Here is an 84,878-nt window from a genome sequence, read left to right on the forward strand (position 1 = left end):
GCCCTTACTATCTCCACAACCTTGATAACGTTGACCCGGAGCATCTGAAAGAAGACTTCGGGAAAAATAAATATAAACTCCACTACATCTACCATGAGTTCACTGTGGATTTCTTTAAGATGGACATTTCCTCTCTTCCGAAAAATGCATCTTCTCTTAAATTTACAAAACACAACTCCCATATTATGTCTCTGTGCCTGACCTTTCACATTAATCTTGGTTTATCACTTCGCAAAACCTCTCAGGCTCTGAAAGATTTATATGACACATCCATATCGCATCAACAGATTGCCAACTACTGTAAAACAGCTGCAATGGTTGTTAAGCCTTTTGTTGACAATATGCCGGGTAAATGGCAGCTGCTCATTTATCTGGGACAACAGACCATACTGCAGATGTAGCAACAGGACTGCTCCTAGATTCAGAGCCGGAGGTTATATAAAGCCACCACGAAGTGGTTTCCCTTGATAACACACAAAAGAACTGCTGTCAAGGGTGGCAGTACGCCATCATAAAACTTAAATATCTGCAATTTTCAAGGTTCGTATAAGCCTTTTTCTTTTGGCTCATTTTTTCATAGGTCACTTGACACTTTCCGTAAAAATTTACTCCTTTATAAAGCAGGATATTTATTGTATTTAAAAGTTCATTTCTGTACTGCTTTAGTATTTTTGCATATAGTCCAAGACGAAAATATTGTCATTTTATTGTCACGAGTCAATACCGTTGTAGTCGTTCTTGCATGTATGACAAACTTGAATTTGTTTGTACAATGTTCAAGATATAACTGTTATTATGTCTTGATTAGAGTACAAACTCATATAAGAAGAACTTCCTCGGTACTCCAATATCAACATATGTGATTTCAACCTTATCCACATGCTTAAATCCAAACGACATATACATTTTCTGTGGAATATCATTTCCCTCTATGCAATCAAGACGAATTGATTTAAGGTTTCTTTCCCTTGCTGTGTCTATTGCGTGTTGAACTAACTGCTTCGAGTATCCACGACCTCCATATTCCGGAAGGACACGCAAGGCATGAAGAACTACTGTCTCGTTATCATTTGCATCAATAAGCCATTTAACTGCGTGATACGCCTCATCACGATCATGATTCATAATATACGCCGCAACAATTCGACCATCTTCAATACCGATAAACTGATTTCTCTCTTTGATTGCATCTTTGATCATTTCATCTGGAGGGAAACCACCTTTATCTCCCTCCGGCAGAAAATCTTTTCCGCTCAAAACTTTACACATACCGTCATAAAACTGTCGCAATTCTATAAAATTTTTCTCTTCTGCATATCTGATAATCATAGAAATCTATCCCTCCAACTTCTAAGTTGTAAGTTTCTTTACTATCATATCTTTAAAACTTGTTTTGCTTTCGCATTAACAAATTGGATAATTGGGCCTGAAATGATAACCGTAATAAGCGTGCATACACCAAACTTTCCGCCAAACAAAACACCTGTAACAACAACCAAAATATCCAATGCCATTCGGACAAATTTAATCTGCCAGTGATTTTTTTCTGCTAGAGCAAAAGTGACTGCCTCATAGGAGCCTCTACCAAGGGATGCCGACGCATATAGTCCTGTTCCGACAGCAAACAAAACCACTCCTAACAACATAATTAAAAAATTGATCCACTTATAGGTACTGTAAATATGGCAGTTAGCAAACAAATCTACACAGGTACTGTATACAATCTGGTACAACACAGTTCCTATATGAATCTGACTTTTATCGTAAATGAGTGCAAACAAAATCATTCCCAATGCTACAACAAAAGATGCTGTGCCAATGCTTATGTGAAATGTTCTTGCAATCCCCTGCCACAGCACCGCAAGCGTAGCTCCGCCAAATCCAGCATACAGTGCAAGTGTAATTCCATAAGCCGCAATTATAGAACCTATTACAAGGATTGCCAATTTCTTTAGTGTTTTTTTATTGTTATTTTTCATTGACTTTTAATTCAAGTACTTCCGGACGGGCATAATGTCCGATTGCATCATGCTCCATTTTGCAGGCGGCAGGCAAATTCATATCAAGTTCTGCGTAAATGATAGTTCCTTTATCCCAGACAGGTTTTGTCAAATAATGCCCATATGGATCAATAATGCAGCTTCCTCCTCTGCACACAAGTCCTGGAAGTTTAGATACGATATTATACTCCTGCAGATCAGAAGGGTATGAACTGCGTCTGATAATCATATCAGCGTTGATAAAGAAACATTTTCCTTCGATTGCAATATGCTGAACTTTCATGCTAATAATTCACTCCTCGTATAATTTTCTTTGGGTTTAAAGCATCTGAAATCTATATCATCAATGTTTTTGACTTTACATACCGTTAGCAACCGCTCTAATTTATTTAATACCAGCAAATTACTCTCCTCCACAAATTCCGATTGAGATTTCACCTGTTTAAAGAAATTTAATAACAGTTATATTTTGTTATTAAATTCTCCGCAAACCATCGAAAACACTGGATTTGTCGCAGGTGAGCTTTCCCTTATTGTTTCCCTTGTGTTATATCGTCCCACCAGTGTTTACTGACTCTGGTAAGGGAAAAAGCAAGGGAAACAAAATCATATAACACAGTATAACACAAAATGAAACTGACATGGTGAACTGATTGAAATGCTTCTGATTTTTGTAGCAAATAATTGATTGAACGACAAGGAGATAAGATAAGATACGATGAGAACAATATTTGCAGAATATAATCCCGGACGAAACAGCATTGATGTTTATACCAGTGCAGACTATATGCTTCGCATTGACTGCTGGGAAGCAGAAAAGAATTTGAGAACCACACACGGATCAGATTGTGCATTAAACACACTTGCCATTGATGAACCACAAGAATATGCGAGACTGTATCTTGATGGGAATTTACAGATGTGGGTAGATGCAGAAGATTCATTGACATTATAGTAATGTTCAAAAAAAGCTCTCTGTGCAATGCACAGGAGCTTTTTATATGTAGACCTCTATTTATTTGTGCTGTCTGCATCAATTACAGACTTAATCTGCTTCATAAGGGCATCATAGTTGTCCTTGTTATCAATTCCGCCGAGCATTGGTTCGCCTACAATATTGCCATTTCTGTCAACAAGTATAGTTGTTGGAAAGGCCATGATTTCTGAGGCATATTTACCGGCAGCACTAGAGGAGTCAATTGACAGATTACGATATTTGACACCCTGGCTTTCAAGAACAGAGGCAGCCTCTTTGATAGCTGTTTTATTGCCATCGAAGGTCTCAGTGTTGATGCCAACAACTTCTCCGCCCATTGATTTGATAGCATCATTTAATTCGTTAAGCTTGGATAATTCAGCGACACATGGTTTGCAGCCGGTAAACCAGAAATTGACGACTGTTACTGCATTACCGGAAAACAGGCTGTCATCAACCTTATTGCCATCAAAATCCTCACCGGAAAAATCACTGAATACAGATGAGGCTTTAGAGCTGTCCTTCTTGTTATCGTCTGATGATGTATTTTTGTTTTCAAGCTTTGCTATCTGTTCCTCGATTTTTCGTATGGTTTCAATATCCTCATTAAGTGTTTTAAGCTCATCGTCTGTGAATGAATTCTTGTTTGATTCTACGGTACCGGCAAGATAATCAGCATAATTTCCGTTTGGATCGGCGTCACTTTTGTTCATCATACCAAATGCCTTGTTCCACACATCAGCGTGATCTGCAAAAAGCTGATTTTCCTGCTGATATAAATCATCAAGCCTGGAATCTGATTTGCCGGATGCTTCTGAGCCGGCTTCAGTCTGAGTGTTCTTAGAATCTGTTGTGGAATCTTGCTTTACGCCACATGCTGTAAGTAATAATGCTATGCAGAGTGTAAAAATAGAAATAAATAATAATTTATTTTTCATGAGTAATTTCTCCTTTAAAATAATAGTAAAATGTTTAATAGCTATCTGTTGTCATTTTTTTGACATGATTTTCCCATAAACCGGTAGCAGATGGCGTCCTTCGGACAGGTCTTTATGCAGGCACCGCAGCGTATGCACTCGGGGTGATCCGGTGTCTTACACACATCCACATCCATCTTACATGCCTTTGAGCATTGACCGCATCCGACACATTTGCTGCTATCAACGGTGATTTTGAGCAGGCTGACCTTATTAAATAATGAGTAGATTGCTCCAAGCGGACAAATCCATTTACAGAAGGGCCTGTAAAATAAGATACTTAGTACAATCACTGCAATTAAAATCATACACTTGAAAGAAAAAAGCTTTCCCAGCGCAGAACGGATAGCAGCATTTCCAATAGATAACGGTATAGCACCCTCTAAAACACCCTGAGGACAGATATATTTGCAGAAGAACGGGTCTCCCATTCCTATAGAGTTCGTTACAAGCATCGGAAGAAGTATAACGAAAACAATAAGAATGACATATTTTAGGTACCTAAGAGGCTTTAGTTTGGCTGTGGATAATTTCTTTCCGGGGATTTTATGAAGTAAATCCTGAAACCATCCAAATGGGCACAAAAAACCACATATAAATCTGCCGAGAGTTACACCGAGTAAAATAAAAAATCCGGTTATGTAGTATGAAAACTTAAATTTTGATGATCCGACAACTGCCTGAAATGCCCCTATTGGACAGGCTCCTGTCGCGGCAGGGCAGGAGTAACAGTTTAATCCGGGTACGCATACTGTTTTTGCATTGCCCTGATATATTTTACCCTTAAATAAATTTGGAATATGAATATTGGTCAGCAGCGTTGCTGCGGCCTGTATCCAGCCACGCATTTTTGCCAATTTTCTTGATAGTAATTTCTTTTCCTTATCCAATTCCGACACACTCCAGACATAGTTTTATTGCTTTACCAAGCACTGTAGCCGCCTCACCTCTGACTGCACCATAGCTTATCATGGATACACCAAGGATAAGCAGAATGATTTGACATGTTTTTTGGTATTTCAACATAATGTTGCTCCTTTTTGTTGTATTGTTGACCAGCTGACTTTGGTATTATACAATATAGGTTGTAAAATTATTGTTAAGAAGCAGGAGAACATTTTGAGATTATTAATTGTTGAGGACGAGAAACAAATATGTGATATGGTTGCAAAGAGTCTGTATGCTGCCGGTTATGAGGTGGATACCTGTTATGATGGGAAAGAGGCTCTTGAATGTATACTGTCGGAGAATTATGATCTGATAGTTTTGGATTTGAATCTGCCGGGGATGGATGGCATGGAGCTTCTTAAGGAGCTTAGAAAATACAATGATGAAACTAAGGTTTTGATATTATCTGCAAGAGGTCAGATTGCTGATAAGGTAGAGGGACTGGATGCAGGAGCAAATGATTACATGGAAAAACCATTCCATCTGCAGGAGCTTGAGGCACGTATCAGAAGCCTGACAAGAAGGAAATTTGTACAGAATGACATATGTCTTAAATGCGGAGAAATAAAGTTTGATACGATTAAACGCGAGGCATATGCAAAGGAAGAGCCGGTTCCACTGACAAGAAAAGAGAATGGTATTTTGGAATATTTACTTATCAATATAGGCAGACCGGTGAGTCAGGAGGAGCTGATAGAGCATGTGTGGGATGCCACGGCAGACAGCTTTAGCGGAGCAATCAGGGTACATATGTCTTCACTTAGAAAAAAGCTTAAGGCGAAGCTGGGATATGATCCCATTCAGAACAAGGTAGGTGAAGGCTATAAAATACGGGAGGTGTCTGACAGATGAAAAGAATGTCGCTACAGTGGAGACTTACGTGCATTACTACATTGTGTATTGCTATTATATGTGGCTGCCTGACTATGTTTGTCTATAAAAATGGTGTGCATTACATCGATTCTCTGCAGGATGCGGTAGAGTCACAGGGGGATGAAAAAGGAAACAAATCAGATGAAATATATATCAGCATACCGGACGATAAGTGGAATGAGTTTGCGGATGAATTTTCGGTTCAGGTGTACAATAATAAGGCCGACTATAAAAGAAACAGTCTGATAATCACGGTTTTGCTGGCGCTTTTGGGAGGTGCCGTCACTTATTTTATAAGCGGGCATGCACTCAGACCAATCAGGGAGTTTTCAGATAAAATTGAAGAGGTACAGGCTCAGAATCTGTCTGATTCAAGAATAGAGGAAAACAATGTTAAGGAACTGAACCAGCTTGGTATTTCTTATAATAAGATGCTTGAGCGTCTGTCGGAAGCATTTGAGATACAGAGACAGTTTACTGCAAATGCAGCACATGAGCTGCGTACTCCATTAGCGTTAATGCAGATACAGCTTGATTTATATAATTCTGCCTCTCACCCGGGAAATGATGCAGACACTTTGCAGACCATAAAAATGGTTACGGAACAAAATGATAAATTAAACAGGATGGTAAAGACTCTTCTTGACATGAGTGAGCTTCAGACGGTAGGAAGGGATGATAAAATTATATTGGATGCTATTGTTGAAGAGGTTTTGGCAGACCTTGAGCCTCTTGCCGTGGAAAAGAATATAAAGCTGATTGGAAAATGTGAGAATGCCACTATGATAGGCAGTGATATCCTTATTTACAGGCTTGTATACAATCTGGTTGAGAATGCCATCAAATATAATCATCCGCTCGGACAGGTTACAGTAACCGCATATCAGAGAAACAAGCATGTTTATCTGTCTGTAGAAGATACGGGAAGCGGAATACCAAAGGAACTTAGGGAGAGAGTGTTCGAGCCATTCTTCCGTGTGGATAAATCCAGAAGCCGGGAGCTGGGTGGCGTAGGGCTAGGTCTTGCTTTTGTCCGTGAAATCGTTAGAGTACATGATGGCAGTATTTGTATCAAATCAGGCAAGACTGGAGGAACGATTTTCGAGGTGACTTTTGCACAGCATTCAATGTAGCGTTCCATTTTACACATTTGTCAACGCTATTAAAACAGATTTGCTAAATGAGAAAAATAGAATAATTTGTTATTTGAGTGTGTGAGATAAAGTCTGTAAATAGACATTCTATGATAAGTGATGGAGCTGTAAGTTCATGAAATGAGCTTGCAGCTCTTGTTTATAAGGCAATGCGTAACACTGATTTACCATTAATAATACATACCGACCGTGGAAGCCAGTATGTGTCTCAGGCATGGCGTGAAGCCACCCAAAACATGCAACGCAGTTATTCACATAAAGGTTATCCTTATGACAATGCCTGCATTGAATCCTTCCATTCACTCATAAAAAGGGAATGTCTTAACCGTTTTAACATTAAGAACCATATCTATAACCTTTTATTTCTTTAAGTTTGCCATCCTCATCAAACTGATAATATTTCTTCTCTTTCTCATCATAAGCCAAACACAATACTCTTCTAAATTTCGCAGCTGAACCATCAATATAGTAATGGCTTTCACCATCAAAAAAGATTCCACTAAAGCTTAAGTCTCTAGCCAAATGAGATGCTGCCACATGGCCAGCAATGATATCCTTATAAAAATGTCCTACCGAAGGAGGAAACTTCCCAGTCATTACATAATCAGGAGTTCCAATAGTACACCACTCCGCTTCCTCTTCAGGAATGTCCTCATCAACTCCAGCGTGTACAAAAATCTGTGTATCTGTCTCATAAAATAGTCTCAACTTTTTCATCCAAACTAAGAGTTCTTTATGATCTTCCTTGATACATTTTTTTACATATTCAATGCGCACTTCTCTATTTGGAAGTACATCTAATTCTTTAAACTGTTCTTTTGTAAGAAATGTTCCCGAAGTTAAGAAATCTTTATCTTCTTCAAGCCAAACATCTTCATTTAAAAACAGGAACTCTTCAAACCATACCTCATGATTTCCTTTAAGAACGACAACTTTATTCCTGCCAAATTCCTGTTCAAGTTCAAAGGCTAGTTTTAGACAATCAAAGCTTCTATTTCCTCTATCAATAAAATCTCCAAGAAGAATTAACTTACTGTCGTTGTCTTCCAGTAATGGTCTTAGTTGCTCAATTCTTTTTTCAAACAGCTCATACTGACCATGAATATCGGACATTGCATAAATCATCTAAATTCCTCCCATACAAAAATACGATTATTCACTATTTAATTGAACCCTCAAATATGCCCTCGGTCACCCGAAGACCTTGAAAATACCTTTGTAGCTACAAATGTCAGCGCAGTGTATCTTGTCGAGGTATCCCTCTCGTCTCATCCGTCGATGAAACTCATATACTACGGGCCCTACACATAGATTTCTCTACTGTAGGCAGAAACCCTTACTGATGTAGACCAGTCTAGCTTTCACTATCCTCACGTCTCCGTTTGGATGAACTCCAACAGGTTCTCGTCTTGAAAAAACCTCTGCATTTGTTCATACACTTCTCTTCCTTTTGCATCTTTGCATAGTATGTTGCAATAGGAAATGGATATTTCTTCTTTACTAGCTCTTTATCGAATGTTTCTTCCATGATAAATGCTCCTTTGTTATTTCTTCTTTTCTATTGTTTTAATTCTTTCAACTAATGTTAAAAATTCAGTATGAAAAGAATTCTTTAATTCAGTATCTCTTACTGAACCTCCGTTTTTTACTGCTAAAATTGGTTGCAACTTCTTAAACAACATAACAAAATATGTAGTTGCTGCCCTCTCAGTAACCTTAGCATCATAAATACCTGTATTTACGCCTAATGCAAAATGTTCTATCCTTGCTAGATAGCCCGAAATCTTGCGATACTCATCTACCACAGAATCATACTCGTGATGCGATTCCCAGAAATCTTCTACAGTTCCCTCATTGTTCTCAACAAATTTATTCTTAGCCTCGATAGATGCAGACCACTGCTCTGCAATATTCTTGATTTCTCCAAATGTGTATTCATTTAAATTATCAAACACCTGCTCTTGAAGAATATTTAGCGCATCGAGTGTTGCTTCTTTTTTTTCTCTTTGCTCTCCCATATAGGTTACAAGTACAGAAAAAAGAAATGTGGCAAAAGATACAATAAAAGCTAAAATTGAAATTGTAAGTTCCATATTATTGTAAATCCCTCTCTAATAAATCTATTATTTCCTTAATGTTTATATCCAAATAACATGATTCTGCTTTTATTTTTTTAATAACATCTAAATAGTTTTTATACTGATTGTCTGTATTAAAAATAACATCGACTAGCTCTGCATAGAAGTTAGGATTAATTTCATTAATTTTAAGCATTGTAAGCATAAATTTACTACGACGAACTATCTTTTCGCATGTCTTCTCTAGAAAGATTTCTAGTTCTTTATGATTACTATATTTCGATAACACTACTGGTTTATATGATTCAGTATAATCCCATAGAAAGAAATAATTTATATATCTAACAAATAACTTTTTATCCCATACAACCTCATTATTATTACTAAGCCATTTTTCGTTTTTGCTATCCAATAAACATAATGATTGATCCCAGAAATCATCTACGGCAGACGCTCTATATGGATTAAAATATGCTGGAACCAAAACAAAATTGCCTAAGCTATGATACAAGTCTAGATACGATGATAATCCATTAACTTCATTAAGCCATACTTCCAAAGTTTTTTTGCTAATCTCGTTTGCAAACAACTCCAACATAAAATTAGCTGAAATTCGTCCTTTTTTTAGAGAAACAATATTTTTCTCGTTACAGCTTTCAAATGATTCCTTAATAATCATATTTACTATAGTTTGAGCAGAATTCATTGTTTCAGGGCCTACCAGACCAAAAGAATCAATTGCACTAATTCCATACCGACTAAGTTTTCCATTGCTTACATCATTCCACCCCCACAATGCTCTGTAAACCTCACGAGTAAGCATACATGTATCATTTTCGTTGTTCTCAAGCGTCCCATCGCAATCCGCGATATTACCAAATTTTTGGTTTACGACTTCTGCAAACTTCTTTCCATTTTCATAGCCACTATTTCTTGCCTTATCATTATTAGCTTTATATGTAAAATACCTTGAATATGTATCTAATCCGCTTTCTGCCAATAACTTATTTTCGAACTCAAAATTGTATTCTATTGGATTATTTAACTTAATAAAATCAGATAATTTCATATCAACTTATACCTCATCTACTTTCCTAACTTTCTCTCTAAATCAGCAATCCTCTGTTCTCCATATGATGCTTGCTGTGCATGCCAATTTGCAGTATCCAAATCCTTTCCTGCGTTTTTTCTCTTCTCTTTGCTGCTGTCTCTGGTAAGCTCGTTCTTTTCTATCATAAATCTTGTTCTTTCTTACTCGAATGTTATATTCATGTTCATCAAGATAATCCATATCTTCACTAGTAAATAACTTCTTTTGACCAAGTTTTATAATAATGTCAAAAATGCGGAAATGAATGTTTACTTTCTTATATGTACAGAAGAATAACTTAAATAACTGAACCACAAATAAAATTAAGAAGTAGCATAAAATTCCTCCAAGGAAGGAAGCAATCACTCCTGTTATAAACATCATTGCTTTTTGAATAACATTTTTACCCCAAAACAAATCTCTATTTGTGGTAAGCATCCATACTTCCATCAATTGCTAGTTGCTCCTGCATTCCTGAAAACTGTTGCAAAGTTATCCCTTGCTCTAAAATTCTTATATTTTCCTCAATATTGACATTTCCCATTTTATACTTTCCTATATATTCTAATTCTGCTTCATCCAAGGGATTTCACTACTCTTAATTTCTCTTCCAGACTCAGACTCATAAATATGAAACTTGCCTTTTTCAAACCATTCTAAGCTACATATTTCTCTTGTAATAATTCCATTATCGCTAGCGATATAATCGTGCATCATTCCATGTACCTTCCAAAGTTTAAATCCAAGCGTTCTATTAAAGTAAGGAACATACGCACATGTCTCTTCAATAACAAGTTCTTTGTTGGCACGTTTTTTCTCTCCTCTTTCACTTAGGTTTCCAGTATTAACCTTCTTTTCATTATGACTTGAACTCCAGCTGCCACCACCGGAAGATGAATCTGATGAGGATGGTGATGAACCACCTTCCCCACCACTACTTGCAACAATCTTAATACCAAAGAAAATAAGGGCTCCAATTACGACTAGCGCAACCGCTCCAGATACCAATGGAATTATATTTTGAAGAATTAAAAAGAATAACGGCATTACAATATTTGCAAAAACCAATGACAGCGCTGTATAACCAACCATCCATCTACATTCTGCTGTAATTAGCGTAAATACTATGAAGCAAATTACAGATACCAATGTCACTGCTACGTATGCAATCAAAATTGCTCTAAGATTTATTGTTACACCCTCAAATTTGCCAAGTGCCTGATATAACTGCTCTTCTGAAAAAACAAGTTTGCCAACAGCGATCCAAAAAACTACAGTTGATAACGCAATAACAACTCCCATTACAACAAGATCAACTATCATTGCTATTCGCATTCCCTTACCCCTGTTTTTAAAGTAATTGATTAGCATCACTATCAGTTCAGCTACAACTAAAGCTAATAATATTTTGCCTACAATTCCAGGAACCATCATTCCTGTTGTTCCACTAGTAAATCCTTCAGAAATGCCATCTAAACCGTTTTCTTTAATTGAACCAACCTGCGAAGAATAACCACCGTTTACGATGAACATAATATAGGTTACAATTCCAGTAACAATTGATGTCAAACAAATTGCCATTGGAATAAGAAATCCCAGATTATTAATAGGATCTGAACTAAATCCTTTTATTGACTCACCCGTTCTGCTAATTAATCCTTTAACTTTTTGAACCATTTTTTCATATGCTCCTTTGCATTTTCTCTTTGATGATTTGATATTACATCTATATAGCAATTTCTTCTTGACAAAAAAGATGCGAACTTTATCTATATCTTTCAGCTAAAGACTTACATTTTCCCAGAATTCTCTGGCGTAATGACTCTGGTTGCAATACCTCAACAAAATCTGAACACTGCATAGCCCACGATATCATTGCATCAGGAACACACTCCACTTCAATGCAATCCCATGTGTCATCTATATGTTCTACAAACTGATATCTGTCTCCAAAGTAATCATGTAATAATGTATATCTATCTTTATCTATCTTTAATGAAATACTTTCAGGCTTACCATAATACATATACAAGTGTTCAGTCTGAAACTTGCTAGCCTCCTTTGAATTCCACTCCATCGGTAGGCCTTTTATTTCAGATTTTGGTCTACGTTTCTCACTAATCATTTTTCCATCTTTTGCAAGCGATGCCTTGATTTCTGTTGTGATTTCACTCATCAAATCAATTCTATAAATTGCGACATCATCATGTGGTTCGGTAGCACAAATGAGATAAGGCTTGCCATTATACATAATTATGTAATACGGATTTACAACATATCTTAGCTTAGCCCCATTAGCATCCACTCTTGCCTTAAGCTTTTTGTTTTCGTCATATCCATTAAAATAAAAAGATATTTTTAAGCCAGCCCCTTTATTTGCCTCAATTGCCGTTCTAATAACTTGCAAATTATTTTTTAAAGCAATCTCATCTACTCTCGAATCTTCAAAAACACCTGCTATCTTTTTACTAATTGTTCTTGTATTCTCACTAATATAAGGTGAATACTTAGGAAAATTCTTACTAGATAAAGTAATTAGTTTTCTAATTATCTTTTCTTTACTTTCATCATCTATGGATTTCAAGAAAAGAACTCCTTCGATTACCTGATTTAATTCAGCAAAAGAAAGTATCTGATTATATCTAAGACTACGAAGTTGCAACTTTTTAGAGCCTTCTGTTGTAAGCCCAAAATCTCTGGCCTTAAGTTTCTCCTCTAATCCTTTTGCAATTATCACATAATCTTCAATAGATGCATTCTCATAAACATATCCGTCAACATCTTCAGGATTAAGCTCCTTCATGATTGTCTTCAAATAATCTGTCAATGTACGTTCTGAGCATGCGCAGTCTCTGTCTCTAAGCAACTCCAAAATCTCTGGCTGAGTAATTGTGTTAAACTCATCAGTTTCTTCCTGTAGGATTTTCATAATATTTATTAGTCTTCCTACAAACCCAAAGTCATGAACTGTTTTCTTTTCTGTTGCCATAAATGACTCCTTTCTAGATATTTTCTATTATACCACATTTTTTTGGCAACATCTCTCCATTTTTCTTTGTCTCTCATGACACACATAATAGCGCCCTCCTATATTAAATTATTTATAATCGAGTAGGAGGGAAATTTAACTAAATTTCCCGACCTCTCACACCACCGTGCGTACCGTTCGGTACACGGCGGTTCAATCAACTTAACAAGTAACACACCTTTCGGTGTAGTAATCTAACATTGAGACTAATCCAAATGAGGTTAGTCTCTTTGTACTTATAGCCTTTTGTATCCATCCATTGTGGGCAAGTCTTGCATATCTGTCTCCGCAATACGCTATTTTAAATGCTGCCCATCTTGGTACATCAAGCTTCATAAGGTTCTTTGCTCTGTTTTGTGGAGTTTTCCAATGTTTCCAAATGCACATACGAAGTCTATATCTGGTGTTACCATCTAATTTTCGACAAAGTGTTTTCATACTACCTATTTTGAAGTAGTTTATCCAACCTCTTATGAGCTGATTAAGTTTCTCCACTCTATAGCTGTTGCTAACACCCCAGCTACGACAGGTGAGTTCTTTCATTCTCTTCTTAAACTTCGCTACTGATTTTGCATGTGGTTTTGCCTTAAACTGATGTGCTCTTGTGTCAAAGTAGAACCCAAACCCAAGGTATTTAAGTCCGCTTTGTCTGTCTACTTTACTCTTTGTCATGTTGACCTTGAGACCTAGTTTCTCCTCAATAAATCGAGATATATTTCTCATTACCCGATTTGCAGACATTTCACTTCCAACCATGATAATACAGTCATCTGCATACCGCACAAAGTTAAGCCCTCGCTTTTCCATTTCCTTATCAAGTTCATTGAGCATGATGTTTGCCAATAACGGCGAAAGATTTCCTCCTTGCGGTGTTCCCACAATAGAATCCTCATATTCATCGTCAATCATGATTCCGCTGACAAGATATTTCCTTATGATAGAGATAACATCTCCATCTTTTATAGTTCTGCCTATGATAGTCATAAGCTTGTCATGGTTTACCGTGTCAAAGAACTTTTCCAAGTCAATGTCTACAATCCAATCGTTACCATCATTCATCATGTCAAGTGCTGTTAGGATTGCTTGCTGTGCACATCTATTCGGTCTGAATCCGTAACTATGTTCATGGAATTGTTCCTCGTAGATTGGTGTTAATACCTGTGCAATGGCTTGCTGTATGAATCTGTCTGTTACTGTTGGTACTCCTAGGTTTCTGACACCGCCATCAGGCTTTGGTATCTCCACTCTTCGTACTGGTTGAGGTTTATACTTTCTTGTCCTCAACTGTTCCTTGATGATTTCGCCGTTCTTTTCAAGATGTTCTTTGAGTTCCGGGTACTTCATTCCGTCCACTCCCTCTGCACTTTTATTTCGTACGACTTGCAGATATGCGCTGTTGAGATTACCGCTAGATAAAATCTGCTCCATTAGACTACTTGTGTCCATGCGTTCTTTCCTTTCCGTCTCGCTTGATTTGACCATCTTTTACCCGATTGGTTACGGCAGATGTTGCCATTTCTGCAATACGAGACATACTCAAACTTATTGATTGTTCGCCCCTTCGCTCCATTTCCATTACAGAAACTTCTTCACTACTATGGGCTCGGCTGACTTCTCACAGTTCGTTGTTACTAGGCTAATGGAACCTCTGTGAGACCTCCACGCTTAAGGTGCACGCTCTTTCTCTCCATATATCCGCCACATTTACTCTGCTACTACAAAAGTGATAGTTATTAGACTTCGTTGCTTTTAGCCAACTTATCTCTCATAGCCTAGCCTTATATGTGATTTCTGTCCGTCGGACCAGAGATTTGCTTACAGCTTCCTTCAGATTCCATCTCACGATGGACACCCTTGCTGTTCAGCTATACACTTCCCACTATCTGGGCGTGTTCGAGACTTTCACCCGTTAGAGCGCGCCCATGGCGCGCAAACTAAAAATAAGCGCAACTACATAGTTACGCTTATTTAATATCATATTGTCAAAACTGTGGACAAAAAATTATATAAAATCAAAATAACAATAATATTATATCTTAATATTATTATTTGACGCCAATTTGTCGCCATCTTTTTCGCAAATCCTTTATCTATGGGCTTTCCGGATGGATGATGTTATTCAAACTCGATTTCGGCAACTATATATCGTGTCTAGTCAAGTGTTATATTGCTATATTTTGTATAATTATTTTTGATATTCTATGTATTCTTCATCGTTTTGGAACTTTTTGCAAGCATTTTGCAAGCATATTCATTATATAAAAGCTATTCCCACAAATCTAATTCCTCTATCGTATAGTTTTCTTCTCCATTTTGTATACCATTTTTTGCCTTATTATAATCTCTTTGATTTGTCGGAAATTGCGATCCCATCTCATTCGCCTGACTTATTTCGCTCTGAATTTCCTCTGCCCTTTTCATAATATCTTGTTCCGACAACATTTTATCCTTTATAAAATTTAACATAAGACTAATCTTTTTACTAATTCTCAAATACATATCTGCAACTTTTGCATTTCCCTGGGCTTGCTTTTCATAATCTCCAATTTTTTGTATACTCGCCAATATAGTTGCTATTATAGTCAATATTAGGGCAATTATTTCAGCTATTTTACTTCCTTTACCAAACACTACTGTAAGCAAAGTAGTCCCCGTAATTGCATTTAAAAATATTTGTATAAAAGATAATGTTCTATAATATCTACGTTTTCTTTCAGCAGCATTGTAATGCTTTTTCTTTTCGTAAATTGCGTCTGCTTTAAACTGCTTTAACTGTTTAACTATACTATCCATCAGTTCCCCTTTCTATCATATATTCTTTTTAATTCTATCAAAATTTCTTTACACTCAGTCTTAAGACCTGCATTCATTACCTTCATTAATATATCCCCATGACAATTTCTTAACCTTTTTCCACTTCCACAAGGGCATAACAAGTGACCTCTATATGAAGAATTCGCTATAAAATGCATAATATCAAAGACTTGTCCCCATTCTTTAACATTAAACAATTCCTTTATATATTCCAAATCGCCCATAATACCATGCGATCTCTCTCCAAACGGATATATACCATATTCTTCATAATAACGATATGTATATAAGTAAGGTACTATATACATATCAACAAAGCTACTTATACCTGTATTTTGTGAAAAATACATCTTTAGCTCAAAATCAGAAGCCAAACACAACTGCCCATCATCGTACCGATGAGGATAATTTTTATCAATCCTATTTGATACCTCTTTTACTACTGGTATTTGCGAAGAACTATCACCTAAAACTGTAATTTCCAAATTAAATTTTCCAGTCAGCCGAACATCATTATAAATATGATCCAGGTCAAATTCTCCTGTAAAAATATATTCTTTTTCATGTTCAATAATTTTAAGCGTAGGATACTTTTCTCTCATGGTTACAATATCACGATTATCAATTTTCATAGACTACTTTCCCCATGGTTTAGGTGTATTAATAATGACATTTGGCACCACACTATCATAGTCTTCCAATTTTACATTCTTCTTCACATAGTCTCTTCCAAAATTATTTTCTAGCAATGCTACAAAATCATTGTCTTCAAGATTCATAGAATCTAGACAATCTTTTTTCATTGCTTTTACCCATTTAAAGAATATTTGTACCTTTTCCGGGTTATCATTCCATGAATCAGCCAAATTATCCTTTGGATTGACAGGATTTATAATATACCATATACCTTTACGTTTACGAATAATATTTTTATCTATATATTGCCTAGAGAACTCTTCTTCTTGCAATGTTTGATTATAAGAATAAATCTCAAAATCATTGGCAATTGCTTGCAGTAATTCAAACACATTCATTGATGGATTCATACCATATGCAATTTCTGCACAAATTGTAGTAATTATAGCAGAAGTTGGTTTTAAATTTTCTTTTTTAATTCTACAATAATATACATCTCTATGATGCTTCAAAATCTGTATAACGCGTTGCAATGATGAACGTTCTAAACCTTCTGGTATTTCTTCAATACTATTATAAATTGTTCTATTCTTTTCCAAAAGGATCTTTTTCCTATTTTCCCGATTAAAATCCAAAAAAGGCTTATTTATTGTTTCAAACCAATTTTTATATGCTCTCGGATTACTTGTGAACCAATAATAGTTCTCTCCTCTTTTATCTGTAATCGCAACCGCAAGTTCAGCGTTTTCTCGAGCTACCCCAAGATTTATCATTGATTGAACAACATCATTTGATTCAGAAACACCCGGTACAATGTCAATATTAAATCCTATACCATTAACTTCAGCATATTCCAAAGTCCAACATTTATCCCACTCTCTATTCTGTAATTTTTCTTTATATACTTCCGATTTACAAATAGTTTCTTTTATGATATTTTTCACATATTTAGCAGTTGTTTTTTCCTTTAACTTTCCAAGACAACAAATAAAATCCAAATCATAATCTGCTTCTTTAGATTCCCTATATGGGCGAACTACTGTACCTAAGCTAAAAGAACCTTGTGGGAAAATATCACATTCTACCCCTTGCTCCTGTAAATATGTACCAACAGCCTTGTATTTATCCGTTGCATTTTTATACATAGTCGGTGATATATCCAACCCTTCAATCAATTTTAGTATATCCTGTTGTCTTAATTCCGTCTTTCTCATATAAATCCTCCTCTATTTGCATATTAATCTCCTCAATCCACCCACTGTCATCACTCTCAAACAGCTTTATAAATTTTCCAAAATTACTGCTACCAGTAACAGTATCATCTGAATCCAGCTTATTCACCCTCTTACTCATATCTTTGTAATTCTCTACAGTAACATACTTCATAACCTCATTGATCTGGTCTGCTCTTCCTTTGTAATTCTCCACCCCTGTATATTCCTTTATCAAAGGAGCATTCACTGGTTTTGCTGGAGATTTCAGATTTTCATCGGTCCAATGTTTAGATATAATCTGCATCGTACATGGATTACCAAATATAATCACTTCATTCGCAGCACTATCCACACCATGAAACTCATTAATTTTGCGTTTAATGTCCTCATACTGCTCGTGAGGTTTCTTTTCCGTATCACAAAACACAAGCACAAGTTCGTCTGCTCCATTTTGATATCGGTCTTGATACCTCGCCGGGATATTTCCATTTCCACCGGCATTAACTAATGAAATATCATATTGCTCGTTCCACACTTTCAAATCTTTCAAACGCTTAAGATACTCATATTCCTCATTGCCTTCGCAGATAATGCAGATTTTGTGATTATCCAAAAACTTAGGGAGCTTATTTGGCATCGGCATCATCCCCCTTTACACCACCTTTAATACTAAGCAAGGAGTTAATCAATTCGGGATCAGGTAAAGCCCCAAGTGCCCCTTTCCTATATTTTTCCATAACATCCGTCGTATCTCTCACTCCCTGCTGTGCAGTAAAATCAGCAAGTGAATATACATATACACCTTCTTCATCCTTATGAACGAACCAAATCTGTTCCTTTCGGAACATTCTCTTGCAATCCATAAGATTTATATCATGAACTGTAAATATCATCTGTGCACTTGTATTCAACTCATTATTAAACATCGCAACTATTGCCCTGGTAAGCTTAAAATGAATACTGCTATCCAACTCATCCACGACTAAAATCCTGCCTTGTTTAAGTGCTTCAATTACATAGCTGGCAATAGCTGCAATCTTCTTGGTTCCTGTGGAGTCAAACATCATACTTGGTACATGGACACCCTTATATGTGGATACCAATCGGATTTGATCCATAATATTCTCCGGAATATCAAGCACTTTCTCATCTGGTTTTTCATCACCTTCACCAGTTTTCAGCTGTATCTTATCCATATCCACATATTCAAAATTATCCATATATAAATCAGCATTTTTTATGAACTCAACAACCTTCTGCTGCAACTGATTCTTATTCTTCATGAGTTCAATCGTGTGCTGCATAGGTATGTTATTCATATTGATGATATCAATTTTCTCAGCAAATCCAACAAGAATCTGTTTCATCTCATTGATATGTTCAAATTTACTTGTATCTACCACATAGCATAACAAATTATTCTTCGATACAACAGAAATCATAGTCTGAACAGCTTCGTCAATGCATTCATATATTTCACTAATGGTATCCTTTTTCAACCAGCAAACTTCCTTTTCATTGTTATACTGATCTTTGAATATTTCAGAAAATGATTCATATATATATTCTTCTTTTTCTGCATCATACTTAAAATCATACGAAAACTTTCTTCCAGATGCCATAAATGTAACGCCTAACTCACAAACATCACTCTCAGTAAATATATTAGGCATCAGACCATTCTTCTTATTTAAAAGTACGTTTCTTATTGCCCTAATGCACTTGATTAGACATGTTTTACCGGCATTGTTTGGTCCGTATATTCCTACCGTTTTAAGCACATTAAAATTGTTTTCTTTATGAACGTTTGCTCCAAATTTTTTATTTCGCATATCTGCTTTCATCGAAAATGTAATGTCATCCTCAAATGCATAACAGTTTTTTGCTCTTATCTCTATAATCATGGCTCATTCCTCCAAGTCACTTTTCTTCTTTACTTATCATTATTATATCATTAATTATTTTTTATGCAACTTTTTTTCACAAAAAATATAGTTCAGATATTAATTAAACTTAATATAGCAAAAAGGACAGCCTCCCAGGGAGCAGTGCGACTGCTCCGTTTTGTTATATGTCAAGTCTCTCTGGTACCAATTTTTTCCAATACATAGAATGATGACGAAGATACAAGTAATAAGTTGTATTGTCGGCACATCCCTCTTTCACAATTTCATAAATACTATTATCGAGTTTTCCTAAGAAAATAACTATCTCTGGGTTAATTATTTCAACTTCTTTTACAATAAAATCTCTATACGTTTCAGCATACGTTTTAAGCCTATTCATGTCACACGTACTATCTCCACCCCGTTTGTTTATATTTATATATGCACATTCATCAATAGTTGATTTCAATTTCAAATCTTCCAAACATTTAATTGGAAGGTTATAGTACTCCGTACTTTTATTTTTCACAGCACATTCCTTTACCCAAAAGAATTTACCATTCTTCTCATCTTTACTTTTTTCCGTATCATAAATATGTGGCTCCCTGCAAACAAATAAAACCTTAGCCTTATCCTCATTGCCAAGAAAACCATCTTTAGAAAAGATATATTTTCTACTAACATCATAATTAAAATATGTTTTTTTAAAAGACTCATCACATTCGTCAATTTGGGCTTTTTTCCAAACTTTAAATAGTTGGTCCAAAATATTACATCTATCAATTTCTTCTTTATACATTTTTCCTCCCAAATGAAAAACTAATCCCTATACTTTTTCCAAATATAGAAAAATATTTTCTCTGATTTTACAAATAACTCATAGGTTCTATTCTCGTCTCTTTGAAGTCTCTGTGCAATTTTTTGAAATTGTCTTTCTCTTTCTCTATTATTATTTATATATACAAAATCCAGATAACACTGATGGCACCAGTAATTTCTTATTTCTCTAATATCATCAATGAAATCATAATCATCGTCAGACAATTCTGGACGATCATCACTATAATCTAAATTTTCTAATTCTCTAGCTATTTTTCCAAGATTGCTTTTCTCTAATCTATTAAAATTATCATCAAAATTCCCCTCATGCATTGCGGCATAGGTTCTTCTTAGATTAAACTCAATACATTGTACTTGCTGTATCAATTCACTATGTATTAGTTTAAATGTATCTCTATCCATGCAATTATTCTCCAATTATTACTGTTTTCCTGTAAATAGAATCACATTAATATAAAAACATCCCACAGTGCCTATAAATAAAGGCATTGTGGGATCATAGTGTCTACTCAAACTCCTACTCACAAAAATTTACTCCTTTATAAAGTAGGATATTTATTGTATTTAAAAGTTCGTTTCTGTACTGTTTTAGTATTTTTTGCATATAGTCTAAGACGAAAATATTGTCATTTTATTGTCACGAGTCAATATCGTTGTAGTCGTTCTTGCATGTATGACAAACTGGAAGTTATATATGCCTTTGCAAATATACCATATCTATTAACTGTACACCGCCCTCATAAATTGGGTGGTTATAATTGTCTGTAAAGAAATTTGGAATACTGTGAGAACGAACAAATCCACATTTTTCATAAAATGGTATTGTCAGTGGACTATCACCAGTTCCAACTTGCAAAATAGAATATTCTTTTTCATATTTATTGGCAAGAAAATCAATCATTACTTTGCCATATCCCATTCTATGATATTTCGGATCAACCGCTATATTCTTGATTTCAAGTATTCCATTACCTTCATCGGTGACAACACATTCAGCTTTTACATCATTATCTTCAATCACATACATAGTTCCTTTTTCAAGATAGCAATCAACCATGCTCTCCTGTTCATCAGCTAATAACAATAATGATATAAACTGCTTTTTATTTTCGTTAACTTCTCGAATTTTCATACAACTTGTTACTCCATCAATTTCCATCCATTTTAATTCATCAAACTGGAAGTTATCTTTTTCTTAATGGCAATGCTATTAAATTTCCCAATAATGCAATAACAGCATATCCAACTACATAAACCCATGCACTTGAGTTATAAAATATAAATATGGATGGCGCAAACATTATTGCTACAATCAAAATATACCAGAAGTTAAAACCATTCCTAATCCCATAAAAAACAGAGGTTATTAAACATATTAGAGGAATAATTACTAACATAACAATCATTGCACTTCCTGTGTCTTTTATAAACCAAGGAACGATATAAAAATCTATCAGCAACAGTAGGTAGAAAACCATGTTCTTTTTTAATTTATCCATCATATCATCATCCTTTTAAATTCCGATTTGTATATCAAATCTATTTCTACACATTATATCATCTTCATCTTCTAAATTCCATTTTTTTCTCACCTCGTCCATCTCTACTTTTTTCTCTCGCTGATACCTTTTCTTGTACATTTCCCATATACTCCCTAACGTTCTCATCCAACATTTCTTTAGCATTCTCCGCCCTGTCAACGGAATCTTTATACGCATCCATTTCCATTCTCTTTCGATTAAATTTTCTTATAACTTCGTCAACATTTGTACCATTTAATTTTTTCAACAACCTTTTTTCTAAGTCCTTGGCTGTTTTCTCCTGCTTTTCCAACTGCACAATTTCATCTTTTAACTTTTTCTTTCCTCCAAACATCCTGTATTCTTTTCGGTCCATTTGGTCTTTTGCCTCTCTTATTGCCATATGCACTCCGTTTAATGCTCTATGATTTTCCAATAATTCATCAACCATTTTTGCATACTGCTTATACTCCTTAACCGGTTGCGGTGGCTTTGGTGCAATTGTTCCTCTAAATATCCTAATTAATCCCTTTAAACAATCACATGCCATTTCAACGGCTTTTTCAAAAACTCCGGCAAATATTCCTACGCCTGCACTTTCCCTTGATGACTTGTTTTTCCTTAATCCACCAACTGTCTTTGTTTCCGTCTTTCCAAATTTATTTACATTCTTAAGTATCTTTTCCTCTTTAATGGTTCTGATGTATTTTCTTGGAACCTGATAAAACAGTCCTTCATCAACTGTACTGTTCCATTTAATTCTCACCTGATTGTTTTTTCTTATCTGCTCTGCTTTTGGATTATTTTTTCCAATCTTTTTTGTTGGCAGATAAACATCTTTATTGTTAAACACCTTTAGTTTGTCCTTATCATTTAAGAAGGAATTGATGTGCTCAGTGTACAGTGTTTTCATCCCCTTTAGAAATGACCTTGCCTTAAACTCCGCTTTCTTTTTTGAAAATCTGTTGTACTCATAAACCTGACCTTTTCTGATGATATTACATCCTTTTCTTACATTCCCATTGTCATCCAGCATCTCCTTTTTGGTCCTTACATGCTTTCCTGTTTCATCATAAAACATGTTTCGTGTGGCAATTTTCTTTATGCCGTTTTTCAATTCCTCTCTTTCCGAAAATATCAAATGAATGTGTAAGTTTGTTTTTGTCTTGTTGTGATGCATTGCTGCAATGCAGTTTACTCCGTAAGTTTTTCTAAACAGCTCAGTAAAATCTTCCAATACCTTCTGTTTGTCCATGTTACAGAATGGTTCGGGTAATGCAATAATAAGTTCTCTTGATTCGATACACTTTCCGGCACTTCCGCTTTTCTTAAATTCCAGTCTGTTACACCTTGCAAGATCATGCCAAAATGTATCGTCTGTTGTATTGTAAACTGCATACAGATTTTCCTGCCTTTTGGGATTTGTAATGTAATCTATGCGCCCTTTTAAATTACCTAACTTGCTTATCTGAATAAATGAATTTCTAGCCATATATTTGTTCCTCCTATTCTTTAATTTTTTATATTTAAGTAAAATAAAAGCCCCCTGCAAGGGCGAAATGCAAACCCTTAAGAGCATAAAATCGTAAGATTTTGTGCGATGGGTGTATTTCGCTCTCAATCGCCGAGGGCTAATCTGCTTTCCTTTTACCTTTAGTTTTTCCGTTGCTACCGCATATATTATTGCCGACTTGTCTGCTCTACCACCTGCAAGTGCCACTTGCAGGTCATTAACATTAAGCAGAAATTTACCAACGGAAATCCTCCGGGATTTCCTTTCTGTCAAGATAATCTTTTCTTGCATTTTCTCTCTCCTCTACCGATTCGGCAATCTTGCTTTCTGTATAAATGTTTCTCAAAATCATCTTATCCATCTTATCTTTAAGACCTGCTTTAATCAGTTCCGTTTCGTCCTCACGACCATATATAAAATACTGATATATCATTCTAAATAAGTCTTCATCTATTTTTATCTGTTTAACCTTTTCATACATGCAAATCTCCTTCCGTAAATTGAAAATGTCAATCGACTTTAAAAAACTTTATTTTTTTAGTTTTATTTAGCCAATTTACAATCTACGATTTACAAATTTCAAAACATCCCATAAATAAAGGGATTGAAGCCATTCTGATGTAAATTGGCTCTTTTTTTTACGTCATTTCCAATTTACAAATCCATTATTCTGATTTACAAACCAGCCAATTTACATAACAAATTTACATTCTTAAAAGTAACTGACATCATGTCACTTACTTTTTCTCTGCCATTTCATCAGATTCAGTTTTAAGATTTTCCAACGTTTCCTGCTTAAAAGGAATGTCCTCATTCTTCTCTATTTTCTCAAAACCCTTTGACTTTTTTCTCTTCCATGCAAGCTGGGTTCCGTACCCTTCCTTAATGAATCTGTGACTTTTTACCTCTTCCCACTGTTCTGCAAATTTAAGCCTCATGATACTCGTAATCTCTCTTGATTCATACTGTTTCGGCTTGCAGTTTTCGTGGTGCAGTGCTCTCTCGTAAATCATCTGAACGCATACAAACTCCTCATCCGTCATTTCAAGAAACATCTCAATGATTCCCACAAGAGTATCCTGAGGCATGCATTCCTTCTGAAATTCAATGAGTTCTTTTTCCAACTTCTTATTAAATACAAGTTTAGTGTTAATGCCCTTTTTATACATATTCATTATTTCAGCCCAGCACTGTTCTATGTATGCCCTTGTTTCTTCGTCATCCTCCAACGGATGATGCAATGCCTTTTCCTTATTTACCATTACCGGTACAAATCTTCTGTTACCTGTTCGGTCAAATGGCAGGAAGTCGGCATTATTGGAAGAACCCACAAATATGCACTGTCTTGGTCTGTCCTCAGGATGGGTTTCATATGGTACCTTGTAAGTTTCACTTTGACGGCTTAAAAATGACTTAATGTCCTCAACACTTCTTGCATTACAGGTTGCAAGCATTTCCGCCATTTCAATAATCCAGTGTCCCTGAATCTTACGAAACACGTTGTCATCATCAAGTTTTCTTAAGTCATCCGAAAACCACTCATTTTCCATTGCAAGAAGTCTTAGAAAACTTGACTTTCCTGCACCCTGCCCACCTACAAGACAAACCATATATTCAAATTTACATCCGGGATGGTAAACCCTGTACACCGCTCCCATCATCATTATTCTTGTTGCTTCAAATATGTAATCACTTTCATCTGTTCCAAGATATCTTGGCAACAGATATCTAAGCCTTGATTTTCCGTCCCACTCCAGACTTTCCAGTTTGTCTATAATGGGATGATAATGGTTGTTATTTCCTACAATGTCAATTGCACGCTTAATATTTTTATCTCTTGTAATGCCGTAAAACTTTTCCATTCTAAGCATTATGTTATTAAAATCCGTATCGGTAAAAGTTTTTGAGCGTCTTCTCCAGTCCATTTTCTTAACAATGTCCGTCTTACATGAAAGTTCATTACGTCTTATTGCATCCTTTAACATTGGGTCCTTATTTAAAACCTCAATGACATTTTCAATGGTTTGTCTCGGACTTCCATCAGGACGTTTTTTAAGGCTATCCCTTATAGCCTCGATTTCTTTATTATCTGTGTCCTCCACATTGGAGGATTTATTCATTACTGTGTTATTCATTTTTCCTCCGTAATTTTAAAATTTTGTTGTTATTGGAGGTAACCCCTGCTATAATTTAATTGGTGATAAAAGTAGCGGGGATAACCTCCTTGTTACCTTGTAAGTCTTAAGCTTATTGCTTAGGGCTTTTTTCTTTCTTCAAATCCATCTAATATATCCAACATTGTTCTAATTGGGACAAATACCTCTTCATCAATTTCTCCACCAGCCTCAATCCTCTTTAACTGTGCTATTATTTCTTGGAGATATTTTCTGAAACTAAGCATCATTAGCGGATTTCCCACAGCTCTTATTTTGGTATAAAGTAATGATTGAACAATAAATTCCTGCTTTGTCTGAAATCCACTTAGTTTTGCCCTCATATTTATTTCTTCATTTTCTTCTGGTGACACCCTAAAGGCAACTGTTACATTTCTCCATCTACCTTTTGCATCATTGTTCTTCGCACTCATCTAATAAAGCCTCTCTTTCTGCATCCATAGTTTTTGCCATATCTGTTTGTACAGTTGGAAATAGATGTGCATATTTATAAGTGATGTCTACAGCCTCGTGGCCTAGTCTGTCAGCTATGGCAAGTGCTGTATAGCCTTTGTTAATCAAATATGAAACGTGTGAATGTCTTAAATCATGTATTCTTATTCTTTTAACTCCTGCAGCTTTTGAACCTCTTATCATTTCATGACGAAAATAGCTTTTTGAATTTTGAAATATTCTGTCATTTTCTTTGATGCCATATATACTTGCCAAATATTCCTTAATTTCTTCTGCTAAAAATTCAGGAATTACTATATCCCTTATGCTTTTAGGTGTCTTTGGATCCGTTACAATGTCTTTACCTTTAACCTTTTTATATGACTTTGTTATTTTCAAAACATTATTTTCGAAATCAAAATCTTTCGGTGTTAAGGCAAGAAGTTCGCCAATTCTAAGCCCACACCAATAAAGTATTTCAAATCCATAAAATGATTGTGGTTTATCTGCCACCTGTTCAATAAATTTCTGGTATTCCTTCTGCGTCCAGAAATCAACATTTCTATCTCTTGCACTGCCCATATTCCCAGCCTTGCTTGCGACATTCCATTTAAGCCCATAATATCTGACTGCATGGTTAAACATTGCACTTAGCTGATTATGAATTGTTCCAAGATATGATTTTGAAAAGCTCTTACCATTTTGAGTTGTTAAGCTCTGAATTTCTCTTTGCCACTCAAAAATGTCCGTTACCTTTAATTCATTTATTTTTCTCTTGCCAAGATAAGGAAGAATTTTTGTTAAAATTATGTATTCCTTTTCTTCCCAAGTGTTTGGTCTTACCTTATGACTTACATCTCTTTTATATAATTCAAAGAAATCTTCAATGGTCATATCCAGGTCCTGGTGGTCTTGCAGTTTAAAATGTCTTTCCCAATCAAGAGCTTCAGATTTTGTTCTGAAGCCTCTTTTGGTTTTCTGTTTTCGCTCACCTTTATAATTTTTGTAATAACATCTAACTTCCCATTTATCTGTTTTTGGATTCTTAAAAACCATTTATTTCACCTCCTATTTAGTCTTAATTCCATAGATTCGTTCTTCAAAATACTGTCTGCTAAGTCTCCCCTGAACAGTTACAAACCCCTGCTCCTTAAGTTCATTATTAAGTTTTCTAATAATCTTATAAGCCATAGCTTCTGAAACTCCCATTTCCTTTGCTACATCGCTTGCTCTAACAAAAAGTGTATCTGCCATAATATCACCTCCTACCCATTTAAATTTCATTACTTTGCACAGTACATTTATGAACTGTGTTGTACTCATTTTATCAGTTCACTTTTGTACTGTCAAGTGAAATATTTCACTTCTGAACTGTTTTGTATTCTTTATATTTCACAAATGAACTGTTTATGATATAATAAAATCAGTTATAAAATGATATGGAAGGATATGTTTTATGGGAAAAAATAAAAGAGAATTTTCTTTAAATGCTAAAAATCTTGCCTCAGCAAATTTAGGACAAAAGATTAGATTTTACAGACAAATTGCCGGCATGACACAAAAAGAATTGGGAGCTGCCTGTGGTGTAAATGAATCAACTATAAGAAATTATGAACTTGGAAATCGTTATCCAGATTCAGACACTATATTTGAGATTTCGAATGCTTTGGAGATTTCTCCATACGTGCTTGCAACTCCTGATCCTATTTCAGCTGCAAGTTCTCTACAATACTTATTCAGTATGGAAAAAACTTTGGATTTGACTCCAACAACTATAGATGGAAAAGTTTATTTAGAGGTATCTTCCGAAATAGACGTAAACGATGCCACTGTTGCTCCTCTTTCAAATCTTAAAAGAATGTTTAGCCATTGGGCAACAATGTATGAGAAATTTATCAATGAAGAAATTGACGAGGAAACCTACCTATTATGGCAGGCAAAGTATTTAAGCTTTGGGACCGATTCAGCTGACTTCTTATTGGATGCGGAAAATGAAAAAGCTATCGAAGTAGACAAGAATATCTCTGATGCAAAGAAGAGATTTAGGAAAGCTAATTTGAAGGATTAAATTTATATGTTTATTTAAGAGAGATGATAAAATGGGAAAAAATATCAACGAATATATCAATAAATTTATTGATAGTTACCATAACGATAAAAACGGAAGATATAGATCATATGATCACTGTAGAGAAAGTTTCTTAAAATATAAAAATGATGAAACCATGTACAATTATATAACATTAAATTTATATGCCTACCTAGCTAGTTGGGGTATGCTACGAAATTCTTTTTTAATGCAAAAAGATTATTTATTTAGTAAGCCTGTTGTCGAAATACTTTGTAAGGATAAATATTCAAATTTAATAAGTTTTAATCCTTTTAAAGAGAATATTATCACAGATCTTGAAACTATAATGAGTTTAAGAGATGAAATAAAAGAGTACTATATGGGTCAAACTTATATAGAAGATGGTACTAACAAAACAAAAACAATTTCCAATGTAACAGATACATTAATTACTAAAATCATATTAGGAACTCTTGGATGCGTTCCAGCATATGACCAATATTTTGTAAAAGCGCTACGTCGGAACAAAATAAATGGGGTTTTCAATTTAAATAGTATGAAGCAAATAATTCAATACGCCAAAGACAACAAAGAAGAAATCGAAAAAGCTTGTAATAAACTTGGTGATTTGTACACCCCTATGAAAATTATAGATATGTATTTCTGGGAAGTTGGAATTGAAAAATAGAATATTGGTATTTCAGTCATAACCACCCCTGCGGTGTCACTGCAGGGTCTTTTTATTTTATAAAGGAAAAATATGTAATTTTATCAGTTCATAAATGTACGCTTTTGAACGTTTTTTATAAAAAATAGCAAAAAATATTGTCATTTTATTGTCACTCTAAAAAAGAAAAAACCTACAAACCCTTTATTTATGGGGTTTGTAGGCATATAGAATTTATTTTTGCATTATTCAAACTCTATCGTTCCAGGTGGCTTACTGGTCAAATCGTACATTACTCGATTGACCCCCTTCACCTCATTTATTATTCTGTTCATTACCTTATTAAGCACCTCATACGGTATTTCAGCTGACTCTGCCGTCATGAAATCAATTGTTTTTACGGCTCTGAGGGCTATTGCGTAGTCATATGTTCTCTCGTCCCCCATTACACCTACTGAACGCATATTTGTCAGTGCTGCAAAATACTGATTGATTTCTTTATCAAGCCCTGCTTTCGCAATTTCTTCTCTGTAAATTGCATCTGCATCCTGAACTATTTTCACCTTTTCAGCTGTTACTTCGCCTATTATTCTGATACCAAGTCCAGGTCCAGGGAATGGCTGACGGAATACCAGATATTCCGGAATACCCAGCTCCAGACCTGCCTTACGGACTTCATCTTTGAACAGGTCACGAAGCGGCTCAATTATTTCCTTAAAATCAACATAGTCAGGTAATCCACCTACATTATGATGTGACTTAATTACCGCTGACTCGCCACCCAGACCACTTTCAACTACATCAGGATAAATCGTTCCCTGAACCAGATAATCCACGGCTCCGATTTTTTTGGCTTCCTCTTCAAACACACGGATAAATTCTTCACCTATTATTTTACGTTTTGCCTCAGGTTCTTCCACACCTGCCAACTTTTTATAATATCTCTCCTGGGCATTTACACGGATAAAATTCAAATCATATGGACCATCAGGTCCAAATACTGCCTCAACCTCATCACCCTCATTTTTTCTCAAAAGGCCATGGTCAACAAATACACATGTCAGCTGTTTTCCAATTGCCTTCGCCAAAAGCACTGCTGCCACTGATGAATCAACACCACCTGATAAGGCACAAAGAACCTTACCGTCGCCTACCTTTTCACGAATGGCCTTAATGGAATTTTCCACGAAAGAATCCATCTTCCAGTCCCCTGCGCAACCACATACGTTAATTACATAGTTACTGAGAATTTCCTTACCACGCACTGTGTGAAGCACTTCCGGGTGGAACTGTATTGCGTAAAGCTTCTTTTCCGGACATTCAGCTACAGCCACAGGACAATCCTTTGTATAACCTGTAATTTTAAATCCAGGTGCAACCTTTGAAATATAGTCGAAATGACTCATCCAGCAAACTGTATCTTCCTCAATTTCCTCAAACAATTTAGATGTTGTATCTACATGAACTTCCGTCTTGCCATATTCACGAACAGGAGCTTTTTCAACCTTACCACCTAAAATATGTTGCATAAGCTGCGCTCCATAGCAAAGTCCAAGAACCGGAATACCTAATTCAAACAGGTCTTTTGTATATGTTGGTGCACCTTCTTCATAACAGCTGTTTGGTCCACCTGTCAAGATAATTCCCTTAGGATTCATAGACTTAATCTTTTCAATATCTGTTTTATATGAATAGATTTCGCAATATACGTTGCATTCACGGACACGACGTGCAACCAGCTGATTGTACTGTCCGCCAAAATCTATTACAATAACTAACTCTCTTTTCATTTTGCCTCCTCTATCATAAGAATATTGCCCAAGTAAAGCACTTCTTGTTATTTTACTTCATTTTCCCTAAATGTACAAGAAAGTTCTGCTATATTAAAGACATTTCCCTATGTAAAATATCTCATTCTACAGCAAAACTTTCTTACAAACTTTATTTTTTTATTTTCATGGTCTTTTTAATTCCTGTTTTCTTTCCCAAAAGCTTTTTCCGTTCTTCTCCGTTGTTTCCTCCTTCGTAAATAATTAATTATTTGTTTTTCTCTAACATCATTTTGACGTACTTTCCGGTATAACTCGTCTTATGTTCAGCTACCTTTTCCGGTGTTCCTGCCACAACAACAGTACCTCCCCGGTCTCCTCCGTCCGGTCCCATATCTATAATATAATCTGCCGCCTTAATAACGTCAAGGTTGTGTTCAATAACTATTACAGTATTCCCCTCATCAGTAAGACGTTGGAGAATTTCCACTAATTTATGAACATCTGCAAAATGAAGTCCCGTAGTTGGTTCGTCCAAAACATATATGGTTTTTCCTGTGCTTCTTCTGCTAAGCTCCGTAGCTAACTTAATACGCTGCGCCTCTCCACCGGAAAGCTGGGTTGAAGGCTGTCCTAACTTAATATAGCCCAAACCAACATCATAAAGAGTTTTTACCTTATTATATACTCTTGGAACATTTTTGAAGAAATCCATTGCCTCTTCCACTGTCATTTCCAACACATCATATATATTTTTGCCCTTATACTTAACTTCCAAAGTTTCTCTATTATATCGCTTTCCGCCACATACCTCACATGGGACGTACACATCCGGAAGGAAATGCATCTCAACCTTCAGGATTCCATCACCGGAACAGGCTTCACATCGTCCACCTTTTACATTAAAACTAAAACGTCCCTTCTTATATCCCCGCTCTTTTGCATCCACCGTTGCTGCAAATAAATCCCTTATCATATCAAACATTCCTGTGTAAGTAGCCGGATTTGAACGGGGTGTTCTGCCAATAGGTGACTGGTCTATATTAATAACCTTATCCAACTGTTCAATTCCTTCAATACCCTTGCATTTTCCCGGAATAATCCTTGCCCTGTTGAGTTTTCGTGCCAGGCTCTTATACAAAATCTCATTAACCAAAGAACTTTTTCCTGAGCCGGAAACTCCTGTTACACAGGTAAAAACTCCCAAAGGAAACTTAACATCAATATTTTTAAGGTTATTTTCTTTTGCACCTACTACTTTAATAAAACCTGTAGGCTTTCTTCTTGTTTCAGGCACCGGTACCTGCAATTTTCTACTAAGATATTTGCCTGTAATGGAATCTTTATTTTTCATTATTTCTTTAGCTGTACCTGCTGCCACAACTTCGCCACCGTGTTCACCGGCTCCCGGTCCGATATCAACCACATAGTCTGCCGCTAACATTGTATCTTCATCATGTTCAACCACTATTAAAGTATTTCCCAAATCTCTCAAATGCTTAAGGGTTGCCAACAACTTTTCATTGTCATTCTGGTGCAAACCAATACTAGGTTCATCCATAATATAAGCCACACCAACCAGACCGGAGCCAATCTGGGTTGCCAGTCTTATTCGCTGTGCCTCTCCACCGGAAAGGGTTCCGGTAGCCCTTGACAAACTTAAATAATCCAGACCTACATCTATTAAAAACTGAAGTCTGCCCTTTATTTCCTTTAATATTTCCTTACCTATTGCCAGTTGCGCTGAAGTAAGCTGTACCTCATCCAGAAAAGCCCTTAAATCCCTGACAGGCATTTCCGTCATTTCGTAAATATTCTTATCTCCAATGGTTACAGCCAGCGACTCAGGTTTAAGCCTCTGTCCATGACAGGTTCCACAAGGAGTAATTCTCATATATGTTTCATATTCTGCCTTACTGGATTCCGCTCCTGTTTCACGATATCTTCTCTCTACATTTCTAATTAAACCCTCAAAGGCAATATCATATGTTCCTATTCCCCTTTGACCCTTATAATGAACCGGCACCTTCTCTCCGTTGGTTCCATTAATAAGAATATCCTGAATATTTTTAGGATATTCTTCAAAAGGAGTATCAAGGTCAAAGTCATACCTCTTACACAAAGCCTGCAAAATAGCATTGGTAAAACTCTTTGGATCATTGGCACTTTGCCATCCCAAAACAACTATTGCCCCCTGATTTATACTTAAACTTTTATCAGGAATCATTAAATCCACGTCAAATTCCATTTTGTAACCTAATCCAAAACAATCAGGACAAGCTCCGAAAGGATTATTAAAGGAAAAACTTCTTGGCTGAATTTCGTCAATGCTAATTCCACAATCAGGGCAGGCAAAATTCTGGCTAAATGTAACGGTTTCGCCACCTATTACATCAACCTCCATTAATCCATTTCCCAGCTTCAGGGCATTTTCAATGGAATCCGTAAGTCTTTTTTCTATTCCCTCTCTGATACTTAATCTGTCAATTACGATTTCTATGCTATGCTTAATGTTTTTATCCAGTTTTATTTCCTCTGACAACTCATACATATTACCATCTACACGGACTCTTACATAGCCGCTTTTTTTTGCACTTTCAAATACCTTTTCGTGTCTGCCTTTTTTTCCTCTTACTATAGGTGCTAATATCTGAAATTTAGTTCTTTCAGGCAATTCTAAAACCTTATCCACCATTTCATCTATTGTCTGCTTCTTGATTTCCTTGCCACACTTTGGACAATGAGGTAAGCCTGCTCTGGCATACAAAAGTCGCATATAGTCGTATATTTCTGTTACTGTACCCACTGTTGAACGGGGATTTCTGTTAGTGGATTTCTGGTCAATGGAAATGGCCGGTGGCAATCCCTCAATGCTCTCCACCTGGGGTTTTTCCATTTGTCCTAAAAACTGTCTGGCATAGGAAGACAATGACTCCATATACCTTCTCTGTCCCTCTGCATAAATAGTATCAAATGCCAAAGATGATTTACCGGAACCGCTTAATCCTGTAATAACCGTAAATTCATCCCTTGGTATGTCAATATCTATATTCTTCAAGTTATGCTCGCAAGCACCTTTAATTCGTATATATTTTTTCTTCTCTGCCATGTCAATCCTTTCCTTACTGTCTTACTTACCAATTATCATTTATTATACATAAGCTTCAACTCTGCCAATTTTTCACGCATTTCTATTGCAGTTTCAAAATCTAATTCCGCTGCTGCCTTCTGCATCTTCTTTTCTACTTTATCCATAAGCTTCTTAAGTTCCTTCTTATCCATAGATTCAGGATCTTTTTCAATGTCATTAATTCTCTTATCAACTTCCTTAGAAATACTTATAAGGTCTCTAACTGCTTTCTTAATGGTAGTTGGCGTAATGCCATTCTCCTTATTGTATTTTTCCTGTATTTCACGACGTCTGTTTGTTTCAGAAATAGCCTTGTCCATAGACTCTGTAATGGAATCTGCATACATAATTACATGACCTTCCGAGTTTCTCGCCGCTCTTCCTATAGTCTGTATCAGCGATGTTTCTGAACGCAAAAAACCTTCCTTGTCAGCATCTAATATGGCAACAAGGGATATTTCCGGTATATCCAGACCTTCTCTTAAAAGGTTAATTCCAACCAAAACATCAAACACGTCTAATCGCATGTCACGTATTATCTCAGTTCTTTCAAGAGTATCTATGTCAGAATGGAGATACTTAACCCTGATGCCCACATCCTTCATGTAATCCGTAAGGTCTTCCGCCATTCTCTTAGTTAATGTAGTAACTAAAATTTTATTTTTCTTTTCCACTTCTTTATTTATTTCAGATACAAGGTCATCAATCTGCCCCTTAACAGGCCGCACATCAATTTTCGGATCTAACAGTCCTGTCGGTCTGATAATCTGTTCTGCCCTAAGCAGCTCATGCTCCTCCTCGTACACATTAGGAGTAGCTGACACAAAAAGCATCTGGTCTATCATTCCCTCAAATTCCTCAAATTTAAGAGGACGGTTATCTTTGGCTGAAGGCAGTCTGAACCCGTAATTAACTAAGGTTGTCTTTCTTGACTGGTCGCCATTATACATACCACGAACCTGTGGAAGAGTAATATGGCTTTCGTCAACTATCGTTAAAAAATCGTCTCCAAAATATTCCATTAAGGTATGAGGTGTAGCTCCCGGCTCTAATCCTGCCATATGTCTTGAATAATTCTCAATTCCTGAGCAGATTCCCGTTTCCCTGAGCATTTCCATGTCAAAATTGGTACGCTCCGCAATTCGCTGCGCCTCTATCAGCTTGTCCTCTGACTTAAAATATGCCACCTGCTCAGCCAGCTCTGCCTCAATTGCCTTTATAGCCCCTTCCATTCTCTCCGGTGGAATAACATAATGTGAATTAGGGAATATGGCAACGTGCTCTAGCTCCCTTTTCACCTCACCTGTTAATGTATCAATTTCTGTAATTCTTTCTATTTCATCATCAAAAAATTCCACTCTCACTGCACTGTCCGTGTAAGATGCCGGAAAAATCTCCAGATTCTCCCCCCGGACTCTAAATGTACCTCTTTTAAAATCCATATCATTTCTATCATATTGGATTTCAATAAGCTTGTGGATAATGTCATCCCTGTCCCTTATGGTTCCCGGACGCAATGAAATGACCATGTTCTTGTAATCTATGGGATCACCTAATCCGTAAATACAGGAAACAGAAGAAACTATAATAACATCTCTTCTTTCAATAAGTGCCATAGTAGCCGAATGTCTAAGCTTATCAATCTCATCATTTATGGCACTATCCTTTTCTATATAAGTATCTGTACTAGGCACATACGCTTCCGGCTGATAATAATCATAGTAGGAAACAAAATATTCCACTGCATTGTTTGGGAAAAATTCTTTAAATTCCCCATACAGCTGTGCCGCCAATGTTTTGTTATGTGCTAAAATTAATGTAGGCTTATTAAGTTGGGCGATAACATTCGCCATGGTAAAGGTCTTTCCTGAGCCTGTAACTCCCAACAGTGTTTCAAACTGATTGCCCTTCTTAAATCCCTCAACCAACTCCTTAATTGCCTGGGGCTGGTCTCCTGTAGGTTTATATTGTGACACTAATTCAAAATGATCCATAAATGCTCCTAATCCGCTCTAATCCGGCGATTATATTTTAGAAATAGTAATTGTATTCTTAGTATGTTACTTGTCAAGTATATCATTCAAATAAAAAAAAGTACAGAACAAATCGAATGTTTGTTCTGTACCTTCTTTTAAAATATACCTTATTCTTCCTCAGCCTTAAACTGATCCTTTATAATCTCGCTTGTTTTTTCAAACTGACCTGACCAAACAGAAATAATATCCTGCATTTCAGAGAGTTTAGCCTTAAGCATGTCATCTAATTTTAAGTTTAATGAATCAAGCATTTTCATATTGTGATCCAGATTACTTGAAGCCAAAGCCAGTTTTTCTTCTAAATCCGCAATAATAACTTTTTTTCTGTTGTTTTCTTCCGTTAATTTGGCATTTGATTCTTTGTAGCTCTCAATTGCACTTTCCTGAAGCTTTCTTTCTGTTTCCTCTCTATTTTGAAGCTTGCTTGTAAGATTTTGAATTTCTCTATCCTTCTGTTCAATAGTTTCAGCTATGTATCTTTCTTTTTCTGCAATGGTATCATTAACATATTTGTCTTTCTCAGCCATTGCTTTTTCGTATGCCTGCTCTTTTTCCGCAAGTGCTTCCTGCAAACTAATGTTCAAATCAGCTTCCATTCTCCTTATCTGCTGATTCTTCTCTTCAATAATAGAATGGATACGGCTTTCCTTCTCAATATTCTCATTTTCCAGCTTCTTAGTAGCTTCTTCTATTGCACTTTGAAGCTTAGCCTCATATTCTTCCCTAGCCTTATCAACTTCCTTTTTCTTCTGTATTTTTACAAGTTTAATTTCCTGCTGCCAGCTTAAATAGCTGTTTTTCATATCATCTCTCTCGCATTCAGCGTCGTGAACAGCATCTTTTAACTTTTCTATTTCAAGCTCTGTCTCTCTTTTTAATGTCCTTATATATTCGTTTACACTTTTTTTATCATAACCTCTATAAGAAGTTTTAAACTGACTCTCCATTTCAGCATCGGCTCTTAATGATTCTATGGAAACCGAATTGTCTTTACCCAACATTGTTTATTTTACCTCCAACATATCATCTTTTTTTATGTTAAACCTTTTTGCCGTTCCTTCCGGAAACTCTATAAGGTATTTTGCCTTCTTTACCCTTTTGCAACACTTAGCTTTTGGTACTGCTTCATCCACCTGAACAACTTTGCTTTCTTTATTTATGTAAACCACATCAATGGGTGCCTTCATAAAGAAAGTGTGTATCTGGGAACATGGTTTTATCATTAATCCCCCCATACTGCGAATCTGCCCTTCTGATTTTCCCATAAGTCCCATAAATCTTGTCCAAAAATTGTTTGCCAGGGAAATTTTACAGATATTTACGTTATTTATGTATAAGTCTAATCTCTGCATTTTGTCTTCCTTCTTATATTTAGCCTAAAATATCCATTATATTCAAAGCTGCCGGTCCCAGCAGAACGATAAATATAACAGGGAATACAAACAATACCATAGGAATGAGCATCTTAACCGGTGCCTCCTTTGCCTTTCTTGCAGCTGTTCTCTTTCTTTCATTTCTAAGAACTTCCGCCTGAGACCTAAGAACTGTCTGTATAGATGTACCTAACTGATCTGCCTGAATCATTGCAGTAAGAAATGTTGTAAGTTCCTTTACTTTACAACGCTGTGCCAAATCAAGGTAAGCTTCTCTCTTACTTACACCACGTTGTATATCTCTGGTTGCCTGTATAAGTTGTTCCATAACAACGGTTTTATTTCTCTCATACAATCTCATTAATGCAGCATCAAATCCAAGACCTGCTTCTACACTTACAACCAGCAAGTCCATTACATCCGGCAAATCTAAACGTATACTTTCCTGATACTTTTTAGATTTTCCTTTAAGCATTTCTCCCGGAATTAACATTCCAACTAATCCGCAAAAAATCATTGCCAGCACAAATTTATTGACACCCACATGTAATCTCATGCATATAATCATTGATAATATAACACCAACAAGTGCACATACAAGTTTAATAACTAAAAACTGCTCCGATGTTATATCCCACTGAACTATTGCTAACATATCATCAACTGTGCTATGCTTGTTCTCTTTTTCCTTCTGTCTGTTTCTTTTTGCAACTTTTTTTCTATTTTCTTCTTTCTTACGCTTTATTGCCTCTGAAACTTTAACTTTTTCTTTTTTAACATCATCAGCAATACTCTTTTCTTTTTCATTTCTAATATCTCTTATTCGCTCATTCTGTCTGTCAACGCCTGCTCCAACTCCCGAAAACAATCCTAAAAACAGTCCGAAAATAGCTACAGCAACAAGAAATGATATTAATAATGCTAATATATCCATAAACATACCTCATTAATACTTAATGTCTACAACCTTATTTATCATTATAAATCCAATAACCTCTAAAATTACACTTATAAGAAGTAAAATATTTCCTATAACTGTATTAAACAGCGGTCTTGCATATACCGGATTTATCATACTGATTAAAACCAATAAAATAACCGGAAGTGCACCAATTATATATCCTGAAATTTTTCCACTTGACGTTAATGTCTTTATTTCTTCCTTAAGATCTAATCTGTTACGAATAGTTTCTGATATTTTATCAAGAACTTCAGTTAAATTACCACCAACTTTTCTTTGGATAAGTATGGTCTGGCAAAGCATTTCCAAGTCATCACTTCCGATTCTCTCACATAAAGAGTTAAAACTTGCCTCTAATGTCATACCTCTTTGAGTTTCCCTTGTTACTCTCCCAAATTCCTCTGCCATAGGTCCTTCCATGTCAACTGCTATATTTCCCATTGCTGTCTGAAAAGAATGTCCCGCCTTTAAGGCATTTGTAATAACAGTTATACCTTCTATTAACTGTGACTCCAAAGTTTCCTTTCTCTTCTTTTTCTTTTTTTGAATAAAAAGTAATGGGCCAAATGCTGCTATAAGTGCGACAATGATACAAATAGCAATGTACACTCCAAGCATCATCATTATGGTTGGTAAACCAATTGTTATTGCCACCCATAATGTCACAAAGGTCTGAACCGGCATCTTCATGCCAAGATTATAAAGTTCTTCCTCTAAAAGCTGTAATTTCTTATGAGTAGTAGCAAATACACTGACCTTCTTCTTTTCCTTTTTTATTTTTAAATTTAATTTTCCCTTTTTCTTATCGCTTTTATTCCTTTCTTCTTCGCTAACCAAACCCATAACTCTGTCTTGAGTTTTTCTTTTACTTTCCGTAAAATTCTGTATTAAAATCACATACAGGCAAAAAAGAAATACCATTGCACATAAGCAAATCATTAATATTCTTATCATAGACACTCCTATCTGTTCTGCAAATTGCTAGAAGAACCAGTGGTCATCTACCTGAACTCCACTTGCTGTTATCTTCTCACAACATTTCGGTCTGATACCGGTACTGTAAAAATCACCAACAGACATATTATTTTCATCATAGCCTTCCTGACGATACTTAAATATTTCCTGCATGGTAATGGTATTCCCTTCCATACCGGTTACTTCACATATACTTGTAATTTTTCTTGATCCATCTCTAAGTCTTGCCTGCTGAACAATAAGATCAATGGCACCTGCAACCTGCTGTCTGATAGCTGATACCGGTAAGTCCATTCCTGCCATCATAACCATTGTTTCGATACGTGCCAAACAGTCTCTTGCTGAGTTAGCATGAGCAGTAGTTATAGAACCTTCATGACCTGTATTCATAGCCTGAAGCATATCTAATGTCTCGCCTCCACGAACTTCTCCGACGATAATTCTATCCGGTCTCATTCTCAATGCATTACGAACCAAATCTCTTATGGTTATGGCTCCATTTCCCTCTAAGTTAGCCGGTCTGCTTTCCAATGTAACAACATGTTCCTGCATCAGTCTAAGTTCAGCTGCATCTTCTATTGTTACAATTCTTTCATTGGACGGTATAAAGGCAGAAAGCACATTAAGTAATGTTGTCTTACCTGAACCGGTACCACCGGATACAAGAATATTTAACTTGCCCCTAACTGCCGCTTCAAGAAACTCTGCCATATCATCTGAAAGTGAACCGAATTGCTTTAAATTTTCTACTGAAAGTGGTTTCTTAGAAAACTTTCTTATTGTAATTGTTGTTCCGCCTAATGCTAATGGTGGCATTATGGCGTTAACACGGGAACCATCTTCAAGTCTGGCATCAACCATAGGATTTGAATCATCTATTCTTCGTCCTAAAGGTGTTACTATTCTGTCAATAGTTCTCCTAACATGTTCTTCATTTTTGAAAGTTACATTTGTTTTCAGTAACTTTCCCTTACGTTCTACATATATCTGCTTAGCACCATTAACCATGATTTCAGATACGCTGTCATCATTAATCAGGTTTTCAAGAGGTCCTAATCCAACAATCTCATCTATTACATTTTTTGTAATAGTCATTTTTTCAGTATTATTTATCTCCGGATGACTTTCTGTTAAATACTCGTCAATAAGAGATTTTATTGTATCTATTGTAACTTCATCCTGCTTGGCTAACACCTTTGTAACTTCTCTGTGAGTTTCATCCTGCACTGCTACAAACTGTTCGTCATCTGCTCCCGGAATTATATATGTATCATTTGCGCCTACCGTACCGGCAGTCTGCTTTAATGAATAATTTTTTTGTTCTTCCTTTTCTGCCGCAGCTATTGCCTCTTTTTTCTGCTGAGCTTCCTTTTCATTGTTAGCTGTAGTAATTCTCTCTAATAATCCCATCTAAAATCTCCTTATATGTCCTGACTGTTTACATAATTCAATATGGCTTTTGATGCTTTAGAGCGAGGTGCAACATCTACAAGAGGAATACCTCTGTTAATAGCCGAGATTGCACTTTTAGAGTCACGTGGTATTACTAAATCCATGTCCTTATTCAAAGTGGACTCCATATCTTTTCTCTTTATGTATGATTCTCCATCCTTATTCAGTACCATCTTAACTTTATCAAAATGTCCTAATGTCTTCAAAACATCCAAGCACACTTTTGTATTCTTTAATGTTGATATTTCCGGATTTGTAACAAAATAGATACTGTCTGAAATATCTAATGCATGCAAAACAAACTCGTCAATTGTAGGACTCATATCGAAAATAATATAGTCAAATTCCTTTTTTAGTACATCTGCAATCATGCTTATATGCTCAGGTTTAACTATTTCTGCAAGCTCCGGAGATGCTGGTGCACATAAAATACTTACCCCTGTATTATGCTTATAGAGATAACGTTTAATTGATGAACGGCTAAAAGAACCTTCCTTTACTAAATCTGATATGGTTTCAAATCTTGGTACATTCATAAAAATTCCAACGTCACCAAACTGTAAATCTAAATCAATAAGCACTACATCTTTTCCTTTTTCCTGCAATGCAGTAGCTAAATTAACTGATACAGTGCTTTTTCCCGTTCCACCTTTCGTACCAAAAACGGAGATAGTTTTTCCATTCTTAGTTCCAACAAATCCATCTTCTGATTCTTCGCTGTCATCTACTGTTGCAATATTTTCCTTTTCAATTTCACCTACAATGCTTCTGTATATGGAATCTTCATTATCGTCCTTAGAAATAACCTTTGTTATTCCACATTCCATAGCTTTAGTTAATACATTAACATCATAGTTTCCTGTAATCAAAATCAAAGCCTTATCTTTTACAGTTCTATTTATTTTTTCTACAAAATTACTCTCTGCATCTGCAAACTGCTCTGAATATATGATAATGGCGTCACAATCACTGACTGTAATTTTATCTAAATTTCTAGGCTCAAGTTCTAACAATCCTGCAAATTCAAATCCACTACCATTTATAATCTTTTTTAAATATGCATTACCGCTTTCAGTGGTAAGCCCTAATACTTCGTACTTTCCTGCCATTACATTATATTCCTTTCTTTAAATTTATTCTTTTATCATATCTGATGAAGAGTAAGGTCCACCATGAATTACACGGTTATTATTCTTGTATCTAAGAGAGATTGATACCTTGCCCATTTCTTTTGCAGTAGCAAGTTTTGCACACTGTTTAGGTGAAAGTTCAAGAGTCAAACTTGTATAAACATCTAAAGGTGTTGTTGTATATCCCTCGTCACCGACGCGAAGTACCTTTACTGCTTCAGCTATAACTGATGTAACCTTTCCTTTTACTTCCATATTCTGTCTGTCTTCTGTTCCAACCTTCTGTACAGGTGAACCATCCACTACTGCTATTACATCTACTAAGTCACCGGCTTCTATATAACCTGCAACCCCTGTATCATGGTCAACTTCCACTGACATTGCTCTTTTTCCTTCCGCAATCTGATAAGATAAAGATGCACCGCCGTTTTTACTTGATACAAACTTAGATGTTATAAGCTGTTCATCAGCCACAATATCGTCTTTTGCAACAGAGCCAACTACATCTGCTCTCTGTCTTGCAGCCTTTGGATGAATACCGTCTACAGGCATATCAACTTCTTTTACCATCTTGTCTGTAACCGTTGTATTAGCCGGAATATCAGTTAATGCCACTACAACTTTCTCTGTTTTATAATTTACGCTGCCGTCTCCGTTCTTCTTGTCATAGGAACTTAAGAATCCATATATTAATACTGAACTTAATAAAGCTGCAACTACTGCTATTATGTATATTTTTTTCATTATTTTTTACTCCGTTCTACCGCATAACCAATGCGATGCTTTTTATATTTTAATTGTCTTTTACCTTGCTCCTACATTTTTAGACTTAGCCTCATAATATTCGCCAAAAGCTGTCTGTCCTACGAATGTAAGCATTTTAACTTTACATTCCACACTGACCGTAACCTTTTCATTATCTATGTCTACGTCAATTTTAGGAGATTCTGCACCCTTGCTAAGGTTATCCCTAACTCTTTTTTTTGTATCATCAATTAATTTGTTCTTTTCAGAATCTTCAATGTCTGCACCATTTATAACAGCATATCTGACTCCTGAAAAAGCGGCACTCTCTATTGAATATTTATTTGAATATGCCCATCCCATATCTATTATTCCACACAATATGGTCAAAAGTAAGGGTACAACAAGTGCAAATTCCACCATAGACTGACCCTTTTCGCTTTTAAGAATTTTTTTAATCACATTATTACCTCCCACCATCTTATATGTAAATCAATCTCGCAAGTATAAATATTTTAAAAGGTCTAAACTGCACCTTTTACACTTATTTTATTACATTTTTGTTGATTTCTGCATATTTGCTATCTAATTTAGTGCCAACGGTTGTAAGTGCTGCAACAACTACCAATGCAATAAGACCTATTATCAATACATACTCTACCATTCCCTGACCTTCCTCATTTCTAAGAAAACTTCTAAGCATTGTTTTTTCTCCTAATTCATTATAAATTTCCAAAAATCAATCATTACACTTTCTTTTATAAGCATTACAACCATCATTGCTACCGCCATAAATGGTCCCATTGGTATCATTTCATACATTGCATTTTTTAATGATGTTCGTCCTTTAATAAACTCATAAATTAAAACTCCGATTCCCATGAGAACTATCGCATATAACAGCCCGTTTATTCCTAAACAAAATCCCATAACAGCTGCAAGTTTTATGTCTCCGGCACCAACAGATTTTCCTATAAACGCCGGAATCATAAACACTACAAATCCTGCCACAAAACCGATTAAAGAACTAATTATATTAAACTCCGGAACCCATGTAACACCAAACAAAGCCGGAATACCTATAATTAATTTTGCCACAAGCATCAATAAAAGTATTTCATTAGGTATTATTCTGTGATGTAAATCTGTAACAAATATAAGAATGCACGCTAGTAGCATTAACAATATATATATAATTTCCCATATTCTATTAACATTAACAACTGTAAAACAACCTACAACTATTGATAATATTGTGATAATGCTCTCTTCCTTTTTGCTTGTTTTAAACACCCGGCTTCTTTTTTCTAAAAGAACCTTTTCAAAAAAAATACTAATAAGACTGCATCCAATACCGGATATCATTCCAATTAACATTTTTATTGCCACTATCTCCATAATTTAACACCTCATGTAAACCAGATTAGTTGCTCACCAGATAACGTCATATTCACATCATGTATAAATTTTATATTAAATAAGGCGAGTCCATAAGACCCGCCTTATCATCAATTATGATATATAGGCAATCATACAAATTCCTATATACCCAACCTTAGTATGTAACCCATCCTAGGTCATCATGATTATCAATAACCAAATCATCTGGTTGTTTTCTCTTATTTAAGATTGTTTGTAACCTGGCCGAATTTTCCTTCAATTCCTTGAGATAAAACTGTGATAGCTCCGATAACTGCAACAGCGATTAATGCAATGATTAATGCATATTCTACCATTCCCTGACCGCTTTCATCCTTTAAAAATCTCTTTAACATAATGTTCTCCCTTCTTAACTTATAATTTTTTATAATACTTTCAACAACTCAATGTTGAAAAAATTACTTAAATCGGTAATTTTCAACTCATAACCAGCATCTATACTTATTTATGCACCGTCATTTTAAACAAATATATTTTTAATATATTCAGTTTTTGTTCAAAATAGAACAATTTATTTTTTTTGATTTAACGTTAAACTTTAAAAATCTGCACATTATTTTGTCTGCTTGTTATGTTTTTTAGTATAATGTTCACAATTTGTTTTGTCAACACCTTTTTTGCACTTGTAACGATTTCATTTAGTGAATTTTTTAAATTTATAAATATTGCACTAAATTCAGCCCTGTCAACCGGTGCTATATTGTATATTATTTGGTCTTGACTGCCTTAATTCCACTCCATTTGCCATATTTTGTGACACCGGATTTTTTAACAAAGGCTCTTATTCTAAAATAATATTTCTTCTTTTTCTTAAGTTTTTTAATTGTGCACCCCAAACTCTTTCCGCTGTTTATCTTCTTAACAGTTTTATATCCACCTTTTTTCTTTTTTGATATCTGTATCTGATAACCGGTAGCTCCTGAGACTTTTTTCCACTTCAATGATATTTTCTTTTTTCCACCTTTGCATTTTGCCCATTTTGCCTTACCAGGTGCTTTCACTGAAACAGACGGCTTCGACACAACTATTTTAACTGTTTTTGATGCCTGCAAAATTCTGTTTTTATTAGCACGTATTTCTAATACAACAGTACCTGCATTTATACCTGTTACGGAAAGTGTCTTCTGATCCTGACTTAACTCCCATTTTGCAGTCACATAGTTACCCTCAACCAAATCAACAATAATATCGTTGTAATCACCTGTATGTGGCAATATTTCTATTCCCAATTTTACAGTCTGACCCACCTTAATATTAGTATTTCCTGTAATTTTAACTCCGGTTACCTTAGGTTTTTCTATAGTTATAGTTGTTGACTCTGATTTTATTATTTCCCCATCATCATTGTAAACATTACATGTGATGGTGACGGTTCTCTCATTTTCAGAATACTTTTTAACTGTTACATTACCATAATTATCCACAACAGCTTTATCCGGGTTGCCCGAAACAAACTCAATTTTATTATTTGTAATTTTCTTATAATTTTCCTCTGTAGCTTCAGTTATTCTGTCTCTAAAATTATTAGTCATGTAAGAGAATACTGATTCCGTTGCCCCTTCCTGAATACTTTTACTTGAAAGGCGAATATCCGTGATATTACCATTTACGTGCATCGTAAAAGTTACGCCGTTTTCTTCGTTACCAACAGCCGGATAAATGGTAATTTGCGACTTTCCAACCTTAAGTGGTCTAAAACTAATCTTATTGGCAAAAGTATTTACATTAGTTTTTACAACATCTTCATTACTGCTTTTAACTATAATATCATTACTTAATAATTCCTCATTAAATCCATAAATGTAAGATATTTCATCTGTGATATAAACTTTACCATTATTCTCTATTTTTAACTCGTTTCCTTCTCCATCATACAATTTGATTCTCAAATTTTTTGAAGATACGCATACCTTTAGACTTGCCTGACCTCTTCCTGCCATAGCTTTCGCATTTATTGTAGCTTCTCCCGCTCCAACAGCCTGTAAGGTACATACAAACTTTCCGTCTACCTCCGTAGTTTTTGTAACTTTTACAATTTTTTCATTACTACTTGTAAACTTAATGGTATCTCTATATTCAGCATTTTCATCATCACCTAGAAGTATTTCTGAAGCTTCAATGTCAGTTGTAGTTCCATACATCATATCTATAGAGCCTCTAGGACTAATTGTAATAAGATTTGCAGGCGAAACCACATTAATATATATAACCTTGGTTACCTGACCGGCTTTCACCCTGATACTTGCAGTACCACAGCTTCCGCCTTTAGGTGATATCGTAACTGATAATCCATCATCCGCTACCGTCATTGATATATAATCCGCACCGGTTAATACATCCCATTCAACAGTATCTGTAATATGATCACCGGTTTTTGATACAAATTTAGGTGATATTTTCACACCGGCTTTCTCATCAACACTAATATACTGTTTATCATCCATTACTATATCAACACAAGGCACCCTTGTTACATCTGCCACATAGCTTACAGTTGGTGAATATACCAAAACAACTCCATCCGCTGTTCTCAACTGAAGGTATTCCTGTATGTTCACACCTATTTTTTCTCCTTCACTTAATCCCTTAAGTGCTACGGCATAGGCTGAATTCTGGTATGCAGCAGTGTAGTCATTTTTATCTGCTTTGTTTACAGCTATCTTTTGTGTTGGTACCATCTTTGTTCTTTCCGGATTTTTTTCACCATCAAGGTTGCCTATCTTTGCATCATATAAATACGAATTATCTGCTATTTTAACCTGTGAGTAATAACCATTTGAATCCGAAGCGATAGTATAAAGAGGTATAATTGTTTCCTCATTAAGTCTGACTGTTATCTGGTCATTTAATGGTGTAATAGCCAGGTTAAAAGTATATGTTGTTAAATAGAATTTTCCATTGCTGGAATATCCAATTCCTGACCATTCGGTTATCGGGAATTTTTCATTATCAATTCCACCCTTTATGGAATCCGTTTTAAATGTGCACTTATCATAAACATTTACCGATTTTAATCTTATGCATGCTCCAAGAGCCTGATTATCGACACATGCTACAGCTTTACTTAATACCACTGTATCCAAATACTGACATCCATAAAAAGTACTTCTATTAATTATTGTAAGCGGTGCATTTTTGTCCATAACAAAGCTTCTTAATCCACTATTACTAAATGCTCCTAATCCAATATATTGTAATTTTCCTGCATATGATGCATCCAAATTCAATTCCTTTTTGTCTGTCATATATTTTTCCGCAATCCTTGAAGAATCTGCAAATGCATTATCGCCTATTGTTTCCAGATTCCTAGGTAACACAACACTCTTTAGAGACTCGCATCCCTGATATGCACCATTCTCTATTACCTTTAAAGCCTGCGGCAACTCATCATCTATAACAAGATTGAAATCGTTATAAAATGCAAATCGTCCAATTTTTTCGATATTGTCACCCATCTCAACAGTTTCAAGTCCTGTATACCACTCATCATCTATGGCTTTTACGCCTAAACTTGAAACAGCTAAGCCATTTCCCATTAAAATATTTGTTGAGCATTCTGCAAAAGCATACTCCGGAATAACCTTTAATTCTTTAGGTAATGATACCTTTTTTAAATTCAAACACCTATAAAACGCATATTTTCCTAATGTTAATTTTGAACATTTAGATAAGTCAGCGTTAGGTAACCCTACCACATATTGATAATGGAGTTCACTCGCAAAAGCATAACTCGGATCACTCCGAGATATTTGAATATATACTACAATGGAACCTTCTCCTACCTCTTTAGCAGATTTTTTTAATTTGTCCGGATTAACATATGCTTCCTTAGGCTGATAATAATTTGCATTTTCATTTGAAAATAATATAACCTTGTTGTCTCCATCTTCTTTAGAAGTATGTATATCATCAGGCATGATATAATATCTTACTGCCTTGTTTATTCCTATAAACTCATCATTATCTTTAGCCCAGTCAGTTACACTATATCCGCACTCATTAAAGGCATAGTCTCCTATTTTTGTGAGATTTGCCGGAAAATTAATACTTTCCATACGACTACAACCGCTAAAAGCATAATCACCGATTTCCAATGTTACCCTCTGGTTGTATTCGTTATCCGTAGGTAATTTTATTGTTTTAAGATGTATTGAATCTGAAAATGCATAATGTCCTATCTTCTTTACAACATCTCCCTTTACCTCCGGGAAATCGTCAACAACCAGTTCTTCCATTGAACCATTTCCAGAAAATGCATATGTACCAATGGATTCTACGGTTCCTGGTATTTCCACAGACCCAAAACCACAATGAGAAAATGCACTTCTTCCTATTGTCTTAAGTTTTGTAAGTTTTGTTACAAAAGAAAAATCATACAAAGAGCTACAACTATTAAATGCCCCTTCCTCTATTCTTTCTATACTGTCAGGAAGCTTTACACTATATAATTCTTCACACATTTCAAATACCGAGGTTTCAATAGCTGTAATTCCGGTATTTGCAGACAAATCTATTTTCAAAAGTCCGCTTCCGGAGAATGCACTATCCATGATTTTTACAATTTTCTCCGGTATTTCTATACTCTTAAGGCTAGTAGTGTTGGATAAAAATCCTGCCGGAATTGCTGTCATTCCTGCACCTAATTTAACCGAATCTAATCTTATACATCCATCAAAAACGCCACCACCAATTCCTACAACCGAATCATCTCCGGCATTTTCTATGGCTGCATTTATACCATCAGGTATAACTATAGACTTTAAATTCTCACATATAGCAAATGCATTATTTCCAATTTTAGCTATTTTTTCCGGAAGCACTATCCCATCTAAAGCCTTACAATTTCTAAATGCCTCACTTTGAATTGTAACCAGTGTCTGTGGTAAATCAACAGTTTCCAAATTGGCACAGTTAAAAAATGCTTCTTTGCCTATTTCCACAATATTTGATGGCATTCCAAACTGCTTAAATCCACAATTTTGAAACTCATTTGCCTCAATCCTTTTAACTTTTGACAGTCTTGAAGCATCAATCGCCGAAGCCTTTCTTGCATATCCCAAGCCTTCCAAGCTTTCTATTTTGTCATAATCCGGGTATGTTGACAAATCGATTTTACCTGTATATGTCCTTAAATCCTTTACTGTAATATTTGCGTACTTATCTCCACCAATTATATACCTAACTGCATAACACAATTGCACATCAGGTATTATATTGGTTGTAATCTGTATATTATCATCAACCATTGATTCCGCTGCACTTACGTTTTTTATAAGCCCTGAAAAATCTGTTCCGGGAATAATTGAAAACGTCATAGCCACAGCCAGTGTAATGCTAAAAAACTTCTTTGAAAATTTTCTCATAATTAATACTTCTCCTACCCTCGTATCCGTAAATACTCTATTACTCAACTAACTTTGCACTTTTCTTTGCTTTACCGGACTGTGTTCTTCCTCCAAAAGGCCAATTTGGATCATTTTTTGGAAGTTCTACAGTTAACGTTCCATTGTTTGTACCAACCTGATTAGCTGTTATTGAACCCTTTACAGTTACTTCTTTTCCACTCATAATACACTCACCATTAGGTGAATAAAATAATGCCTTAACATCCATTTTGTCACTGTTCAGGTTAATATGAGTGTTTCCTCTTCCCCAAACAGCTGAATATTTTCCATCTACTGAATTATCAAGTACCTGCTTGCCATTAGCAAAGTTGATTTCCTGACCGTCAGCAACAATTGTTGCTCCACTAAGCACAACATCATTGGCAAATACAATATCTGCCTTACACATCATAACACCACTAATATCAGCTTTGCCCTGTATTCCTAAATATCCTTCCGAAAACAGACTTCCTTCAACCACCAACTCGGAACTTATCTCCATTCCATTTACTTTTAAAATTCCTTTTATAACTAACTTTTTAATTCCATTGTATTCACCAATATTCAAATGGCTGTTTGCATATATTTTTTCTCCACTTTCAATTGTAAGAACCCCATCATGTGTATGACTTTTTGCGAACTGAGTATCCGGGAAATTTCCATCAATAACCTGATATTCCGAATCTTCTACATAAGGAATTCTTTCATTTATAATGTCTTCATAGTTAGGCATTTCTATATAGTTGTCCTCATCTTCATATGTTTCATAATTACCTGATGAACCCTTGTTATTAAACTTCGGCACCTCTATAACTCCATTGTCAATATTAAGGGTACCTGATATGTCAGCTGCACCATTGGCATGAATATCACCATCAGGAATATTAACACTTCCATGCAATCCAAAATATGCCTTGGTTCCTGAGAAAATAGCATAATCCTTGGCTCCTTTTTCGCCTGCTGCTGCAACTGCCTTACATGCAACAGGCAATTCGCTATATCCAACTACACCGGCAAAATAGGTTTTTACATCTTTCTTGATTTTAACCTCAACTTTTTCACCATTATCCAGTATGTTTACTGTTACATTTTTTGCATCATAACCGTTAAGCTCTGCGTACTCCTTTGCAACGCTTTCCGTTTTTGCCCTTTCAGGCAATGAATCTGCCGCTGCCAGTGCTGATAAATCGCAGGCATCCTGCATACTTACCTTGGTTGTGTAAGCATTTCCAAAATCCACTGCAAATGCCGTAAATCCGAAAATCACCACAAGACTCAACACTACCATAACCATGGAAGCACCGCTTTCTTCCTTACTAAATTTCCTAATTTTCTCTAAAATTTTCACCATATAGCCCTCCAATTTTTCTCTATATTTTACGTTAATATTATGGTTCCGCACCACGCATGTTCCTTAATTATCATATTTTATTTTATGGTTGTCAACTATTTTGCACTAGTGCAGATAGCCTTCTGGTGAATTTTCGGCACTTTTAACAAGAAAAACGTTTTTGAAATCATTGATTTTTGAACGAACTGATTAAACTATTTTTATGTAATAAAAAAACACAGAGCTTTGTCATCCGACTTTTCGCTCTGCGTCCTTTTTCTCATCATTTTTTTATCAAATAATCTGTTTCATTACCTTACAGACAAATATTTTCTACTTAATATATCTCTTAAACACCTTTTCCAGCATAAAGCTGTCTAACAGCATTCCTCCCACCGGCAAAACTACAATAAGTACAGGTATGTCCCAAACAAGCATTGCCGATAAAGCAAATATTACAGCCATACCCAGTGTTACCGGAAGATGTGCAAAAAACATTAAAAGTCCGTTTTTTAGTGTATTTTTCCAATTATTTTCAAATCTTGCCGTTAACGCAAATGTCCATATTGCCCATGTCATGGCAAGAATCCAAAGTATAAAAAATGTAATCTGATATCCGGAAATTACGGAGCCACCACCAAGTGCTAAGGATATATCCCACATACTAACCACTGTAAGTATGGCAAATATTATTGATGCCTGCACCGTGTTTTTGAAATTATCCTTAAAGCATTTTAAAAATCCCTTATAGCAGTATCCACGGTTTTGCCGTATATTCCTAAACACCGTATCATATAGTGCAGTAGTTGATGCCCCTGCTGTTATTACCGGAATACAACACACAAACCACAAAAGGCTTACCGCAATCACATCAAACACTTTATTGCCTATTCTGAATATAAAACTATCACTGTTAATCTTTGGCATAGTATTTTTTCCTTTATTACTTTTCTTTTTCAATAACCTCTATTGCTTTTTGCAATTGATTATCCTTTTTACCATCTTTAGATATCTCCACCTTAACATCAGGAGTAATACCCTTGCCATGAATGTTAACGCCCTTAGGTGTATAGTATTTTTCTACAGTAAGTTTAACTGCAGAACCGTCACTTAAAGGAATAATACTTTGTACAATTCCTTTTCCAAAGGACTGGGTTCCCACTATCTTTCCTGCTCCAAAATCCTGAATGGCTCCTGAAAAAATTTCTGAAGCACTGGCACTGTTCTCATTCTGTAAAACTACCATAGGCATATCTAAGAAATTAGCATCTGATTTCTTTTCCTGCTTGTTTCCATCCTTATCCTTGGTATAAACCAATGTTCCTTCCGGCAACAAATCATCTAACATTTCACATACCGTGTCATAAAGTCCACCGGGATTGTTTCTTAAGTCAAATATAACTGATTTCATTCCCCGCTTCTTCAAATCATCTAATGCTTCCTTAAACTGGTCATACGTCACTTCCTCAAACTGGGTAATTTGAATGTATCCTATGCCCTTTGACTTATCAAGCATCTTGTGTTCTACTGTCGGAACATCAACCTTGTCTCTGGTTACTTCTAAATCAATGTATTCTTTTTCAGAGGTTCTGTACACGTTAATTTTAACTTTCGTGTCTTTTTCTCCCTTCATTTTTGCCACAACATTGTTTAAATCTTCCCCGGTTACTTCCTTATCTTCTACCTTAAATATAATATCTCCATTTTTCATTCCTGCTTTTTCTGCAGGTGAACCTTTAAAAACATTAATGGCAGTAATTACACCTGTGTCCGCATTTTGCGAAACTAATGCGCCAATTCCGCAATAACTTCCTGAAGTTTCTTCCTTTAATGCATCATATTCATCCTTTGTATAATAAACTGAATACGGATCATTTAATCCCTGAAGTAATCCTTTATATATATTCTCTTCAAGAGTCTTTTCATCTGTTTTTTCAAGATACTTTAAATCTATTACATCTTTCAGAAAATCCAGTTTTCCGGAGACTTCACTGCTTATGGTTGTCTTGCTTCCTGTTTCTGTTTTTACTGCGTTTATTCCAAAACCAACGCATATTGCCACTATAAGCATTACAAAGGCTCCCGTTAAAAAACCGGGTAAAAATTTTGTCTTATTTTTCTTCATATCTCTGTGTCGTCACTTTCTGTAATATTTTAATTCAAATAGTCATATGGATTTTGATAAGCTCCGTTCACTCTTACTGTAAAATGCAAATGGTTACCTGTAGACGAACCTGTAGTTCCTACAAGCCCTATAGTCTGACCTGCACTTACCTGTGTTCCCGGACTTACAAGCAACGCTGACATATGCATGTATATAGTATATACACCATTTCCGTGATTAATTCCAATCCAGTTTCCTGCTGTCGGGTTTAAATTTGCCCACTCAACAGTTCCTGATGATGCAGCTACAACAGGCGTTCCTGCCGGTGCCGGTATATCAATTCCGTTGTGGAATGAACTTGAACCTGAGAAAGGATCACTTCTGTAACCATATCCTGATGACACACTGGTATATCCCGGGCAAGGCCATCCAAAACTGCCGTTTCCTGAATGGGAACCACCATTATTCTGATTATTATTATTGTTGTTATTGTTATTATTAGCTGCATTTTGTGCTTCCTGAGCAGCCTTTCTTGCTGCTTCCTGTTTTGCAGCATCAATGCTTTGCTGTTCAGCTGCTGCCACCTTCTGCTCCTGAGCACTGATTTCCGCGTCTAACGCAGCTGAGTTTGCCTCATTATCCTCTAACAGGGCAACATATGTAGACAATTCCTTCTTCTTTGAATCCGATAACTGCTCTAACTGTGCCTTGTCGTTTTTCTGCTTCTTCTGCATAGTTACAAGATTTTCTTTTTCTGTAACTAATGTTTCCTTAGCATCAGCAATAGCCTGCTTTGTTTCCTTTAACTTATGAAGCATCTTTCGGTCATACTGTGACAACTCAGTAATGTACTCTGCCTTATTTAAAAACTCAGTTATACTTTCTGAATTTAAAATCAAATCAAGCATTTGCGTGTCGCCATTTTCATACATATACTGAATTCTAAGCTTCATATCGCTATACTGAACCGTAATGCTTTCCTGAGCACTTTTTAATTTTTTATTAGTTTTGTCAATCTTGTCCTTAGTTTTGTCTAATTTCTGATTTGTCTCGTAAATATCTGTGGCAAGTTTAGTCAGCTGCTTGTCCACCTGACTAATATACGCCTCTGCATCAGACTTTGATGCTTCAAGCTCATTTTTCTGCCGAGCAGCTTTATTTTTCTGGGCATTTAAGTCTGACAGTTTATCTTTTTCATTGTTTACGTCGGCAAATGATGGTGCAGCCATGCTTATGCTTAACACTATTGCCAATCCGGCTCCTAATACTTTTGATAATTTTCTCATTGTGCTTCCTCTTATACTTTCAAATGTTTTCTAAGTGATAACACCGAACCAATAAGTCCGATACCTGCTCCTATTCCTAATCCCATTGGCACCAATACCGAAAAAATCTCATGTACTGATGCAAAAGAGATTGAACTTGCCATAACGCCAAACTTTGACATTACCAAAGCTACCAATCTGTTATATATAACTCTTATCAGGACAAGCGGTATAGCTGAACCAACTAATCCGATAATCATTCCTTCTATTATAAATGGCGCTCTTACAAAAGCGTTGGTTGAACCAATAAGTTTCATTATTTTTATTTCGTGCTGTCTTACGGAAATTCCAATCATAACCGTATTGCTTATTAAAAATATACCAACACCTAACAGAATAATAATCAGTGCCACCGAAATATATCCTAAAACCTTTCCTACGGTAGAAAGTGTTTCTTTCGCCTGTTCCGAATGTTTAACCTTTCTTACTCCATCAAGACCTTCCATTTTCTTAACGAAAGAATCCTGCTGATTAATGTCCTTTAAGAAGACTGTATATGACGCTGAGTTAGCTAAAGGATTGTCCTTGTCAAATCCTGAAGCTAAATCCGGGTCATCTTCAAAATAACTTTTCTTAAATCCTTCCCATGCTTCGTCAGCAGATGTGTATTCATACTTGTCTACACGGCTGTCATTTTTAATTTCATTACCTATAGCATCAATCTGTTCCTGTTTAATTCCCTTATCAAAGAAAACTGTTACTCCAAGATTTTGCTCAACCTGCTTTTCCATAAAGTTTACATTAATAATAATAGTAAAAATAACACCTATAAGGAAAATACACGCTGCAATAGTTCCTATTGACGCTAAAGAAAATAATTTGTTTCTTTTTATGTTAACCAATCCCTGGTTTACACAATATCCGGCTGTTCTTGCATTCATTTATTCCACCACCTTGCTGTCGCTTACTTTGACACCTTTTTTCATTGTAATTACACGTTTATTCATTTTCTCCACAATCTCCATATTGTGGGTAACTACAATAACGGTGGTTCCCTGTCTGTTTACTTTATCTAATAATTTCATGATTTCCCATGAATTCTCCGGGTCAAGATTTCCTGTAGGTTCATCTGCCAAAAGAATCTGCGGCTTATTTACAATAGCTCTGGCAAGAGCAACTCTCTGCTGTTCTCCACCTGATAACTCGTTAGGATTTGAACGATACTTTTCCGACAATCCTACCAAAGCAAGAACCTTGGATACATTTTTCTTGATTTCCCTAGGTGCCACGCCTATTACACGCTGTGCAAAGGCAATGTTTGAATATACATCTCTATCCTGCAATAATCTGAAATCCTGAAATACTACACCTATTTTTCTTCTGTATTTTGCAACGCTTCTTGAGCGAAGCTTTGATAATTTAACATCGTCAACTGTTATGGTTCCTTCTGTAGGATTTAACTCCTTAAGCAATAATTTTATAAATGTTGATTTTCCTGAGCCACTGGCTCCCACAACAAATACAAACTCTCCATCATCTATATCAAGATTCAAATTATTCAGTGCCGGTGCCCCGTTTCCATAAGTCTTACTTACACCTTCAATTTTAATCATTTACTTTCTCCTTATTTAATCTCATTAATCACGTAAATATGTTCATAACGTATTAAAAGTGAAAAGCAATATACTCTGCTTTTCACTTTTAAGCATCCTCTAAGTAGTTGTCCCACCAACACCGGTGTTCATCCATACCACTTATTTAAAAATCTGTGTTACCCATATACTTCATATACTTAACTACCATTAATGCAATCTTAAAGGTTATTGCATCCTCAAATACACGGAGGTCTAATCCCGTGCTCTTTTGTAGTTTATCAAGTCTGTATACCAATGTATTTCTGTGTATATAAAGCTGTCTTGATGTTTCAGAAACATTCAAGCTGTTTTCAAAGAACTTATTAATGGTAGAAAGTGTTTCCTCATCAAACTCATCCGGTGATTTACCCTCAAAGATTTCTTTAATAAACATTTTGCACAACGGAATCGGTAACTGGTATATAAGTCTTCCTATTCCTAAGTTGTTGTAAGCAACAACACTCTTTGTACTAAAGAATATTTTTCCTACATCCAACGCCATTCTTGCTTCCTTATATGAACGGGAAACCTCTTTAATTTCTTTTACAATGGTTCCATATGCCACATTCGCCTTTACCATAGCTTCCGTATTAAGCATATCTACAATAGTGTTAGCTATACGTTCTACTTCCTCATATCCCTGCTTGTCATCTAAATGTTTAACAAGAATAATGCTCTTTTCATCAACAGCTGTAATAAAATCCTTCTTCTGACCGGAGAACAAAGTTCTCACTGTCTCTAATGCCACGCTGTCCTTTTCATTCTTAGTTTCAATAATGCATACACATCTACGTGCATCCACATCAATGTGTAATTTCTTTGCTCTATTATAAATGTCAACAAGGAGAAGATTATCTAAAAGAAGATTCTTAACAAAGTTGTCTTTGTCAAATCTTTCTTTGTATGCTACTAACAGATTCTGAATCTGAAATGCTGCCATCTTTCCAACCATAAATACATCATCGCTGGTTCCCTGAGCTATAAGAATAAGTTCTAACTGGTTTTCGTCATAAACCTTAAAGAACTGATATTCCTGAACTGACTGGCTGTCTGCCGGAGATGCTACAAATGACATTATAGCATGTCCAAACTGTTCTCCTACCTGGGAAGTACTGGCAACTATCTTTCCGTCTGTATCTGCCACATACAAATCAACCCTTGATATGCTTTTTATTCCCTCAATTGTATTTTGTAAAATCTGATTTGAAATCATATATATTCTCCTTGTAGTTATACCTTGCCTAAACAATCATTCAACTTATATTCTAACCCAGTTTTTAGCAAAACACAAGAGAAAGCCTTCCATTATATTTTAAATTTTAATGAATTTTTTGTGTACGCTTCTCCCTCTGCCCTTCATATCTGTCATCAAACTTATATATATAAGTGATTACCCCATGCTTGACAAAGAGCCTGATTAATTAGTCGCATAATTAATTATAGCCAAAAACAGCTATGAGCGCGAACTCATAGCTGTTTTACTTTTAGGAGACTTTTTTTACAGCCCCTTTTACTATCCTTTTTGTATTTATTTTGCAAGAATATTCGACCATTCAAAATCTACTTTCTTATAAGATGGATTTACCACTTTCAATATATTGTTATACAAATACTCATGAGATAAAAGGTTACTCATTTTCTTATTTCTGTACAGATAATCACTGATATTATAAACCGAAAATGTACATACATTGCTATACACATATTCTCCATTCTGTAGCTGAGCATAAGCTCTAACCTTGTACTTCGTAGTAAATTCTTTTTCTGTAGTGGATGCGAACAACATTGTTCTCACAAAGTACATTGCTGTGGATGATTCTCCTAAAACAGCATTACTGTTTCCCTGATCGCTTGTTTCAAACACTCTGACATATTCGTTATCAGAATCTATGCGTATATCACGATCATCCACATTAAAATTCTGTCCTTCGGAACTATCTAATGCATATATAAAACCCCATTTTAGGACTCTGGCATTATTTATTTGTGGTTCTACCGAACCAATTACTCGGCTTCCACCTTTCACGGCACTTATCTGATATCCCTCGATTTTAACTTTGTCACTTGTAATTATCTCTGGTTTTGTATCAATACTTTTTCCATAAACAGCAATATCCCATATAGAATACCCATATTCTGTGTTTCTAGACGTGCCATTAATTCTTATATAGCGGGCATTCACCATTTTATCTAGAATCATCGTGTCATTTTTATAATTATACGAAATTCCATCTCGCTCTTCTGCAATTCGCGTGAATGTTTGGCCATCTGACGACACTTCTATATCATATTCTCTCGCACTCGCTGTTTCCCATATAATATTAATCTGCTTCAAATTAATAATCTGTCCCAAATCAATCGTTAATCCCGATGGGTCCACCTTTTGCGCAGATGCCCATCTGGTTCCAATATCGCTGTCAATTGCTTTATCTGCCCCAGTGTCACTCCCTTCATCAGATGTGGAAACAACGCTGACTCCTGACTTTCTTACAAAATTCTCATAAATTTCATCCTTGATTGTTACTGCATCATCTAACAAAGTGTTTCTTGTCCCGCTAAATAATGTGTATTCTTGTCCCTTAAGTGGTAACTGCACATATCCTTCCGGATTTCCATACTCGACATACAGCCTTCCTAATTCTGTTAAGTCTCCTGTCTCATAATTATATAATGATGCGATTCCATTCGTCTCATTCGTAGAATTAAACGAAAACCATGCATATCTTTCCACATAAGGTCTGGCATTCAATCCGTCAATTGCAGTTTTCATAAATTCTTTCACGGATTCGATATGTTCCACGTCATTATGCGGCCATCCATAAACAGCAAATTCAGTAATCCATATCGGTTTATGATACATCTCATATGTTTTATCAACCACTTCTCTCAAAAAAGTCTCAGCTGCTTCTTTTCCTGTATATTGCCAGTAATAGCAGTGAAGTGCAATAAAATCCACCGTATCATGATTGATTCCATTCATAAATGTACGAAACCACACGCCATTATCCCATGAGGGGCTTAATGATGGTGCCGGCGTTCCCAAAACATAATCATGTCCCAGAAAATTATTCCAATGACCAATCGCCGTATTTACATCTATGTTGCTCCCTCCAATATCTCCACCTGCATCCGGTTCATTATATGCCAACAGATGCTTATATCCATTTTCTGCTACATAAGATATACTTCCTTCATTTCCCGTTCCCCAAATCATTGGAACATACTCCATTGTTTTGTAGGATTCATATGTATGTGGATATGCGGCCCAATTATAATACCAGCCCATATTCATTTCCACTGGCTCTAAATATCTTGCCATCTCCTCATTTGCACACAACCCCTTTTTGGTGACTCCAAAAGTTATTGTTTCTGTGCTCTTGCTTGTTCCATTATTATATTCTGCCGTTACATATGCCGTATACATTTTTACATTAGTTGTATAATACTCATATGAGGTATCACTGGTTGTTGCAATCAACTGCCCATCGATATACAATTTATAGTTTTTTACAGATGATCCTACAGCTGGTGACCATTTTATATCAAAACAGCCTGCACCAATTAATCCATTATTCGCTGGAGCAGTAATTTCAAATGCTTGCGCGGCTTGCGTTTCTTTTTTCATACCAAAAAACGGAACAAGCATAATTACCATTACAATCATGAATACCAGTCTTAACAGATTTTCTTTTTTCCTTATCTGATTAATCACCGCAACTCCTTTCTTTCGTCAATGAACACTGTCTATGCTACTTCATGCTTAGTTTCTTTATCCTAGGCCATGAACCATAACACTTCTATTTTCTTCAAAGATATTTTTGCGCTCTTTGAATTTTTATCCTTCGCTGCCTTCTTCACTTTGGTTTTTGCGACTTTTATAGAGCTCTTTGCTGTAGTCTGTTCAGATGTAGAGACAGGCTACGTTGCTGCCTGATTAGTTATCATGTCAGACTTCGTTGCAACCGGAGTCGTTGTCTCCGCAGATTCTGCCGTAACCGGGTCCGTTGTCACTGCCGGGCTTGTTGATCTTTGATTTGTATTTCTTGCGGTCCCCACAATTCTAACATAACGCGCATTAGACATAATAAAGAGGATGATGGCATCATTACGATTCTGTTGTCTGCCCATTCCTTCTGCTTCCGCAATTTTCTCCGTCGGTAGACACTTCTATATAATACTCGCTTGCACCAGCATCCTCCAATATAATATTTACCTGCTTAATATTGTAAACAGTTCCTTTGTATATTAACACAATGTGTCTGTTTCTTAGTTTGCAATAACCTGCTCTGTTTCCTTATCAAAGATATGTAACTTTGTAAGATCCATAGCTAATTTAACTTCATCACCAGGTCTTGCTGTTGTACGTGCATTTACTCTTGCTGTACAATCAAATCCCTCAACATCGAAGTATAAGTAAACTTCTGCACCAAGTAATTCGTAAATTCTGATAGTTGTTGTGAAAGCACTTTCAGGTGACATTTCAATGAAGCTTTCTTCATCATGAATGTCTTCAGGTCTGATACCCATAACAACTGTCTTACCGATGTATCCGCCTTCTTCAAGTCTCTTGCCCTGTTCTGCAGGAACTGTGATATATGTTCTGGCCTGACCAATATGTAACTTAATGTCATTGCCTTCTTTTTCAACTTCTGCATCAATGAAGTTCATCTGTGGTGAACCCATGAATCCTGCAACGAATAAGTTAACCGGTCTGTCATATAAGTTCTTTGGTGAATCAACCTGCTGTACAACACCATCCTTCATAACTACGATTCTTGTACCAAGTGTCATAGCCTCTGTCTGGTCATGTGTAACGTAGATAATTGTTGCACCTAATCTCTTATGAATCTTAGCAATCTCAACACGCATCTGTACTCTTAACTTAGCATCCAAGTTAGAAAGTGGTTCGTCCATAAGGAATACCTTAGGATTACGAACGATGGCACGTCCCATCGCAACTCTCTGTCTCTGACCACCTGATAAAGCCTTTGGCTTTCTGTCAAGTAACTGCTCAAGGTCAAGAATCTTAGCTGCATCCTTAACTAATCTTTCCTGTTCAGCCTTTGGTACTTTTCTTAACTTAAGACCAAATGCCATGTTATCGTATACTGTCATATGTGGATATAAAGCGTAGTTCTGGAATACCATTGCTATATCTCTGTCTTTTGGTTCTACGTCATTTACTAATTTGTCTCCAATATATAATTCACCGGATGAAATTTCTTCAAGCCCTGCAATCATACGAAGTGTTGTTGACTTTCCACAACCTGATGGTCCTACAAAAATAATAAATTCCTTGTCCTTAATCTCAAGGTTAAAATCTTTTACTGCTTTGAATCCGTTTGGATAAACTTTGCAGATGTTTCTTAATGATAAACTTGCCATATACTTTCTTCCTCCTAATAAAAATAGTTTTCTCTAACCATTTGTATGCAACAATAATAAATCACAATGACATAAATTGCTATATTGTAATTAAACAAAATAATGAAATAATCTTTGTTACATTTGCATAGGGGTGGCACTATTTGTTTAAAAATATGTTATTTTCACCAATAGTTAAACGTTTTTCTTTGAGCAATCTGCCGATAGCACGTTTAAACTCACTTTTGCTCATATTGAAATCCGTTTTTATTCTCTCAGGTGATGCCTTGTCAGTGTAATCTATTTTTCCACCGTTATTTTCCATAAATTCCACAATTTTTTTAGCATCATCATCTACCTGAAGGTATGCTTTTTTTCTTAATGACAAATCCATTTTTCCATCAGGTCTTACACTTTTTATTCGTGCCTCGATAGGCATTCCTATATACACTTTTTGGGTAAGTTCCTTCTGCTGTATAAGTCCATGATACTTATTGTCCACTGCCACAAAGGCTCCATACTTTGGATTATAATTATATACTGTTCCGCTTACAATATCCTCCGGTTCATGAGTAGAATTGCAGGTAAGATAATCATATACTTTCATGGTTGCACTTAATCTTTTACTTTTGTCAATATAAATGCCTACTAAAACCTTTTCCCCTTCTTCTATCTCCTTTGTCTGCTCCTTATATGGCAAAAACAGTTCCTTTCCCAGTCCCCAGTCTAAAAATGCACCAACATTTGTTACCTGTGAAACCTTCAGATATGCTGTTTCCCCTACTTCCGCAGCAGGCTGTACCATTGTAGCTATCAGACGTTCCTGAGAATCTCTGTATACAAACACTCTCAACGTATCTCCCACAGCTGTATTTTCAGGAACTTCCTTTTTAGGCAACAGTACCTTATCCTCTTCCGTTCCCAAATAAACTCCGTGCTCAGTGTTTTTTACCACCTTAAGATTCTGGCTTTTTCCCAGCTTTATTACACCTGATTCCAAAGTTTTTGAATCTAATTCACTTTTTTCATTTCTAAAATTTCTTTTTTCCATTTTATACCGCTTATTACTTATTTTGTTAGCTTTATCATTGTGTGCAGCTCTCCATCCATACTTTCAAAGGAAATGGTAAGTCCATTCTCCTCCTGATGTAAATAAGGAATTATTTTCTCCCCTTCTAAGGCTTCTTTGTTGTAAACAATTTCAATTTCACTAAAATCCCTGTTTACCGGAAGGTATTCCTCTGCTACACGCAAATAATTTGCATTGTTCATGTGTCCGTTTTCATCAATATATGAACTAAGCACCTTGAAACTTTCAAGCTTCTTTCTATCTTCTGAAGGCCTTAATTTTCTTGAAACACGAAGTTCCTCAAATATCTCTTCTTCACAATAGGCTTTGGTTTCATCGTCGCTTATTCTTATGGGCATTCTGCTTTTTAGATCAATCATTGCCCATATGGTTTCCGCCTTAACTGCGTACTCACCATCATTATCTTTGATGAAATACTGTCTGTTAGCCATTACCCTTCCAAATTTTGAAGGTGCAGTGCCAACACATATTTCATCCCCTAATTTCAAAGGTTTATAAAGTTTTATTTTGTAGGCAAGTACCACCCATCCTTTATTAACCTCTTTCATATGGTCAGGTCCCACACCTAAGGCTACAGACTGAAAAGTGCTGCAATCCTGAAGGTAATTCATTATCTCATAGTATGGAACACTGCCATTTCTATCTAATCTGCTATAACTTACCGTAGTATTAAATGTATACATTATTAAGCCACCTATTCTGCTGCAGTAGTTGTTTCTTCCGGAGTTGTCTCTCCAGGTGTTTCCGGCTGAGTTGTTTCCTCTTCTGCCTTTTCTACTGTAACTTTAAGGGTTGCTGTCTTTGCTGTATATGACTTTTTGTTATAAGTAGCTGTATATGTGATAGTATATGTTCCCGGAACAGATGTATCCACATCTCCCTTAATTGTAATATTATTCTTTACATTAAGATCAGCATTCTTATAATTTTTAAGAGTCTTTACATAGCTATATGGGTCAAAGGCTTCGCCCTGCTTAATAGTAACAGCTGATGTATTAAGGGCAAACTTAACTCTCTTGTCAACTACCTTGTAGGTAACTGTTTTTGATGCTACTAACTTATTAGTTCCCCTTACTTTATATGTAACTTTATATGTTCCAGCCTTAGTAAATCTGTATGTTCCGTTTTTAGCCTTTACACTTCTATTATTATATTTTACATATGTCTGTATTTTTGATGTAAGTCTCTTTCCGGATTTCATTTTAGCAGTAACACCTTTTTTAAGATTTTCAGATGTTCCCATAGCAATATTCTTTTTAGATTTTGCTCCTGTTATAACAGGTTTCTTAGTATCTACAACTGAAAATGTAATAGTCTTTGATTTTGTGTTTCCAATGGAATCCTTAACAGTAAATTTAACCTTATATTTTCCTATTTTCTTAGTGTTAATTTTTCCTTTTACCTTGATAGTTGCATTTTTCTTTGTAAGCACATTTCCTGCACTATCTTTAATTGTTACTAAATCAAGAGGTCTAACTTTCTTTCCATATTCTACTTTTGTAGTATCGGCACTGATTTTAGGTGCTGCCTTTCTATATGGGTTAGCCGGGTCCGGATCAGTAGGATCCCAATCTGTGAATTTTCCATTGCTAATTGGTGTAAATGAAGGTCTTGGCAATGGATCATCTTTCTTGCTGCCCCAGAATGTAACTACCTTTGTTCCAACTGCACAATGGTCATATATCCATTTTGCATCCTTGCAAAGTAATCTTACACAACCGTGAGATGCCTTCTGTCCCATAACGTTGTAAGCTGAAACTGACATTGTAGATTTATCACCATTCTTGTAGTACCATACTGAATGGAATAATATTCCCTCTGTAATTCTTGTACAATACTGTGCATAGCAATTGCCAATCATTTCATGCCATCTGTATTTTACCGGTACATAAAATGTTCCCACCGGTGTTTCATTACTAGGTGAGCAAATCATGGCTTTAATTGCTTTTCCCCTGCTGTTATATATTGTTGTGCAATTAGTTCCTAAATTAACTTTAATTGTATATGCTGCACTTTCCTTTGCACTTACTTCCTTAGTTCCATTTACCAGATTAACCCCTGTTATAGTGGTTACAATCATGGCAATAACCATAAGTATTGATATACTTTTTTTCAATGCTTTCATTAGTTTATACTCCTTTCAAATTTAAAGTAAACCCTATTATACTATTATTCATTTTAATTTACAAACTAATTTATATTACTTTTTTGTTACGAAATGCCTAATATTGCATTATGTTTTTTTAGAATATTCTTAAATTATTTCTAAAAAAAGAACTGAAGGCGATCTGTATTTCGCTTCAGTTCTTTTTGTTAATTATCAGTTATCTACTTTTTCATTTATCAATAATTCTATTAAAAATACTACTGAAATCATAATTCCTAATACCATATTTTTGTTATAATAAAATTTCGATATTGTGTATATAATGCTTATTGCAAATATTAATTTACATTTATTCTTAAAATTATTTTCCAACAACGACTATTTACGTGTTATTATATATTGTGTGATTTTCTTTTTTGATATTATTGATAATCCATTACTTTAGTATCATATATCATAGCAAAAGATTGTTTTTAGTTGTAAAAACATCTTATATATTTGCTTATAACTTTTGCTAGTTCTGAGAAAGTCATAATCTTGTAAAACTAGGAGGAATCATGTCAAACACAAAGAAATCTCATTTTACTTTATATTTTATTTTACTGGCTGTTGGATTTGTTTTAATTGCCCTTGATATGGATGTTAAAACCAATATTAAATATCCCCACAAATACGAAAATTCATCTTCCGTTACCGGCGAGTTTCAATATTATAATATTGATTCCCTTTACGGTGCCACATGTACATATAAACTGATGGATACCTCAAGTAAAAGTACAAGGCATCCCCTTGTAGGCAGTGAAACTAATGTTTCAAGCGATGCAGTGGAAACTAAGGTTATTGATAAGGTATTTTTTGACAATATACATATAGATATTTTTAATGATATTGTGGGATTTATATGTATTTTTGTAGCATGCTTTAGTTTGAGAAAAGCTAATAAACGTTTTAGTCTGGCTTCATTGTCTGCCGTAAGTGGTATTATTTTAAACATTGTTTTGGCTGTGCTTCCTTTTATTATAAACGGTGAAAGCCTTTGTATAGCCGGCATGATTATCGGCATGGTATATTTAGCCTGCAATGTTTTAACTACTTTCCTGTTTTGTGGTGGATTATTTAAGATGTGTCCTCAGGTTTGCTGTCGTGATGAGCGTAAATGGGGGAAAATGACCTGGTTCGTTTCTTTTGCCCTGCAAATTCTTACAACCTTTGTTTTCTGGTTAGGTTCCGACTTTGGTGCCTTATATACCTTAGGACAGGTTTTAGAAGTTATTATGATAATAGATATTATAGGTTTCTTCATTATAATGAAAAGGACTCTTCCATATTTGGAAAAGTCCTACATTAAATCCTTTAATTTTTCCAGTACCAATTCGTAGTTATTTGCCCGGTGTGGGAAAGTACATCCCGAACAGTCTTTAATACCGTTAGGGGTGTATGAAAAATTCCCGCCACATTTATCCTTTAGGGGATATAGTGGGCAATAACAAAACATACAGTTAAAATCTTTCGTATCTTTCACCTTATGGCACGGAAAATATTCGCATTCCTTGTTTTGGAAAAATTTATAACTCATATTTATTCGTCCCTAAGTATTACACTTACACCGATTCCCACTGCATCAGGGCCTGTATGACAGCATATGCTAAAAGAAAGAGGATTATAATAAATATCCTTAACATTCGGGAATCTTTCCTTTACTTCATTGTACCATTCTTCTGCTGCCTGATCATTTGTAAAAGTTCCTGCCGCACCAATTCTTATTTCTGCATCCGGCTTTTCTGCTAGTGTTTTATTCACAAACTCTTCTGTGTAATCCAAAAGCTTTGCTAAACTTTTCTTCATGCCGCGAACTTTTTCAATGGCGTCGAATTTTTCTCCTACAGTAGTAAGTATCGGCTTTATGTTTAAAACAGCACCAAGAGTTGCTGCTGCCGGTGTTATTCTTCCACCTTTTTTCAGATATTTAAGGTCGTCTACAGTCAGGAAAATAACTGAATCATAAGCATTTTTTTCTAATGCATCTTTTATTTCCTTAGCTGATACACCGTTATCTGCCATCCACTTGGCATCCTTTACCGCTTCTCTCATGGTTACTGATATTCTGTGATTATCCACTACCTGCACCTTACCGTCGTATTCCTCAGATAACTGGATTGCTGCGTGACATGATGCACTAAGTCCACTGGACATAGGTATATATACCACCTCATCATAACCATTTTCTAATATGCTATCCCACATATCCATAACATCTCCCGGTGAAGGCTGTGATGATGTCACATCCTTTCCGGAAATCATACTATCATAAAATTCCTTTTCTTCTATGTCTTTTCCTTCAAAATAAACTTTTCCGTCTATAATAACCGGCATGGAAAGAGAAAAAACTCCAAGTTTTTCTCCTTCTTCCGGCTTTATTCCGCTATTGCTGTCGGTCATAACCGCTGTTTTCATATATTATTATCCTTTCTTTTTGCCTAAACACCTGATAATGGTCCTTATGCCTTATGGGGCAATCGGCTTAATCCACTCTTTCCTTTCCCCAGAAGAATAACGCTACTGTTCCGGGACCGGTATGGCTTCCAATAGTAGTTCCAATACTGTTAATTTCCACTTTTCCGTTAAGCTTAGGGAATTTTTCTTCAACAAGGGCTGCTACTGCCTGTGCGTCTTCTAAACATGCAGAATTGGAAATATAGCATTTCTGTGAATAGTCATACCCATCCTCTGCTAATTCTTCCATTCTGGCAACTATTTCTTTTATTACTTTTCTTTTTCCCTTTACTTTGGCTCTCGGAATAAGCTTACCGTTTAAATCAACGTTTAACAGCGGGCATATTCCAAGGATTCCTCCGAAAAATCCTGCCGTTTTTGAAACTCTTCCACCTTTTATGTAGAATGTAAGGTCAGTAGAGAAAAACCAGTGATTTACCCTTCTCTTATTTGCCTCTACCCAATCCTTTAATTCATCAATTGACATCCCCTCATCTCTTAGGTCTGCCACTTTATCCATAAGAAGTCCGAAGCCTGACGATGCTGCTAAGGAGTCTAATACATATATCTTTCTGTCAGGAAATTCCTCCTCTAATGCTGACTTTGCAATCATTGCTGAATTAATTGAGCCTGAAATTCCTGATGAAAGGCAAAGATGCAAAATATCTTTTCCATCTTCTAAAAACTTTCTGAAATATTTTTCATATTCGTCTGCATTAACCTGTGATGTCTTTGTTTCCGCTCCGTCTGCCATAGCCTGATAAAACTTGTCAAAAGGCATTGTTTTGCCTAAATCATCATAGTGGCTTACGCCATCTAATTCGTATTTAAAACAAACATAATTAATGTTTCTCTCTTCAAAATGCTCTGCTGATAAATCTGCAGTTGAGCAACAGCTGATTACATAATCACTCATCATCCTGCTCCTTTCTAATTGGCTTACATAGTTTAGTTTTTACATTTTTGAATTATAACATTATTGTATATTTTAGGCAAGAAGCGAAAAAGGTTAAGTTTTACTTGAAGTCTTATTCCTGCTGCTGAATTGCGGCATATCCTGTCTCACCTGTACGGATTTTGTCAACACTTCTTATCTCATAGCTAAAAATTTTACCATCTCCCACTTCACCGGTATACGCTGCCTTTTTAATTGCAGCTATGGTTTTATCTGCCCATTCCTCAGAAGATACTACAATCTCAAATTTAATTTTTGGCTGCATCTGAATGTCAACCTCCATACCACGGACTATTTCCTTATATCCTCTTTGGATTCCACATCCCATAACCTGAGAAACCGTAAGTCCGTTTACATTAATGTCTGCCAAAGCATTTTTTACGTCTTCAAACTTTTCTTCCCTGACAATTGCTTCTATTTTAATCATCATAATGATTACCTCCATATAGGTTATTTATTATTTTAAAATTCTACTGATCCATTCCGTTAAATGTAGGGTAAGCACTTTCTCCGTGCTGTGTAATATCAAGTCCGATTTGTTCCTCCCTAAGAGTTACTCTTAAAGGTGTGAAGATTCTGACAATGCCTACGCAAATCAGCGTTCCTACAACTGCAATTAAAATTGTTATAGCTATTCCTTCTATCTGGGCTGCAAATAAACGCCAGTCGCCAAAAACCAGGCCATCCCATTTTGCCACACTGTTAATTGAACTTTTTCCAAATATTCCGGTTGCTATTCCGCCCCAGATACCGCCAATTCCGTGACAGCCAAAAGCATCAAGAGCATCATCTATTTTAATTATTTTCTTAACCAGAATTACTCCGTAATAGCATATCGGGCTGACTAAGGCACCTATAATAAATGATGACCAGATTGGAACAAATCCGGCTCCCGGTGTAATTGCCACAAGCCCTAAAACCAAACCTGTAGAAGCGCCAACTAAGGTTGTCTTTTTATCATTTATAACATCAAGAAGCATCCACGCCAACAGTGCTGTTGCTGAAGAAATTGCTGAAGTCATAAAAGCGTGGGCAGCTAATCCGTTTGCCCCTAAGGCACTTCCTGCATTAAATCCGAACCAGCCAAACCATAAAATTGTAGCTCCTAAAACTACAAAAGGTATATTGTGAATACGATATGTTACTCTTTCATATCCTTTTCGTCTTCCTAAAATAATTGCCAAAACAAGAGCGCTGACACCTGAACTTATATGTACAACATCTCCTCCTGCGAAATCCACGGAACCTATTTCTGCCAAAAGTCCGCCTTCGCCCCATACCATATGTGCCAATGGATAGTAAACAACTATTGACCATAAGGCAATAAATATAAACAATGCCTTAAATTTCATTCTTCCTACTAAAGCTCCGGTTATAAGTGCCGGCGTAATCATTGCAAACATCATCTGGAATGCACAAAATACAAGATGAGGAATTGTATCGGCGTAAGGCCCCGCCTCCATGCCTACATTTTCTAGTCCAAACCATCTGAAATCTCCTATAATTCCGCCGTGGTTTCCACCAAATGCTAAAGAATATCCGAATAAAGTCCACATAAAAACTGATAATCCCATTATGGCTACGCATACCATCATAGTGTTTACAACATTTTTTCTTCTAACAAGTCCTCCATAGAAAAAAGCAAGTCCCGGCGTCATAAAAAATACAAATGCCGCACAGATAATCATAAATCCTGTATCCCCTGTGTTCATAAATAATACCTCCGTTAAATATATATTTTTCAGTCTTGGCACCAAAATTCCTATTTGTCAGCCTTTGTTAGGGGGTAGGCTGATAAGATTCTCAATGCAAAAAAGGACACCCGACACATATATCATATGTCGAACGTCCTTGTTCACTTAAAATATTAACATCGAAGCTTAATTATTTCAAGTGAAAGTTTAGAAAATCAATTAAATCTTAGTTGAATCTTAATTTTATAAATTCACAAGTTCTTTTACTACTTTTTTCATCTGCTCTACATTTTCATCATTCATTGCAGATTTAATTGAAACAACCGGTTCTAGAATTTCTATCTGTTTCATGGTTTCAAGAGATGCCTTCATTGCTCTTGCTGCCATTGGTGCCCAGGAGCCATTTTCCATAATAGCCACTGTTCTTTTCTGATAATTTTTCGATTTAAGTATATTTAAAAATGTCTCCATTGGCTGGAAAACTCCACCATCATAAGTTGAGGCAGCCAGTACCATTCTGTCATATCTGAATGCATCCTCTATTGCTTCGTGAATGTCCTCATTGCACAGGTCACATATTGCAACTTTTTCACAACCTTTTTCCTCTAACATTTCTTTTAATTTTTCTGCTGCCTTGGCTGTGTTTCCATGTATAGATGCATAGGCTATGAATACCCCTTTATCTTCCGGCTCATATTTGCTCCAAATATCATATTTTCCAATATAATATTCAAGTTTTTCAGTTAATACAGGTCCGTGAAGGGCGCATATTTTTTCCACTGAAACGCCTGCTAATTTTTTCAGAAGCATTTGAACCTGTGCACCATATTTACCAACAATATTAAAGAAATATCTTCTTGCCTCGCATGTCCAGTCCTCATCTGCATCCCTGGTGCCAAATTTTCCAAAGGCGTCTGCACTAAAAAGAACCTTTTCAGCACTATCATATGTAACCATAACCTCCGGCCAGTGAACCATAGGTGCCATTACAAAGCTAAGAGTATGTTTTCCCAGTTCCAATGTATCTCCCTCAGCTACAACCACTTTTTTGTCTCCTAAATCCACATGGAAGAACTGATTTATCATCTGAAAAGTTTTTGCATTTCCAACTATTTTCATATTAGGGAATTTATTAACCAATGCCATTATACTGCCTGAATGATCCGGTTCCATATGCTGCACTACAAGATAGTCAACACTTCTTCCCAGCAATGCCTCATCCACTTTGACAAGCCACTCTTCCGTTACATGCTCATCCACAGTATCCATCACTGCCACTTTTTCATCTAAAATAACATATGAATTATATGCCATTCCCTTTTCTAATATATACTGATTTTCAAAAATCTTTATATCATAATCATTAACTCCAACATTTAATATGGTGTCTGTAACTTTTTCTACCATTTGTCCTGCTCCTTCCAAATAACCTATTATATTTTTATCAATTATAGCATTGCACAAAAAGTTGCGTCAACTTTCATAATTAACGAATCTGCATTACCTCTAATGAATTACAGTCCAAAGAAATTCCCTGCTACAATCCCAATTACCGCTGAAAGGCATATGATTAATATAGGATGTTTTTTCTTAAAAGCCAAAAAGCACATAATTAAAAACACTGCTGCAGAAATATATATTTCCGGAGTTTGCAGCACCACTTTTTTAATACCGTCAGGGAAAAATACAGTGGTTGCCACAGATACTACCGCAGCTGCTATCAGTCCTATTACTCCCGGCTTTAACCCTGTCATACATCCTTTTACCACTGTGCTTGTTTTGAACTTTTCATAACATTTAGCCACAAATATGATTATTAAAAACGACGGTAATGCCACACCTACAGTGGCACACAAAGCTCCCGGTATTCCTGCTTTTTCCATACCTATATATGTTGAAATATTAATGGCAAAAGGTCCCGGTGTACTTTCGCTTACAGCAATAAAATCAACTAATTCCCGAGACGTAATCCATCCGTTGGTCTGAACCTGCTCCTGAATCATTGGAAGCATGGCATATCCACCCCCAAAGGTGAAAAGTCCGATTTTAAAAAAAGTAATAAAGAGTTTTATTAATAGCGTCATTTAGTCTTCCCCCTTATTACTGAATAATAGATAAGTCCTACCCCGGCACACATAATTAAAACCGTCAAAACATTAACATTAAGAAAAGCCACTAAAATAAAAGTTGCTGCCATTACAATATATGAAAATGGATTTTTGCCACATTCCCGGTACATACTTACTAATGCCTTACATATAAGTGCCAAAACTCCTGCCCGGATTCCCATAAACCCGTAACGTACCATCTTGAGGTTTTCAAACTTTTTAATTGCCAGGGAAATCACCACTATAATAAAGAAAGCCGGAAGAATTACTCCCACAGTAGCACAAAAGCTACCTAAGATTCCCCCTACTCTGTATCCCACAAAAGTTGCAATATTTACTGCAATAGGCCCCGGTGTGCTTTCTGAAATTGCCACCATTTCCAATAATTCGTCAGAAGTAATCCATTGGTGCTTTTCAACCATTTCCCGCTGTATTAACGGAATCATGGCATATCCGCCACCAAAAGTAAACAAACCTATTTTCAAAAACGATAACAATAATTTTAATATATTTCTATTACCCATGAATTTTTCCTTTAATTTTATTCCATGGCTAGTATACCTCAATTGCTGTCATTTTAAAATAAAATACCGGTTCCGTTTTTCATTGACTATTGCAAATCACCTTCCAAACCAAACCGGTATCATAAAATTATATTAAATTAAATATTTGCTTTAAATATTTCTCCAATGTTGCCCTTTAAATCCACACCAAGTTTAATTAGTGTTTCATTTAATGCATCCATTGTTTCCTTCATGTCATCTAAATTGGCATTTGAGCCCATGTGTCCGATACGGATTACCTGTCCTGCCAGTTCATCAAAGGAACCTGCCAGCATAATGTTGTAATCTTCTCTCATTACTTTTAAAATGTCACCGGCTGTAGTTTCCTTTGGCACATCAAATACTGTAACGGTATTTGAAAAACCTGACTCTAAGTGAAGCTTTAAACCTGCTTCTGTTATGGCTTTTCTGCAGGCATTAGCAATTACCTCATGTCTCTTAAGCATTTCGGTGTCTGCCTTTATGTTGTCAAAGGCTGCCCTAAGTCCATAAATATCACTTATTGGCATGGTATATGGGAACCATTTTGCTTCGTAATATCCCTCAAACACCTTTAAGTTAGCATAAAATGATGCTATAGGTGTTTTTCTGTTATCTATTGCTTTTTTGGCATCATCACTTACCACAACAAATGTAAGTCCCGGAGGTGCGGAAACTGCCTTCTGGGAACCTCCACATAAAATATCAATTTTAAATTCATCTACATTTACAGGCTCTCCAAACATTGCTGAAACTGAATCCACAACTGTCATTATTCCGTATTTCTTTAATAAAGGACAGATTTTTGAAATATCATTTAACATTCCGCTAGGGGTGTCACAATGAACCACCGTTGCGTACTTATAATCATGATGATTTTCAAGGTATTCCTCTAACTGTGCCACGTCAATAGTGTTTTTGTAATCTACTGTGTAAAGCTCCGGCTTTCCACCATACATGGACACAAAATCTGCAAATCCTTTTCCGTAAATGCCATTGTCTAGAACTAAAACCTTATCTCCCGGCTCAGTCATGGAGGCACAAGCTGCCTCTAATCCTAAAATACCTTCACCGTCTAATATAAGGGTCTCGTTTTTTGTTCCTAAAAGACTGCTTATAAGTTCACAGGTTTCTTTATAAAATTCAACAAAACCTTCATCTAAATCCGGATTTGTACACTCAAGGCTTCTTGCCATTCTGACATTTTCCTTTACCTGTGTAGGCCCCGGTGTCATTATTTTGTACATTTATTCTCCAATCCTACTGAGGCATTAATGAATTTTTAGCTTTCTTTAATGGCTCAATAACTATCATAACTATTACTGCTGCAACAAATACCTGAATAATGTTTCCGGGTATTGATGTAAACGGTGCAACCCAGTTCCCATAAATAATTACTTCTGCAAAATAATATCCTACTATTTTAATTATCAATGCCATAAGCATTGCAAATACGCTCCAGCCGAAGCCTTTTTTCTTTTCTGAAATAAGACCTACTACAAATCCCATTAATCCAACAATTACTAATGTAAAAGGTGCCCATATAGCCCAAGGGGATAATAAATCAAACAATCCCATTCCAATACCTCCGGCTAATGCTCCTACTTTTTTACCAAATAAAATTGCGAAAAGGAAAAGTGGCACGTTTCCAAGGTGAATAAGACCACCATTTATTGCAATAGGCAATGTAATGTTTACAAAAGCCGTAAACACATAAGTTAATGCTATGGCGATTGCTGCTATAACAATACGAATAATCTGCTCTCTTCCAAACGTTTTTTCTGTTACACTGTTTGTTTTCATTGTGAATACTCCTCTCATATGTACTTGTGGGGTTTATTATATTCACATTCTGGTATTTTCTGTATAGTCAATTTTTGTCATATTTATAATACCAGTTTTATTTTGTAACAGTTACGCTCCAATCGTAATCTATTATTTCATAATCTTTTTTTACTTTTTTTAGAATATTCTCATATAAGTAATTATGGGCATTATAGTTGTTCATTTGCTTACCCTGATACAGTTTATCTGCTATATCATATACATTGTACTGATAAACATTTGTGTATGCATATGTCCCATCCTTAAGTTTTGCATATGCCCGAACACAATAGTTTGTAGTAAATTCTTCTACCATATCTGTTGCAAATAGCACTGTCATTGCGTAGCTTCGTGATTTGCTAAATGTATTAGAAAATCTTCCTACTTCTTCTGTACCTTTTGAAACATAAACCTTGTTGCTGTCTGTTTTTGCAAACATATCAGAAGCAATATTTTCTTTTTCTCCTAATCCATATATTAAACCTACCTCTGATACCTCCTGTCCCTCTACGGTGTCATTTAATGAATAAACCGTTCTCATTCCTCCAAGAGTTGTACTTATCTGATAGCCGTTAATTTCCATATCATCTGATATAACAATTTTATCTGATAAATTCTTTTGAATTTCTTCCACAGTTGTAGTTGACATAACATTCCATGATGCATCTAGTGCCTTGAACCATACTTTTGCGCCTTCTGATATGCTTCCAAGACTATCCTTACTTATGTTAATTTCCATTTCATTTTCAGTTTTAGTAACTTTGATACCGGCACCTGAAACTTCACTCCATCCCCAATCACTGTCATTTGAAGCATGGTAATATAGTACTCCATTTTCCACCATGTATTCAAAACCTGCATTTTCCTTCTTATATCCTGTGTTAATATTATTATCGGCATCTATGTATAATTGTGAATATGTGCATCCACTACTGTTTTCTATGTGGCAGCTTATATTTCCATCATTTTCCGTCGCTGAAATGGACAGTACGGCTGTTGTAGTTTCCTCCGGTCTGTTTACAGTTGTGGTTTCCTGATTATTTGTAGTTGTTTCCTGTGGCTTTACAGTAGTTTCTTCCGGCAATTTAGATGTGGATGTTTCCCTTTCACTGCCTTTTTCGGTAACGCGTATATCTCCAAGATTAAGCCACCCGTCTGCTCCCTGATTTTTGTTGGCAAATCCTAAAATATTGCCATTTTCCACGGGATTTATAACCTTAATTCCTATAGAATAGTCACCTGCTTCTAAGTCCGGATTATTTATAACATCCTCAAAAGAATAATCCTTTCCATCTGCTGCAATATCGCACAAATCCCATGTAGTTCGCCATGTTTTTACAACACTATCTCCCTTTTTAATTCCAATTTCCACCGGCCACAATTCATGATTATAATAAAATGGTGCCACACCAATATTTTTTATATCAACCTTAAGATATAAAGGCGACGTTGTAGTTATATTGTCATAATAAGCCTTAGAAACCCTTAAGTCATATCCCATTTTCACAGATGCCTTTCTGGCATTTTCTAATGTAACTCCACTATACTTTCTTATTGCTGCACAAATCATCCATGATGCATGGGTTTCTTCAATACATTTGTCAAAGTCCTGAAATCCCCCTTCTTCCGGTGTGACTCCTGAAAATATTACATTTTGACTTGGAGGGTACACCTCTCCTCCAATGCAATTGGTCATCCACTTATTCTGATCTTTTCCATTTTTTACTTTCTGCCAAAAACTCCATGACTGACCGCCATTTGCCTTTGACAATGTAGCGTATCCAAAGGAATCATCATGATATCCTACATCATATTTGCTAAAATCAATTCCATCTTTTGGCTCCCTTACAACTAACTGCGTTTTATTAAAGCTGTTATCAAATGCATCTAAAACTTCCTTGTAGACAGTAGTTGATATACTCCAGTTGGCCTTAGTGGAATCTGAGCCATTAAACGGCCAATTATGCCATTCCCCCCAAAATCCTAAAAGTCCAAGAGTTATAAATCCCAGTCTTCCGTCACCATCGTACTTTTTACCAAAATCTTCAATAAAATTTTTCATAGACTGTCTAAATGTTTTATTTTCGTAATCAGGACAATATCCTGCTCCTCCTAAATCTCCCGGCTCATTGTAATATCTCATATTAAGACCACCATCTATTAAAAACTGTGGTACACCGGTTTCTTCCCCCGGATAATCGTAATAAAATCTTACAATTGCCTGATGTCCTCTTGATGCTGTTTCCTGTAATTTCTTTTCAAATTTGCTCCAGTCAAACTCATTCATTCCTGTCTGTACATCCTTTACAGGCATATAAAACCATTCCAAACTATGTGGAATTGCCACATTACTTTCACTAAAAGGGAACATCCCCTTTAATGGATTTCCTTCATAGGAATCCCCTGCCTCTATAATGTGTGCTGTGTGTTCCTCTGCCACAACCGGCAAATTAATCCTGCCAATACAGGAAAAACTCATAACTACGGCTAAAATGCCGCTGGTAACTTTTAATAATCTTCCTTTCATAATTTTTACCCTTTCTTTCTTTTTTATTTATTTTAAATTAGGAATTATCCCAATTATAAAACCTGTAATATAAAAAATTACAGGTTACATCTATAACCTGCAATTTTCTACGTAGTTAGTTTAGTATTATTTATTCAAACTATGCTAACTCTTCCTTAGCACATTCTAATGCAGCTTCAATTACCTTATCCATGTCATAATACTTGTAATTTCCGAGTCTTCCGCCGAAAATAACATTTTCTTCCTTATCAGCTAATTCCTTGTACTGAGCAAAAAGGTTTCCGTTCTTTTCATCGTTAATAGGATAGTAAGGCTCAATGCCCGGCTTCCATTCTGAAGAATACTCTCTTGAAATAACAGTCTTTGGCTGTTTTCCGTATTCAAAATGCTTATGTTCAATAATTCTTGTGTAAGGAACTTCTCTTTCAGTGTAGTTTACAACTGCATTTCCCTGATAGTTTTCCTCATCAAGAACTTCAGTCTCAAATCTTACTGTTCTGTACTCAAGATGGCCTAACTTAAATCCAAAGTATTCATCAATCATACCTGTATATACAACTTTGTCTGTAATATCAGCATTATCCTTAATAAACTCGAAGTAATCTGTGTTAAGCATTACTTCGCTACCCTCTAACATCTTTTCAACGATAGGTGTGTATCCACCCATAGGGATTCCCTGGAATCTGTCATTGAAATAGTTGTTATCAAAGGTAAATCTAAGTGGAAGACGCTTAATAATAAATGAAGGAAGTTCTGTACAGTCTCTTCCCCACTGCTTCTCTGTGTAACCTTTAATAAGCTTCTGGTAAATGTCCTTACCAACTAATGAAAGTGCCTGTTCCTCTAAGTTTTTAGGCTCTGTAATATTTAAGTCAGCCTTCTGCTCCTCAATAATAGCCTGAGCTTCCTTAGGTGTCTTAATATTCCACATTTTGCTAAACGTGTTCATGTTGAAAGGAAGGTTATATAACTCATCCTTGTATACGGCAACAGGTGAATTAATGTAATTATTAAATTCAGCGAACTGGTTTACATAATTCCATGTATTCTTGTTGCTGGTGTGGAAGATATGTGCTCCGTATTTGTGAACATTTATACCTTCAATTTTTTCGCAGTAAATATTTCCTGCAATATGGTCTCTCTTGTCAATTACGAGACACTTTTTTCCTGCCTTTGTTGCTTCATTGGCAAAAACTGCTCCAAACAGTCCTGCTCCTACTATAAGATAATCGTATTTACTCATGTAGTCCTCCTAATTTTTTAAATAATTTATATTGTCATTAATTATTTTTTACAATATCCAAAAGTTGTTTTGCCCGGGCTTCAAAAGAATATTCCTTCTTTATCATATCCCACATTGATAATGTATTTTTCTTTATTTCAGGATAATTATCCTCAAGTTTTAAAATACATTGTCTGAATTCCTCTTCATTTCTGTAATAAAGAATGTTGTCGCCAAAGATTTTATACAAATCTTCGCAATAATCCGTTATAACAGGAAGTCCACAGGCTACTGAATCAAAAATCCTGTTATTAATAAACTGATATTTTAACATATCATCCCAGTGGTCATTAATGGTGGCGTAAGACGTTCTGTATAAGTCAGGAAGTCTGTCGTTTGGAACATTTATCCCAACCACATTTGGGCAATCCTTTCCTAAAAAAGGCTCCCATCCGCCTCCCCATATTTCTATAGGAAGTCTCATATCCACTGACCACATTACACATTCCCTTGGAACTCCTCTGGAGTTTCCCACAAAAATGTAATTATGCTTTTTGTCTGATGCCTCAGGATAAAATAAATCCGTGTCTGTACACTGTTCCAAAGAATAAACAGGCACACTTAATTCTTCCTTAAGCTTGTCTGCATAATATCTTGAACCAATGCACACTGCATCATATAATTCATATTCATCCTTACTTATATTATCCGGATGACTAATGTTCCACATAATGTACCTGCATTTTGCATTTCTTCTGTCAGGATGATATTTCTTCAAGCCTCTGAGAACTATAACACAATCTGCCATTAATTCGCAAGACCAATCTTCGTACAAATCCACCACCGGATATATTCCTAATTTTTCAAGATTTTTAGCTAATGAATTGGCGAAATAAAAATCCCCCCAGCCTGCCTTTGCATTGCTATCCGGTGCAGGACATTTTATAATCCAGATTTTTCTGTCTCCTGCCATGCGTTTTATTTCTTCAGGTTTAACCTTCCAGTAATCACGGCGTACAAGTTCAGCATAATAATTCTTCCAAATCTTGTCAACAGATTTTGTCAAATTTTGCTCCGCATTTTTTAACAATTCAGCGATTTTTGTTTCCGCTTCCCTATTTAAATCTGTCACTTCATTTATAACATCTTCACGGATTGTTTCACTTTGTGCCAATTTTTCCTTAATTAGCTTCTGCTGTGAAATTACCCTTTCAACAAGTTTCCGGTTTTCTTCCTGAGCAGCGAGATTTTTCTTAAGCAATGCCATTATTTCTCGCTTATCTGCACCACTTATATTACGATATACTTTTGTAACAAAAGATATTTTTTTTATTTTATCCCGAAAAACTCCCATATATAAGCCTCGCTAATTTCTTTTAAACAATTTCTTTATATTCCGCGGAAGGAAGGTAATTGCCTTTCCCATTTTGAAAGTTGCAGAATTTTTAATGTGAGATATCTGCATTTCACTGTTTTTCCGGAAGCTTTCTTTTACGGCATTTATTTCCTTCTCTTTTTTCTTGCCTTGCATGTAATTTCTAAACCTTGAAACTCTGTAGTCTTCTTCCATGTTTCTGGCACGTTTTGACAGCTCACGGTTTGAATTTCTAAGTTCTGACAAAATTCCAACACAGCTGTAGAAATTAATGCCTTCCTCTTCATTAAGGGAATAAATATACTGACTTAATTCCTCTTCATCAGAGTCCTTTATATAGTCCGCAGCCACCTTTAATATTCTTTCCATCTGAACTAAAAGAGAGTCATAATAGTTTTTGTTTTGCTTAACATTTTCCTTAAAAGCAAACTTCTCAAGTTCCATAATAATATAGTACAAATGCAGGGAATGTTTGAAGTTCTGGGTTCCTGTCATTATGGAATCTTCCCTTACCCTTCTAATGTAAAATCTTGCATTTGCATATCTTACCCTTTTAGAAAAATACAGACACTGTATGGTAAAAAGATTATCCTCGTGAATAATTCCCTCTTTAAATACCAGATTGTTTTGCCTTAAAAACTCAGTTCTATTTATCTGAAGACATGCAGAAGGCTTAAACTCTGCATTATCCACCCATTTTCCAAATATTTCAGGTCCTGTGAAAATTCCTGAATAATCATATTTTCTTATATACTGATCATCCCTGATTGTTGTACCATCACAATTTTCCAGTTCCTTAGTAGTAAAGAACATCTGATCTAAATTGTCTTTTCTACATTCATAATAAAGATACTCTAACGTCTGTTTATCCAAGGTGTCGTCACTATCTAAAAACAGGATATATTCTCCTGTTGCAGCCTTAATCCCTGCATTTCTGGCAGAAGATAACCCGCCGTTTTCTTTATTTATAAGCTTAATTCGTGAATCTCTTTCCTGATATTTCTTTACTATTTCCACTGAATTATCAGGTGTACCGTCGTTGACACATATAATTTCTATTTCTTTTAGCGTCTGATTAATAACGGAATCTAAACATTCACCAATATATTGTTCCACATTGTATACCGGTATAATTACAGATACCTTGTATTTAAAGTTACTTTCAGTAATTTCAGGTCTTGTCCACTCCTCCAAATTCACATAAGGCGCCAGCTTAACTTGGGCTAAAGCCTCCTGTTGCAGGATTTCCCACAAATCCTCTGCTTTTCTTTCAACAATTCTTGCCATCATGGAGAATTGATTTTTAACATAAAAATACGACTTTGAGTGTTCAAGGATTCCTAAAGTATAAAAAATATTGTATTTTAACTTGTTATATACTCTTACATATGCCTGTTTTGTACCACATTTGTTTAAATTAAAAAGACATGTATTAAGAGCCCTGTTTATATATGTTTTTTCAAATATTTCCCATAAATCTCTTTTTTCCAGTTCATTTTTCAGATGGTTTAAAGCGGTAAAAAACTCCAAAGTTCCACCCTTATTGGTTCCCTGAAGACTGCTTTCCAAATCTACCCTGTAGTTTACAAGCTTGTCACTTACAACGGTAATTCTTTCAGCAACTGCCATTGCCAGATATGAAAAATATAAATCATTAGCCCTTTTTAGGGTGTCAAAGGTGATTCCTTCCTGATTAATAAAGGATTTTTTAAATAATTTATTCCATGGTGCAGGAATAGTCATCTGAAAAAGACTGTCCCTTATTTCTTCATCTCTAGGTGAAAAAGGAACATTTTCCGGCAGAAGGTCTTCTCTTAAATAATGATTGGACTCTCTATATTCTTTATCCCTTTCGCTATATGCAATAACGCTACAAATACAGATATCTGCCTTATGGGAAACCGCCTTGTTGTACATTTTTTCAAGCATTTCAGGTTTGAAAAAGTCATCTGCATCTAAAAAGATAAGATACTCACCTGATGCGTGATTCATTCCATTGTTTCTTGCAACTCCTGCATATAAATTTCCCTGATTTAAAATAACTATTCTTTCATCTTTTTTGGCATACTCTTCTAAAATACTTTGAGTATCATCTGTGGAACCATCATTAACACATATAATTTCTATCTCTTTTAATGTTTGATTTGTTAAACTGTCAAGACATTCCCTTACATGTTCTCTGGCATTATACATAGGTATAATAACAGAAACCTTTATATTTTCCTTCATTTGTTACTTAAAATCCTCCTGCATTCAGGTATAATTCATTTATTCTGAAATTAATTTCATATATTGATTATATTCTTTTTTGTTATAGAAATATGATTCCTGCTTGCCTGTAATTCCAAACTCCGTAAACCATTCATTTTTTAATTTATTAAGCATATCATCATATACTGTTTTGGAAACTGTATTAAGATTCCACAAACTAAAGTGAAGTGCGTAATTTGTATAATCCTGCTCCACTTCTTTGTATATGCCATGTTCCACAAGTCCCTGTTTCAGTTTTTTAAGAGCCTCATGGAAACACTGCCATGATTTTTCTCTTGTATTAGACAGGGAAACTGCATTGTTTCTCCGCTGATGAACCAAAACTTTGTCCTTTGGTACAACAGTAATTCTGTTGGAAAGCACCGTTGCCATAAACACAAAAAACATATCATTACTGGTTCTCTGCTCCTGAAATTTTAAGGCATATCTGTCCACAAATTCCTTTAGGAACAGCTTGTCCCATGCCCAGCCTACAAAAACCTTAAAAACATTGTCTGTCATTTGTCTGTGCTTAAAAGGTGTGTATGGAGGTATCTTTGCATATCTTAAAGTCCAGTCAGCCTTTTTGTACTCTTGCGTTTCCTCGTAATACTGGTCAGAATTAAATACCACCATATCTGCCTTATCTTCTACAGCCTTATTATATGCCACTTCCAGCATATCTTTTTCAAAAATATCATCTGCATCTAAAAATGAAAGATACTCACCTTTAGCATATGACATTCCTTTATTTCTGGCAGCTCCGGCACCTGCATTTTCCTGTGTAATAACCGTAACATTGTCTAAATTCTCATATTCCTTTAAAGCTTCCAACGTTCCATCAACGGAGCCGTCGTCAACACATATAATCTCTATTTCTTTTAAAGTCTGACTAATAAGAGACTCCATGCATTTTTTTATATATTTTTCTCCATTATATACCGGCAGAATAACCGAAACCTTAATATTATCCATTTATTTACCTCTTTTAATGAGTTCCTTAACGTGGCAAGGCAAATACATTAATGCCTTTCCTACCTTATAAGTAGTAGAATTTTTTATGTCATCTAATTTTCTTCTCATATCCTCATCAGGATTTGCATTTGCCCTGATTTGTGGTTCAATAACAAACTCATGATAGAACTTCTTTGGTGATGCCATAAGAAGCTGTAACTGTTTCCAAAGTTTTTCGTCAAAAACTTCTTCTTTCAGTTCGCCTTTAACCTGCGCCCGCTTAAATTCCTCACTTATTCTTCCAATGTACTCTTCTTTAAACTCATCACTAATTCTTCTAATTGTGGCAAAATAGTTGTGAAGTTTCTTTACGCTGTACATATATTTGAATCTTTCCCATATTTCCTCATCCTTCATAAGAATGTCTCTGATATGGTCATACTCAACATTCATGCAATAAACCTTTTCAGGATTTTTAACTGATGAATTAGGGTTATCTCTCCTGTTTCTATAGTAAGGCGTATCTATAATCATAGCACGCTTTCCGTATACAAAAGTCTGGAACCAGAATCCATTGTCCTGGAAGGACGCTCCCGGAGTTTCATTATGTCTGATACCGTATTTTTCAATAAAGTCTCTTTTATAAATTCCACTCCACGTATTCATAATGTAAAGAAGTGCCTCCGGAGTTTCACTTGGATTAAATAACTTATTATAATCCTCCGGATTCTTTGAAAGGTGATTATACACCAGATACATATTTCCTGTTTCACCCCTCTGGAAACGGTAGAAATCCGCCTTTACAAAGTCAAGGTCACTGTCTTTTGCCACCTTGTATAAATCTTCATACATGGTGATTGCCACGTAATCATCCGGCTCTAATATTCCTATATACTCTCCTGTAGCCATATCAAGACCGATATTCATTCCTATTCCATATCCGCCGTTTTCTTTATCTACTATTTTAATTCTGTCATCTTTTGCTGCATATTCCTGAAGAATTTTTAATGAACCATCTGTAGAACCATCGTTAATACAAATGATTTCTATATCCTTTAATGTCTGTCTTGTAATGCTCTCCATACATTCTACTAAATATGGTTCAACATTATATGTTGGTATTATCACTGATACTTTAGGCATTTAACTATCCTCTTTCTGTTTTTTTCTTTTTGTTGCTCATTCTTACGATTATATCATAGCCCACCATTCCTTACAATAGGCATAAAATCGGGGAATTTCTCTTATGAAATTCCCCTGAGGTTATCATTTATTAGTTATAAATATCAATCTTGCTATTCTCATCTAACTGTTTTAATACTATTTTGTATCTTTTTCGTATCTTCAGTTTTTTATTCACAAGTTTTCCGGATTTGACTTTTAAAATTATTTTGCCGTTTTTCATAATAAGCATCTTCCCGTATAATGCACATATTTTTCTTTCACTCCTCATTTCAAATTTCACCTTATAACTTTGATGAACTTTTGTATTGTGATTTGCGACTTTTTTTATGTATTCCAGCCAATACCAATTACCAATACCAATGTCATCATAATCCCTCACCCTAATAAAACACACCCCTTTATCTTCATATAGGTAAAAGTTTTTTATTCCTTTTCGCCCCATATATTGACTATTGTTTTTCAGGTATTTATGCATAACCTTATATGCATCAGACCAGTTGTCAGCATTAGTCAATCCATAATCTAATGTTTTCTTGGCAAAGTCACTAAATACGGTTTTGCCATTTACTTTTTTCGCTGCCCTTACTTTTACCCTGCATAATTTTCTTTTATCAAATTTAAAGGAATATTTATTTTTTTTAATTGTCTTAATCTGTTTGTATTTACCCCTTTTCTTCACGTAAACCTGATATCTGGTATTTTCCTGCCAGTTTTTTATAGTAACCATAACCTTCTTATTGTTTCTCTTTAAGGTAATAACCGGCTTGACAGGTTCCACATTTTCTGCATAAGTGTCAGTGTTTTCCGGCTGACTTGTGTTCTGGTTGTTTTCTACCGCATAAATTGGCTGCACATTGTCCAACAATGTTGAGATTGCGAGCAATAATACTAGTATTGTCTTTAATATTCTTTTTTTCATAAAACTAATCCTCCTATCCAACTCTCTTGTACCGTAGTGCCCTCCCTACATCACCGTATGAATTTGCTCTCTCTTGCCAGCTAATTAATAGAGTAGCTTGCTGTCTTCATCTAACTCCTTCAATACTATTCTATATCTTTTTCGTATCTTCAGTTTTTTATTCACAAGCTTTCCAGATTTGATTTTTAAAATTATTTTTCCGTTTTTCATAATAAGCATCTTCCCGTATAATGCAGGTACTTCATAATCACATCTCATCTCGAATTTTACATTATAACTTTTACGAACCTTCGTGTTATGATTTACTGTTTTTCTTATGCACATTAGCCGATACAAATTACCATTACCCACACCAGGTTCATCGTAATCCCTTACCCTAATAAAGCATACCCCTTTATCTTCAAGTAAATAAAAACATCTTATTCCTTTTCGCCCCATATATTGATTATTGTTTTTCAGGTATTTATGCATAACCTTATATGCATCAGACCAGTTGTCAGCATTAGTCAATCCATAATCTAATGTTTTCTTGGCAAAGTCACTAAATACGGTTTTGCCATTTACTTTTTTCGCTGCCCTTACTTTTACCCTGCATAATTTTCTTTTATCAAATTTAAAGGAATATTTATTTTTTTTAATTGTCTTAATCTG

General features: G+C 35.6%; 83 protein-coding genes and 2 pseudogenes. 8 read left to right on the top strand and 77 right to left on the bottom strand.

What is annotated here, in order from left to right:
• Positions 1-401: pseudogene (locus DWW68_RS08630) on the top strand (hypothetical protein); the annotation flags it as partial.
• Between the two features lie 403 nt (positions 402-804).
• Here the strand turns inward: DWW68_RS08630 and DWW68_RS08635 are convergent.
• Genes DWW68_RS08635 through DWW68_RS08645 form a run of 3 tightly spaced genes read right to left on the bottom strand, consistent with a single transcriptional unit; the run spans position 805 to position 2,283 of the window.
• Complete coding sequence (locus DWW68_RS08635) at positions 805-1,329, bottom strand: GNAT family N-acetyltransferase (RefSeq protein WP_118589413.1); 525 nt, start codon at positions 1,327-1,329, stop codon at positions 805-807.
• Between the two features lie 44 nt (positions 1,330-1,373).
• On the bottom strand, positions 1,374-1,979 hold the full coding sequence (locus DWW68_RS08640; RefSeq protein WP_021885137.1) for a YitT family protein: 606 nt from the start codon (positions 1,977-1,979) through the stop codon (positions 1,374-1,376).
• The gene (locus tag DWW68_RS08645) at positions 1,969-2,283 is read right to left on the bottom strand and encodes a nitrilase-related carbon-nitrogen hydrolase (protein WP_243053075.1); all 315 of its coding nucleotides are present in this window, start codon (positions 2,281-2,283) and stop codon (positions 1,969-1,971) included. The genes DWW68_RS08640 and DWW68_RS08645 overlap by 11 nt, the downstream gene beginning before the upstream one ends.
• Positions 2,284-2,718: 435 nt before the next feature.
• Here DWW68_RS08645 and DWW68_RS08660 point away from each other — a divergent pair, with 435 nt between their 5' ends.
• Positions 2,719-2,955, top strand: coding sequence for a DUF6061 family protein (locus DWW68_RS08660; protein ID WP_118589415.1), 237 nt, complete (start codon positions 2,719-2,721; stop codon positions 2,953-2,955).
• A 56-nt stretch (positions 2,956-3,011) separates the two neighbouring features.
• On the opposite strand, the gene DWW68_RS08665 is transcribed toward DWW68_RS08660, so the two are convergent.
• The 3 genes from DWW68_RS08665 to DWW68_RS08675 are packed head-to-tail and all read right to left on the bottom strand — an operon-like array spanning position 3,012 to position 4,979.
• Complete coding sequence (locus DWW68_RS08665) at positions 3,012-3,914, bottom strand: TlpA disulfide reductase family protein (RefSeq protein ID WP_118589416.1); 903 nt, start codon at positions 3,912-3,914, stop codon at positions 3,012-3,014.
• A 41-nt stretch (positions 3,915-3,955) separates the two neighbouring features.
• On the bottom strand, positions 3,956-4,801 hold the full coding sequence (locus DWW68_RS08670) for a 4Fe-4S binding protein (protein ID WP_347497903.1): 846 nt from the start codon (positions 4,799-4,801) through the stop codon (positions 3,956-3,958).
• Positions 4,802-4,835: 34 nt separating this feature from the next.
• Positions 4,836-4,979 (bottom strand): CD1871A family CXXC motif-containing protein, encoded by a 144-nt coding sequence (locus DWW68_RS08675; RefSeq protein ID WP_009263530.1) that lies wholly within the window; start codon positions 4,977-4,979, stop codon positions 4,836-4,838.
• 93 nt (positions 4,980-5,072) lie between these two features.
• On the opposite strand from DWW68_RS08675, the gene DWW68_RS08680 reads away from it, so the two are divergent.
• The 3 genes and pseudogenes from DWW68_RS08680 to DWW68_RS13750 all read left to right on the top strand — a co-directional run.
• Complete coding sequence (locus DWW68_RS08680; RefSeq protein ID WP_186840291.1) at positions 5,073-5,753, top strand: response regulator transcription factor; 681 nt, start codon at positions 5,073-5,075, stop codon at positions 5,751-5,753.
• Positions 5,750-6,907, top strand: a complete 1,158-nt coding sequence (locus DWW68_RS08685; RefSeq protein ID WP_118589418.1) for a HAMP domain-containing sensor histidine kinase — start codon at positions 5,750-5,752, stop codon at positions 6,905-6,907. Before DWW68_RS08680 ends, DWW68_RS08685 begins: the two co-directional genes overlap by 4 nt.
• A 257-nt stretch (positions 6,908-7,164) precedes the next feature.
• Positions 7,165-7,254, top strand: a pseudogene (locus DWW68_RS13750) (integrase core domain-containing protein); the annotation flags it as partial.
• A 10-nt stretch (positions 7,255-7,264) separates the two neighbouring features.
• Here DWW68_RS13750 and DWW68_RS08695 read toward each other — a convergent pair.
• From DWW68_RS08695 to DWW68_RS08800, 24 genes are all read right to left on the bottom strand, one after another.
• Positions 7,265-8,053 (bottom strand): metallophosphoesterase, encoded by a 789-nt coding sequence (locus tag DWW68_RS08695; RefSeq protein WP_118589419.1) that lies wholly within the window; start codon positions 8,051-8,053, stop codon positions 7,265-7,267.
• Positions 8,054-8,282: 229 nt separating this feature from the next.
• The gene (locus DWW68_RS13465) at positions 8,283-8,456 is read right to left on the bottom strand and encodes a hypothetical protein (protein ID WP_158576848.1); all 174 of its coding nucleotides are present in this window, start codon (positions 8,454-8,456) and stop codon (positions 8,283-8,285) included.
• A 16-nt stretch (positions 8,457-8,472) separates the two neighbouring features.
• Positions 8,473-9,021: a DUF4760 domain-containing protein gene (locus DWW68_RS08700; protein WP_118589420.1), complete on the bottom strand. Its 549-nt coding sequence runs from the start codon at positions 9,019-9,021 to the stop codon at positions 8,473-8,475.
• Position 9,022: 1 nt separating this feature from the next.
• Positions 9,023-10,075: a hypothetical protein gene (locus tag DWW68_RS08705; protein WP_118589421.1), complete on the bottom strand. Its 1,053-nt coding sequence runs from the start codon at positions 10,073-10,075 to the stop codon at positions 9,023-9,025.
• 42 nt (positions 10,076-10,117) lie between these two features.
• Positions 10,118-10,549: a hypothetical protein gene (locus tag DWW68_RS13470; RefSeq protein WP_147365744.1), complete on the bottom strand. Its 432-nt coding sequence runs from the start codon at positions 10,547-10,549 to the stop codon at positions 10,118-10,120.
• On the bottom strand, positions 10,518-10,679 hold the full coding sequence (locus DWW68_RS13475; protein ID WP_158576849.1) for a hypothetical protein: 162 nt from the start codon (positions 10,677-10,679) through the stop codon (positions 10,518-10,520). Before DWW68_RS13475 ends, DWW68_RS13470 begins: the two co-directional genes overlap by 32 nt.
• Complete coding sequence (locus tag DWW68_RS08715) at positions 10,661-11,773, bottom strand: hypothetical protein (protein WP_118589423.1); 1,113 nt, start codon at positions 11,771-11,773, stop codon at positions 10,661-10,663. The genes DWW68_RS13475 and DWW68_RS08715 overlap by 19 nt, the downstream gene beginning before the upstream one ends.
• An 88-nt stretch (positions 11,774-11,861) precedes the next feature.
• A complete protein-coding gene (locus tag DWW68_RS08720) occupies positions 11,862-13,085 on the bottom strand; it encodes a WYL domain-containing protein (protein ID WP_118589424.1) in 1,224 nt (407 codons plus the stop codon).
• A 201-nt stretch (positions 13,086-13,286) separates the two neighbouring features.
• Positions 13,287-14,570 (bottom strand): group II intron reverse transcriptase/maturase, encoded by a 1,284-nt coding sequence (gene ltrA / locus DWW68_RS08725; protein ID WP_158576851.1) that lies wholly within the window; start codon positions 14,568-14,570, stop codon positions 13,287-13,289.
• A gap of 819 nt (positions 14,571-15,389) precedes the next feature.
• Entirely contained in the window at positions 15,390-15,917 is a 528-nt protein-coding gene (locus DWW68_RS08730) for an SLATT domain-containing protein (RefSeq protein ID WP_118589426.1), read from the bottom strand.
• The gene (locus DWW68_RS08735) at positions 15,917-16,570 is read right to left on the bottom strand and encodes an SEC-C domain-containing protein (RefSeq protein WP_118589427.1); all 654 of its coding nucleotides are present in this window, start codon (positions 16,568-16,570) and stop codon (positions 15,917-15,919) included. Before DWW68_RS08735 ends, DWW68_RS08730 begins: the two co-directional genes overlap by 1 nt.
• Before the next feature lie 3 nt (positions 16,571-16,573).
• Entirely contained in the window at positions 16,574-17,788 is a 1,215-nt protein-coding gene (locus DWW68_RS08740) for a nucleotidyltransferase (RefSeq protein ID WP_118589428.1), read from the bottom strand.
• Positions 17,742-18,425 carry a hypothetical protein gene (locus tag DWW68_RS08745; protein ID WP_118589429.1) on the bottom strand — a complete coding sequence of 228 codons (684 nt, stop codon included), beginning with the start codon at positions 18,423-18,425 and terminating at the stop codon, positions 17,742-17,744. The genes DWW68_RS08740 and DWW68_RS08745 overlap by 47 nt, the downstream gene beginning before the upstream one ends.
• Positions 18,415-19,692, bottom strand: coding sequence for an ATP-binding protein (locus DWW68_RS08750; RefSeq protein WP_118589430.1), 1,278 nt, complete (start codon positions 19,690-19,692; stop codon positions 18,415-18,417). The genes DWW68_RS08745 and DWW68_RS08750 overlap by 11 nt, the downstream gene beginning before the upstream one ends.
• A 163-nt stretch (positions 19,693-19,855) precedes the next feature.
• Positions 19,856-20,473, bottom strand: a complete 618-nt coding sequence (locus DWW68_RS08755) for a hypothetical protein (protein ID WP_118589431.1) — start codon at positions 20,471-20,473, stop codon at positions 19,856-19,858.
• A 20-nt stretch (positions 20,474-20,493) separates the two neighbouring features.
• Positions 20,494-20,916 carry a hypothetical protein gene (locus DWW68_RS08760; RefSeq protein WP_118589432.1) on the bottom strand — a complete coding sequence of 141 codons (423 nt, stop codon included), beginning with the start codon at positions 20,914-20,916 and terminating at the stop codon, positions 20,494-20,496.
• Between the two features lie 286 nt (positions 20,917-21,202).
• Positions 21,203-21,646, bottom strand: a complete 444-nt coding sequence (locus DWW68_RS08765) for a GNAT family N-acetyltransferase (RefSeq protein ID WP_118024866.1) — start codon at positions 21,644-21,646, stop codon at positions 21,203-21,205.
• Positions 21,647-21,698: 52 nt separating this feature from the next.
• Positions 21,699-22,016, bottom strand: coding sequence for a hypothetical protein (locus tag DWW68_RS08770; RefSeq protein ID WP_117452273.1), 318 nt, complete (start codon positions 22,014-22,016; stop codon positions 21,699-21,701).
• Between the two features lie 61 nt (positions 22,017-22,077).
• Positions 22,078-23,526, bottom strand: a complete 1,449-nt coding sequence (locus DWW68_RS08775) for a MobA/MobL family protein (RefSeq protein WP_158576853.1) — start codon at positions 23,524-23,526, stop codon at positions 22,078-22,080.
• 256 nt (positions 23,527-23,782) lie between these two features.
• A complete protein-coding gene (locus DWW68_RS08780) occupies positions 23,783-24,028 on the bottom strand; it encodes a complexin-2 (RefSeq protein WP_118024868.1) in 246 nt (81 codons plus the stop codon).
• A gap of 256 nt (positions 24,029-24,284) precedes the next feature.
• Entirely contained in the window at positions 24,285-25,682 is a 1,398-nt protein-coding gene (locus DWW68_RS08785) for a virulence-associated E family protein (RefSeq protein ID WP_243053076.1), read from the bottom strand.
• Between the two features lie 119 nt (positions 25,683-25,801).
• Positions 25,802-26,134, bottom strand: a complete 333-nt coding sequence (locus DWW68_RS08790) for a hypothetical protein (protein WP_118024869.1) — start codon at positions 26,132-26,134, stop codon at positions 25,802-25,804.
• Positions 26,115-27,209 carry a site-specific integrase gene (locus DWW68_RS08795; RefSeq protein WP_118024870.1) on the bottom strand — a complete coding sequence of 365 codons (1,095 nt, stop codon included), beginning with the start codon at positions 27,207-27,209 and terminating at the stop codon, positions 26,115-26,117. The genes DWW68_RS08790 and DWW68_RS08795 overlap by 20 nt, the downstream gene beginning before the upstream one ends.
• A 12-nt stretch (positions 27,210-27,221) precedes the next feature.
• Positions 27,222-27,407, bottom strand: a complete 186-nt coding sequence (locus DWW68_RS08800) for a helix-turn-helix domain-containing protein (protein WP_117910131.1) — start codon at positions 27,405-27,407, stop codon at positions 27,222-27,224.
• Between the two features lie 202 nt (positions 27,408-27,609).
• Between DWW68_RS08800 and DWW68_RS08805 the strand changes: the two genes are divergently transcribed.
• Both DWW68_RS08805 and DWW68_RS08810 read left to right on the top strand, forming a co-directional pair.
• Entirely contained in the window at positions 27,610-28,221 is a 612-nt protein-coding gene (locus tag DWW68_RS08805) for a helix-turn-helix transcriptional regulator (protein WP_118024871.1), read from the top strand.
• A gap of 31 nt (positions 28,222-28,252) precedes the next feature.
• Positions 28,253-28,912, top strand: coding sequence for a hypothetical protein (locus DWW68_RS08810; protein WP_117910129.1), 660 nt, complete (start codon positions 28,253-28,255; stop codon positions 28,910-28,912).
• A gap of 224 nt (positions 28,913-29,136) precedes the next feature.
• Here the strand turns inward: DWW68_RS08810 and guaA are convergent, their stop codons facing one another.
• The 29 genes from guaA to DWW68_RS08950 all read right to left on the bottom strand — a co-directional run bounded on the left by guaA (position 29,137) and on the right by DWW68_RS08950 (position 64,197).
• Positions 29,137-30,681 (bottom strand): glutamine-hydrolyzing GMP synthase, encoded by a 1,545-nt coding sequence (gene guaA / locus DWW68_RS08815; protein ID WP_118589434.1) that lies wholly within the window; start codon positions 30,679-30,681, stop codon positions 29,137-29,139.
• A gap of 247 nt (positions 30,682-30,928) precedes the next feature.
• Positions 30,929-33,769: an excinuclease ABC subunit UvrA gene (gene uvrA, locus DWW68_RS08820; protein WP_118589435.1), complete on the bottom strand. Its 2,841-nt coding sequence runs from the start codon at positions 33,767-33,769 to the stop codon at positions 30,929-30,931.
• A gap of 35 nt (positions 33,770-33,804) precedes the next feature.
• Complete coding sequence (gene uvrB / locus DWW68_RS08825) at positions 33,805-35,784, bottom strand: excinuclease ABC subunit UvrB (protein ID WP_021952310.1); 1,980 nt, start codon at positions 35,782-35,784, stop codon at positions 33,805-33,807.
• 149 nt (positions 35,785-35,933) lie between these two features.
• Positions 35,934-36,827, bottom strand: coding sequence for a hypothetical protein (locus tag DWW68_RS08830; RefSeq protein ID WP_118589436.1), 894 nt, complete (start codon positions 36,825-36,827; stop codon positions 35,934-35,936).
• A gap of 3 nt (positions 36,828-36,830) precedes the next feature.
• Positions 36,831-37,178 (bottom strand): DUF192 domain-containing protein, encoded by a 348-nt coding sequence (locus DWW68_RS08835; RefSeq protein ID WP_118589437.1) that lies wholly within the window; start codon positions 37,176-37,178, stop codon positions 36,831-36,833.
• 19 nt (positions 37,179-37,197) lie between these two features.
• Complete coding sequence (locus tag DWW68_RS08840; protein WP_158576855.1) at positions 37,198-38,133, bottom strand: type II secretion system F family protein; 936 nt, start codon at positions 38,131-38,133, stop codon at positions 37,198-37,200.
• A 12-nt stretch (positions 38,134-38,145) separates the two neighbouring features.
• Entirely contained in the window at positions 38,146-39,114 is a 969-nt protein-coding gene (locus DWW68_RS08845) for a type II secretion system F family protein (RefSeq protein WP_118589439.1), read from the bottom strand.
• A 27-nt stretch (positions 39,115-39,141) separates the two neighbouring features.
• Positions 39,142-40,545 carry a CpaF family protein gene (locus DWW68_RS08850; RefSeq protein ID WP_118589440.1) on the bottom strand — a complete coding sequence of 468 codons (1,404 nt, stop codon included), beginning with the start codon at positions 40,543-40,545 and terminating at the stop codon, positions 39,142-39,144.
• Between the two features lie 11 nt (positions 40,546-40,556).
• The gene (locus tag DWW68_RS08855; protein WP_118589441.1) at positions 40,557-41,696 is read right to left on the bottom strand and encodes an AAA family ATPase; all 1,140 of its coding nucleotides are present in this window, start codon (positions 41,694-41,696) and stop codon (positions 40,557-40,559) included.
• Positions 41,697-41,720: 24 nt separating this feature from the next.
• Positions 41,721-42,461: a Flp pilus assembly protein CpaB gene (gene cpaB, locus DWW68_RS08860; protein WP_021952304.1), complete on the bottom strand. Its 741-nt coding sequence runs from the start codon at positions 42,459-42,461 to the stop codon at positions 41,721-41,723.
• 60 nt (positions 42,462-42,521) lie between these two features.
• Positions 42,522-42,923: a TadE family protein gene (locus tag DWW68_RS08865; RefSeq protein ID WP_158576857.1), complete on the bottom strand. Its 402-nt coding sequence runs from the start codon at positions 42,921-42,923 to the stop codon at positions 42,522-42,524.
• Between the two features lie 82 nt (positions 42,924-43,005).
• Positions 43,006-43,164: a Flp family type IVb pilin gene (locus tag DWW68_RS08870; protein ID WP_118589443.1), complete on the bottom strand. Its 159-nt coding sequence runs from the start codon at positions 43,162-43,164 to the stop codon at positions 43,006-43,008.
• 11 nt (positions 43,165-43,175) lie between these two features.
• Positions 43,176-43,859 carry an A24 family peptidase gene (locus DWW68_RS08875; protein ID WP_118589444.1) on the bottom strand — a complete coding sequence of 228 codons (684 nt, stop codon included), beginning with the start codon at positions 43,857-43,859 and terminating at the stop codon, positions 43,176-43,178.
• A gap of 221 nt (positions 43,860-44,080) precedes the next feature.
• The gene (locus tag DWW68_RS08880) at positions 44,081-44,236 is read right to left on the bottom strand and encodes a Flp family type IVb pilin (RefSeq protein ID WP_021952300.1); all 156 of its coding nucleotides are present in this window, start codon (positions 44,234-44,236) and stop codon (positions 44,081-44,083) included.
• Positions 44,237-44,608: 372 nt separating this feature from the next.
• Entirely contained in the window at positions 44,609-49,264 is a 4,656-nt protein-coding gene (locus tag DWW68_RS08885; RefSeq protein WP_118589445.1) for a leucine-rich repeat domain-containing protein, read from the bottom strand.
• A gap of 40 nt (positions 49,265-49,304) precedes the next feature.
• Positions 49,305-50,636, bottom strand: a complete 1,332-nt coding sequence (locus DWW68_RS08890; RefSeq protein WP_021952298.1) for a Tad domain-containing protein — start codon at positions 50,634-50,636, stop codon at positions 49,305-49,307.
• A 312-nt stretch (positions 50,637-50,948) separates the two neighbouring features.
• On the bottom strand, positions 50,949-51,542 hold the full coding sequence (locus DWW68_RS08895; RefSeq protein ID WP_021952297.1) for a YesL family protein: 594 nt from the start codon (positions 51,540-51,542) through the stop codon (positions 50,949-50,951).
• A 16-nt stretch (positions 51,543-51,558) separates the two neighbouring features.
• Positions 51,559-52,740 carry a S41 family peptidase gene (locus tag DWW68_RS08900; RefSeq protein ID WP_118589447.1) on the bottom strand — a complete coding sequence of 394 codons (1,182 nt, stop codon included), beginning with the start codon at positions 52,738-52,740 and terminating at the stop codon, positions 51,559-51,561.
• A gap of 29 nt (positions 52,741-52,769) precedes the next feature.
• Positions 52,770-54,005 carry a M23 family metallopeptidase gene (locus tag DWW68_RS08905; protein WP_021952295.1) on the bottom strand — a complete coding sequence of 412 codons (1,236 nt, stop codon included), beginning with the start codon at positions 54,003-54,005 and terminating at the stop codon, positions 52,770-52,772.
• Positions 54,006-54,016: 11 nt separating this feature from the next.
• Positions 54,017-54,925: a permease-like cell division protein FtsX gene (gene ftsX, locus DWW68_RS08910; protein ID WP_021952294.1), complete on the bottom strand. Its 909-nt coding sequence runs from the start codon at positions 54,923-54,925 to the stop codon at positions 54,017-54,019.
• Positions 54,926-55,597, bottom strand: coding sequence for a cell division ATP-binding protein FtsE (gene ftsE / locus DWW68_RS08915; RefSeq protein ID WP_021952293.1), 672 nt, complete (start codon positions 55,595-55,597; stop codon positions 54,926-54,928). It abuts the gene before it with no gap.
• A gap of 145 nt (positions 55,598-55,742) precedes the next feature.
• Positions 55,743-56,831 (bottom strand): helix-turn-helix domain-containing protein, encoded by a 1,089-nt coding sequence (locus tag DWW68_RS08920; RefSeq protein ID WP_021952292.1) that lies wholly within the window; start codon positions 56,829-56,831, stop codon positions 55,743-55,745.
• Positions 56,832-57,146: 315 nt separating this feature from the next.
• The gene (locus DWW68_RS08925; RefSeq protein ID WP_021952291.1) at positions 57,147-59,330 is read right to left on the bottom strand and encodes a glycosyl hydrolase; all 2,184 of its coding nucleotides are present in this window, start codon (positions 59,328-59,330) and stop codon (positions 57,147-57,149) included.
• 206 nt (positions 59,331-59,536) lie between these two features.
• Entirely contained in the window at positions 59,537-59,701 is a 165-nt protein-coding gene (locus tag DWW68_RS13480; RefSeq protein WP_158576859.1) for a hypothetical protein, read from the bottom strand.
• A 22-nt stretch (positions 59,702-59,723) separates the two neighbouring features.
• Positions 59,724-59,870, bottom strand: a complete 147-nt coding sequence (locus tag DWW68_RS13485; protein ID WP_158576861.1) for a hypothetical protein — start codon at positions 59,868-59,870, stop codon at positions 59,724-59,726.
• Between the two features lie 14 nt (positions 59,871-59,884).
• Positions 59,885-61,003: a sn-glycerol-3-phosphate ABC transporter ATP-binding protein UgpC gene (gene ugpC, locus DWW68_RS08935; RefSeq protein ID WP_021952290.1), complete on the bottom strand. Its 1,119-nt coding sequence runs from the start codon at positions 61,001-61,003 to the stop codon at positions 59,885-59,887.
• A gap of 139 nt (positions 61,004-61,142) precedes the next feature.
• The gene (locus DWW68_RS08940; protein ID WP_021952289.1) at positions 61,143-62,033 is read right to left on the bottom strand and encodes a S1-like domain-containing RNA-binding protein; all 891 of its coding nucleotides are present in this window, start codon (positions 62,031-62,033) and stop codon (positions 61,143-61,145) included.
• A 17-nt stretch (positions 62,034-62,050) separates the two neighbouring features.
• On the bottom strand, positions 62,051-62,755 hold the full coding sequence (locus DWW68_RS08945; RefSeq protein WP_021952288.1) for an acyl-ACP thioesterase domain-containing protein: 705 nt from the start codon (positions 62,753-62,755) through the stop codon (positions 62,051-62,053).
• Positions 62,756-62,766: 11 nt separating this feature from the next.
• On the bottom strand, positions 62,767-64,197 hold the full coding sequence (locus DWW68_RS08950) for an immunoglobulin-like domain-containing protein (protein ID WP_118589449.1): 1,431 nt from the start codon (positions 64,195-64,197) through the stop codon (positions 62,767-62,769).
• A 539-nt stretch (positions 64,198-64,736) separates the two neighbouring features.
• Here DWW68_RS08950 and DWW68_RS08955 point away from each other — a divergent pair.
• Positions 64,737-65,558, top strand: coding sequence for a hypothetical protein (locus DWW68_RS08955; protein ID WP_118589450.1), 822 nt, complete (start codon positions 64,737-64,739; stop codon positions 65,556-65,558).
• On the opposite strand, the gene DWW68_RS08960 is transcribed toward DWW68_RS08955, so the two are convergent.
• From DWW68_RS08960 to DWW68_RS13600, 18 genes are all read right to left on the bottom strand, one after another.
• Positions 65,519-65,755, bottom strand: coding sequence for a cysteine-rich small domain-containing protein (locus DWW68_RS08960; RefSeq protein ID WP_118589451.1), 237 nt, complete (start codon positions 65,753-65,755; stop codon positions 65,519-65,521). The two genes, DWW68_RS08955 and DWW68_RS08960, sit on opposite strands and share 40 nt — an antisense overlap.
• Before the next feature lie 2 nt (positions 65,756-65,757).
• Positions 65,758-66,633, bottom strand: a complete 876-nt coding sequence (locus DWW68_RS08965) for a DegV family protein (RefSeq protein WP_118589452.1) — start codon at positions 66,631-66,633, stop codon at positions 65,758-65,760.
• Between the two features lie 67 nt (positions 66,634-66,700).
• Entirely contained in the window at positions 66,701-67,588 is an 888-nt protein-coding gene (locus tag DWW68_RS08970; RefSeq protein ID WP_118589453.1) for a DegV family protein, read from the bottom strand.
• Between the two features lie 112 nt (positions 67,589-67,700).
• Positions 67,701-68,057, bottom strand: coding sequence for a P-II family nitrogen regulator (locus DWW68_RS08975; protein WP_021952284.1), 357 nt, complete (start codon positions 68,055-68,057; stop codon positions 67,701-67,703).
• A 40-nt stretch (positions 68,058-68,097) separates the two neighbouring features.
• Positions 68,098-69,339 carry an ammonium transporter gene (locus DWW68_RS08980; RefSeq protein ID WP_021952283.1) on the bottom strand — a complete coding sequence of 414 codons (1,242 nt, stop codon included), beginning with the start codon at positions 69,337-69,339 and terminating at the stop codon, positions 68,098-68,100.
• Positions 69,340-69,564: 225 nt separating this feature from the next.
• Positions 69,565-70,728 carry an FprA family A-type flavoprotein gene (locus tag DWW68_RS08985; RefSeq protein WP_118589454.1) on the bottom strand — a complete coding sequence of 388 codons (1,164 nt, stop codon included), beginning with the start codon at positions 70,726-70,728 and terminating at the stop codon, positions 69,565-69,567.
• Positions 70,729-70,835: 107 nt separating this feature from the next.
• Positions 70,836-71,405 (bottom strand): chromate transporter, encoded by a 570-nt coding sequence (locus tag DWW68_RS08990; RefSeq protein ID WP_118589455.1) that lies wholly within the window; start codon positions 71,403-71,405, stop codon positions 70,836-70,838.
• Complete coding sequence (locus DWW68_RS08995; protein WP_118589456.1) at positions 71,402-71,953, bottom strand: chromate transporter; 552 nt, start codon at positions 71,951-71,953, stop codon at positions 71,402-71,404. Before DWW68_RS08995 ends, DWW68_RS08990 begins: the two co-directional genes overlap by 4 nt.
• Before the next feature lie 137 nt (positions 71,954-72,090).
• Complete coding sequence (locus DWW68_RS09000; protein ID WP_118589457.1) at positions 72,091-73,218, bottom strand: alanine--glyoxylate aminotransferase family protein; 1,128 nt, start codon at positions 73,216-73,218, stop codon at positions 72,091-72,093.
• 13 nt (positions 73,219-73,231) lie between these two features.
• Positions 73,232-73,774 carry an ECF transporter S component gene (locus DWW68_RS09005; protein ID WP_021952278.1) on the bottom strand — a complete coding sequence of 181 codons (543 nt, stop codon included), beginning with the start codon at positions 73,772-73,774 and terminating at the stop codon, positions 73,232-73,234.
• Positions 73,775-73,871: 97 nt separating this feature from the next.
• Complete coding sequence (locus DWW68_RS09010) at positions 73,872-76,322, bottom strand: hypothetical protein (RefSeq protein WP_118589458.1); 2,451 nt, start codon at positions 76,320-76,322, stop codon at positions 73,872-73,874.
• Between the two features lie 139 nt (positions 76,323-76,461).
• Positions 76,462-77,565, bottom strand: coding sequence for a UDP-galactopyranose mutase (glf, locus tag DWW68_RS09015; RefSeq protein ID WP_118589459.1), 1,104 nt, complete (start codon positions 77,563-77,565; stop codon positions 76,462-76,464).
• Positions 77,566-77,602: 37 nt separating this feature from the next.
• Positions 77,603-78,898 (bottom strand): glycosyltransferase, encoded by a 1,296-nt coding sequence (locus DWW68_RS09020; protein ID WP_118589460.1) that lies wholly within the window; start codon positions 78,896-78,898, stop codon positions 77,603-77,605.
• A 12-nt stretch (positions 78,899-78,910) separates the two neighbouring features.
• On the bottom strand, positions 78,911-81,148 hold the full coding sequence (locus DWW68_RS09025; RefSeq protein WP_118589461.1) for a glycosyltransferase: 2,238 nt from the start codon (positions 81,146-81,148) through the stop codon (positions 78,911-78,913).
• A gap of 39 nt (positions 81,149-81,187) precedes the next feature.
• A complete protein-coding gene (locus DWW68_RS09030; protein WP_118589462.1) occupies positions 81,188-82,144 on the bottom strand; it encodes a glycosyltransferase family 2 protein in 957 nt (318 codons plus the stop codon).
• Positions 82,145-83,266, bottom strand: coding sequence for a glycosyltransferase (locus tag DWW68_RS09035; RefSeq protein ID WP_118589463.1), 1,122 nt, complete (start codon positions 83,264-83,266; stop codon positions 82,145-82,147).
• 130 nt (positions 83,267-83,396) lie between these two features.
• Positions 83,397-84,227: a hypothetical protein gene (locus tag DWW68_RS09040; RefSeq protein ID WP_118589464.1), complete on the bottom strand. Its 831-nt coding sequence runs from the start codon at positions 84,225-84,227 to the stop codon at positions 83,397-83,399.
• Positions 84,228-84,311: 84 nt separating this feature from the next.
• Positions 84,312-84,878 (bottom strand): hypothetical protein (locus DWW68_RS13600; protein ID WP_199669482.1); only part of this gene is annotated, 567 nt, incomplete at its 5' end.

It is taken from the genome of Eubacterium sp. AF16-48 (assembly GCF_003479405.1).
In the GTDB taxonomy this organism is placed as follows: domain Bacteria; phylum Bacillota; class Clostridia; order Lachnospirales; family Lachnospiraceae; genus Eubacterium_G; species Eubacterium_G segne.

Excerpts from the sequence above, each read along its gene's own strand:
- DWW68_RS08880 (WP_021952300.1), bottom strand. The coding sequence starts at position 44,236 with ATGTTAAAGAGATTTTTAAAGGATGAAAGCGGTCAGGGAATGGTAGAA.
- DWW68_RS08665 (WP_118589416.1), bottom strand. The coding sequence starts at position 3,914 with ATGAAAAATAAATTATTATTTATTTCTATTTTTACACTCTGCATAGCA.
- DWW68_RS09000 (WP_118589457.1), bottom strand. The coding sequence starts at position 73,218 with ATGTACAAAATAATGACACCGGGGCCTACACAGGTAAAGGAAAATGTC.
- DWW68_RS08950 (WP_118589449.1), bottom strand. The coding sequence starts at position 64,197 with ATGAAAGCATTGAAAAAAAGTATATCAATACTTATGGTTATTGCCATG.
- DWW68_RS08675 (WP_009263530.1), bottom strand. The coding sequence starts at position 4,979 with ATGTTGAAATACCAAAAAACATGTCAAATCATTCTGCTTATCCTTGGT.
- DWW68_RS08855 (WP_118589441.1), bottom strand. The coding sequence starts at position 41,696 with ATGGCAGGAAAGTACGAAGTATTAGGGCTTACCACTGAAAGCGGTAAT.
- DWW68_RS08905 (WP_021952295.1), bottom strand. The coding sequence starts at position 54,005 with ATGAGAAAATTATCAAAAGTATTAGGAGCCGGATTGGCAATAGTGTTA.
- DWW68_RS08970 (WP_118589453.1), bottom strand. The coding sequence starts at position 67,588 with ATGAGTGATTATGTAATCAGCTGTTGCTCAACTGCAGATTTATCAGCA.
- uvrB (WP_021952310.1), bottom strand. The coding sequence starts at position 35,784 with ATGGATCATTTTGAATTAGTGTCACAATATAAACCTACAGGAGACCAG.
- DWW68_RS08645 (WP_243053075.1), bottom strand. The coding sequence starts at position 2,283 with ATGAAAGTTCAGCATATTGCAATCGAAGGAAAATGTTTCTTTATCAAC.
- ftsX (WP_021952294.1), bottom strand. The coding sequence starts at position 54,925 with ATGAATGCAAGAACAGCCGGATATTGTGTAAACCAGGGATTGGTTAAC.
- DWW68_RS08640 (WP_021885137.1), bottom strand. The coding sequence starts at position 1,979 with ATGAAAAATAACAATAAAAAAACACTAAAGAAATTGGCAATCCTTGTA.
- DWW68_RS08770 (WP_117452273.1), bottom strand. The coding sequence starts at position 22,016 with ATGATGGATAAATTAAAAAAGAACATGGTTTTCTACCTACTGTTGCTG.
- DWW68_RS08885 (WP_118589445.1), bottom strand. The coding sequence starts at position 49,264 with ATGAGAAAATTTTCAAAGAAGTTTTTTAGCATTACACTGGCTGTGGCT.
- DWW68_RS08715 (WP_118589423.1), bottom strand. The coding sequence starts at position 11,773 with ATGGTTCAAAAAGTTAAAGGATTAATTAGCAGAACGGGTGAGTCAATA.
- DWW68_RS09040 (WP_118589464.1), bottom strand. The coding sequence starts at position 84,227 with ATGAAAAAAAGAATATTAAAGACAATACTAGTATTATTGCTCGCAATC.
- DWW68_RS08890 (WP_021952298.1), bottom strand. The coding sequence starts at position 50,636 with ATGGTGAAAATTTTAGAGAAAATTAGGAAATTTAGTAAGGAAGAAAGC.
- DWW68_RS08850 (WP_118589440.1), bottom strand. The coding sequence starts at position 40,545 with ATGGGATTATTAGAGAGAATTACTACAGCTAACAATGAAAAGGAAGCT.
- DWW68_RS08940 (WP_021952289.1), bottom strand. The coding sequence starts at position 62,033 with ATGGAAAAAAGAAATTTTAGAAATGAAAAAAGTGAATTAGATTCAAAA.
- DWW68_RS08740 (WP_118589428.1), bottom strand. The coding sequence starts at position 17,788 with ATGAGAAAGACGGAATTAAGACAACAGGATATACTAAAATTGATTGAA.
- guaA (WP_118589434.1), bottom strand. The coding sequence starts at position 30,681 with ATGAAAAGAGAGTTAGTTATTGTAATAGATTTTGGCGGACAGTACAAT.
- DWW68_RS08920 (WP_021952292.1), bottom strand. The coding sequence starts at position 56,831 with ATGATTTCAAATCAGATTTTACAAAATACAATTGAGGGAATAAAAAGC.
- DWW68_RS09025 (WP_118589461.1), bottom strand. The coding sequence starts at position 81,148 with ATGAAGGAAAATATAAAGGTTTCTGTTATTATACCTATGTATAATGCC.
- DWW68_RS08995 (WP_118589456.1), bottom strand. The coding sequence starts at position 71,953 with ATGGGTAATAGAAATATATTAAAATTATTGTTATCGTTTTTGAAAATA.
- DWW68_RS09030 (WP_118589462.1), bottom strand. The coding sequence starts at position 82,144 with ATGGATAATATTAAGGTTTCGGTTATTCTGCCGGTATATAATGGAGAA.
- DWW68_RS08870 (WP_118589443.1), bottom strand. The coding sequence starts at position 43,164 with ATGCTTAGAAGTTTTCTTAGAAATGAGGAAGGTCAGGGAATGGTAGAG.
- DWW68_RS08955 (WP_118589450.1), top strand. The coding sequence starts at position 64,737 with ATGTCAAACACAAAGAAATCTCATTTTACTTTATATTTTATTTTACTG.
- ltrA (WP_158576851.1), bottom strand. The coding sequence starts at position 14,570 with ATGGACACAAGTAGTCTAATGGAGCAGATTTTATCTAGCGGTAATCTC.
- DWW68_RS08795 (WP_118024870.1), bottom strand. The coding sequence starts at position 27,209 with ATGGTTTTTAAGAATCCAAAAACAGATAAATGGGAAGTTAGATGTTAT.
- DWW68_RS08685 (WP_118589418.1), top strand. The coding sequence starts at position 5,750 with ATGAAAAGAATGTCGCTACAGTGGAGACTTACGTGCATTACTACATTG.
- DWW68_RS13480 (WP_158576859.1), bottom strand. The coding sequence starts at position 59,701 with ATGTCTAATGCGCGTTATGTTAGAATTGTGGGGACCGCAAGAAATACA.
- DWW68_RS08810 (WP_117910129.1), top strand. The coding sequence starts at position 28,253 with ATGGGAAAAAATATCAACGAATATATCAATAAATTTATTGATAGTTAC.
- DWW68_RS08790 (WP_118024869.1), bottom strand. The coding sequence starts at position 26,134 with ATGAGTGCGAAGAACAATGATGCAAAAGGTAGATGGAGAAATGTAACA.
- DWW68_RS08845 (WP_118589439.1), bottom strand. The coding sequence starts at position 39,114 with ATGATAAGAATATTAATGATTTGCTTATGTGCAATGGTATTTCTTTTT.
- DWW68_RS09020 (WP_118589460.1), bottom strand. The coding sequence starts at position 78,898 with ATGGGAGTTTTTCGGGATAAAATAAAAAAAATATCTTTTGTTACAAAA.
- DWW68_RS09005 (WP_021952278.1), bottom strand. The coding sequence starts at position 73,774 with ATGAAAACAAACAGTGTAACAGAAAAAACGTTTGGAAGAGAGCAGATT.
- DWW68_RS08660 (WP_118589415.1), top strand. The coding sequence starts at position 2,719 with ATGAGAACAATATTTGCAGAATATAATCCCGGACGAAACAGCATTGAT.
- DWW68_RS08745 (WP_118589429.1), bottom strand. The coding sequence starts at position 18,425 with ATGCCAAATAAGCTCCCTAAGTTTTTGGATAATCACAAAATCTGCATT.
- DWW68_RS08965 (WP_118589452.1), bottom strand. The coding sequence starts at position 66,633 with ATGAAAACAGCGGTTATGACCGACAGCAATAGCGGAATAAAGCCGGAA.
- DWW68_RS08635 (WP_118589413.1), bottom strand. The coding sequence starts at position 1,329 with ATGATTATCAGATATGCAGAAGAGAAAAATTTTATAGAATTGCGACAG.
- DWW68_RS08755 (WP_118589431.1), bottom strand. The coding sequence starts at position 20,473 with ATGTATAAAGAAGAAATTGATAGATGTAATATTTTGGACCAACTATTT.
- DWW68_RS08990 (WP_118589455.1), bottom strand. The coding sequence starts at position 71,405 with ATGACGCTATTAATAAAACTCTTTATTACTTTTTTTAAAATCGGACTT.
- DWW68_RS08670 (WP_347497903.1), bottom strand. The coding sequence starts at position 4,801 with ATGCGTGGCTGGATACAGGCCGCAGCAACGCTGCTGACCAATATTCAT.
- DWW68_RS08835 (WP_118589437.1), bottom strand. The coding sequence starts at position 37,178 with ATGCAGAGATTAGACTTATACATAAATAACGTAAATATCTGTAAAATT.
- DWW68_RS09010 (WP_118589458.1), bottom strand. The coding sequence starts at position 76,322 with ATGAAAGGAAGATTATTAAAAGTTACCAGCGGCATTTTAGCCGTAGTT.
- DWW68_RS08730 (WP_118589426.1), bottom strand. The coding sequence starts at position 15,917 with ATGGATAGTATAGTTAAACAGTTAAAGCAGTTTAAAGCAGACGCAATT.
- DWW68_RS08700 (WP_118589420.1), bottom strand. The coding sequence starts at position 9,021 with ATGGAACTTACAATTTCAATTTTAGCTTTTATTGTATCTTTTGCCACA.
- ftsE (WP_021952293.1), bottom strand. The coding sequence starts at position 55,597 with ATGATTAAAATTGAAGGTGTAAGTAAGACTTATGGAAACGGGGCACCG.
- DWW68_RS08975 (WP_021952284.1), bottom strand. The coding sequence starts at position 68,057 with ATGATGATTAAAATAGAAGCAATTGTCAGGGAAGAAAAGTTTGAAGAC.
- DWW68_RS08985 (WP_118589454.1), bottom strand. The coding sequence starts at position 70,728 with ATGGTAGAAAAAGTTACAGACACCATATTAAATGTTGGAGTTAATGAT.
- DWW68_RS08945 (WP_021952288.1), bottom strand. The coding sequence starts at position 62,755 with ATGTATACATTTAATACTACGGTAAGTTATAGCAGATTAGATAGAAAT.
- ugpC (WP_021952290.1), bottom strand. The coding sequence starts at position 61,003 with ATGGCAAGTTTATCATTAAGAAACATCTGCAAAGTTTATCCAAACGGA.
- DWW68_RS08705 (WP_118589421.1), bottom strand. The coding sequence starts at position 10,075 with ATGAAATTATCTGATTTTATTAAGTTAAATAATCCAATAGAATACAAT.
- DWW68_RS08830 (WP_118589436.1), bottom strand. The coding sequence starts at position 36,827 with ATGTTGGGTAAAGACAATTCGGTTTCCATAGAATCATTAAGAGCCGAT.
- DWW68_RS08765 (WP_118024866.1), bottom strand. The coding sequence starts at position 21,646 with ATGAAAATTCGAGAAGTTAACGAAAATAAAAAGCAGTTTATATCATTA.
- DWW68_RS08735 (WP_118589427.1), bottom strand. The coding sequence starts at position 16,570 with ATGAAAATTGATAATCGTGATATTGTAACCATGAGAGAAAAGTATCCT.
- cpaB (WP_021952304.1), bottom strand. The coding sequence starts at position 42,461 with ATGAAAAAAATATACATAATAGCAGTAGTTGCAGCTTTATTAAGTTCA.
- DWW68_RS08980 (WP_021952283.1), bottom strand. The coding sequence starts at position 69,339 with ATGAACACAGGGGATACAGGATTTATGATTATCTGTGCGGCATTTGTA.
- DWW68_RS08775 (WP_158576853.1), bottom strand. The coding sequence starts at position 23,526 with ATGGCTAGAAATTCATTTATTCAGATAAGCAAGTTAGGTAATTTAAAA.
- DWW68_RS08805 (WP_118024871.1), top strand. The coding sequence starts at position 27,610 with ATGGGAAAAAATAAAAGAGAATTTTCTTTAAATGCTAAAAATCTTGCC.
- DWW68_RS08780 (WP_118024868.1), bottom strand. The coding sequence starts at position 24,028 with ATGTATGAAAAGGTTAAACAGATAAAAATAGATGAAGACTTATTTAGA.
- DWW68_RS08960 (WP_118589451.1), bottom strand. The coding sequence starts at position 65,755 with ATGAGTTATAAATTTTTCCAAAACAAGGAATGCGAATATTTTCCGTGC.
- DWW68_RS13465 (WP_158576848.1), bottom strand. The coding sequence starts at position 8,456 with ATGGAAGAAACATTCGATAAAGAGCTAGTAAAGAAGAAATATCCATTT.
- DWW68_RS08900 (WP_118589447.1), bottom strand. The coding sequence starts at position 52,740 with ATGAAGAAAAATAAGACAAAATTTTTACCCGGTTTTTTAACGGGAGCC.
- DWW68_RS08800 (WP_117910131.1), bottom strand. The coding sequence starts at position 27,407 with ATGGCAGATACACTTTTTGTTAGAGCAAGCGATGTAGCAAAGGAAATG.
- DWW68_RS08695 (WP_118589419.1), bottom strand. The coding sequence starts at position 8,053 with ATGATTTATGCAATGTCCGATATTCATGGTCAGTATGAGCTGTTTGAA.
- DWW68_RS08895 (WP_021952297.1), bottom strand. The coding sequence starts at position 51,542 with ATGCCAAAGATTAACAGTGATAGTTTTATATTCAGAATAGGCAATAAA.
- uvrA (WP_118589435.1), bottom strand. The coding sequence starts at position 33,769 with ATGGCAGAGAAGAAAAAATATATACGAATTAAAGGTGCTTGCGAGCAT.
- DWW68_RS08785 (WP_243053076.1), bottom strand. The coding sequence starts at position 25,682 with ATGAATAACACAGTAATGAATAAATCCTCCAATGTGGAGGACACAGAT.
- glf (WP_118589459.1), bottom strand. The coding sequence starts at position 77,565 with ATGAGTAAATACGATTATCTTATAGTAGGAGCAGGACTGTTTGGAGCA.
- DWW68_RS08840 (WP_158576855.1), bottom strand. The coding sequence starts at position 38,133 with ATGGATATATTAGCATTATTAATATCATTTCTTGTTGCTGTAGCTATT.
- DWW68_RS08720 (WP_118589424.1), bottom strand. The coding sequence starts at position 13,085 with ATGGCAACAGAAAAGAAAACAGTTCATGACTTTGGGTTTGTAGGAAGA.
- DWW68_RS08875 (WP_118589444.1), bottom strand. The coding sequence starts at position 43,859 with ATGGAGATAGTGGCAATAAAAATGTTAATTGGAATGATATCCGGTATT.
- DWW68_RS08750 (WP_118589430.1), bottom strand. The coding sequence starts at position 19,692 with ATGATTATAGAGATAAGAGCAAAAAACTGTTATGCATTTGAGGATGAC.
- DWW68_RS08760 (WP_118589432.1), bottom strand. The coding sequence starts at position 20,916 with ATGGATAGAGATACATTTAAACTAATACATAGTGAATTGATACAGCAA.
- DWW68_RS09035 (WP_118589463.1), bottom strand. The coding sequence starts at position 83,266 with ATGCCTAAAGTATCAGTGATAATACCAACATATAATGTTGAACCATAT.